The following is a 115,343-nucleotide window of genomic DNA, read 5'->3' on the forward strand; positions in this document are numbered from 1 at the left end:
GATATCCAGCATCAGCTCGATCTGCTGGCCCTGGTGCGTCATCTGGCGATCACCAGCGTGGTGGCCCTTCATGATCTCAATCTGGCCGCGATGTTCTGCGATCGCCTGATCGTGCTGCATCGGGGTCGTATGGTCGCGGAAGGCACGCCGGAGATGGTGTTGACCCCAACGCTGATCCGGGAGGTTTATGGCGTGGCCACGCGCGTGACGCCCTCACCGGATCACGGCCGGCTGCAGGTGCACTACCTGCCGGGCTCGTTGCCACCGTAATTCCGCTTCAGCCGAACAGCGAAGTCAGCCCGAAGATCAGAAACCCCAGGATAAAGGTCGAGGCCAGCGCCATCATGATATAGAGGCTCAGGTGCTGGTCGATGGAGGGCAGCCTGTTCCGGCCCTTCGACGTTGTCGATTGAGACTCGTCGTGCGTATCGCGATCAGCCATGAGATGGCACCTCCAGTTTGGTGGGACGCAGCGCTGATGCCGTTGCCACGTCGTTTCGATGAACAGGGGAAGGACTCGGATCATGTCGGATCGGCCACTGCCGCCCCGGTTCGCCGCTGTCGGTAATGGAGCAACAGCGAATCAAGCAGTAGAAATGCCAGCAGGCTGATGCCCATCAGCGGCAATGCCCAGCCCAGCAGCGCCGCCATCACCAGAATCGTCAGTGCCAGCGGTTTCGGTAAACGCCGCAACAGTGCCAACGGCGCTACCACTTCGCAACCGCGCAACGTCGGACGCCGCTGCCACCACATGCGATAGCCCAGCACGATCATTGCGATCAAACCACTGGCAACACCGACCAGCAACAACTGATTGGGCAGGCCGAACAGGATACCCATGTGCGCATCGATGCCCCAGCGAGTCAGCTTCGCCGCCAGCGGAAAATCCTCGAACCGGGTACGGTCGATGACCTGCAGCGTGTTCGGCTCGATGGCCACTTCATCGACTCGGGTCGGCCAGCGCCGATCGATCTCGCGTACCTTCCATGCCCGATCCTCGCTGGCGGGCGGGATCAGCTCGACCTTGCCGGCATCGAGCCCAACACCGCGTGCCGCCGCCAGCACGCCATCAAAACGTTCTGGCGGGGGGCTCGCTACCTTCTTCGCGCCGGGATTATCCACCACCCCATGATGCTCATGCGCTCCAACAGGTGCGGCGTCCGCCAGCTGGGTCGAGACGCTCGGCGTCCCCCAGCCCCAGGCATGGCGGAGCACGGCGATATTGCCACCAGCCCACTGTGACCAGGTCAGCCCCGTGGCGGAAAAGAACAGCAGCCCAAGCATCAGCCAGGCGCCCAGGGTGCCATGCCAGCGACGCATGCCTGATGGGCGTCTACCGCCGGCACTGATCCGTCGTCGCCGCTGCCACCAGAGCGCCAGCCCACCCAGCGCCAGTACCCACAGCCAGGAGGCTGCCAGCTCACTATAGAGCCGGCCCCAGTCACCGAGCAGCAGACTGCGGTGGAACTTGTCGATCCAGGTACGCAGCGGCAGTGCCCCACTGGTCCCGTACACCGGCAGATCGCCCCGTACCCCACCCGTGACCGGATCGACAAAAATGGCACGCGCATCCGACGGGCCCATGCCGGGTTCATGAAACATCACCCGAGTGGTTGTCCCCGGTGCCGGAGCCGGCCGCACCGCCGATAGCCGGGCATCGCTCTCAATCACCTGTTCGGCAACATGAATCTGCTCCGCCAGCGGCAGAGTGGGGCCGCGCGAATCGGTATACAGCTGATGATGAAAGACTGCGCTTTCGATCTGTGGTGTCAGTGCATAAAGCAGCCCGCTGAACGCCGCAATCAGCAGAAAGGGGCCCACCAGCAGGCCAATATAAAAGTGCAGACGCATCAGCAGGGCCACCAGTACAGCAGCGGCCCCGCTTCGTGGCGCGCCCTGGGAGGCGGTTCTGACCGTGGAGGATGTCATGGCATGACCTGTACAGCAGGCGGATCGATCAGAGACGAACCTTAACCCTGCACACAGGTTTTGTGAATCGATTTCCGTCGACAACAGAGAGGGTCTTCAGCGCCTCTTCAATACGGCCCCCTCACCCTCATCGAGGCACTCAGGCGCGATTCTCGATGATCGAACGCGTACCCAGGTAGTTATCGGTAAAACCGGCATGTTCCACCAGACGATCCATGTCCGGAATCCGGATGTTGTGTCGTGAGCGCTCCACCAGCTTGTCATCATGCAGCTGGGAGAAGGTACGGCTGACATGCACCGAGGAGAGGCCCATGATATCGGCCAGCATCTCCTGAGAGAGCGGCATGCGGAAATTGCCGTTCATGTTGTCATTCATGCGCCCCAGACGGGTATACATCTCGCACAGAAAATGCGCGATACGATTCGAGGCATTGCGTCGCCCAAGGTTGATCATGCGCTCGACCAGAATCGACTGCTGGGTCGTCGCGATGGCGAAGAAGGTTCTGGTCAGCTTGAAGGATTTTGCGAAAACATCCGTCAGATGATGGTGCGGGAAGCGGCAGAGCGTACATTCGGTGATGGTTTCGACGGTCGCCATGTGCTCCGAGGTAGCAAACTCACGCAGACCGATGACATCGCCGGGCAGATAGATATCCAGAATCAGGCGACTGCCATCCTCCAGCGTGTAGTAGCTGCAGGCCCATCCTTCGCTGAGCACGGCCAGCTCATTGGCGGCACCACCCTCCCGCCAGACGGTTCGCTCCGCGGGTAACTGTTCGGGAGAGTGCTCCAGCGAATCGAGCAGCTCGATATCCGCCTCCGATAGATCTGCATAATGCTGGAACTGACGTACCATGCAGCTTCTCTGTGATGCACTCATACTCCCTCTCCCGTAACCGAATGGTTGAAGTCTTACTCAAATCTGGGGCATTCCCGCCATATTGCAACCCGAACGGCTATCGCGACGACATAAAGCCGCTCCATTTCGACTGAAGCGACACACGCAGCCCCTGGAAGGCGTCTCTGACATGAACCAGACGCCAGCGCATGCTCTCAACGCCCGGTTCCCTATTGGCCAAACGCTGCTTCCAGTCACTTGGCTGTGCGCTGATCGAGGCCAAAACCCGAGAGCCAAGAATAATGGCCCGAGCCCTGGCACTCTCCATCGATGGTCGCATTCTCTCGCCCAACGCTCTGCTTCAGATTGAGAAATGAAATTGCATCATCGGAGATGACTCATGGCATGGGTAGGCGTGGCCTTTGCTGTCGGCCTGATTGGCGCCGGCACCTGGAGCTGGTATCACATTCGCTATTATGGGCATGGGCGCAAACGGGGAATGAAGTAATTGCTCATCCGGTCCAGCGAAGCGGGACAGTACGCTTTTTGAAGCCAGCTTTATCGGGGCTTTAAACCCCGTATAAAAGCATCAAGCGGAGTCTCAGCCGAGCCGATAGTGAGGCTATACCAACCGGTGAGGTTCCGCTCATGCTTTCCCGATTCAAGATTGGCACCCGCCTGGGTGTCGCTTTCGGCATCGTCTCCTTACTGATCGTGATTTGTGCAGGCGCCGGCATACTTGGCCTGAATCACATGCAAGCCATCTCTGAAAGAGTGGTTAATGTTGATTCCCGGCTGGCACAGAACGCGCTGAATGTTAAACGGCTCGCTTTGGAAGAGCGGCGCTACGAGAAAGACAGCTTTATCAACATTGGCGATCGCGAGAAGCAGCTCTCCTATCAACAAAAATGGGAGGAGGCTCGTGGCCGGTTGGCTGATACGCTTGCCGCTGGCGCAAAGCTGGCCCCGACCGAAGAGCTTCGAGGGCTGTATACCCAGGCCGAAGGCGCACTTGAGGCCTATGCCGGGGGCTTTACGGCCATACAGCAGCGTATCCGCAATGGAGAACTGACCGAAGCAGCACAGGCCAATGCCGCCTTCGCACAATACAAGGAGCAGGTCTATCAGCTGGAATCAGTGGCCGATCGTATCAACGAGGTGGCTGCCGAAAGAATGCAGGCTGCCGAGCAGACCATCAGTAATGCCCATCACCAAACGCTGATCTGGCTGGTGATCTTCGCGGGCGTTGCCCTGCTACTGGCAACCGTACTGGCACTGATGATTACCGGCAGTATTACCACCCCTCTGCGGCGTGCTCTGGCGATTACCGAACAGGTTTCAAAGGGTGATCTCAGCCAGGACATCAGCACCGATGGCCGCGACGAAATCGCAAGACTGCTAACGGCCATGATGACGATGAGCCGTTCCCTGTCGACTCTGGTGCACTCCATTCGAAATACTGCGCAGGATGTCTACGCCGGTGCCAGCGAACTCTCCCACAGCAGCCATGATCTTGCTGCCCGTACCGAACAGCAGGCAGCGTCACTGGAGCAAACCGCGGCGAGCATGGAAGAGATGTCTGCCACCGCCAAACAGAACACCGACGCGACCCAGCAGGCCAATACGCTGGCGGACAATGCCACGAACAGTGCTCGCAGCAGCAGCAGTGATGTGAAGCAGAATCTCTCACTGATGCGTGAAATTGCCACCCAGTCAGAGCGCATGAACCAGATTCTGACCACCATCGATTCCATCGCCTTCCAGACCAACATTCTGGCACTGAACGCTTCCGTGGAAGCGGCAAGAGCCGGCGAACAGGGCAAGGGGTTTGCCGTGGTGGCTTCCGAGGTCAGGGCGCTGGCAAGTCGTAGCGCAGACTCGGCAGGCGAGATCCGCAAACTGCTGGAAGAAACCAGCCAGTGCATCATGTCCGGTGTGCATCAGGCAGAGCGTAGTGGTCAGAGTATCGGAGAGACACAAACCACCATCGAGCAGCTGGCCATGCTGATCAACGATATCGCTACGGCTTCGCGCGAACAGATCAACGGCATCGATCAGATCAATGGTGCCGTATCGCAGATGGATACCGTGACGCAACAGAATGCAGCCATGGTGCAGCAATCCACTACCGCCGTAGGCGCACTTGAGGAGCAGGCCGAGAAACTGCAATCACTGGTTGCCACCTTCAAGGTACGAGAGCCAATGACTGCTGTTTGAGTTGAAATATCTCGTCAGTGATCGTACTTGCTACCGCCCCGAACCCCGGGGCGGTTTTTCATGATGCGCCCGGGAACATCGATACGGAAGGTAAGGGCGCCATCCGGACTCTGAAGGAGGGGCGCCGAGTTGCCGATTTTTGATAGCAACATTGTTCAGGCCGGATTGATCGGCTCGACCAGATCCACTCGGTCATTCCCGACCCGATTCACTTCCCGGCTGACCGCCCAATGCGTGAGCTGATCAGCCGGTAGTGGCTTGATCAGCTGCCGGATCGTCTCCCGATCCGTCATATCCGGATCGAGCCAATCTCCCAGGCAGTCATCGCTTAGCGCCAGTGGCATACGCGGATGAACCTCTTTTGCCGGACCGCGGGCGTCATGCGTGATAATCGCCACTCCCGGCGTGCCATCGGAGCGCTCGGTCCAGATACCGGCCAGCCAGACAAGGCCACGATCCTTCCGGCAGATGAAGTGTGGTTGCTTGCCACTATCGGTGGCCAGCCACTCGTACCAGCCATCTGCAGGAATCAGGCAACGATGCCGGGCGAAGGCGCCCGAGTAATACTTCGAGGTGGCCACCTTCTCCGCCTTCGCGTTGATCGGTGTCGGCGCATCCTCCCCCGCCCAGTGCGGATGATAGCCCCACCACAGATATTCCATCGTCGCGCCGGCCTCTGCATCGACCCGGCGCACCACCACTACTCTGGTCCCGGGCGCCACGTTGTAACGCGGCTGCTCAGCCTCATCAATCAGATCACGAACACGAAAAGGCAGCTGCTGAGCTGCCTGCTGTCGCCTGGTGAAGAAAACGTATCGTCCGCACATGCCTGGAGTGTAGCCGCCTGCCTGATGTGCCGCACAGAATGAGGACAGCAGTGGTTACAAAGACAAAAAAAGCGGGCGACTCATTTGAGTCGCCCGCTTTCGAAAATCCTGTGGCCCGCCCTATAGGATTCGAACCTATGACCTTTGCCTCCGGAGGGCAACGCTCTATCCAGCTGAGCTAAGGGCGGAACGCGCATTATCCTACGATGCACAGGCGTTGGTGTCCACCGGGGAGCGCTTCGGATTTCATTGCACAGCCTCTGGTACGGGCTTGCGACTCCAATGAAGCGAACATTGGACAGGCTATACTCCATCGAGCATCGTGATATTGATTCGCCCTGATTCACGGAGTCCTCATGGTCATCAGTTGCGCTGCCCGCCTACCCTGCCAAGACACCATCGAGACGGCTCACCAACGCCTGGGCGTTGCCAATCCGCTGGTGCACTGCCTGACCAACCCGGTCACCATCAATTTCGTCGCCAATACCCTGCTGGCGATTGGCGCGTCGCCGGTCATGGCCGATCATCCTGATGAAGCAGGCGATCTGGCTCGGCAGGCCGATGCCGTGCTGATCAATCTGGGCACGCCGAGTGACAGCCGGCTGGAAGCGATGCGACGGGCCACGAAGGCAGCCCGCGAGGCCGAACGTCCCTGGGTGCTCGACCCCATCGGCGCCGGTGGCCTGCCACGGCGGCGCGAGCTGGCGCTGAGCCTGATGCAGCAACACCCCAGCGTGATTCGCGGTAATGCTTCGGAGATTCTGGGCCTGGCGCAACAGCATGGCAGCGGTCATGGCGTCGATAGTGCCCACACGCCGCGAGAAGCCCACCAGGCCGCTCAGGAGCTGCTTTCCTGGGCCGGCGGCGTGGCGATTTCCGGAGCGAGCGATCAGCTCTTCGGCGTGGCAGAGCAGAACGGCCGACCGCGACCACTGTGCATGACGCTCGAGGGTGGCAGTCACTGGCAGCCCCGGGTCACCGGCACCGGCTGCGCACTGGGGGCGATGATCGCAGCCTACACGGCCGTCTGTACCGATGTGCCCACCGCCATGCTGGCGGCCCATCTGCACGCTGCCGCTGCCGCCGAGCGTGCCGAGGAGCTGGCCAACGGCCCGGGGAGCTTCGCGGCCGCCTGGCTGGATGCGCTGACGAGCGTCGAGCCGGTTCGGTTGCTGGAAAAGCGAGTAAATACTCACTGGCTGCAGAGCAGTGGCCGACACTGAATCCCGGTTCGAATACTCCCTGTTTCATTGAGTCAGAATGACCGTGCACACCCGGTCAGACCTGCCCGGGGACTGGCGGGCCCGTCGTGGCGCGAACGATCAGCTCGGGCGGGATGACCGCCCGGACCGGTGAAAACTCGTGTCCGGCCATGCGCGCCAACAGCAACTCGCTGGCCCGGGCGCCAATCAGGTCAGTACGTACTCGCACACTGGTCAAGGCCGGCGTCGAGTAGGCTGCCGCGCCCATGTCATCAAAACCGGTCACGGAGATATCCACTCCGGGAGTCAAACCGTGACGGTAGCAGCCCGCCAGCACGCCGAAGGCAATGATGTCGGAAAAACAGACCATCGCGGTCGGTGGCAGCGACTGCCCCATGAGCTCATCAAGCATGCTGTCGCCAAAGGCCAGCGAGGTCGGGCCGTGATGGATACTCGCCTCAGCGGGTGGTAATCCTGCCCGGGTCATCTCTTCGATAAAGGCCGCTTCACGGTCGCGCGCCGTTGAGGTCTTGCTGCCCCCGCCCAGCCAGACAATGCGCCGATGACCCAGCGCCAGCAGATGCTGAACCAGCAGTTTCATGCCCAGCACGTCGTCATTGATCACCCGATCGAATTCGGCCTCCTCGACATCCCGGGAGATCAGCACCAGCGGGAAATGGCGCAGGTGATAGGCCTCCGGCCCTTCGAGATCTTCCCGCGTGGTGCCAGCCACGGGCAGCAGCACCAGCCCGGCAGCGCCATGTTCGACCATCTGACGCGTAAAACGCGTCTGAAGCGCCAGCGTCTCCTGCGCGTGACCGAACAGCATCATCCGATTCGCTTCACGAAACCGGGTTTCCATATGGCCGAGAAACTCGGTAAAGAACGGATTACCAAGATCGTTGAGACACACCGCCACGGTCCCGCTATCACCCCGGCGCAATCCGGCGGCATGGCGGTTATAGACATACCCCAGCGCCTGGGCCGCCTGCTGTATTCGATCGCGAGTGCCCTGCGAAATTCTGGGATCGTCACGCAAGGCCAGCGACACCGCAGAGACGGTGACGCCCACCTGATCGGCAATGGTTCGAAGCGTGGGCCTGCGCGCCATGTCATTTATCCCTGCATCATCGGTGACAACGATCCTGCCAGTCCGGCAGACCGGCGTCACTTGAGTCTTTCGGTCAGTCGGCTGCGCTATCGGCGAAAGGGCATACACCCTTTGTCCGACGACCAAGGTGTTATTGGTTCAATCGATTGAACCCTGATAAAACCACCGAAGAGCCCCGGGCGACAACCGGTGTGCATCGCCCGAGTCCGTTGTCCTGCAATCGTGGGGGAAAAAGGATGCAACGACAGATAACTGCCCGGCTGACCGGCGCGGTCATGCTGTTGACCGCCCTGATGTCCGGGCCGGCCGCGGCAGCCTCGGAGCAGCAATGCAACTGGCAGCCCGAGCGCGCCGTTACCGTCATCGTGCCCTGGAGCACCGGTGGCGGCACCGATGCCAATACCCGTCAACTGGCGACCCTGCTGGAAAAGGCAATGGGTGTTCCCTTCAACGTCGTCAATCGCACCGGGGGCAATGGCGTGGTGGGTCACACCATGCTGGCCCGCAGCCGACCGGATGGCTATACCATCGGCGCCGCTACGGTCGAGATCGATACCATGCACTGGATTGGTCTGACCGATCTGACCTATCGCGACATCACCCCCATCGCGCTGTTCGATCGCCCTACCGCCAGCGTGCTGGTGAACAAGGATTCGCCCTACCAGTCGCTGAATGATCTGCTACAGGAGGCGCGCGAGCATCCCGGCAAGCTGACGGCCTCGGGGACGGCGCAGGGCGGTATCTGGCATCTGGCCCTGGCTGGCATGCTCAAGGCCGAAGGCATGGCCCCTGACGCCATTCGCTGGATTCCCAGCCAGGGCGCCGGGCCGGCACTCAAGGAGCTCATGGCGGGAGGTGTCGATGTGGCGACACCGGCGCTGTCGGAGGCCAAATCCCAGATCGATCAGGGAGAGGTTCGAGCGCTGGCCTACATGAGCGACACCCCAATGAAGGCGCTCCCGGAGGTGCCCCTGACCGCCAAAGAGCTCAAAAGCGGCTGGACCATGAGCTCCTTTGTGACCCTGAGTGGCCCGAAAGGCTTGCCGGACAACATTGCCTGCAGCTATGAAAAGGCTGTCAGACAGGCCGTCAACAGTGATGCCTGGGCCAGATTCAGAAAGAGCCGGGGCACCTCGGTGGTGTTCGAGGACCGTCAGCAGACCGAGCAGACCCTGGCCAGTACCGACCGGAAGCTGGGGGATGTCATCCAATCGGTCGGGCTGGCGAAGTAATGCCGATCCTGCCCATCGTCCTGGGGGAGGAGACGTGTCATGCGCATCGATGATCGCCTGTCCGGCACCATGCTGATTCTGCTGGGCGCCCTGATATTCTGGCGCGCTTCGACGTTTCCTGCCCTGGCGGGGCTGGCCTACGGTTCGGGCCTTTTTCCCTCGATTGCGGCCGTGGGCCTGATGATCAGCGGGGCCGCCATCGCGCTGACAGCCCAGCTGCGCCAGCGTGCTCTGGCCGGCGTCGGCGCTTCATCAGAGGGCAGCACGACACGCGGCACCTGGCGTCACAGCGCCAGGGTCGTGGCCCTGCTGGCAGTCGTGCTCGGTTATGGCCTGCTGCTCGATCCGCTCGGGTTTCATCTCACCTCGATGCTGGCAGTCGCGGCAACAGCCATGATCTTCGGTCTCTCCGTGTTGCGCTCACTGATGCTCGCCATTCCTCTGGTGATCGCGGTGCATCTGCTGTTCTATTCGCTGATGCATGTGCCCCTGCCCTGGGGCGTGCTGACCCCGATCGCCTGGTGAGGGACGATTATGGGCGACGTACTTGCCAACCTCTTCAACCCGCTCAGCCTGGCCGTGATTGCCGGCTGTACCCTCTATGGCACTTTCGTCGGCGCCATGCCGGGGCTGACCGCCACCATGGCCGTGGCGCTGCTGGTGCCCTTCACCTACTTCATGAACCCGTTGCTGGCGATCAGCGCCATCGTCGCCACCACTTCAACGGCCATCTTTGCCGGTGACATCCCCGGGGCCCTGATGCGGATTCCGGGCACACCGGCCTCGGCGGCCTATGTCGAGGATGCCTACAGACTGTCCAGCAGTGGTCGGGCCCGCTCGACGCTCATGGTATCGCTGTTCTCGGCGAGCATCGGCGGGCTGGTCGGCGTGACGCTACTGGCCATTATCGCCCCGCAGCTGGCGCGCATCGCGATTCGCTTCTCCAGCTTCGAAACCTTCTGGCTTGCCAGCCTGGGGCTGACCTGTGCCGTGCTGACCAGTAACGGCAGTGTGCCCAAAAGTTTCGCCAGCCTGTTTCTCGGCCTGTTCATCGCCTCGATCGGCATCGATGTCGCGGTCGGCCATCCGCGTTTCACCTTCGGCAACTATGAACTGCTCAATGGGGTGAGTTTCATTCCTGCCATCATCGGTCTGTTCGCACTCAGTGAGATTCTGCGTGGCGCGCATGCCGGCGGACGTGCCGAACAGGTAGTACAGGCCGGCGAGCCGCTGGCCGATGCCCTGCGCGCGGCAGGACACACCCTGCGCCGATTCAGGCGCAACATGGTCCGCTCCAGTGTGCTGGGAACCCTGATCGGCGCTCTGCCCGGGGCCGGCGCCGATATCGCGGCGTGGATCTGCTATGCCCTCTCAAAGCGGTTCTCACGTCAGCCCGAGCGCTATGGCCAGGGTTATATCGAAGGCATCGTGGATGGCGGCTCGGCCAACAATGCCGCCATAGGCGGCGCCTGGACGCCAGCACTGGTATTCGGCATCCCCGGCGACAGCGTGACCGCCGTTGCCATCGGCGTACTGCTGCTCAACGGTCTGTCACCCGGGCCGCATATCTTTACCGATTCACCGGAGCTGGTGCATACCCTGTACGGCGCCTTCGCGCTGACCAATCTCATCATGATCCCGGCCGGGTTGCTGGTCATCATGGCGGCCAGCCATGTGCTGCGCATTCCACGGCCGGTGCTGATGCCGATCGTGTTGCTGTTCTCGCTCGTCGGGGCCTATGCCATCACCGGCTCGAGCATGGCCATCTGGACGGTGCTGGCGCTGGGGGTGCTGGGCTACTGGATGGAGGCCAATGATTTTCCGCTGGCCCCGGCCATTCTGGGCCTGGTACTCGGCCGTATTGTCGAGGACAACTTCATGACGTCAATGATGAAGGCCCAGGGCGACCTGCTGGCCTTTTTCAGCCGTCCCTGGGCCGCCGCACTGGGCACCCTGACCCTGATGATCTGGGCGCTGTTGCTGATCCGCGCCGTGCGCGAGAGCCGGCGCCACCGCTCCCCTTCATCCACCTCCGATACGGGCACCTGATCATGAGCCGATACAACCAAACCCGGGCTGCGCTCGAGCAGCACCGCACCGTCAGCACCCTGTGGCTGGAGAGTGCCAGCCCGGAACTGGCCGAACTGGCGGTTTACGCCGGCTGGAAAACCCTGCTGGTGGACAATGAACACGGCGTGTCGGGGCTTGAGCACACCGCCCATCTATTGCGCGCCATCGAAGCGGCCGGTGGCGAGATGGTGCTGCGCATTCCCGCCTTCGATCCCCTCTATCTGAAGAAGATTCTCGATATGGGCGTGCGTTCGATCATGGTGCCGATGATCAACTCCGCTGAAGAGGGCCGCGCGCTGGTGGCCGCCTGTCGCTATCCGCCGCAGGGAGAGCGGGGTTATGCCGCCCCGATCGTTCGCGCCTCACGCTATGGCGCGATCAGCGACTACGCCCGGCATGCCAACGAGGATCTACTGCTGATTGTCCAGATCGAACATGTCGATGCCGTCGAAGAGGTTGAAGCCATTGCGGCGGTGGAGGGCATCGATATGCTGTTCATCGGCCCCAACGACCTGGCGGGCTCGATGGGACGGCTGGAACAGCTCGAAGATCCGGACGTGCGCGCCCTTATCGGCGATCTTGAACGACGCATCACGGCAAGTGGCCGCTGGATGGGCACCATTACCGGTCCGGGACGGGATGTCGCGACGCTTTCCAGGACCGGTTATCGCTTTGTCGCCGGTCCCAACGATGTGGCGATTTTTGCCACGGCCCTGCGCGAAGAAGCCGAGCGCTGGCGCGCGCTGTCCGCAGATTTCGAGCCCACCTGAGCGGCCGTACCCGTTACCCCAGCAGTGATCTGAGCCCGGCCAGTGCCTCCTTGCCGCGTTCATGCTTCTGCTCGGGGTTCTCCTTGTCCGGTCGGCCGAACCACTGCAGGTCCTCCTCCGGCAGCTCGTCGAGAAAGCGGCTCGGCGTGCAGTCCATCATCTCGCCGTAGACCTTGCGCTGTTTGGTCAGCGTCAGGGTCAGGCTCTGGCGCGCACGGGTAATGCCGACATAGGCCAGCCGGCGCTCCTCCTCGATGGTGTTGGCCTCGATCGAGTTGCGATGCGGCAGCAGCTCCTCTTCCAGCCCCATGACGTAGACATGCGGGAACTCGAGCCCCTTGGAGGCGTGCAGGGTCAACAGCTGTACCTTGTCAGTGTCGTCCTCCTGGGCCTGCTGATCGAGGATGTCACGCAGTACCAGCCGGGAGATCGCGGCCTCGACATCATCGGTCTCTTCGCTGGCCTCGTCGCCCTCTTCGGTGCCGCGATGCATCGACTGCTCGAGCTGATCGACCAGCGTCCAGACGTTGGCCATGCGTTTCTCGGCGATCGCCGGGGCGCTGGCGTTCTGTACCAGCCACGCCTCGTAATCCATCTCCTGGAACATCTGACGAATGGCCGCGATAGCGTCGCCCTGATCCATGCGCTTGCGGATCGCTTCGAGGAAGTGGTTGAAGCGCCCGAGCCGCTCGACCGCCTTTTCACCGAGCACATGACTCAGGCCCAGTTCGCTACAGGCGGCAAACAGACTCACCCGGCGCTCGCTGGCGTAATTGGCGAGCTTCTCCAGCGTCGTGGGCCCGATCTCGCGACGCGGCACATTGACGATGCGCAGAAAGGCGTTGTCGTCGGCCGGATTGATCAGCAGGCGCAGGTAGGCCATGGCGTCCTTGATCTCGTTTCTGGAGAAGAACGAGGTGCCGCCGGAGAGCTTGTAGGGGATCTGGTAGTGCTGCAGCTTGAGTTCCAGCAGCCGCGCCTGAAAATTGCCGCGATAGAGCACGGCGAAATCCTTCCATTTGGCCGACTGCTTGATGCGTGCGGTGAGAATCTCGGTCGCCACCCGCTCGGCCTCGGCCTCCTCGTTGCGGGTCATGATGATGCGAATCGACTCGCCGAGCCCCTTGTCCGACCAGAGTGTCTTTTCGTAGACGTGCGGATTGTTGGCAATCAGGGTATTGGCGGCGCGCAGGATCACCGCGGTGGAGCGGTAATTCTGCTCGAGCTTGATAACGTTAAGGCTGGGGAAATCCTCACCCAGCTGCACCAGATTTTCCGGGCGCGCCCCACGCCAGGCATAGATCGACTGATCGTCATCGCCGACCACGGTGAAGGTCGAGCGCTCCGCCATCAGCATGCGCACCAGCTGATACTGGCTGGAGTTGGTGTCCTGGTACTCGTCGACCAGCATGTAGTGAATCCGCCGGCGCCACTTCGCCAGCACCTCCGGATGGCGCTCGAACATGGTCGCCGGCAGCATGATCAGGTCATCGAAATCGACCGCGTTGTAGGCACGCAGGTGGCGAGTGTAGTGCTCGTAGACCCGCGCACAGAACGCCTCATCCTCGGTTTCGGCATGTGAGAGCGCCGGCCCGGGCAGAATCAGGTCATTCTTCCAGCTGGAAATCTGCCCCTGCACGCGGTTGATCTGATCGGCATCGACCTGGGCATCCTTCTGCATCAGCTCGCGCAGCAGCACCCGGGCATCCTCGGGATCGAACAGTGAGAAGCCCGAGCGCAGCCCCAGCGTTTTCAGCTCGGATTTGATGATATTGAGCCCAAGGGTGTGAAAGGTCGACACCGTCAGGCCGTGGCCGCTCTTGCCAGGCAGCATCGAACTCACCCGCTCCTTCATCTCGCGGGCGGCCTTGTTGGTGAAGGTCACCGCGGCAATGCGCCGAGCGCTCATGCCGCACTCCTGGATCAGATAGGCGATCTTGGTGGTGATCACGCTGGTCTTGCCGGAGCCGGCACCGGCGAGTACCAGGCAGGGGCCATCGATGTATTTCACCGCCTCGCGCTGGCGCGGATTGAGACCGGCAATGCGTTCGCGAATATCGGACATGGAAAAACAACCGGAGTGGACAGGGCCAGGGGTTCAGCCAGAGCGCATGATACACCCTGAAGCCGGCGTTGCGGATGGCAATCCGAGCGACCCGGTCACGTGATTTTCTTCATGCGGCACGATACGCTGACTGAATACCGCTCATGCGGCCAACAATAAATAACAGCACAAGAGACCCACGCATGGAGATTCGTCGCGACGACCTGACCGGTGCCGATATCGCCGCGCTGCTGCAGGATCATCTGGCCGCAATGGCCAGACACTCACCCCCCGAAAGCCGCCACGCGCTTGATCTCGAGGGGCTGCGCCAACCCGGCATCACCTTCTGGTGTGCCTGGGAGGGGGATGAGCTGCTCGGCTGTGGCGCACTGAAGGCGCTTGATGCCCACCACGGCGAGCTCAAATCGATGAAGACCGCGACCCGCCATCTGCGCCGCGGCGTGGCGGCACGGCTGCTTACACACATCATCGAAGAAGCCGAACAGCAGGGCTATCAGCGGCTCAGTCTGGAAACCGGCGCCCAGCCACCGTTTGCGCCAGCGCGTGCGCTCTATGAACGATTCGGCTTTGATTACTGTGCCCCGTTTGGCAACTACCGCGAGGACCCCAACAGCGTCTTCATGACCCGCACGCTCCGGGTGTGACCCATCAAAGGGGGGCAGCACCGGCAAAACCGAGCTGACGCCAGGCCTCGAAAGCCACCACAGCGCAGGCGTTGGAGAGATTGAGGCTGCGATTGTCCGGGCACATGGGAATGCGCAGACACTGTTCACGGGGTCGAGCATCCAGCAGCGTTTGCGGCAGGCCGCGGCTCTCGGGGCCGAACACCAGTGCATCCCCGGGTTGGTAGCTCACCTCATGATGGTGCCGCCGCCCGCGGGTGGAAATCAGCCACAGCCGCGGCGGCGCCACGGCCGTCAGGAAGGCATCGAAATCGACATGACGCTGCACCCGTGCCCACTCATGGTAATCAAGTCCGGCACGTTTAAGGCGCGTATCATCAAGCTCAAAACCCAGCGGTTCGATCAGATGCAGACGAAAGCCGGTATTGGCAGCCAACCGGATGATATTGCCGGTATTGGGCGGAATTTCAGGCTGATAGAGCACAATTTCGAGCATGGCGCAGTTCCGGGTGTACAACGATAACGGGCCCGGCAGTAGCCGGGCCCGTTGGCGGTAGCTTCAGGCAGAACTCAGAAGCCCACGGAAATACCGATCACCGGGCTGCTGGAGATCGTCTTGTCCCCATGGTGATCGAAATCGGCATGCACGGAGCGGTAGCCGACATAGCCGTAGGTGTTGGCCACCAGGTTGGCGCGCGCCTGAACGCCGTATTCATAGCTCTCGTTGAGATCGCCATGTGACAGGCCATCCGGCTGATAGTAGCCATAGCCACCGACGCTGACACGCGGGATCGGCGTGGGCACGAAGACATGGCCGGTAATGCCGGCACCGCCGCCATTACCATAGGCGGAGTCGAGATACTGATAACGACCCCCGATACCCAAATCGATGCCGGGCAGATAGGGCGAGAACATCAGCTGAGCATGATAGGCATTGGTGTCGCTATCATTGTCGTCGCTGTAGAAGTAACCCAGGCTACCGGTAAAGCCGGGCGCCAGCGCCTGGCTGGCCTCGGCGCCACCGCCATGGCTGGAAGCGTTGGCATTGAAGCTCATGGCGTGGGCCCCGGTGCCTGCCAGGGTCAGGGCCAGGCCGCCCGCGGCGAGAAAAAGGGATTTTTTCATGGTGATGTGTCCAACAGCTGTAATGAATTCAGGACGATACCCCGTAACGGGTGCGATAATCACGAATTGCGTCCGCATGACCTGCCAGTTCGGCGCCTGCGTGTCGCTCCAGATATTCTAGTATCTGATCGAGGGTAATGATGGGAATCACCGGGATACCATACTGCTGTCGGACATCCTCGATGGCACTGGTATCGCCGCGACCACGCTCCTGACGGTCCAGTGCTACCACGACCCCGGCTGCCCGGGCACCGGCGCCCTCGATCAGGGCCATCGATTCACCGATGGCGGTACCGGCGGTGATCACATCATCGATGATCAGCACTCGTCCCGCCAGTGGCGCGCCAACCGTGCGACCGCCCTCGCCGTGATCCTTGGCTTCCTTGCGGTTGAAGGCATAGGGCAGACTGCGGCCGTGATGATCGGCCATGGCCACTGCGGTGGTGGTGGCCAGTGGAATGCCCTTGTAGGCGGGACCGAAGATCAGATCGAAATCGAGTCCGGAGCGTTCAATGGCACTGGCGTAGCATCGGCCCAGCAGGGCCAGCGCCGCACCGCTGTGAAAATGACCGGCATTGAAGAAATAGGGGCTGACTCGGCCGGATTTCAGGGTGAATTCGCCAAAAACAAGCGCCCTTTCGGCGATGGCGAACTCGATGAACGCGCGCTGATCTTCATGCATTCGTTATCACCTTTTTATGACCGGGCCCTTTACCCAAACGTATAAAGCTCGGGTATCATACACGCGCGAAAATTCAGGGACCACGTATGAAAATCGCCAGTGTCAACGTCAATGGTATTCAGGGAGCCGTCGAGCGCGGATTCCTCGACTGGCTTGCCGAGCAGGACGCCGACATCGTCTGCGTGCAGAATCTCAAGGCCAAAAGTTTCGAGCTCGACGAGTCCATTCTCTATCCGGAAGGCTACGAGGGCTACTTCCTCGATGCCGCCGAGGACGGCTTCGCCGGGGTCGGCCTGTATTGCCGCAAGATCCCCAAGGCGATCATGTACGGTCTCGGCTTCGAACAGTGCGACAACGAAGGACGCTTTCTGCAGGCGGACTATGACCGCTTCAGCGTCGCTTCCTTTCTGATGCCCGATGATCCGCATGCCAAGCAGCGTTTCATCGCCAGTTACAGCGACTATCTCAACAAGCTGCGTCGCAAGCGTCGTCAGTACATCATCTGCGGCAGCTGGTACATCGCCCACAAGACCATCGATCTGGCCCACTGGTCGGAGCATCAGAGCACCCCGGGCTTTCGTCCCGAGGAGCGTGCCTTCATGGATCAGGTCTTCGGCCCGATGGGTTTTGTCGATACCTTCCGTGAAGTGGTACGCGATGCCGGCCACTACACCTACTGGCCACTGCTGGCGCAGGATACGCCGCGCCATCGCCAGGATGGCTGGCGGACCGACTATCAGATTACCGGCCCGGAACTGGCAAAGAGTGTGACCGATGCCTGGATCGATCGGGAAGCGACCTTCTCGGAGTATGCGCCCCTGATCGTCGAGTACGACCTCACACTCTGAGGGTCATCGCGCTCCCTGAAGATGCTCGAAACCCCGGCTGCAATACACTGCAGCCGGGGTTTCATTATGGTCTGAAGCGGGGCGGCAGGGTTACTGGCAAACGCCCAGCGCCTCGCGCTGCTTTTCGAAGATCTGTTTGCAACCGGCCTCGGCCATGTCCATCAGTGCATCGAGCTCACGACGCGAGAAGGCTGCCTGCTCGGCCGTGCCCTGCACCTCGATGATGCCCCCTTCCTCGGTCATCACCACGTTCATGTCGGTATCGGCTGCACCGTCCTCTTCATAATCGAGATCGGTCACCGGCTCGCCCTTGTAGATGCCGACCGAAACAGCGCTGATCAGCTGTTTGAGCGGATCGGTTTTGATCTGCCGGGTGCGCTGCAGATGGCGCAGGGCATCGACCATCGCCACGCAACCGCCGGTGATCGCAGCCGTACGGGTGCCGCCATCGGCCTGCAGCACGTCGCAGTCGATGGTGATGGTGAACTCACCCAGCTTCTTCAGATCGATCGCTGCCCGCAGGCTGCGCCCGATCAGACGCTGGATCTCCACGGTGCGTCCGCCCTGCTTGCCACGGGCGGCTTCACGACCGCCACGGGTATGGGTGGCACGGGGCAGCATGCCGTATTCGGCGGTCAGCCAGCCCTGGCCCTTGCCCCGCAGCCAGCGCGGCACGCCGGCTTCCACGCTGGCAGTGCACAGCACTCGGGTATCACCGAAGGTGACCAGCACCGACCCTTCGGCATGACGGGTATAACCGCGCGTCAGGGTAATCTCGCGTGTCGCTTCGGGATGTCGTCCGCTGGGTCTCATCAAATTCTCTCGTCGGGGCATGAAAACGTCTGCCTATTGTACACCGCCAGTGGGCTGGACGAGGCGCTCGTTCATCGCCCTCGAGCATCGGGTACACTGACGCCCTCACCCAATCGTCAGGAGTGACCATGGTTCGCAGCATGACCGCCTTTGCCCGCCAGACGCTCGATGCCGAGTGGGGCAGCCTTGCCATCGAGCTGCGCAGCGTCAATCAGCGCTATCTCGATCTGCACTTTCGCCTGCCGGATAGCCTGCGCGAGCTGGAAGCGCCCCTGCGTGAGCGGCTGCGTGGCACGCTCTCTCGCGGCAAGGTGGAGTGCACGCTACGCCTGACCCTGAGCGAGCAGCAGCACGATCTTTCCATCGATCACGAAGGGCTCGAACGGCTGGTCACCGCACTCACCGAGGTACGCCGGATCGCCCCGGAAGCCGCCATGCCGAGCGCGCTGGCGCTGCTCGATCACCCTGGCGTTTCCCGTGCCAGTGGACCGGACGGCGATACCCTGCGTGAGGCAGCACTCAAGCTGTTCGATGAGACGCTCCATGATCTCGACGATGGCCGTGCTCGCGAAGGCGAACGTCTCGCCGAGCTGATCCGCGAGCGCCTCACCGGCATCCGCGAACAGGTCACCGAAGTACGCGCTCATCTGCCCGAGGTACTCGAGCGCCAGCGCAATCAGATCCTCGAACGGTTGGAGAGCGTGAAGGCCGAGCTCGACCCGGCGCGGCTGGAAGCGGAGATGGCGTTGATCGCACAGAAATCGGATGTCGCCGAGGAGCTCGATCGTCTGGACACACACGTTGGGGAAGTCGAGCGTCAGCTCCGACAAAAGGGCCCGATCGGCCGGCGGCTGGATTTTCTGATGCAGGAGCTCAACCGCGAAGCCAATACGCTCTCGTCCAAGGCCGTGGTCACCGACACCACCCGCTGCGCGGTGGAGTTGAAGGTGTTGATCGAGCAGATGCGCGAGCAGATTCAGAACATCGAGTAGAAAGAGCCCTCATTGGCCATGAACGCGACTGCCTTTTTCCCTCATCGCAGGCGCACTCAAGCGGTGCTCTTCGGCCTGTTGATGTTCGCCGTCTATCTCGGCAGCCAGTTTCTGAGCGTGCTGGTGCTGCAGCACTTGTTAAGCGCTGCCGAATTTGCGGCCCTCATGCGCGGCTACGGCTTTGCGGTCATTCTGGGCCCGTCCCTGTTGCTGATGCTCGCGGGCTTTATCGCATGGCGACGCTGGTTCTCCTCGCAGCCAACACTGGCAGGCCGCCTGACATGGCGTGATCTCGTCCGGGGCATCGGCCTTGTGCTGCTGATTCAGGCGCTGGCTGCCGTGGTCAGTGTCTGGCTGGAGATGGCACCCGAGGCGTTCATGACTTCGCTTTATGCGGGCAAAAGCACCCTGCAGAGCCTCATCATGGTGATCTGCGTACTGATCTGGGCGCCTTTCATCGAGGAGCTGGCCTTTCGCCACTTCCTGATTTCGAGAATCGATGATCAGCCGCGCGGGTGGCGGCCGGCGCTTCTGATCGCGTTCAGTGCCTTGTGCTTCGCCGGGCTGCACATGCTCCAGTACCACCATCTGCTCACCTTTGTGGCGCTCTTTTGCTGGGGGCTGGTGCTGGGCTATTACCGCTGGCGCACCGGCGGCCTTTTACTCCCCATGCTGCTGCACGCACTCATCTCGGGCATTGGGCTGGTGGGCGCCCTGAACCAGGCATGATTGTCGGCCGGAAGGGCCAGCGCATGTGCCAGGCTGGGAGAGGATTCCTTCAGGTGACATCTCATGCCTACGACCCTCTACGCCCATCGCCTTTCCCAGCCTTCGCGGGCTGTTGAAATCCTGACCCGAGAGCTGGGTATCGAGGTCAACTTTCAGGACATCGATTTCGCGGGCGGCGAAACGCGCACCGAGTGGTTTGCCGCCATCAATCCCTTTCAGACCGTGCCGGCACTGGTGGTCGAAAGCGACGGGCAAAGGCTCCCGCTGGCCGAGAGCCAGGCCATCATGACCTATCTGTGTCGCACTGCTTCAGACCGCGAGCTCGCGCAGCGCTGGTATCCGGGCGAACACGACGTTTCACGCTCGGCACGGATCGATCAGTGGCTCGCCTGGCACCACGGCAACGTGCGCCGCTTCGACATGTTCCATCACATCATGAATCTGCACATGACGCTGCCGATGCTCAAGCGCGAGATTCAGGCCACACTTTTGCAGCCTCTGCAGGAAGGGCTCAGGCCGGAGCTTGCCACCCTGGAGGGCCACTTCAAGCGCCAGCAGGCGTCTGCATACCCGCCGACCCTGCTCGGTGACAAATACCCGACCATTGCCGATCTTGCCATGGGCTGTGAGCTCTATCAGCTCCGCGCAGCCGGCTATCGATTTGACGGCTACCCGCGGGTCGCGGCGTGGCTGGCCGGGCTGGCCGAGCGGGAACACTTCCGGGCGGTATCAAAAGAGATCGACGCACAGGGTCGGGAGATTCGTGAACAGAGTGGTGAGTATCTGGCCCTCGATACATTTGGGTAATCAGGGCCCGATCAGCTTTCAGTATGACCCATGGCATGTATCTTTAATGACGACAGAACACTACTGTCATGGCAGATGAATCATCGAATCACACAACAAACGCAACGAAGCGACCATAAACGCAAGGGAGAGCGACATGGGAACATCTTTAGGGGTTAAGCGTCGGCGTGATATTGCGCTGACGCTGGTCGGCGCGCTGGTGGCGCTGGTCGGTCTGGTACTGACGGGAGGCGGTGCCTGGCTGGCAATTGTCGGGGGCTCCTGGTACTACCTGCTGGCCGGCATCGGCATGCTGCTGGCCGGGGGGCTGCTGATCATGCAGCGTCGCGCCGGGGTGCTGCTCTACGCCGTGGTCTTTATCGGCTCGCTGCTCTGGGCCGCCTGGGAATCGGGGCTGGATTACTGGCGCTGGATACCCCGCATGGATGTGGTGCTGATTCTCGGCATCCTGGTGGCGCTGGTGGCCTGGCGCACCGTCAACGGCCCGTCACGCCGTGCTGCCTTCTCGACTGCCGGCGGTCTGGTATTGGTGCTGGCAGGCGCCGGCGCACTGGCCTTTCTACCGCACAACTTCTCACACCCCGGTGATGTCCCCGGGCCGCAATCGGCCTCGCTGGCCACGGATACCGGCAACGCCCAGCCGGCGGATCAGCCCGCCGATGGCGACTGGACCGCCTACGGGAGAGATAACGCCGCCACCCGTTATACCTCGCTGAATCAGATCACACCCGATAACGTCGATCAGTTGCAAAGGGCCTGGACCTATCGCACCGGTGACCTGCTCGATCATCGCTGGGGCGCCGAAACCACGCCACTAAAGGTGGGCGACAGCGTTTATCTGTGCACATCACGCAACATCCTGATCTCGCTGGATGCCGCCACCGGCAAGGAGCGCTGGCGCCATGATCCGCAGGTCTCCAAAGATGCCATTCCCTACACGGCCGCCTGCCGCGGGGTGACGTACTACGAGGTCCCGGACAATGCCTCGACTCAGCCTGAAGATAGCGATGGCGGCAGCGACACGGCCGGCAATGGCGCCGTCGCCGATACATCGAGCAGCAGCACCGCCCAGTGCCAGACGCGTATCTTCTCGGGCACGCTGGACGGTCGCATCATTGCCGTGGATGCCGAGACCGGTAAGCCCTGCACCGATTTTGGCGATAACGGCCAGGTCGATATCAAACAGAACATGGGCGAGACGCCGCCGGGCTATGTGTCGATCAACTCGACGCCGGTGATTGTCGATAATGTGCTGGTGACCGGTCATCAGGTGCTCGATGGTCAGCGCCGCTATCCACCCTCCGGCGTGATCAAGGGGTATAACGCCGTGACCGGCGAGCTTGAATGGGCCTGGGATGCCGGTCGTCCTGATCGGAGCGAACCACTCAGCGGTGATGAGACCTACGTGCGCGGCTCGCCCAACATGTGGACCACCGCCGTGGGCGACAACAAGCTGGGGCTGGTCTATCTGCCAATGGCCAACTCCGCGGCAGACTACTGGAGCAGCTCGCGCACCCCGGCCGAAAACGAATGGGCCAGTTCGCTGGTGGCACTTGATGTGACGACCGGACTGCCAAAGTGGAAATTTCAGACTGCACACAAGGATGTCTGGGATTACGACCCCGGTTCCCAGCCGACGCTGATCGACTTTCCCACCGATAATGGCAAGGTGCCGGCCGTGGTCATGCCCACCAAGCAGGGCGGCATCTACGTCTTCGATCGTCGCAACGGCGAACTGCTCGGCGGGGGCGCCGAGGAGCGGCCGGTACCACAGGGTGGCGTCGAGCCCGAGCAGCGCACGGCAACCCAGCCCTATTCGCTCTATCACACCCTGCAGCAGCCCGAGCTGACCTCACGCGACATGTGGGGCATGTCGCCCTTTGATCAGATGTTCTGTCGCATCCAGTTTCAAAAGGCCAGCTACAAGGGCATGTATACGCCGCCGACGGCCGATCGCCACTGGGTCGAATACACCGGTTACAACGGCGGCTCGGACTGGGGCAGCATCGCGATCGACCCCAACCGCGGCGTGCTGATCGCCAACTACAACGACATGCCCAACTACAACATCCTGGTGCCGCGCGAGCAGGCCAACGAGTACGGCTGGAAACCGCGTGAAGAGCAGCAAAGCGATGACGGCGGTGCCGAAGGCGCAGGCGCGCCGCAGGCCAATACACCCTATGCCGTGGACGTCAATGCCGGCTGGCGGGTGCCCTTCACCGGCCTGCTCTGCAAGGAGCCGCCCTATGGTCACATCCGCGCTGTCGACGTGGCCTCCGGCAAAACGCTGTGGGATCGTCCGCTGGGCACCGCGCGTGCCAACGGCCCTTTCGGCATCCGCTCGGGGCTGCCAATCAATATCGGCACGCCCAATAACGGCGGCTCGGCGGTCACTGCCGGTGGCCTGATCTTTATTGCTGCGGCGACCGATGACCTGATCCGGGCGATCGATATCGAAAGCGGTAAAACGCTCTGGAGCGCGCCACTCCCGGCAGGCGGCCAGGCCAACCCGCTGGTATATAAAGCCAACGGCCGCGAGTATCTGATGATCGTCGCCACCGGCCACCACTTCATGCAAACGCCGTCGGGGGATTACGTCATCACCTACGCATTGCCGGAGTAAATCTGCTCAGGCAGGCCAACCGCTCGAAAAAAAGCGCCCTGCGGGGCGCTTTTTTATAATCGAACCGAGCCGTCGGGGGAGGCATCCAAAAGACGGCCAAAAAAAACGGGGCGGACCCGAAGGCCCGCCCCGCATCACTGTTAGCCGTTGAAGGCTCAGTCGTCCTCACCATCCTTCGGCAGGGCGTAGACCACTACCTGGTCGCCGACCTGATCCTTCAGGATCGTGTTACCACCGGCCACGAAGGCCACGTATTCACGTCCCTTGTACTCGTAGACGGAAGGATTGGCGACCGCAGGCGCTTCGGCCTGATCGGACCAGAGTTCCTTGCCGGTCTTGAGCGAGTAGGCGCGTACCTTGGCATCCATGGAAGCGCCGATGAACACGACACCACCGGCCGTGACCGCCGGGCCACCGATGGTCGGCGAGCCCCAGCTTTCCGGCATGAAGAAGCCGTACTGCTGAGACGCACCCACCGGATGACGCCACTTCACATCACCGGTATGCATGTCGATGGCCACCATCTCGCCAAAGGGCGGCTTCCAGCAGGGCATACCCAGCCAGTTGCGCGCCACCATCAGGCGCATGCCGTAGGGCGCGCCTTTCTGTGGCGCAAAGCCGGATTCGTTGCCGGAACCGGAGTCAGCCTTTTCATAAGCCTCACGATCGTAAAGCTTGACGTACTGCACGATGTGCGAGGTATTCACGATGGCCGTCTGGCTTTCGGGATCGAAGGCCACACCCCCCCACTGCACGCCACCGGCGCTGTCCGGGTAGGCCATGGCGCCTTCACCCTTGGTGGTCGGCGGCGTATACATGCCGCGATAGTCGAGCTTGTCCCAGAGCCGCGAACACTGACCACCCCCCACGGCGTCGGCGAGCCCCCAGACTTCAGGCTTCTTCGACTGATCCATCAGCGGCTTGGGCCTGGTCGGGAACGGCTGGGTGGGAGAGAGCTTCTCGCCCTTGACGGAACCGTCGCCCTGGGGCACTGGACGCTCCTCGATCGGCCAGACATCCTCGCCGGTCAGACGATTGACCACGAACAGAAAGCCCTGCTTGGTCGCCTGCACCAGTGCGGGGATCTCCTTGCCATCCACCGTGATGTTCATCAGCGTCGGCGCGGAGTTGATGTCGTAATCCCAGACATCGTGGTGTACCCACTGGCGTGACCAGACCACCTTGCCGGTATCGACATCCAGTGCCGTGGTAGAGGTTGCCAGCGGTGCCTTCTCGGTACGGTTGCCGCCCCAGTAGTTCGGCGAGGGCGACGAGACCGGCAGATAGACCAGGCCGTGCTCTTCATCAGCCGACATCTGGGTCCAGACGTTGGCGGTGCCACTCTTCTGACGCATCTCGTCGGAGAGCGCATTGAAGGTCCATTCGCGCTTGCCGGTACGCGCGTTGATCGACCAGACCGTGCCGGGCGGTGCCTGTTCGTAGGCCCAGTCCATGCCGGCCCAGCCCAGCAGCAGGTGATCTCCGACCACGGTCGGCGGCTGCAGCAGCGACAGCGGCCACTTGGCGTGGGTGTCGTTCCACTTGTTGACGTTCAGCACGCCATTATCGGCAAAGCCCTTGCAGAGCTTGCCGGTATCGGCATCCACGGCATACAGCTTGGCGTCTACCGTACCCATGTACACGATCTTCTGACAGGGCTCACCCTCGACCGGGTTATCCGCCTGCCAGTAAGCCACGCCACGGTTTTTCAGTACGGGCTGGGTCAGTGCCTTTTTCGGCGCCTGGGTGTTGAAGCTCCACTTCTCCTTGCCCGTACCGGGATCGAGTGCGATCAGCCGATAGAACGGCGTACCGATATAGATCGTGTCGTTGGCAAAGACGGGGGTGGCAGACCAGACCGTCGCCGGCACATCACCGGAGCCATCCGAGACATCCCCGGTGTGGAATTCCCAGACCTTCTTCAGCTGTCCGACGTTGTCGGCCGTGATCTGCTTCAGCGGGCTGTACTTCTGAGCGTTGAGCTGGCCATGAAAGCTGTCCCAGGTCGGTTTTTCAGGGACCAGCGGAATCGGCTTGTGCGAGGCCTGATCGGCCTGTGCGCTGTCCTGCTGCTGGTCAGCCGCGGCCTGCGCGGCAGCATCGGCCTGGTCACTCGACTGCTCCTGGGCGAGCAGCGGCGTGGGCGTAATGAAAAGAGCGAGCGCCGCGGCCATACCGAAGCGTCGCGTGGCGGATACCTTTGTCGCCATGGGGCGGTTCCTCATGAATGTGCGGGGCGATTGGCGCTGTTGGAGCGGGTCATGTCGAGGATCAGTCCGACAAGGCCGACGACCATGGCGATACAAATCCACCACTGATGCAGCAGAAGTGATGCAAAGAAGTTTCCGCCGAGCGCCAGCAGAATCAGGATACGCAGCAGGATGCGAACCCCACGGTTGTTCACCGCGGCCAGCACCAGCGCGCCGACGGCAAGCGCAATATTGACCAGAATGACAATGAGCGCACCAAGGGTGCCGGTAACGCCGGTCAGTGGGGCGAAATAGGCATATAGCGCAATGGCAAGCCCGACAAGCGAGGCCACCAGAAGCACTATCGCGCCCAATCCTTGCGATCGAGATGGCGACATGACGTACAGTTCTCCTTGTGAGATCGGATTAAGGCAACAGACCACCGATATCGATACTCGCTCGGCACAGACGACACGAATGCGAGCAGGTCGGGACAATGCTGGACCATGCGGACAAAGGCTTCGGCTGCCAGTCGCATGATCCCACCCGGCACTGGATTACCTGCACAACTCGCATCGGGGCCACGATATATCGCGAAATCTCCGAACACAGGCCCTTGTGGAGCCTGGCGGACAATAACAGAGCGGTATCCTGCCCTGCGGCACAGATGTTGGCGTCATCCCTTCGGCCCGGTGTCATACCGCAAGGATGACGGCTGCAGCCACATCAGAGAGGAGGCTCCCCCATCAACGGCGGATCAGCGCATGCCTGTCAACAGGACTTTCGGAGGCCATTGCCCGGCACATTGTAATCGATCCTGAAGGCTTGTTGGGCCAACAATTGATACAAGTCTGTATAACCGCATGATGGATCAACAGGAGGGCCCCTGTTTTCCCACGGCGAAAACAGGGCAGCCACTGAGTCCTCACCCGTCGATATCAGCCCGGTCAGCGCCCTTGAGTCGCTGTGACAATGCCTCGAGAAAGGCATCCGCCACCTCGGGGTTATAGCGGTAGTAGGTCCACTGGCCAACACGCTGGGCACTGACCAGCTCGGCCCGTGACAGCGTGGACAGATACAGGGAGATGGTCGGCTGGGAGAGCCCGGTCTTCTCACGGATATGACTGACACAGATCCCCCCTTCCGGCGCGCCCGCCTTTTGCGGTGGGAAATGATCTGCCGGGCTCTTCAGCCAGGAAAGGATGTCGAGTCGCACGGGATTGGCCAGCGCACTCAAAATGGTATTGATATCCATGGTCACAGCCGGGCTCTGAAAACCCGGCCATCATACGCTGATGAGAGCCGGGCTGCCGAAATTCACTGTGACAGGCTAGCGCACCAGGGTATCCAGCGCACTTCGATCGAAGTCAAACAGTGAGGAGAGCTCACCATCGCGGACCTTGCCTGCCCAGTGCGGATCGGAGAGCAGGGCCCGGCCGATGGCAATCAGATCGAAATCGCCCCGCTGGCGCTGTTCGGCGAGCTGGCGGACATCCACCCTGCTTTTCGAGGTCGGGTCCTCGGTACGAGTGAAATGCCCGGTCCGAAAGGTCTTGTCCAGCCCGATACTGCCTACGGCAATCACGGGTCGGCCGGTCAGTTCCCGGGTCCAGGCCGCCAGCGTCTTGTCGCTGCCGGCAAATCCGGGCTCCCACATCCGGCGGGTACTGGCGTGAAAGATATCCACACCCGCTTCAGCCAGCGGTTTCAAAAGCGCACCCAACGCCTCGGGTGTATCCGCAATGGTGGCGTCATAGTCGGAGAGCTTCCACTGGGAAAAGCGGAAGATGATCGGGAAATCCGGTCCGACCGCTTCACGTACGGCGCGCACGATCATCAGCGGAAAACGCAGGCGATTCTCGAGGCTGCCACCATATGAATCGCTGCGCTGATTGCTTTCCGGCCACAGGAACTGATCGATCAGATAACCATGCGCGCCATGCAACTCCAGCGCATCAAAACCGACCTCTTTGGCATCGCGGGCCGCCCGGGCAAAGGAGGCGACTACCTCCTGAATGTCCCATTCGCTCATGGCGCGCACGACTTCGACGCCGTCCTCTTCAATCGCCATGGGCCCGAAGCCGGGTACACCAGCATCCGGCTCGGTGCCCGGACGCCGCTCACGCCCGACATGCCACAGCTGCGGGGCGATCCTGCCACCTGCAGCATGGACGCGTTCCACCACCTGCTGCCAACCCTTCAATCCTTCGCCATGAAAGGCAGGCACATCCGGATAACCATTGGCTCCCGGATGGTCGATAAAGGTGCCTTCGGTAATGATCAGCCCCACACCGCCTCTGGCCCGGCTTTCGTAGTATTCGGCAACTGCGTCACTCGGCACACCACCGGGCGATTGATTGCGCGTCATGGGGGCCATGACGATCCGGTTCGACAGCGTCAGATTGCCCAGCTCAAAGGCCTCGAACAGAGGTTCAGCGATATGTGAGTCATGCTCGGACATGCAATTTCTCCTGAAAAATATATTTAAATATATAAATACATTAAAACAGAAGAACGGCATTGCTGACAATTTCCCGACAAGACCCACCAGCACCGGGGCGGATCGGCACCTCATCATGCGTGCTGCAGCAGTCGTGGCGCTCGGCTGGTATCCTCATCGGTACGCCCCCACGGCCGGCCTTATATCGCAGCGGCCGTATCAGCCATTATTCATCTGCCAGGACAGCATGCATGCGCCTTGACCAGACCGACTGCCAGAAGATCATCGACATTGTCCGCCAGGCCGCAAAAGCGGAAATCCTGCCACGCTTTCGCAATCTCGGGGATGACGACATCCGCGCCAAGAGTGCGCCGGATGATTTGGTGACCGATGCCGATCAGGGCGCCGAGGCCATCATTACGCGTGAAATCGCCCACGCCTTCCCACAGGCCACCATTATCGGCGAAGAGGCCGTTGCCGAGGATGCCTCGAGGCTGGAGCGCATTGCCGATGCCGAGATGGCGGTGATCATTGACCCGGTCGATGGCACCTGGAACTTTGCCCGCGGGCTCAATCAGTTCGGTGTCATTATCGCCGTCGCAAGTCGGGGTGAGACAATCTTCGGCCTGCTCTATGATCCGGTCATGGATGACTGGATCACTGCGCGCCGCGGGGAAGGGGCCTACTTCGGCCGAGCGGACGGCACGCACCGCCGGCTCCAGGTCTCCGAGACCACACAAACCACCGACATGGTGGGCTCAACCTCCATCCGGCTCTTCCCCAAACCACAGCAGTATCAGCTCGCCGGCCTTTTCCCGGACTTTGCCCGCATGATGGCGTTCGGCTGCGCCTGTCATGAATATCGCACCATGGCGTTCGGACATGTCGACTTCATGCTCACCGGCAAGCTGATGCCCTGGGATCACGCCGCCGGGCTGCTGGTTCACGAGGAAGCCGGTGGTTACGCCGCCCTGCTCGATGGCCGCCCCTACCGGCCGACCATTCATCAGGGTCAGCTGCTCGCAGCCAACTCGAAGGAGAACTGGGAAAAGCTGCGCGAAGTGTTCGACTTTCTGGTGCAGTCGTAACGGCCGGTTCAGTCGTAACAGTCGTGGGGCCGCTCATGGCGAGTGGCCCCGATCGCAGAATCATGCCGGATCGACACGGCGCTCTTCATGTTCGTCATGCTTGCCCCGGCTGCCCAGGGCACGGCGATAACTCCACCAGGCCAGTGCTCCGGCAAGCAGATTGCCCACGCCGGCACCCGCCGCCAGGCCAACAAAACCGCCCAGCCAGCTGCCCACTATCAGACAGGGCAGATAGCAGACGAACAGGCGCATGAAGGAGACCATGACCGCTCGTCGCGGCCACCCGAGGGCATTGCAGGCCGACACAATCAGCATGCAGATGCCGAGCAGCGCATAGCTCGGCAACAGAAAACGCAGCAGCGTGGTGAGCAGTTCACGCACTTCCGCGTTGCCCGCCAGCAGTCCCGCCAGCGGCGAGGCCAGCAGAGCCAGCACGATCCCCAGCAGACACTGCCAGATCAGCACTACCCGCGCTGCCAGGTTCATCAGCTGACGAATCTCGCCCCAGCGTCCGGCGCCATAACAGCGGCCCAGCCAGGGAGGTAGTGACATGGTCATGCCCAGCACCACCAGGATTACGAAGGTTTCCAGGCGCGCAGCCAGCCCCCAGGCCGCCACTGCGGTCTCGCCCAACCGAGCGACGACCCCGGTCGCCACCAGTGCTGATGCCGCCGGCAGCAGTTGAGAGGTCATCGCCGGCAGGGCAATGCCCAGAAAGCGCCGGGTCGAGACGCGTGCCTCTTCCCGCAGGCCGGTGAAACTCAACCAGCCGCGCCGGGCAGGTAATCGGCCCAGAATCAGCACGCCAATGAAAAACGACAGCAGCGTCGCCCAGGCCGCGCCGGGCAGGCCCCACCCGCCGAAATCGCCAAAGCCGAAAATGAAGAGCGGATCAAGACAGAGGTTGAGCAGACTGGTCAGCACCATCATCCGACCGGGCAGACGTGTTTCGCCATGCGCCCTGAACAGGCTGTAACCCAGATAGAGCAGCGCACCCAGCCAGCTTGACATCAGCCATGGGCCCCAGTAGCTGTAGATCAGCGGCAGCAGTTCGCGATCGGCGCCCAGCAGCGTGAAGATCACCGGGGCCAGCAGATAGAGGAGCACCATCAGCCCCAGCATGAAGGCGCTACAGCCGAACAGCAGCAGAGTGCTCAATCGGCGGGCGCGCGCTTCCTCCTCGCCCCCCAGGGCCCGTGAGATCAGCGCAGCGATGGCGATCCCGAAACCGACCTGGACACCGATAATCACCGTCGCCACCGGAAAGGTGAAGGACTGTGCGGCCAGCGGCCGGGTACCAAGCCGGGCGATGAAGATACTGTCGATCAGATTGAAGCCCAGCAGCGCCGCGACACCCATCGCCATCGGGAGCGTCTGGTGCCAGAGCGCGCGGATCATCTCTCTGGTGCTGGCGGATGCCACATAGCCTCCATGGTCGAGCGGTAGGGATGTCTGCGCGCGCAGTTTAGCCTGCCCACGCCAGAAAGATAGACCTTCGCCCCACACAAACCCGCTTCCGGATGGCGCAGCGCCACAATGGTTTTCAGCGATGTTCCTCGGCAAGGACCTCTTCGGTCACCCGCTCCGCCACGGGGTCTTCGTCAACGGTGGTCAGCCGTTGCTTCATCCAGTCACCGCGAGCAAACCAGGCCACCGTAATCAGGGCAATCACGACATTGGTGACCGGAAACGCCCACCAGATACCGCTTTGTCCGAGCACCGCATCGCGCGAGAGAACAAAGGCGAGCGGAAACTGCAGTACCCACTGCGAGACCAGCGTCAGCACCATCGCCACCAGCGTCTGACCGGTCGCGCGGAAAACGCCGGTCAGCGCCATCTGCAAGCCCATGAAGCCAAAGGTCAGTGCCACGGTATGCAAAAAGCGCCCACCGGTGGCGATCACCGCGTCATCGGCCGGGACGAAAAAGCGCACCAGCGCTGTGGCGAACACGAACACCAGTGCGCCCACCAGGGAGAGCGTCACGAAGGCGATGGCCGCACTTAATCGCGCGATACGCGCGGCCCGCTCGAACTGCCCGGCGCCGATGTTCTGTCCCACCAGTGCCGCGGTCGACATCGACAACCCCAGCGCAGGAATGATCACGAAACTCAGGACATTGGTACCCACCCCATAGGCGGCAATGGTCACGGTGCCGAAGCCGGAAACCAGAAACACCATGACATTCATGGAGAGCGCCCGGGCAGAGAGCTCGATCGAGGCGGGGAAACCAAGACGAAAGGCCCGCCGAATGAAGGGCCAGTCCGGACGGAAATCGCTGGCAGCAGGCTGAATCGTCCAGCGCCCGCGCAGCAGCAGGCGCAAACCGATCATCAACGCCAACGCCTGGGTAATCAGGGTCGCCAGCGCCGCACCCCCGACCCCCAACCCGGGGATCGGGCCGAGCCCGAAGATCAGCAGTGGATCGAGCACCACGTTGAGGACGACTGTGCCGGCAACGATATAGAGCGGCGTTCTGACCTCACCAATCCCCCGCATCAGCGACTGGAACATGGCAAAACCGAAGGTGAAGATCATCGCCGCCAGCGAAAAGCGCAGAAAGATCAGCGCACCGTCGTAGACTTCCGGCGCCACCCCGAGCAGTTTCAGTAGCGAAGGCGCCAGCCACTCACCGAGCAGCGACAAGCCGATCGACACCAATGCCACCATCAGCAGGGTCTGCGCCGCCACCCGATTCACCATCCTGTGCTGGCCGGCCCCCATGTACTGTGCCACCAGGGTGGAGCCAGCCACGCCCAAACCGGAGCCCAGCGCAATCAGCAGGAAGGTGATCGGAAAGCAGACCGAGACCGCTGCCACCGCATGACCGCCAAGGCGCCCCACCCAGAAGGCATCAATCAGCTGATAGAGCGACTGCAGTACGTTGGCCAGTACGATCGGTACCGCCAGCCGGAGCAGCGATGCCAGTACGGGACCTTCCAGCAGCGAAGTATCGGCACGGCGGGGCATTCAGCAGACTCCTGTGAGCGGGCGAGTGGCATCACGTCACGATAAAGCCCACACAGGCCGCCGTCATGGCCCCCATGATGCCATTGAAGACGCGCCACGCCCGCGGCGTGGTCAGCCAGCGGCCGATCGCCACGCCGAAGCAGGCCCAGAAGGAGATGCAGGGAAAGGCGACCACTTCCATCAGGGCCGAAAGCAGCATGGCATTGATCCACAACATGCCCTCATCCGGCAGAAATCCGGCGATCAGTGCCAGTCCCATTACCCACGCCTTGGGATTGGCAAACTGAAAGGCCGCCGCCTGCCAGAAGGTCAGTGGCCGGGCACCTTCCCGGGCGGCCAGTTCGGGCGGCGGAGCACTGGCGATCTTCCACGCCAGATAGAGCAGGTAGAGCGCACCGATCACCCGCAGCCCCTGCTGAATCAGCGGATAGCGTTGAAACACCACCCCCAGCCCCAGCGCTATCAGGGTAAACAGCACGAAACAGCCGAACAGAATGCCGAGAATATGCGGCAACGTGCGGCGATAGCCGTACAGCGCTCCCGAAGCCGTCAGCATCACATTGTTGGGACCGGGAGTACCGCTCATCGAGATGGAAAAGAGTATCATCGACAACAGCCAGCTCAGCGAGATCATGGCTGCCCTCCGCTTTCCGGTTCGGCAAAACGCAGGGTAATCCGGCGGTTGCGGGCGCCCCGATTCTTGATACTGGCCACTTCGAGCCGGCCGATCTCACCGGTCGATGCCACATGCGTGCCACCGCAGGGCTGATAATCGATATCACCGATGCGCACCATGCGAATATTGCCCGCACCTCGTGGTGGCGCTACCGACATGGTTTTCACCAGCTCGGGATGCGCCTTGAGCTCGTCTTCGCTGATCCATTCACTGGAGACCGGGTGATTGGCCACCACCAGATCATTGAGTCGTTCATTCAGCTCGGCCTTGTCGAGCACTGCCTCGCCCGAATCAAAATCAAGCCGCCCCTTGTCGGCGCCAATGCTGCCGCCGGTCACTCCGAAGGGGACGACCACTGACAGCAGATGCAGCGCGCTGTGCATGCGCATGTGAGCGTAACGCCGTGCCCAGTCGAGCTGCTGGGTCACGCGATCACCCACCTGCAATCCATGGTCGGAGGGCAGGTGATGCAGCACACTCCGGCCCTCTCCCTTGCGAGTATCGGTGACTGCCAGCGCCTGGCCCGATGCGGTCAGAAAGATACCGGTGTCGCCGGGCTGACCCCCACCCATGGGATAAAACAGCGTGGCATCGGTCACTACCCCGGCCTCGCTGACACCAATAACCGTCGCTTCGAGCTGACACTGACGGGGCTGATCGCGAAATACCAGGGCAGTCACCATGAGAGACTCCAACGCTTGATTGTAGGGGTACAATTCCGAGAAAATGAATTGAATTTTACATACAATTCGAGCATAAACGCCCAACAAACAACGTCAACGGATTTATTGTCACCATGACAATATGGATACCCCGGCTTTCAGGCGAGGGCCCCCGCTATCGCCAGCTGACAGAAGCCATCGAACTCGCCATCGAATCGGGAGAACTGGCGCCCGGTACTCGGCTGCCCCCACAGCGTCGCCTTGCCGATGCGCTGGGCGTTACTCTCGGCACCGTAACCCGGGCCTATGGTGAGGTGGAAAATCACGGCCTGGTAGAAGCGCGGGTCGGTAGCGGCACCTATGTGCGGGAAAGGCGCGAGGCGCCCTTTCGCCATGTGACCGGTCACGACGACATGATCGATCTGAGCCTCTCGCTACCCCCGCCGTGTGGTGAGCGCCAGGCGGGTCTGCAGCGCGCCCTGGCTGCCGTGCAACAGGACCCACAGGCCCTGACCGATGCCATCGACTACCAGGCAGAGGGGGGGCTGGACAGTCATCGCGATGGTTTTGCCTGCTGGATGCATCAGCTCGGATTGCCGGTGGCCGCCGAGGAGCTGCTCATCAATCAGGGGGGCATGAACGGCATTTTCCTGGCGCTCTCGTCACTGCTGAACCCTGGTGAAAGGCTGGCCGCCGAGGCATTGAGCTATCCCGGGCTGATCAGTGCCGCCCAGCAACTCGCCATCAGAACAGTGTCACTGCCCTTCGATGCCGAGGGACTGGATGTCGAGGCACTGGCCCGACGGGTCGAGCGACAGCCCTTTCGCGCACTCTACCTGATGCCGGATCACCATAACCCCACCACGGCCAGGCTCTCCGAAGCCCGACGCGAAGCGCTGGTGGCACTGGCTCGGCAACATGATTTCTGGCTGATCGAGGATGCCGTCCAGCATCTGCCGGCCGAACAGCGCGGCACCCCGCTCTATCAGCTGGCGCCGGAACGCACCCTGCTGCTGTTTTCGATTTCCAAGATCCTGGGCGGTGGCCTGCGTTCGGGCGTGATGCGGGTTCCCCCGGCACTGCAGGGTCGCGTGGCTGCCGCAATTCGTACCCAGAGCTGGATGCCGCCCCCACTGATTGCCGGGCTGGTGTGTCGCTGGATCGACAGCGGCGATGCCGATCGACTGTTGCAATGGCAACAGCGGGAACTGGCGCGTCGCCACGCCCTGGCCCGTGAGCTACTGGGCGAATTCGATTTCAGTGCCCGCCCTGGCGGTTTCTATCTGTGGCTGTCGCTACCGGCCGGGCAGCGCGTCTCGACCCTGATCGAGCAGCTCGCCCGCCAGCAGGTGCGGGTCACACCGGCCGAAGCCTTTTGTGTCGGCAGCGAACCGGCGCCCCAGGCAGTACGCATCTGTATCAGCGCCGCCTCGGATCTCGACACCCTGCGGCGCGCACTCACGATCATTCGTGATGCCCTGCGCCATCCCGAACTGTCGCCCTGGCAGACGCTGTAAAAAATCGAAGGTACGGGCTACCAGGATGAGCGTCGTTCATTCGCCTGTCACTGCCGAGCTGTCTAATCTGACAGGTGTATTCTGACCAAAGGTGACCCGATAGGCTTCCTCATGCGCTACGAACTTTACTACTGGCCCGGAGTGCCGGGACGCGGTGAATTCGTTCGCCTGGCCCTCGAGGCCGGCGGCGCCGACTATGTCGATGTCGGTAATCGTTCGGAGGATCAGGGTTGGGGCATCGCCGCGATCGAGACCTACCTCGGCGGCGAGGCTACCGACTTTCCTCCTTTTGCACCGCCCTTTCTCAAGGCTGGTGAACTGGTCATCTCACATGTGGCCAACATTCTGCAGTATCTCGGACCGCGGCTGGGCCTGTGGCCGGGCGATGAAGCCGGACGACTATGGGCACATGCCCTGCAACTGACCATTACCGACTTCACGGCCGAGGCACACGACATTCATCATCCGCTGGGCGTGGAGCTGTACTACGAGGATCAGCAGGAGGAGGCTGCCCAGCGGGCCCGGCAGTTCATCAACGAGCGGTTGCCGAAATTCCTCGGCTATTTCGAGCGGGTGCTGATCGACAACCCCTCCGGTGAGCGTCATCTGGTGGGCGAATCGCTGACAACTGTTGATCTGTCGCTGTTTCACATGGTCGAGGGATTGCGTTACGCCCTGCCCAATGCCATGGCCGAAGCCGAGCAGGAAGCGCCCCGCGTCATTGCTCTGCATGATCGGGTCCGGGAAAGCCCTCGCATCGCTGCCTATCTCGCCTCCGACCGACGACTGTCGTTCAACGAAGAGGGGCTGTTTCGGCACTACCCCGAGCTCGATCTTGACGGGTAGCCGAAAAATGCATCGTCCTGCCGCCATGGGGGGTGGCAGGACGCTCAAGAGCGCCGCATAGCCAGGCAGCCCATGGCACTTGCGAGGATGCCGCTCTGACGAATAACGGGACAGGGCCTAGACGTGCTGGCCGCCGTTGACATGAATCTCTGCGCCGTTGATGTAGGAGGCCCCTTCGCTGCACAGAAAGAAGATGGTAGCAGCCACTTCTTCAGGGCGGCCGAGCCGTTTCATGGGAATGTCGTGATCGACGATCTCCTCGGTACCCGGCGACAGGATGCTGGTCTCGATCTCACCGGGTGAGATGGCATTCACACGCACGCCGTGCGGCCCCAGCTCGAAGGCCAGCTCGCGGGTGAGTGCGGTCAGTGCGGCCTTGGAAGTGGCATAGGCCGCGCCTGCAAAGGGATGTACCCGGGAGCCGACAATCGAGGTGATATTGATGATCGTGCCGCGCGCTGCGACCAGTTCATCGAACAGATACCGCGCCAGCAGCGCCGTTGAGAAAAGATTGACATTGAAGGTGTCGATCCAGCCGGTGTAATCGGTCTGCAGTGCCCCCAGCCGCTCGCCATCAGCACCCTTGGGTGAGACACCGGCATTGTTGATCAGGGCATCCAGCCGCCCGCCGGGCAAACGCCTGCGAATCTGCTCGACGGCGTTTTCAAGCGAAGCGGAATCGGTCAGGTCGAGCTGAACATGGTCACTCTCCCCGGCATGCCAGGGACACTCGCTGGAAAAGGCATGACGCGATACCGTGATTACCCGCCACCCGGCCGCATTGAAGCGCTTGACGGTGGCATGTCCGATGCCGCGGCTGGCGCCGGTGAGTACCATCACCTTCTGCAATGCCGTCATGCTGCCCCTCCCGGATTGTGGGCTGCCAGGGCCCTTGCGGATGTCATCTACCCTGCATGGGAGAGCCGGGGCCGCTGTGCAATAATGTCGCCATTTCCGTCACTCAGGCGAACAGTCATCATGTCCCAGGATGTCGACTCGCGGCAATACGATCACCCGGCCCGGGGAACGCTTTTCATCGTTTCCGCCCCCTCAGGCGCCGGCAAGACCTCACTGGTACGCGCACTGGTTGAGCGGGTCGAGCGGCTCGGCGTCTCGGTCTCGCATACCACCCGCAACATGCGGCCCGGTGAGGTCGACGGCGTCAATTACCATTTTGTCAGCGAAGCAGAATTCGAAGCGATGATCGGGCGCGGCGAATTCTTCGAGCACGCCTGGGTCTTCGATCGCCACTATGGCACTTCACGCCCGGAAGTCGAGAAACGGCTGGCAGCCGGAGAAGATGTCATTCTCGAAATCGACTGGCAGGGTGCCCGTCAGGTGCGCGAGCAGATGCCGGAAGCCGTCTCGATCTTCATTCTGCCCCCCTCGCGGGCAGCATTGCGCGAGCGCCTCTCGAATCGCGGTCAGGATACACCCGACATCATCGAGCGACGGATGCGCGATGCCGTCAGTGAAATGATTCACTACGATGAATACGATGCGCTGATCATCAACGACGATTTCGCCATTGCCGTTGATGAACTCGAGCACCTGATTCGTGCCGAACGGACGCGATTGACCCGCGTTCGAGCGCAACACGGTCCGCTTCTGGCAGAACTCTTGTCAGCCGACGAGCCGGACAGGTAAACTCGATCTCCCCCTTGTGGGTCGGTATTGCGTCATTGTCCGGCTCCCTGACCACCGACCCCACGATTTATCACCGGTTGGCCTGCCTGATTCGAGGGTCATGGCCGAACCGACAGTTCATGTTTCGATCAGCAGGTAGACTCCATGGCACGCGTTACCGTAGAAGATTGTCTCGATCACGTTGATAACCGCTTCCAGCTGGTCATGGTCGCCACCCGGCGGGCTCGTCAGCTTGCGCGCGGCTCGCGCAATTCCGAGCTGGCCTGGGAGAACGACAAGCCAACCGTCATGGCACTGCGCGAAATCGCTGCCGGCCACGTCGATGCCAGCGTGCTCGACGAACCCGTCGAGGCCATGCCGACCCAGCAGCAGCGCTCCGCCCAGAGCCCGGAATCCGACGTCGAGGCCTGATCACCTGATCGAGGCAGCCGCCCGCCATGTTCACCATTGATGATCTTGCCGATCGCCTCGACGGTTATCTCAGCGCCGAGGAGATCGCGCAGGTCAAACGCGCTTTCTATTACGCCGAACAGGCCCACGATGGCCAGCGTCGCCGCTCCGGTGAACCCTATGTGACCCATCCGCTGGCGGTCGCCAATATCCTTGCCAACATGCACATGGATCATCAGAGCCTGATGGCCGCCATGCTGCATGATGTGATCGAGGATACCGGCATCACCAAGGAGGCGCTGGCCCAGCAGTTCGGCGAAGAAGTCGCGGAACTGGTCGATGGCGTTTCGAAGCTGACCCAGATCACCTTCGAGGACAAGGCGGTCGCACAGGCGGAGAACTTCCAGAAGATGGTGATGGCGATGTCGCGCGATATTCGCGTCATCATCGTCAAGCTCGCCGACCGATTGCACAACATGCGCACGCTCGGTGCGCTCCGGCCGGACAAGAAGCGCCGTATTGCCCGCGAGACGCTGGAGATCTACGCCCGCATCGCCAGCCGACTGGGTATCAACACCATCCGCGTCGAGCTTGAAGATCTCTCCTTTCAGGCGATCCATCCGATGCGCGCCGAGCGCATTCAGCGTGCTGTCACTCGTGCTCGCGGTCATCGCCGCTCGATGGTGCGCCACATTCAGAGCACCCTGCAAAAGTGTCTGGATGACGATGAACTGCCGGGCACCGTGATCGGCCGGCAGAAGCACCTGCTGTCGATCTATCGCAAGATGCGCGACAAGCAGAAGTCATTCAATGAGCTGATGGATGTGTTCGGCTTTCGCATCATCACCGATCGGGTCGACACCTGTTACCGCATCCTGGGAGCGGTACACAATCTCTACAAGCCGGTTCCCGGACGCTTCAAGGACTACATCGCGATTCCCAAGGCGAACGGTTATCAGAGCCTGCATACGACCCTGTTCGGCAGTAACGGTATCCCCATTGAAGTGCAGATTCGCACCCGCGAGATGGAAGCGATGGCCAACAATGGTGTTGCGGCGCACTGGCTTTACAAGGCCGGCCAGACCGATCGACCGATTGCCATGGGTAGCCACGCCCGAGCCCGCGAATGGGTGCGCGGGCTGCTCGAAATGCAGCGCCACGCCGGTAACTCGCTGGAATTCATCGAACACGTCAAGAACGATCTGTTCCCCGACGATACCTATGTCTTCACGCCTCGCGGCGACATCATGGAGCTGCCGCGCGGCGCCACCGCCGTGGATTTTGCCTACGCCGTCCATACCGATATCGGCAACAGCTGCATCGCCTGTCGCATCGATCGTCATCTGGCGCCGCTGTCGACCCCCTTGCAGAGCGGTCAAACGGTAGAGATCATCACCGCACCGGGCGCCCGGCCGAATCTGGCCTGGCTCTCTTTCGTGGTGACCGCCAAGGCACGCTCGGCAGTACGTCACTTCCTCAAGAATCAGCAGCGCAGTGACTCCATCATGCTTGGCCGGCGATTGCTCAATCAGTCACTGGCACAGTTCGATACCCGGCTCGATGAGCTGCCGCCGCGGCGTATCGATGGTGCGCTGGATACCTTCGGACTGGAAACGCTCGACGATCTGCTCGACAGTATCGGTCTGGGCACGCGTACCGTTCAGAGCGTGGTGCATCGACTGGTTTGCGACGAGCACGCCGGCGAAGGCAGTGCCGTCAAGGGCACGGGGCCGATCGCCATCAGCGGGGCGCGCAATATGGTGATCGACTTCGCCCGCTGCTGTTATCCGCTGCCGGGCGATCGCATCGTCGGTCATCTCAGCGCCGGTCGCGGTATGGTCGTACACCGCCATGACTGCACCAATCTCGGCGAGTGTCAGCAGGACCCCGAAAAATGCCTGCCCATTCAGTGGTCAGAGCATGTCGAGGGTGATTTCCCGGTGGGATTGCGGCTGGAGATCGAGACCCGCCGAGGGCTGATCGCCGAGCTGGCCAGTCTGATTACCGATGCCGAAGCCAACATTGAACGCATCGGTATCGAGGAGCGCGACGAACGTCTATCGCTCGTCAACCTGACCCTGACGGTACGCAACCGCAATCATCTGGCGACCATTATTCGTCGTCTGCGCAATCTCAGTCATGTCAGCCGGGTCGCCCGCGTTCAGCAATGAGCCGGCTACCCGCTTCATTCATCGCGCAAGTCGCCCGGCTCCGGCACTGCCGGGTTTCGTTCTTCAGGAGAACTTCATGAGCAATCGAGCTGCCATCCATACCGATCGTGCGCCGGCCGCCATCGGCCCGTATTCGCAGGCCATCAAGGCCGGCAATACCATCTATCTGTCAGGCCAGATCCCGCTCGATCCGACCAACATGGAGCTGGTGGGCGGCGATATCGAACTGCAGGCCCGTCAGGTATTCGACAATATGGCGGCGGTCTGTCGCGAGGCCGGCGGGTCGCTCTCCGATGTGGTCAAGCTCAACCTCTATCTCACCGATCTCGACAACTTCTCCAAGGTCAACCAGATCATGGAGGAGTACTTCGACGAGCCGTATCCAGCCCGTGCCGCCGTCGGCGTCAAGGCGCTGCCCCGCGGCAGTCAGGTTGAAGCGGAAGGGATCATGCTGCTGGGCGACTGAGCCACTCGCGCTGCGCCGGATCATTACGATCCGGCGCTATCGACTTCAGACCGGCTCGGCGGGCATAAAGCCGCCCTGGCGCAGGATATCCTCATAGCCCTCGCGGAAGGTGGGATAGCGGAAGTCATATCCCGTCTCGATCAGGCGACGACTGTCACAGCGCTTGCTGGCGCGACGTCGCAGCGGTGACTGGATTTCATTGGAAGGTTCCACCTTCAGACGCCGTGCCAGCCACATCATCACCTCATGCAACGGCGCCGATTCACGATCGCTGGCCAGATAGACCGCTTCCGGCGATTTGCCTTCAAACACTCGCCGGATCAGGAAGTCCAGCACCCCGGCGCAGTCGTCGCGATGAATGCGGTTGGAGTACATGACCGGTGTCGCAGGTGCAATCCGGCCCTCACGCACCTGACCGATCAATCGTTCACGACCCGGGCCATAGATGCCGGAAAAGCGTACCGTGGTTCCGGGAAGCGGGCTGCGCTCCAGACGCTGCTCGGCTTCGATCAGCCGTTGTCCCGAAAAGCTGGCGGGCTCCAGCGGACTCTCTTCATCAACCGTCTCACCCTGTTGCTGACCGTAGACGGAAGTCGAGGAGACGAAAAAGACATGCTGCGGTGGGTGGCGACGCGCTTCAAAGTGATCCAGAGTGGCGGTCAGACCGTCGACATAGGCCGTCTGATAGGCCTTTTCTTCGAACCGATCGGCACTGATGGCATATACTATGATGTCGGCGTCGGGTAGCGTATTCAGCGCATCCGGCGCATTGACGTCGAGGGCCACGCCTTCGATGCCGGTCTCGGCCAGGGTCGCAATGCTGTTGCGACGGACACCAATCACGCGATGGCCCTGTGCAACCAGCAGCCGGCCCAGTGCGGTGCCCACGTCGCCACAACCCAATATGAGGATGGTCCTGTTCACTTTCATCCAGCTCCTTGCCAGCAGGATCATGACAACGCACGATTCCGGAAGATGATAACCTTTCCCTGTCTCAAGTGACGCCTCGGGTCCAGGTCATGACTTTAACAGAACTCCGCTACATCGTAACCTTGGCTCAGGAGCGCCATTTCGGCCGCGCCGCCGAGCGTTGCTTTGTCTCCCAGCCGACCCTCTCCGTAGCGGTCAAGAAGCTCGAGGACGAACTGGGCGTAGCGCTGTTCGAGCGCAGCAAATCTACCGTCCAGGTCACCCCGTTGGGTGAACGCATCGTGGCGCAGGCCGGCCGTGTGCTGGAACAGGCCAACACAATTCGCGAGCTCGCCAGCGAAGGCAAGGACCAGCTCTCCAGCCCATTGCGCATTGGCGCCATCTATACCATCGGGCCCTATCTGTTCCCGCATCTGATTCCTGCGCTCGCCGAGCAGGCCCCACAGATGCCGCTCTACATCGAAGAGAGCCTGACCGGCGAGCTGCGTCGGCGACTGCGTTCGGGCGAGCTGGACGTGATCGTCGTGGCGCTGCCGTTCAACGAGCCCGATGTGCTGACGCGATCGCTCTATGAGGAGCCCTTCAAGGTACTGTTACCCGCCGGTCACCAGTGGCTGTCGCATACCGAGATCGACAAGGAGTGGCTGCTCGAAGAGCGGTTGCTGTTGCTCGGTGAAGGGCACTGTTTCCGCGATCAGATCCTTGAAGCCTGTCCGGCGATCAATTCGCAGCTCAGCCATCCCGATAACCCTCTGGTTGCAGAGGGCGGTTCGCTGGAAACCATTCGTCACATGGTGGCGTCAGGGCTGGGCATCACGATACTGCCGCAATCGGCGATGGGTACCGATCACTACGGTAACGGGCTGCTGGAGAGCCGACCCTTCCGTGACCCGGCGCCCAGCCGCACGGTGGCGATCGCATGGCGTGCCAGCTTCCCTCGTCCCAAGGCGATCGATGCCCTGATCCGGGCCATCAATCAGTGTCAGATGTCGAACATGCAGGCCGCATGAGTGCCACCCAGTCCGTCACTGCGCTGACCGGCGTCGGTGACAGCATGGCCGAACGTCTGGCACGGCTGGGTATCACCACCCCGGAAGACCTGCTCTTTCATCTGCCGCTACGCTATCAGGATCGCACCCGGGTCACGCCGATCGGCGAAACCCGGGCTGGCGCCGAAGCCGTGATCGAAGGTGAAATCACCGCTGCCAACGTGGTGCAGGGGCGCCGCCGCAGTCTGCTGGTGCGATTGAAGGATGCCACCGGCATCGTGTCATTGCGCTTTTTCCACTTCTCTCCTGCTCAGCAGCAACAGCTGGTACCGGGCGTCCGGGTACGGCTGTTCGGCGAGGCACGTGCCGGCAGCACCGGCCTGGAGTTCTATCATCCGGAGTATCGGCTGCTGGGGCGTCAGAGCACGGCGGAAACTGCCAGCGAGGAGAGCCTGACACCGATCTATCCCACCACCGAAGGGCTCACCCAGCCCCGCTTGCGCGGTCTGATCGATCAGGCACTCAAACGACTCGATGAACATCCCGAGCGTCTCACCGAGCTGATCCCCGAGGCGCTGCGCGCCCGTTTTCGGCTGCCGGGTCTCGCGGAATCACTGCGTTATCTGCACCATCCCCCCCCTGATGCACCGCTGGAAAAGCTGGCCGAAGGGGGCCATCCCACGCAACGCCGTCTGGCGCTGGAAGAGCTGCTGGCACATCAGCTGAGCCTGCGCCAGATCCGCCAGCGTATTCAGCACGATCATGCGCCGGCACTGCCTCGCGATGGGGCATTGGCCGCCCGCTTTCTGACCGCACTGCCCTTCTCGCTGACCAGCGCTCAGCGTCGTGTGCTCGGCGAAATCGGCCTGGACATGGCGCGTCAGGCGCCGATGCTGCGGCTGGTACAGGGGGATGTCGGCTCGGGCAAGACGGTAGTCGCCGCCATGGCCATGCTGGCAGCGGTCAGTGGCGGTTGTCAGGCTGCTCTGATGGCCCCCACGGAATTGCTCGCCGAGCAGCACTATCGCACTCTGAAGAGCTGGTTCGAACCGCTGGGACTGGAAGTCGCCTGGCTGGCCGGTCGCCTCAAGGGGCGCGCCCGACTCGATGCCAAGGCCGCCATCGCCGAGGGCCATGCGCAGATCGTGGTCGGCACCCATGCGCTCTTCCAGGCAGATGTCCACTTTCATCGGCTGGGGCTGGCGGTGATCGACGAGCAGCACCGCTTCGGCGTGCATCAGCGCCTGGCGCTGCGCCAGAAGGGCGAGCAGAGCGTCGGCGAGGCAGGTGGCCTGACGCCGCACCAGCTGATCATGACCGCCACACCGATCCCCCGCACCCTGGCGATGAGCGCCTACGCTGATCTCGATGTCTCGATCATTGACGAGTTGCCGCCCGGTCGTACCCCGGTGAAGACGGTCGCGATCAGTGATGAGCGCCGCCCCGAAGTCATCGAGCGCATCCGCGAAGCGTGTCGTGACGGTCGCCAGGCCTACTGGGTCTGTACCCTGATCGAGGAGTCCGAGGCGCTGACCTGTCAGGCCGCCGAGGCCACCCATGAAGCACTGGTCGAGGCGCTCGAGGGCTTCAGTGTCGGGCTGGTCCACGGGCGCATGAAGACGGCCGAAAAGACCGCCACGATGAACGCCTTCAAGGAAGGCGAACTCGATCTGCTGGTCGCCACCACAGTGATCGAAGTGGGTGTCGATGTCCCCAACGCCAGCCTGATGATCATCGAGAATCCCGAGCGGCTCGGGCTGGCCCAGCTGCACCAGCTGCGTGGCCGGGTCGGGCGCGGCTCAACCGAAAGCTTCTGTGTGCTGCTCTATCATCCCCCGCTTTCCGAGCACTCCCGCGAGCGATTGGGCGTGCTGCGCGAATCCAACGACGGCTTTCGCATCGCCGAGAAGGATCTCGCCCTGCGCGGCCCCGGCGAAGTGCTGGGCACCCGTCAGACCGGGCTGGTAGGCATGCATATTGCCGATCTCACCCGTGATCGTGATCTGCTCGAGCCGGTGCGCGAACTGGCCGATGCCCTGCTCGAGCAGGCGCCCGATGCGGTCGAACCGCTGATCCGGCGCTGGCTGGGTGAGGATGCCAATCGCTATGGGCAGGTCTGACCGTTAACGTCCTCGCCAGCCCCGATCTCTTCACGCAACCATGCCGCCAGTCGCTCTCCGGCCTGACGCGGCGCATGGGCCGGCAGTAGCAGGCAGAGCCGGGCAGAGGTTTCGACGAACCCCCAGGGGGCTACCAAACGGCGTTGGGCGAGATCGTCAGCAATCAGCAACTTCGGCGCGACCGCCACGCCCAGCCCGGCCAGCGCCGCCTCCAGCAGATAGTAAAGATGCTCGAATCCCTGACCGCGCCGCCGGGCCTCATCCAGTTGTACCGGATCGATTCCTGTATGCCGGGCCCACGCGCGCCAGGCCTGCGGGCGTGAGGCGGTATCCAGCACCGTGTAACGATAGAGCGCTTCCAGCGGTTGATCGATCAGCGTATCGGCAATGTCCGGCACCGCGACAGCGCCGATCGTTTCGGGTGCCAGCTCGATCACCGTCATGTCAGCCGGCCAGGGCGGCTCCAGAAAGGCCAGCATGGCACTGATATCGTGCCGCCGTGGATCGGGGTCGCCCTCGCTGGCAAACACATGCAGGCGCAGTTCGGATAGCTCGCGGTGCAAGCGCTCCAGCCGTGGAATCAACCAGCGCGCCAGCAGACTGCCCGGACAGGCCAGGGTGAAGGGCGCTCCTTCGAGTTCACGAACCAGCGACTGGCAACTCTCACGCAACCCCGCAAAGGCCTGACTGACCCCGTTGTGCAGCCTGTCACCCTTGGGGGTCAGCACCAGGCCACGTCCCGAGCGGTCAAACAGGACGGTGTCGAAATGTGCTTCCAGCGCACGGATCTGACGACTAACAGCCCCATGGGTAACACTCAGCTCTTCGGCAGCAGCGGTAACACTGCCAAGCCGTGCGGCGGCCTCGAAGGCTTTAAGCGCATTGAGTGACGGCAGTGAACGGCTTGCGGTCATGTGAGTTTTCCTCAACCTTTGGCGCCATTTTATCGATTTTTTTTACCGCCGGTCTGCCGCTAGCGTAGGCTACATGGCCGTTTATCCATTCGCCGTCATGACGACCCGGAGTGCGCGATGTCTTCCGCTACCCAACACTTTTCACAGGGCCCCGATGCCGATGGCTTTTTTGGAGATTTCGGCGGACGCTTCGTCGCCGAAACCCTGATGCCGCTGATTCTTGAACTCGAGGAAGCCTGGGAGTGGTCACGTACCGATGAGGCCTTTCGCCGCGAGCTCGAAGGCTATCAGCGTGACTACATCGGTCGCGCCACGCCGCTGTATTACGCCGAACGCCTGACCGAGCACCTGGGCGGGGCGAAGATCTACTTCAAGCGCGAGGACCTGAACCACACCGGCGCGCACAAGATCAACAATTGCATCGGTCAGATCCTGCTGGCCCGCAAGATGGGCAAGAAACGCATCATTGCCGAGACCGGTGCCGGCATGCACGGCGTGGCCACCGCCACGGTCGCGGCGCGCTTTGGCATGGAATGCGTGATCTACATGGGCGCCACTGACATCGAGCGCCAGCAGCCCAACGTCTTTCGCATGAAGCTTCTGGGCGCCGAGGTCATCCCGGTCGAATCCGGCACCGGCACGCTCAAGGATGCCATGAACGAGGCACTGCGCGACTGGGTGACCAATGTCGACTCCACCTTCTACCTGATCGGCACGGTCGCCGGCCCGCACCCTTATCCGGCCATGGTACGGGATTTCCAGTCCGTGATCGGGCGTGAAACCCGCGCGCAGATTCTGGAAAAGGAAGGCCGCCTGCCGGATACGCTGATGGCCTGCATCGGCGGTGGTTCCAATGCCATGGGGCTCTTTCACCCGATGCTCGATGACGAAAGCGTCCACATGATCGGCGTGGAAGCGGCCGGTCACGGCATCGAGACCGGTGAACACGCCGCGAGCCTCAACGGCGGCGAGCCGGGCGTACTGCACGGCAATCGCACCTTCCTGCTACAAAGCGATGATGGCCAGATCACCGACGCCCATTCGGTCTCGGCGGGTCTGGATTATCCGGGCATCGGCCCCGAGCACGCCTGGCTGCACACGCAAAAGCGGGTCGAATATGTCTCGATCACCGATCACGAAGCAATCCAGGCCTTCAAGCTGTGCTGTGAACTGGAAGGCATCATTCCGGCGCTGGAGTCGGCGCATTCAGTGGCTCATTTGAGAAAGATCGCTCCCGACCTGCCCCGGGATCATTTGATCGTGCTCAACATGAGCGGACGCGGCGACAAGGATATGGCCAGCGTGGCCAACTGGCTCGAGCAGCACGGCGACACTGACAAACTGCCGAACACGACGGTAGAGGCCGCCGAGCCCGGACGGATAGATGACATGCAGCCGCCACATGATGTCGCGAAGAAAACCGGGGAGACCGAATAATGACCACACGCATCAGCCGGCGCTTCGCAGCACTGAAAGAAGAGAACCGCGCGGCTCTGGTGACGTTCACCATTGCCGGTGACCCTGACTTCGAAGCCTCGCTGGAAACGCTCAAGGGACTGCCTGCTGCCGGTGCCGATATCATCGAACTGGGCATGCCATTCACCGATCCGATGGCCGATGGCCCGGCGATTCAGAAGGCAGCGCAACGCGCCCTGCGCGCCGGGCAGACCCAGCGCAAGACACTGGAGATGGTGCGCGAGTTTCGCCGCAATGATCAGGACACGCCCATCGTGCTGATGGGGTATTACAACCCCATCTACCGCTACGGTGTCGGGGCCTTTTTAAAGGATGCAGTTGATGCCGGTATCGATGGACTGATCGTGGTCGATCTGCCTCCCGAGCATGACGGCGAGCTCTGCCTGCCAGCGATGAATGCAGGACTTGATTTCATTCGACTGACCACACCTACCACCGACGACAAACGCCTGCCGCGAGTGCTGGAAAACACCTCCGGCTTTATCTATTACGTCTCGGTCGCCGGCGTGACCGGGGCCCAGGCACCCACGCCTGAAAGCGTCGAGCAGTCGATTACGCGCATTCGCGCTCATACCGATCTGCCCATTGCCGTAGGCTTTGGTATCCGCAGTGCCGAGCAGGCAGCCGCTATTGGTCGCTTCGCCGATGCCGTGGTGGTCGGCTCGGCGCTGGTCCAGTGTATCGAAACGGCAGACAGCCCGCAGGCAGGAACGCAGGCCGTACATACGCTTGTCAGAACACTGGCCTCGGCACTGCCGCCACAGCGCTGAGTAGCCGGTGAGCGACGTCCGAAGCGTGTAAAGGAAGGAGAGCGCCGGCTACGCAGTGCAGCCGGCGAAGCGTTTCGATCAGTTGATCGAATCCTTGAGCGCCTTGCCGGGCTTGAAGGCAACGGTACGGCTGGCAGGGATTTCCAGCGTCTGACCGGTTTGCGGATTCTTGCCGGTACGTGCCGCACGCTCGCGTACGGTAAATGAACCGAAGCCGATCAGCGTGACATCTTCACCGCGAGCCACGCTGGAGCTGATCTCTTCGAGAATGGCGTTCAGGACCTGACCGGCCTTGTCCTTGGAAAGATCTGCCTGAGCCGCAATGGCGGCAGCAAGTTCTGGTTTGCGCATAGCGCCTCCTGGGTTGGGCAATTCAGGCGTGAATGACACCTGGCTTGTTGTTTTCCATCATGACCGCAAGGCTCATGACAGCTGTCCGACAGGAGTCGGGCAGGGTATCCTTCACAATCGAACAGCGTTCGACGACGCATAGCCTAGCAATGTCCTCGTATCGAGCGCCAGCATCACCTTGCGTTGCCTCGTCGAACGGATGACGATGACAGGCCGTATCGCAGGCCGAAACCACTTGTCTTCGCTCTTATCGGCAGAATCGAGCCTTACATGATCCCATCATCACAAGACATGCCCGCCAGCCCCCTGGTGCTGCGCCAGTGGCGCCCACTGGCAGTGGCAGCGGTGCAGCTCTCGCCTCACTGGCAGCGCTGGCTGGGCGCCAGGGGGTCATTGACCGCTCGACTGGCAGACCGGGTCAAAGGGCCGATCACGGTAAAAATCCATGCCGAGCACGCGGCTCCCCCGACACTTGATGAGGCGAGAAGACTCGCCTTGCCACAGCGCCGGCTGGCCTGGATTCGTGAAGTGACCCTCGAATATGCCGATGTTCCATTGATTGCCGCGCGCAGTGTCGTACCACTTGGAGAACTCCCCCGCGAAGTGCGTCTGCTGGGTCGCAAGGCGCTGGGACACTGGTTGTTCAGCCATCCTGATGTCACACGCTCCGCCATCGAACTGACGGATCATTCCTTGCAGATCGCCGGACACCAGGGCATCTGGACCCGACGCTCGGTCTTCCGGCATCCCCGTTGTCGATTACTGGTCCAGGAGAGTTTTCTGCCCGCGCTGGCCGATCTCATGCATGACGATTCGGCCGAAATCAGTGAATCCCGGCAGGAATCGCAACGTCATCCACGTCCGCCCGCCCCGATCATGGAGAACGCATGACCGCTCGTACTGCGCTGCAACGTATTCCCGATTTTTTGCGCCTGACACGGCTGGATCGCCCGATCGGCACCTGGCTTCTGATGTGGCCGACCCTTGCAGCGCTCTGGCTGGCGGCCGATGGCCTGCCTCAGCGTACCAATCTGATCATCTTCGTGGCTGGCGTATACGCGATGCGTGCTGCCGGCTGCGTGATCAACGACTACGCCGATCGCAACTTTGACGGTCATGTCAGACGCACCCGCGAGCGTCCGCTGGCGACCGGGCGCATCAGCGAACGCGAGGCACTGACACTGTTTGCTGCACTGATCGCTCTCTCCTTCGTGCTGGTCTGCTTCACCAATCTCTTTACCATTGCCCTGTCACTGGGCGGTGCGGCCCTGGCAGCCACCTATCCGTTCATGAAGCGCTATACCCACTTTCCCCAGGTCGTGCTGGGCGCTGCCTTCGGCTGGGGCATCCCGATGGCCTTCGGGGCCGAACAGCAGACGGTGCCCGCCATCGCCTGGTGGCTGTTTGCCGCCGGACTGGTATGGACTCAGGTCTACGATACCCAATACGCCATGGTGGACCGCGATGACGACCTGAAAATCGGCATCAAATCGACCGCCATCATCTTCGGCCGCTTCGATCTGATGATTCTGGGCGCGCTGCAAACCCTGATGCTGGTACTGCTGGCCGTGGTCGGCGGTCTGGCCGGGCTTAACGGCTTCTACTGGCTGGCACTGGTGGCCATCGCCGCAATCTTTGGCTATCAGCAATGGCTGACCCGGGGACGCACCCGAGAGGGCTGCTTTGCGGCCTTTCTCAACAATCACTGGGTGGGTGTGGTGCTGTTCGCCGGGGTGGTACTGGCGACCTGGCCGACGCCCTGAGGACACCTGCGCTGGACAGCACACCGGCTGTCACAATACTGTCATCGCTCACCGGTTAAATCGTCACCGAGTTGTCACGTTCGTTTGCCGGAGTATGACGCATGTCCCGAACCGTGCTGATCGTCGATGATGAGGCCTCGATTCGCGAAATGATCGCCGTTGCCCTCGAAATGGCAGATTTCCGCATTATCGAGGCCGAGAATGCCCAGCAGGCACACGCCCGGGTGGTGGATGAACATCCCGATCTGATCCTGCTCGACTGGATGCTGCCGGGCACCAGTGGCATCGAGCTGGCCCGCCGGCTCAAACGCGATGAAACCACCCGCGAAGTCCCCATCATCCTGCTCACTGCTCGTAGTGAAGAGGACAACAAGATTCAGGGGCTGGAGAGTGGTGCCGACGATTACATCACCAAACCCTTTTCACCGCGTGAACTCGTCGCCCGGCTCAAGGCCGTCCTGCGGCGTACGACACCACGTGGCGTGGAAGAAACGGTCGAGATCAACGGGCTGGCGCTGGACCCTGCCAGTCACCGGGTCAGTATCAATGGCCAGTCACTTGAGATCGGTCCGACCGAATATCGGCTTTTGCAATTCTTCATGACCCATCAGGAACGTGCCTATACGCGCGCCCAGCTGCTCGATCAGGTGTGGGGCGGTAATGTCTATGTCGAGGAGCGAACGGTTGATGTTCATATCCGTCGACTGCGCAAGGCACTGGGCGATGATCATCAGCAGCTGGTGCAGACGGTGCGAGGCACGGGCTATCGTTTCTCGACTCGTTGAGGGTTTCATCCATCGTTTGATAGCGACGGACACGCGTGCATTACTGGATCAATGAACTCTGGCGACTCGCCTATCTGGTACTCGGTTTCGGCCTGCTGGGCTGGCTGATCGGCTACCCTGGCTGGGGGATCGCGCTGGGACTGGCGGTTCACATGGCCTTTACCCTGCGCCATCTCAGAAAGCTCTATGTCTGGCTGGAAGCGCCGGTCGAACAGTCACCGCCGGCCGGTGAAGGGGTCTGGGGCGATCTGTTTGACCGCCTCTACCGCTATCAGAAGGGCCAGCGCCATATGCAGGGGCGGCTGCGTTCGGTCATCAATCGGGTGCAGGAGTCCAGCGAGGCGATGCGCGAAGGCGTGATCATGCTCGACTCCAGCGGCAATCTGGACTGGTGGAACAGTGCCGCCCAGCGACTGCTCGAGCTTGAACCCCATCATGACCGGGGCCAGCATCTCACCAACTATCTGCGTGATCCCCACTTCATCGAATACTTCCGTGGCAACGACTATCGCGAGCCGTTAACCCTGGCCTCTCCGATCCGCGACAACATGATGCTGGAAGTTCAGATCACCCTGTTCGGCGATAACGAGCGTCTGATCGTGATCCGCGATATCACCCGCCTGCATCGGCTGGAAATGATGCGACGCGATTTTGTCGCCAATGTTTCGCATGAGCTGCGCACGCCCCTGACCGTGCTGGCCGGCTATCTCGAAACCTGGCTTGATCATCGCGACAACCTGCCCGAGCGGCTGGTGCGGGGTCTCACCCAGATGGAGGCCCAGACCGATCGCATGCAGCGCCTGGTCAGCGATCTGCTGACGCTGGCTCGACTGGAGACCGCCGATCGTCATGACAGCGACCGGCCCATCTCGATCGCCGCACTCTGTCACCAGGCCGTCATCGATGGAGAGGCTCTGGCCGGAGGTAGCCACCATTTTCATACCGACATCGAAGATGATCGCTGGTTCTATGGCGATGAGCAGGAGCTGGCCAGCGCACTGTCCAATCTGGTTTATAACGCCGTGCGCTATACGCCCGAGGGCAGCACCATCACGCTACGCTATCAACCCTGGGAAGGCGGTGATGGTGCCCTGTCGGTGATCGATGATGGCGATGGCATAGAACCCCAGCATCTCGATCGTCTGACCGAACGCTTCTATCGCATCGACAAGAGCCGTTCGCTGGCCAGTGGCGGCACCGGTCTGGGGCTGGCTATCGTCAAACACGTGCTGTTTCGACACGACGCTCGGCTCGAGATCGAAAGCACCCCGGGCGATGGTGCCGAATTCCGCTGCATACTACCGGCAGCCCGTCTGAGCCCGGCCACCACCGGCACCGCCCTGTCCGAGCCCTCCAACGCCCGGCTTCGGGACTGAAACGGCAATCCCTTACGATTATCCACAACCGGTTGAGGATCAACCGGCTGTGGATAATTCATGCTTCCAGAAGCGCCATCGCAGTCGCCCGCCCCTGATAGCGTTCAATCAGCGCAAACAGCCTCGCAGCAGTATCGGTATCGATCACTCCCCGGGCTTCGGTAGGACGAAAATGCAACTGAAAGGCCCGGATCACCGGCTGCAGGGCTTGAGCATCATGACTGTCCGGCACGGCATAGCCCCAGGCGGCCAGGGCCCGATGCATCAACGCGCCATCAGGCTGATGCTGTTGAAACCGCTCACGCCAGCGCATCACGGCTGAAGGCCTCGGCCAGGCACCGATACCTGCTTCATGCAATCGTCGCCAGGGAAAGAACGGCCCGGGATCGACCTTGCGTCCTGGTGCGACATCACCATGGGCCAGCACATGAGCCGGATCGATGTGGTAACGCCTGACAATATCCTGTGCCAGCCGAATGACCAGCTCGATCTGATCTTCCGAAAACGGTGACCAGACGCGTCCTGCCGGCGTCTCGTGATAGCCCTCGTTGACGATTTCGATACCGATCGAGGTGTCATTGAGATGGTGGCGATCGCCCCACTGGCTCACCCCGGCATGCCAGGCACGCTGCTTCTCATCGAGCAACTGCAGCACCACCGGCTGCCCTGCCCAGCGAGCCGGATGATCGAGCACCAGATAGTGAACGCTGACATCGGAACCCGTCAGCGCCCTGAGCGCCGATGCATCATTGCCATCGGTATAATGCACAATCAGAAAGCGTACCCGCTCGTTAAAGGCTTGCGCCCTGATCGAATGATCGACGGCAAATGATCCCCGCTGTTCGAGCCTGCGGCCCAGGCGGGTCGTATATTGATGAGCCGGTACCGTATCGACCAGTACCGGGGGCGACATCTCGTCCATCGCTACCCCAACCGATGGACCACTGCCGGATGAAACAGACTGGCTCGTACAACCCGATAGCCACAATACTGCGCCAGCAACGAGCAGTACCCCTGCTCGCTGCCTCTCAACGAATCCGGTCACGCGCCGCTGCCTCGTTCCCCTCAGGCAACGCCAGTGTGCGATAGTGCTGGCGCCACATCAGTACACCCGCGGCTACGGCGCCCGGCATGATGAGCAGATTGACCAGCGGAATCCAGACCGTAGCGGCCACTACGCCGCCAAAGGTCAGCGTGGTCCACCACCGCCGACGCAACAGCTCACGCATCCGGGTAAACGATACCTGATGGAGATCCATGGGATAGTCGAGATACTGGATGGCCAGACTCCAGGCCGAAAACAGCGCCCAGAGAACGGGGGCGGCCAGATTGATCACCGGGATGAAGCCCAGCACGAACAACACCAGCATGCGCGGCAACATCCAGCCCAGCTTGTGCAGTTCGCGTCGAATGCCATCAAGCGCCTGCTGCCACAGTGAGCGTTCATCACTGACAGGCGCATTCGACAGGCGCTGCTCGATACGCTCGGCGAGAAACCCGTAAAAGGGGGAAGCGATGGCATTGGCCACCATGGTAAAGGTAAAGATCACCGCCAGTGCCATGGCCACGACCAGGATCGGCCAGATCAGCCATGACAACCAGGCAAGCCAGGAGGGCACCTGGGCCATCCAGTAATCGATCCATCCCTCGAAACTGTTCACCAGCCACCACACTGCAGCGATGTAGAGCAGCAGATTGATCAGCAGGGGGATATAGACGTAGCGCCGCGCACCGGGGCGCAGCACCATGCGGATGCCCTCTCCGAGGGCAGAGGCAGCGTTGATCAAGCGGGGATCTCCGACTCCGTCATTACTGCCGGCATGCTAACCGCCTGGTCGAACAAACGCGATATCTGACTGACGGGGCAGGCCCTACGCCTTGTCGGTGTCGTTATCCGCATCCCTGTCCCCGCGCTTGCGACTCAGCGAAGCACGCGGATGCTCCGGCGCATGGCGGATATCCAGTCCCTTGACCAGATAGATCACCGATTCGGCGAGATTGTTGGCATGATCGCCAACCCGTTCCAGGGCACGCAGAATCCACAGCACATGCAGCACCGGGCTGATGGCCCGGGGGTCCTCCATCATGAAGGTCACCAGTGAGCGCATGGCACTGCGGTACTCTTCGTCGACGGTTTCGTCATCCTCCAGCACACCCAGCGCCAGCTCGGTATCAAAGCGGGCAAACGCCGTCAGCGACTGGCGCACCATTTCCCGAACCTGGCCGGCGATACGACGCACCTCGGTATAACCGCGGGTAGTCTCGCCCAGTTCGATCAGGGTCAGGGCGTTGCGGGCAATCTTGTTGGCTTCGTCACCGATCCGCTCAAGATCGGAAGCAGCTCGCGTTACGGCCAGCACCAGACGCAGATCGGAAGCCGCCGGCTGTCGACGCGCCAGAATCTGGGTACATTCGTCATCGATGCGCAGCTGCATCTCGTTGACCTGCCGGTCATTGTCGCGGACTTTTTCGGCAGCCCGACTGTCATTGTCCAGCAGCGCCGCCACGGCTTCCTGAATCTGCCGCTCGACCAGTCCGCCCATGCCCATCAGATGCGTCTTGAGCGACTCAAGCTCCTGATTGAACTGACTGGAAATATGCTGGCTGTGTCGATCGTTGGTAATGTCCATGCTCACTCCCGCGGCGCCACTGGCGCGTCCTTGCCCTGTCAGGTAGTCATTGTTCGTCTCAGACTACGATACCCCTGTGTCGATTGCATGACAGCAAGGAGGAAAAACGCATCAGATAATTGCCACAAAGGTCGAAGATCAGGTCAGCGCCTCGAGTTTGGCAAATCCCAGCACCAGCCACTTGTCACCCTCGTGCTCGAAACTGACCTGTACCCGGGCCCGCTGCCCCTGACCCTCGGCATTGATGATGACGCCTTCACCGAAGACCGGATGACGCACCCACTGCCCCAGTGACAGTGACGGCTGCTCATCATCGCCCTCAACCGATTCCTGTCGAATACCTGCACTGCCGCCCTGTGCCGACATCGGCCGTGACACCTGACCACGCAGACGCACTTCCTCGAGGTACTCTTCCGGGAGCTCGCGCAAAAACCGCGAAGGCCTTTGCCAGGTCTCCTTGCCGTGCAGGCGCCGGGTTTCGGCATGAGTCAGATAGAGACGTTCCATCGCCCGGGTGATGCCGACATAACAGAGCCGGCGCTCCTCCTCGAGTCTTCCCGGCTCCTCCAGTGACATCCTGTGCGGGAAAAGTCCCTCTTCGACTCCGGCGATAAAGACCACCGGAAATTCGAGTCCCTTGGCGGAGTGCAGTGTCATCATCTGCACCGCATCCTCGAATTCGTCGGCTTCGTGCTCACCGGAGTTGAGCGCCGCTTCGGAGAGGAATTCACCCAGCGAATTGCTGGCCCCATCATCGATGGCCTCGAAGGCATCGCCCTGGGCATAGGCCTTCGCGGCGCTGACCAGCTCCTCGAGATTCTCGACCCGAGCCTGCCCCTTTTCGCCCTTCTCGGCGCGATGGTGTTCAATCAGCCCGGTGGCGCGGATGACATGATCGATGATCTCGTGGAGTGCCAATCCCTGGGTATCGTTATCGAGCTGATCGATCAGATCGCTGAAGGCGCGCACCGAGCTGGCGGCGCGCCCCTTGAGAATACCGGCGGCCGGTGCATCGTTGACCGCCTGCCACAGCGAGGTGCCTTCATCACGAGCCCGCGCTCGCAGCATTTCGACACTGCGAGTCCCGATCCCACGGGCCGGTACGTTGATCACCCGTTCCAGCGAGGCATCATCGTCGCGTGAAATCAGCAGCCGCAGATAGGCCAGTGCATTCTTGATCTCGAGGCGTTCGTAGAAGCGCTGCCCTCCATAAATGCGGTAGGGCACTCCGGCGCGAATCAGCGATTCCTCGATCACTCGCGATTGCGCATTGGAGCGATACAGGATGGCGAACTCGCGTCGCATTCGGCCTTCGCGAACCTGTTCGGCGATGGTGTCAACGATGAAGCGTGCCTCATCAAGATCGTTGAAGCCCCCATAGACCCGAATCTTCTCGCCCGCCTCGACCTCGGTCCACAGCTCCTTGCCCATGCGTCCGGCATTGTTGCGAATCAGCGCGTTGGCGGTTTCCAGAATGGCGCTGGTGGAACGATAGTTTTGCTCGAGCCGTACCAGACGGGTATCGGGAAACTCGCTGCGAAAGCGCTCCAGATTCTCCACCTTCGCGCCACGCCAGCCGTAGATCGACTGGTCATCGTCGCCGACAGCGGTCAGACAGGCCCGATCACCGGCCAGCAGCTTCAGCCAGGCGTATTGCAGGGTATTGGTATCCTGAAACTCATCGACCAGCAGGTGTTGAAAACGCTCGCGATAGTGCGCCAGCAGACGCGGATTGTCGCGCAGAAGTTCGAGCGCACGCAGCAGCAGTTCGCCGAAATCGACCAGCCCGCTGCGCTCACACGCCTGCTGATAGAGGGTATAGAGCTCGACCATTTGCGCCATGTACTGATCGCCATGGGGATCGACATCCCCCGGTCGCAGCCCTTCCTCCTTGCAGCCACCGATGAAGTACTGCACCTGTTTGGGCGGGAAGCGCTCATCATCGATGCTGTATTCGCGCAGCAATCTTTTGACCAGCCGGAGCTGATCGTCGCTGTCGATGATCTGGAAGTGCTCGGCCAGCCCGGCATCGCGCCAGTGGGTACGCAACAATCGATGCGAGATGGAGTGGAAGGTCCCCACCCACATGCCTCGCAGCGAGGTATCGATCAGCGTTTCCAGCCGCGCCCGCATCTCGCGTGCCGCCTTGTTGGTAAAGGTGACGGCGAGAATCGACCACGGCGAAAGCCCTTCGACCGAGAGCATCCAGGCAATGCGGTGGACCAGCACCCGGGTCTTGCCGGAGCCGGCACCGGCCAGCACCAGCAGGTTACCCTGGGGTGCACCGACGGCGTCGCGCTGCGCCGGATTGAGAGAGTCGAGCAGAGGCGATGCGTCCATGAAACGGGCCTGACAGGATGGGCGAAACGGTCTTCTACCCTAACATATTGTACCGTCCTGCCGCGCCTGCAGCGCCCTGTTCAGACCTCATCATCCTCCGGTGGTGTCCGATCGCGACGCAGCTGTGCGAAGGGATCACGCTCATCGGTTCGCAGCGGCACCAGACTGCGCTTGACTGCCATCAGATGCTCGGTCAATTGCGGGCCGCGCGAACGAGCGACGCCGACGGCGAGAATATCGATCATCACCAGGTGAGCGATGCGTGAACTCAGTGGCCGATAGACCTCGCGATCCTCGAAGACATCGATATAAAGACCGACCGAACACAGCTGGGCCAGCGGCGAGCCGGCAGGACACAGGCCGATGACGGTCGCACCGTGTTCCAGTGCAATTTCAACGCTGGAAAGCAGCGAGCGGGTCCGACCGGTCTGCGAAATGGCCACCACCACATCGTGTTCGGTCAGGGTGACCGCCGACATGTGCTGCATGTGCGGGTCACTGTAGGCAGTGGTGGAAATACGCAGCCGGAAGAACTTGTGCTGGGCATCCACCGCAACGGCGCCCGAGGCGCCGAAACCGTAGAATTCGACCCGGTTGGCTTCGGCCAGGGCCGCGATCGCCTCGCTGATGGCATTGGCATCGAGCCGGTCGCGTACCGACAGCAGCGTCCCCACAGTGGAGTCGAAGATACTGCGCGAAAAGTCGGCAACGCTGTCGGTCTCGTTCATCGAGAACTCGGAAAACTGGGCGCCGGTGGCCAGTGTCTGTGCCAGACGCAGCTTGAAGTCCTGATAGCCTTCGCAGTCGATCGCACGGCAGAAACGAATCACCGTCGGCTCACTGACATTGACGCGCTTTGCCAGATCGGCCAGACGCAGATTCAGTACCTCCTCGGCGTGGCGCAGCACAAAACGCGCCACCTTCTGCTCCGAACGCCGGAACTGCGGCAGTCTGGCGCGCAGCTCATCGAACATGAAGGTACTCATTACCTCTCCTTTCGGGAACGGGATGACAGGGTGAGTGGTGTTGATGTCATCTTTATGTCAATTTGTACAGGTTAAATTCCCGCTGCAATCCATTGCGGGTGACCCCGGCCGTGATTCGCGGCCCCCGAAGCTTCGAATCACTGCCGGGCGCCTGACAGCGTATCGGTCAAGCACCGAAAGCGCTTGTTCGATTCTGGTGTGAGGGAGTCTTCGGATGAAAAACGCCACTTTGAACGATCTCAAGAACGATCTGCTCGGCATTGCCATGGAGCTCGAAGCCGAAGCCGCCGACCAACGGCGTCATACTGCCGCCCAACGCCATCTGAGAGCCCGCCGCGGCATTGAATATCACTATGAATCCCGCCAGCTGGCCAGCGATCTGAGCCTGATCCCCCTCGACAGCGACAGTGCCCTGCCACCGCGACGCGCCATGACCTGGCTGCAGCTGACCGAACCCTTGCGCCATCGCCTCGACGACACCGGGACTCAACGCCAAACCGGCTGAGTCCGCACCCTGTCGCTCCTGAGCCGGTAGCATCGCTCATGATCCTGCGCCCGCTGACTCATCCTTCTGCCAGCGGGCCTGGCCTGCGTTCACTCACCGGCGGCCCGGGAGGCACTGCGAGCGAGATCGCTCGCCGCGGGTCGCAATACCAGCTCGACCCGACGATTACGCGCCCGCCCCCGGGCCGTATCATTATCTGCCAGCGGGCGAGTAGCCCCATAGCCGATTGCCCGCAGTTGAGCCGCCGATACGCCATGATCAACCAGATAATGCAGCACTGCCGTCGCCCGCGCAGCCGAAAGTTCCCAGTTTGACGGGAAACGCTCGGTAGAGATACTGCGACTGTCAGTATGGCCCTCGACCGAGATCTCGCCATCAAACTGCTGCAGTCGTTCGGCCAGCCGATCGAGCAACCCGCGTCCCTGGTCGGAAAGTTCGACATCGGCGCTGGAGAACAACAGCCGGTCCTGAATACGGAAGGTCACGTGTCTTTCGCCGGGCTCAACCACCACACCATCGATATCCGGCACCTGGGCTGCCCAGCGGGCCATATCGCTGTCATTCGCAGTCGACGCCGGGAGTGCCGAAGGAAGATGCAGCGCCGCTACCGTCATCAGCAGCGGCATGGCGTCATCGGTCAATGACAGCGGCCATCGATGCGTCAATGCCAGCGAGACCGCTTCAGCCACAGGCGAGACCGTCGGTCCAATGGCAGCGGGTGCGAAAGGAACCGAGGTTGAAAAATCCCCGGGTGCGAGCCACTGCCACAGCGGACTACCGGCTGTCAGTGCCGGCAGCGTACTCGGTCTGGCCGTCGCCATCTCGGCGGTAACCGCATTGTCTGACGCCGGCGACGACGCGGCGGTGTCGTCGCGGTGCAGGCCCTGCAGGGAGAGCAGGAGCACGAACAGGGTGATCAGCAGCGTCAGCAGATCGAGATAGCTCATCAGCCAGCTGCCCTGGGCATCCTCGTGACGAGGTGGCGGCTCGATCAGCGCATAGCGGGAGAGATCGCCGCGCGCTCTTCCGGGACGGGACCCTTGATCATCGAATGAAGACGCTGTCTCGCTCATGAGGGGCGTCCATTGGCACGCGCGTTGCGCTCTTCCCGATCCCCCTGTTCACTGCCTCCCATCTGCTTTTCTCCCAGCTCATCGGGATATTCGGCGATAAAGGACTGCAGGGTGGCTTCGATGAACGAGGGCAGACGGCGTCGGGAGATCATCGAAACGCCTTCCAGCACCATGTTCATGGCGACCAGGCGCTGTTCGGTACGCCGTTCAAGCTTGACCGCAATGGGTCGGAAAATGAGATTGGAGAGCAGAATACCGTAAAAGGTCGAGAGCAGAGCGATCGCCAGTCGCGGGCCGATGGTTGTCAGATCACCGACCTCGAGAATCTCCAGCATGTTGATCAGCCCGACCAGGGTACCCAGCATGCCAAAGGCCGGCGCATAGGTCGCCATGGTGCGAAAGATCTGCGCCTCGGCATATTCCCGAGCGCGCATGCGAGCAATCCGCCAGCGTAACAGGTCGAGGATTTCCTCCTCGCGGACATTGTCGATCACCAACCGAATGCCGGTTCGCAGGAAGGGATTGCGCGTGGTTTCCAGCGTCCTTTCCACGGTACGCGCATCACCGTGCAACCATTGGCGCGCCAGCTCCACCAGCTCATCGATGTCTTCCTGGACGAAGCTGTTTTCACGCTGGAAGACCGTGCGCGTCAGCGCCAGTACACGCGCCACTTCGCGCATCGGGTAACTGATGAAGGTCGCTGCAAGCGTACCGGTGAGTACGATGGCCAATCCCGGCAGGTTGACGAAACCCAGCGGAGACTGCGCGGTAAACAGGACCACCGTCGCCAGCAACATTACGCTGACCACGATGCCGATCATCGTCGAGGAATTCATGGGGGGCGGTTCCTTTCCGGTCGCGGTCGCCGGCAACCGCCACGAACGGCTACCGGGCTGGCGACGACTCTGCCATATCGAAGCGCCGCACCATCGCCGGAAAAGCAACGCCGGATGCCGCCACTTCGGCGGACACCCGGCCATCAGCCTGCAGGAAGGTCAGTTCAGCAGGCCGAAGATAAACACGATCGCCACCCCGATGGGGGAGATGTAACGTGCCGTGAAACGCCACAGGGTAAAGGCGCGATCGCTCATGTTGAGCTGCGCACGGACCTCGTCACGGCCCATTACCCAACCGACGAAGAGTATCGTGGCCAGACCGGTCAGCGGCAGCATCAGCTTGCTGGTGAGATAATCAAGCAGATCGAGGATCGACATGCCGAAGGGCTGAATGCCGCTCCAGCCGTTGAACGACAGTACCGTGGCAATCCCCAGCAACCAGGTTGCACCGCCGGCTACCAGCGTCGCCTGTACGCGCGTCAGTGGCGATTTCTCCTCGAGCCACTCGACAATGGGTTCAAGCAGCGAGATCGCCGAGGTCAACGCCGCAAAGACCAGCAGAATGAAGAACAGGGTGCCGAAGAAAAGACCACCGGACATGTTGCCGAACGCCAGCGGCAGGGTCTGGAAAACCAGCCCCGGTCCGGCAGCCGGATCGAGATGATTGGCAAAGACCACCGGGAAGATCGCCATGCCGGCACCCAGTGCGATGACGGTATCGAGAATCACCACGGTCAGCGCAGTACGACCGATATTGACGTCATCGCCCAGGTAGGAGCCATAGGCCATCATGATGCCCATGCCCAGACTCAGGGTGAAGAAGGCATGACCGAGCGCGGCCAGCCAGACATCCCCGGTCAGGCGAGAGAAATCCGGCTTGAACAGATAATTCAGGCCCTCACCGAAACTGCCGGTCGTTGCCGCATAACCCACCAGCACCACCAGCAGTACGGCCAGCGCCGGCATCAGCAGCTTGGCGGCTCGCTCCAGCCCACCGGAAACACCACCGGCCACGACACCAATCGTCAGTACCATGAACAGGCTGTGCCAGCCCAGCAAGCGCATGGGACTGGCCAGCAGATTGCCGAACAGACTGCCCACGCCGTCGCCATCGAGCCCACCAAAGGTGCCCGTAACCCCATACTTGATATACGCCAGCGCCCAACCGCCAATAACGCTGTAGAACGACAGGATCAGATAGGCCGCGAGAATACCGCTCACCCCGACCAGCGCCCACGCCTGCGAACGTTTCAGCCGCCCGGCAATGGTGCTCATGGTGGTAATCGGGTTTTTCTGTCCCAGCCGCCCCAGCAGCCACTCGCTCATCAGGATCGGCAAGCCGATCAGGGCAATACTGACCAGATAGATCAATACGAAGGCACCGCCCCCGCTCTCCCCGGTCATGTAAGGAAACTTCCAGACGTTCCCGAGTCCTACCGAAGACCCGACGGCGGCCATCATGAACGCCAGTCGCGAGGACCACTGCGCGTGGATATGAGTTTTGTTGGCCATCAGTTCGCTGCATCCTCAAATATTGTCATCCCGGGTCCGGATCGCTGGTGCGGACCCCGCCCAATGAGGCATTGTACAGTTCGGTTACGCAACCGCCCAGCGAGGCCGAAAGCCGGCTCAGAATAGTGAACTCTGCCGCTCGCCGGCAAAATCGGGAAGCGCCGGTAACGCCAGCCGCTGCCGCAAACGCTCATGAAACCGCCGGGCCAGCTCGGGTGCCTGACGATTATCGGGTGTGTGCACGAACATCCATGGCTCCCTCCCTTCATCAAGCCATTCACACAGCCGGTCAAGCCAGGGCGTCATGCGTGCTTCGTTGATGGCTTCATCGAAATGACCGATGAAGCGCACCAGCGGGCGCTGACCGGTCGCCAGCACATGCAGGGGTCGATGAGGTTTCTCGCGTTGCGCCTGCCGGAGGCGTTCGTCATTACCCGCGTCGGTTGCAAACAGCGCGCGAACATCCAGCATCACACGATCCACCGCATGAGTTATCAACAGCCGGTTGAGGGCGCGCTCGGCCAACCCCTTGTGGAAAAATTCACTGGCACGGACCTCTACCGCACAGGGAACAGCTGCCGGCCAGCGTTCCAGCAACGTGGCCAGTACCGGCAGTTCGTCGTAACCGAAGTCACGCGGCAACTGCACCATGACCGGTCCGAGACGGTCATGCAACGGAGCCAGGCGATCAAGAAAATCGGCCAGCTCGGCCTCGATGCCCACCAGGCGCTGTTCATGCGTCAGGCGAGCGGGCAGTTTGAAGCAGAAACGAAAATGCTCGGGGGCCTGACGCGACCAGCTCTCTACGGTCTCCGGACGCGGTGCACCACTGTAGAAGGTCGTGTTGCCTTCAACCGTATCGAAGACCCGGGCATATTCGGGCAGCGCCTCGCTGGTTGAGAGTGCCGCTGGATAGAGCGAACCACGCCAGTCGGCATTGGCCCACATGGCCAGCCCCAGGTGCAGGCTCGGCTGCGTGTCCTGCACGACCGTCATGATCAGCGCAGCCGTTCCGCGCTGACCCGAATCGGCGGCGCCACGATGTCATGCTGAGCGCTGATCAGGGCCAGCTCGCGGGTGCCCGCTCGTCGGGTATGTTCAAACAGCGCCTGTACTGCCCCGGCGCTCGCTGCCAGTGCCTGGGCCGGTCCATCCCCTTCCAGTCCCTCGCGCAGGCAGTGGGCCAGAAACATGGCCGCCGTAAAATCGCCTGCCCCATTGGGCGGAATGTCGAATTCGACCCGGGGCGTGGCGACTCGCCAGCTACCGGCTGCAGTATCCACCAGCATCTCGATCCGCGCTGCATCAGTCGCACTGCGATCGTCATCATGAACATCCAGCGAGGTTACCAATACGACCCGGGGGCCCAGCGCACGCAACTGTGCCGCTGCCTCGAGGGCATCCGCCAGGGTGACAATTTCGCGACCGGTCAGCCAGCCCAGTTCGAACTGATTGGGGGTCACGATATCGGCACTCGGCACGGCATGGGCGCGCATCCATTCGGGTATGCCCTCACGGACAAAGAACCCGCGCCCGATATCCCCCATGACCGGATCACAGCAGTAGAGCGCATCAGGATTGGCCAGCCGAACACGGTGCACGCTATCCAGTACGGCACGACCGATACCTTCATCGCCCATGTAACCCGATAACACCGCCTGCATGTCGGTCAGCCCGGTCAGCGCTTCCACACCATCGAGTACGTCACGCAGATGCTCGGGCGAGAATACCTGGCCGGTAAAGGCGCCGTAGCCGGTGTGATTGGAGAACTGCACGGTGTTGATGGCGGTGACTTCCAGCCCCAGCCGTTGCAGGGGAAAAACGGCGGCACGATTGCCGACATAGCCATAGGCCACGTGGCTCTGAATGGAGACGATATGCGTCATGAAACGACTGCCTGCAGGAAATTGTTATCAGCGGATGATCACGTGCTCGAATGGGGAGCATGCACCGAAACACCCATTCTACACTCCCGCCCAGGCAACGCTCAGGGTTTGCGCCCTACCGTATCGGCGGCATGCGCATGACGCTGCCCCAGCGGCTGTTCGGGGTCATCGGTGGTATCGCGGCGCGTCTGACGTTCCATCTCGCTGTTCGTAGCACCCCCCAGCAGCACCATGAAGGCCGACAGCCAGAACCAGATCAACAGGATCACCACCGCCCCCAGCGAGCCGTAAAGCCTGTCGAAACTGGCAAAGTGATCGACATAGATGGAGAACCCGATGGAGCCGACAACCCACAGTAGCGTGGCCCCAAACGTGCCAATGCTGACCCACTCCCAGCGCGGCTTGCTGCGGTTGGGGCCATAACGGTACAGCACTGCGATCGAGAACATGACCAGCACAAGCAGCAGCGGCCAGCGCAGATAAACCATCAGGGTCGCCACGATCCATCCGAACGGCAGCTGGCGAGCCACCATCGGCACGAAGATGATGGTCAGCAGCGTGATCAAAGTCAGCAGGGTCAATCCAGCGGTCATCAACAGCGTCAGCAGCAGACGTCTGGGCAGGGGACGATTCTCGCTTTCGCCATAGACGATATTCATGCCTTCGATGAGGCCATCCACGCCACGCGAGGCGCTGAGCGCCGCCAGCAAAACCCCGGCAATAACGGTGACACTGCTGCCGGTACGTGATTCGATCTTGCTGACCTGCTGTTCGATGAGCCCGGAGGCCTCCGGCGGCAGCACGGCACTCAGCACGGTAATCTGATGCTGTACCTGATGCGAATCGGAGAGTAATCCCCACAGCGAGATCAGGGTCGCGATGACCGGAAAGATGGCCAGCAAACCGTAGAACGCCACCCCGGCAGCCAACAGGGCAATATGGTCACGATCGATGCGATCTTTCACCCGCAGGCAGGTATCCCGCCAGCCTGCCCGGGTAATCTGTCCGGGGCGCCTGGCATGCCGGCCACGTTTGTCATTCGACCTGTCCTGTTCCGACAATGCTTGCCTCTCCTGTCACAACACGCTCTGATCGACTCATCGCCTCGATGCTCGACCGAGACCCCTGATCCATCCGCTCACCTCCATCCGCTCACCATAGTGCCCATCGGGAAGCGCTGCATATCGAGACCAGGGTTCAACAGACAATCGCCATAAACCGACTAATCTCGAAGATAACGTTCCTTCACGGAGTCCGGTCATGAACCGTCATCCTGTTCGCTGGCTCTTCGGTTGCCTGCTGGGCATCCCGGCCTCGCTGCTGGGTCTGGCAGTGGCGGTGCTCGTGACGCTGTCGCTGATTCCACTGAACTGGCTGCGCCCCGTGATCGATGAACAGGTATCCCGGGCACTGCAACGTCCCTTTGCCATTCGCGGCACGCTGCAACTGGACTGGCAGTCGCTGCCCGGTCACGTCTTGCCCTTGCCTGCTTTACGTGCCGGTGATCTGATACTGGGCAACCCCCGGGATTTTCAATCACCCACCGGTAAAGCCGCGCCGATGGTGCAACTGGCCAGCGTGGAAGCCGGCATCGCGCTGCCAGCGTTATTGTATCGCCGGATCAATATTCCGCGCGTTACCCTGACGCAGCCACAGGCTGAACTGATTCGCCTGGCCGACGGGCGCAACAACTGGACCTTCAGTTTCGGCGACAACGACGCCTCGAAGGCAAGTGATTCGGAAAGCGACTCAGGCTGGACGGTGGCAATCGACGATATCGTCTTTGATCAAAGCCGGGTGGTTTATCGTGATGCCGTACTTGATGCCGATATCACCGTTACCCTGGACCCACTCGGCCAACCGGTACCCTACGCCGAAATTGTCGGCCAGGCTCGGGAAGACCGGGATGCCAGAGGCCCGGCGGACTACCGCTTTGGCTGGCAGGTCGAAGGACGCTACAAGGGAGAGCCGCTTGAAGGCAGTGGCCGAATCGGCGGCATGCTCTCATTGCGCCAGGGGCAACAGCCCTTTCCGCTGCAGGTTGATCTGCGCAGCGGCGAAACGCACATCAAGGTAACAGGAACGCTGACCGATCCGCTGAATCTCGGCGCACTCGATCTGCATCTCGCGCTCGAAGGGCGCAGTCTGGGCAACCTCTATGCGCTGACCGGCGTGGTATTGCCGGATACCCCACCCTATGCGACCAACGGCCATCTGGTCGCGCGTCTTCGGCGCCCTGAAGGCAGCCTGTTCGAATATCAGGAGTTCAAGGCCACTATCGGTGGCAGTGATCTGAGCGGCACCCTCACCTATACCGATCGCAAACCCCGTCCCATTCTTCGCGGCACCCTCGACGCTCGTCGCCTGCGTATGGTCGATCTGGGCCCGCTGATCGGTAGCGATGATGATCGCACCGCCTCTACGGATGACGCCCCGCGCCAGCCACCAGGGAAGGTACTGCCCGTCTCGGAATTTCGTACCGACCGCTGGAATCGCATGGATGCCGATGTTCGCTTTCGTGCTGCCCGAATCGAACACGGTGCAGCCCTGCCATTGAGCGATCTCGACACACATATTGTGCTCGACAACGGCGAACTTCTGCTCGACCCGCTGCACTTCAGCATGGCCGGTGGCGCGCTCAATACGACCCTGCGCCTGAATGGCAATCGCTCACCCATGCAGGCTCGTATCGACATGCATGCCCGCCGGCTGCAGCTGAAGCAGCTGATCCCCGCCCCCGGCGACATGCAGGACGCACTGGGCCAGCTCAATGGCGATGCCACCCTCACCGGACATGGCAACTCGGTCGCTGCCCTGCTGGGCTCAGGCAGCGGCGAAGTGAAGATGCTGATCGATAACGGTCTGATCAGCCGCAATCTGATGGAGCTGGCCGGACTCAACGTGGGCAATTACGTGGTTGGCAAACTGTTTGGCGATGAGCAGGTGCGGATTCACTGTGCCGCCGCCGATCTGATATTTCGCAACGGTCTGATGCGGCCGAAACTGTTCTTCATCGACACCGAGAACGCCACTGTCGATATTGATGGTGCCATTGATTTCGGCAGCGAACGCATGGATCTGACCATCGATCCACAGGGCAAGGGGCTGCGCATCCTTACCCTGCACTCGCCCCTTTATGTCAGCGGCACCTTCAAGAATCCTGCCCCGGGGGTAAAGGCCGGCCCCCTGGCAGCGCGTGCCGCCGCTGCCGTGGCACTGGGGGCCATTGCGCCACCTGCCGCCCTGCTGGCCCTGATTTCACCCAACAGCGGTCAGGAACAGCAATGCAGCGCACTGCTTCAAAAGCGCACAACATCGCAGTAATCGTCAGGACACAATCGCTCGCTGCGGTATCGTCATCAGTCGATTGCACAACGGGGTCAGCACGAAAGCCAGCAGCAATCCTGTCAGGGGCGGTACCCAGGGTGAGTACCAGGCCCCCAGGGTCGCCAGCACATAGGCCACGATGCTCGGCCAGTGCACGGCCGGCAGCGTGGCACTCTCAAGCGCCGGATAGCGGCTGCGATACCTGAAGAGATAATCACCGATAATCACACCGCCCAACGGCGGAATGCAGGTACCCAGCGCCACCAGAAAGGGCACCAGCAACTGATCCATCCCGGCCAGTGCCAGCAGGGTACCGACGGCAGCACCGGCCAGCGTTACCTGCCCCCGCCGGCGGGTACGCAGCAGATTGCAGCCGGCAGCGGCAAAGTTGTAGATGGTGTTGTCCTGGGTGGTCCACAGGTTGAGAAACAGCATGATCAGACCGAACAGCGTCAGCCCCTGCAGTATCAGCACTTCCACGATATCGGGCTGCTGATAGACAAAGGCCCCCATGGCACCGATCAATACCATCAGCCCGTTGCCGATGAAAAACGCCAGCAGGGTCGCGGTGACGGCCTGAGCCGGGGTGCGAGCAAAACGACTCCAGTTGCTCGCCTGGGTAGCGCCTGACACAAAGGTACCGAAAATGATGGTAATACCTGCTGTCCAGCCCAGCGAACTCTCGGCCGTTCGACTGGTCAGCCCGGAAAGGCCACCCGCATCCTGCCAGGCAAGCACCATGCTGATCACGATGAGCACCGTCATCGCTGGCACCGCCAGCTGCGACAGACGCGCCAGCCCTCGGTAACCAACGAAGGCGGTCAGACAGAAGCCGAAACCGAACAGCACCATCAGTACAGGCGCCAACCCGTCCGGCAGGGAGAAGGTACCCACCAGTACATGAGCGATGGTGGCCACGCCCCAGGCATACCAGCCCACCTGAGTGATCCCCAATAGCAGATCGGAGAGCGCACTCCCCCGGTTTCCCAGCGCAAAGCGCGCCATCAGCGCTGTATTTAACCCGGAACGCGCCGCCATCCAGGCAATGATGGCAGCATAAGCCCCCAGCAGCAGGTTGCCGATGACAATCAACAGCAGCAGCTCACCAAAGCCGAAGGCTTCGCCGATTCGACCTCCGGCAAACATGGTAGCGGTAAAGAAGGTGAATCCCAGCAGCAGCAATGCCAGTGAACCGAACGGCTTGCGCGCGGTCGCGGGTACTTCACTCAGAGGATGATCGTCATCAACGTGGGGTAATGCCATGGCGGTCTCTCCGGTCAGGGGCTATGGCAGTACAGGCAAATGCCATGCCAGTCACGTCCGGACCTGATTCGCGTGACGCGGCATGGCCATGCGAACACACCCATGCACCATGATGGATCGACACCCCTCCAACAAGGCGCCATCATGGTGCACGCCCTGACGGCAAGAACCTCCCGGCACCGCATGCCGGTGCCGGGAGAGAGACTTACTCTACGGTCACACTCTTGGCGAGATTGCGTGGCTGATCGACGTCCGTGCCCTTGAGCACGGCAACATGATAGGCCAGCAACTGCAGCGGCAGGGTAAACAGCAGCGGCGCGATGACCTCATCGACCTCTGGCAGACGCAGCACATGTACGCCATCGCCTTCGCTGATCGAAACATTCTCGCCGGCAAAGACAAAGAGCTCACCACCGCGAGCGCGCACTTCCTGCAGGTTGGACTTGAGCTTCTCCACCAATTCATCGTTGGGTGCTACTGCGATGACCGGCATGTCGCTATCGACCAATGCCAGCGGGCCGTGTTTGAGCTCCCCGGCAGGATAGGCCTCGGCATGGATATAGGAGATTTCCTTGAGCTTGAGCGCACCCTCCAGCGCGATCGGAAACATCGGTCCACGACCGAGAAAGAGTGCATGATGCTTTTCGGCGAAGGCCGAGGAGAGTCGCTCGATATCCCCATCCAGTGCCAGTCCCTGATTGATCAGCTGCGGCAGCTGACGCAGGGCACCCACCAGGCGAGCCTGCAACGCATCATCACCGGAGCGGGCATAACGCAGTGCCAGCGTCAGCATCAGCAGTGATACCAGTTGGGTCGTGAAGGCCTTGGTCGAGGCCACCCCGATTTCCGGACCGGCGTGGGTCATCAGACTGAGATCGGACTCGCGCACCATAGAGCTGCCCGGCACATTGCAGATGGCCAGGCTGGCCAGGTAGCCGCCATGGGACTGGGCATGACGCAGTGCGGCCAGCGTATCGGCGGTCTCACCGGACTGGGAGAGCGTCACAAACAGGGTGTTGTCGGGCACCACACCATCGCGATAACGATACTCCGAGGCCACTTCGACCTGAGTCGGCACACCCGCCATTTTTTCGATCCAGTAGCGCGCTACCATCCCGGCGTGGTAACTGGTACCGCAGGCAACGATCTGGATATGGCGAACATCGCTCATAAGCGCATCCGAGCCGCTGCCGAAGATATTCGTCATGACATGGCCATCACCCAGCCGCCCTTCCAGCGTCTTGGCAATCACCTCGGACTGCTCATGAATCTCCTTGAGCATGAAGTGACGGTAGTTGCCACGGGAGATGGCGTTATCGCCATGCTCAAAGACTTCAATGCCCCGCTCGACCGGCTTGCCGTCCGCATCGAACACCTCGATGACCCCACCATCGGAGAGCTGGACCAGATCACCTTCGCTCAGATAGACGAATCGATCAGTGACCTGCAACAGCGCCAGCGGGTCGGAGGCAAGAAAGGCCTCCTCGATCCCGACCCCGACGATCAGCGGGCTGCCCTTGCGAGCTCCGACGAGTCGATCAGGCTGATCAGCATGGGCAACGGCCAGTGCATAGGCCCCTTCAAGCTGAGCGACGGCATCCTGAAGCGCGGTAAGCAGATCCCGGCTGCGATCGAATTCGCGTGCCAGCAGGTGCGCCACGACTTCGGTGTCGGTTTCGGACAGGAAAACATACCCCTCGCCTTCCAGTTCCCGGCGCAGGGATTCAAAGTTTTCGATGATGCCGTTGTGTACCACCGCCAGACGATCGCCGGACTGATGCGGATGAGCATTCTCTTCGCTGGGACGGCCATGCGTTGCCCAGCGGGTATGAGCGATACCCGCCCGACCCCGCAGTGGTGATTGCTGCAGCTTTTTCTCGAGTTCCGCTACCTTGCCCAGTGCCCGCTGCCGCGACAAACCACCCTCTTCGCCGAGGATCGACATGCCAGCACTGTCATAGCCGCGATACTCGAGCCGCTTGAGCCCTTCCAGCAGAATGTTCTGTACCTGCCGTCCGGCGACGGCGCCCACGATGCCACACATATGAGGCTCTCCATGAAAGTTTCGGTTATCCGGTGGCTGCTGCATCCGCCACGATGTCACGCTCGACCCGTTTAACCCGGATGCCGTGAGCTTCAATGCTCCGGCAATGGGCATCGTCAAGCCGATCATCGGTAATCAGCATGTCGATCGCCGACCACGGCAGTTCGAGATTGGGAATACGCCGACCAAACTTGTCGGACTCGACCAGCACAATCACTTCACGTGCCACTTCAGCCATCACCCGGGACAGCCCCAGCAGTTCGTTGAAAGTGGTCGTGCCTCGCGCGATATCGATGCCATCGGCGCCAATGAACAACTGATCAAAGTCATAGGCCCGCAGCACGCTTTCCGCCACCTGTCCCTGAAAGGAAGCCGAATGAGGGTCCCAGGTCCCGCCGGTCATCAGCAGTGTCGGCGGTCGTTCCAGTTCATGCAGCGCACCGGCCACACCCAGCGAATTGGTCATCACCACCAGTCCTTCAAAGCGTGACAGCTCCGGAATCAGTGCGCCGGTAGTACTGCCGCTGTCGATGATCAACCGGCCATGCGGCCTGATACATTCGCTGGCCGCTCGGGCGATGGCCCGCTTGGCACGCGAGGGACGGCTCGGACTATCGGCTTCCTGCGGAATCAGTGTTGCCCCGCCATAGCGACGCATCAGTCTTCCCTCGCCCTCCAGCACGGCAAGATCCTTGCGGATGGTCACCGTGGAAGTTGCGAAGTGCCGTGCCAGTGCATCGACGCTGATCTCGCCCTGATGAGCAAGGCGCTCGACAATGGCATCACGACGCGTGGAGGCAGTGTGCTTCGACATGGGGGGCGTTATCGACTCATCATCATTTTAATGTTTCGTTTTCACCTTTCGTTTCGAAAGATTCAAGGCTTCGCATCAAAACCCATACAACTAAAGTCGTCAACTCCCATGCCCACTTCGGCATAGTGACCATGCGTAAAAACAGTACCGCCCATCCCGAACGGGATGGGCGGCAGCGAGACGAGCCTGGTTCAGCGACGATGCGGAGGCACCCAGTCGGACTTCTGAGTCTGACGGGATCGACCAATGGCAAGGCTGTCATCATCCACCGTATCGGTGATGGTCGAGCCAGCCGCGATGGTAGCACCACGACCAATTCGCAGAGGCGCCACCAGCGCGCTGTTGGAGCCGACAAACACGCCGTCACCGATCTCGGTGCGATGCTTGCTGACGCCATCATAGTTACAGGTGATGGTACCGGCGCCAATGTTGACGTCGCGACCCAGTTCACTGTCGCCGATATAGCTGAGATGATTGATCTTGCTGCCCTCGCCGATCCGGGCATTCTTGGTTTCGACGAAGTTACCGATTCGGGCGCCACGTGCCAGGCGCGTGCCAGGGCGTAGCCGGGCAAAAGGACCAATCTGTCCGGCTCCGGCGATTTCGGCCCCTTCGATCAGGGTGTGCGCCTCGATGGTGGTATCCTCACCAATATGGGCATCGCGAATCACGCTATAAGCGCCCACTACCACACCATCGGCCAGCGAAACGGTGCCTTCGAAGACACAACCGACATCAATGAAGACGTCGCGGCCGACACTCAGTTCACCCCGGACCTCGATTCTGCCGGGATCGGCCAGAGTCGCGCCTTCGCGCATCAGCCGCTGCGCCTGATGGTGCTGATGAATACGCTCCAGCGCCGAAAGCTGGACCCGATCGTTGACGCCCTGCACCTCATAGTGGCCGTGCGGTTCCCGGGTCAGTACCTCGACCTCTTCAGCCGCCGCCATGGCAATGATATCGGTGAGATAGTATTCGCCCTGGGCATTGTCGCTGGAAAGCTGCGGCAGCCAGCGCTTGAGGTGGGCCCCGGTAGCCGCAAGGATACCGGTATTGCACTCCTGGATGCGCTTTTGCGCTTCACTGGCATCCTTTTCCTCGACGATGGCCGTCGCCCGACCCTGCTCATCGCGCACGATGCGCCCGTAGCCGTGCGGATGCGCCATGCGCACTGTCAGCAGTGCCATGTGGTGCGCGTCGACGCCCTCCATCAGGGCAGCCAGCGTATCCGGCTGAATCAATGGCACATCGCCGTAGAGCACAAGTACCGGCCCATCGCCGAGCGCATCGAGGGTACGGGCAACCGCATCACCGGTACCACGCTGCTCTTCCTGCATCACGAAGTTGGCCGATACATCCGACAGCGATTCACGGACCCGGTCGGCACCATGACCCACCACCACATGCAGTCGGGCTTCCTCCAGACTTTCGGCCGCCTCGATCACATGGCGCACCATGGGCTTACCGGCGATGGGGTGCAGGACCTTGGGCAGCCGGGAGCGCATACGGCTTCCCTGACCGGCTGCCAGTATCACGACGTCAGTGCTCATCGAAGCGCACTCTCCTTGATTCATGAAATCCCTGGTCAGGGTGACCAAAGCCACCCTGGTGACTGCTCAGAGTGTAACAGGCCACCCGCGACAACACTGTTTCACTACGTGCACGCCGTTTCAGAGCGTCAACATCACCAGCATCAATGGCAGGGTCAGTACCGAGAGCAGCGTCTGCAGGGTAATCAGTCCAGCCATCAGCTCGGCATCGCCGCCCAGCTGACGAGTAAGTACATAGGCCGTAGGAGCCGTAGGCAGGGCAAAGAAGAGCACCAGCAGTCCGGTCATTGAAGCCGGCAAGGCCAGCAGCCGGGCAATCGCCAGCGCCAGCAGTGGCATCGCCAGCAACCTGGCGGCACTGGCTAGCAGCAGCGTCAGCGAAGTCCCCCTCAGGGCCGAGGGTTTCAGGGCCGCCCCCACACACAACAGTCCCAGCGGCAGGCTGGCGCTCCCCAGCATTGACAACAGTCGATCACTGCCGGGAGGCAGGGGCAGATTGATCAGCGAGGCAGCAATACCCGCCAGACAGGCCAGAATCAATGGATTGGAGGCCAGCGGCCGCAGCAGCGCTCGCAGCGGCAGATGGCGTTCAGCACTCAGTGCCCAGACGGACAGCAGATTTACGCTCGGCACCAGTAGTGCCAGCATCACGGCCGCCAGTGCCAGCGCATTGGCACTGCCCAGCGCGGCGACCAGCGCCAGGCCCAGATAGGTATTGAAACGCAGGGTGGACTGGACAAATACACCGAAACGCGCAGCCGACCAGCCGGTCAGACGGCGCAGGCCGAGCAGGCCCAGCCAGCCAGCCCCCAGCCCCAGGGCCACACCCAGCGCCAGCTGACCCAGGGCGGGATCATCGAAAGGTGCTTTGGCCAGATGGTGAAACAGCAGTGCCGGAAACAGCAGAAAGTAGTTCAACCGCTCTGCGGCGCCCCAGAAGGCATCGCCGGGAAAGCCCGAGTAGCGTAGTCCGCCTCCCAAAAGCAGCAGCACAAACAGTGGCCATAATGCCGGCAGCAGTACGCTCACGCCGACCTCCCCTGCAGAACACGCCGTAACGAACTCCGGCCGGGCCGCCTGATGACTCTTCCGGCATTAAAAGGGGCGACCCGAAGGTCGCCCCGACTATTACGCTTGCGGCGTCACTCAGCTTCCTCGCCGGTTGCGCAGCTGGGAGAGCGTACGCAGCCGGGCGGTCGCCTCGGCAAGTTCAGCCAGCGCCCGCGAATAGTCGAGCTCGGAATGCTGTTCATCCAGCGCCCGACGCGCTTCATCACGCGCCCGCTCGGCTTCGGCCTCGTCGATGTCGCGCGCCCGGTCGGCCGTGTCGGCCAGCACCGAAATGACATCGGGCTGGACCTCCAGAAAGCCACCGGAGACGTAGTAGATCTCCTCTTCGCCGCTCTCCCGGGTCAGATAAACCGGCCCCGGTGCCAGCTCCGTCAGCAGCGGCGAGTGACCCGGCATGATACCGAGTTCACCCTCGGTGCCGGTAGCGGAGAGCTGCGTCACTTCACCGGCAAAGATGCTGCGCTCGGTACTGACGATATTGCATTGCACACTGGCCATGACTGGGCTCCTGAATCTTTCCGGGACGCTTACATGCTCTCGGCTTTCTCGATCGCTTCGTCGATCGTGCCAACCATGTAGAACGCCTGCTCCGGCAGCTCATCGTACTCGCCGTTGAGAATGCCCTGGAAGGCGCGGATGGTCTCCTTGAGGGAGACATACTTGCCTGGGGCACCGGTGAAGACCTCGGCGACGAAGAACGGCTGCGACAGGAAGCGCTGGATCTTGCGCGCCCGGGCCACGGTCTGCTTGTCCTCGTCTGACAGCTCATCCATACCGAGAATGGCGATGATGTCCTTGAGTTCCTTGTAACGCTGCAGCACGTTCTGCACGCCGCGCGCCACCTTGTAGTGCTCGTCCCCGACGACCAGCGGATCGAGCTGGCGGGAAGTGGAGTCGAGCGGATCGATGGCCGGATAAATACCCAGTTCGGCGATCGAACGGGCCAGTACCACAGTGGCATCCAGGTGCGCAAAGGTGGTGGCCGGCGAAGGATCGGTCAGGTCATCGGCAGGCACATAGACAGCCTGAACCGAGGTGATCGAGCCGGTCCGGGTCGAGGTGATGCGCTCCTGCAGCATCCCCATCTCCTCGGCCAGCGTCGGCTGATAGCCCACCGCCGATGGCATGCGGCCGAGCAGTGCCGACACCTCGGTGCCTGCCAGGGTATAACGATAGATGTTGTCGATGAACAACAGAACGTCACGGCCCTCGTCGCGGAACTCCTCGGCGATGGTCAGCCCCGTGAGGGCGACACGCAGACGGTTCCCCGGCGGCTCGTTCATCTGACCGTAAACCAGCGAGACCTTGTCGAGAACATTCGACTCCTGCATCTCGTAGTAGAAGTCATTGCCCTCACGGGTCCGCTCACCCACCCCGGTAAACACCGAATAGCCGGAGTGCTCGGTGGCGATGTTACGGATCAGCTCCATCATGTTGACGGTCTTGCCGACCCCGGCACCGCCGAACAGTCCAACCTTGCCACCCTTGGCGAAGGGGCAGATCAGATCGATGACCTTGATGCCGGTCTCCAGCAGATCGCTGGAAGCGGCCTGATCAGCGTAGGAGGGCGCCTCACGGTGAATCGGACTGCGCTTCTCCTCACCGATTTCGCCCCGCTCGTCGATCGGCTCGCCGAGCACATCCATGATACGACCCAGCGTTTTCTTGCCGACCGGCACCGAGATGGGCGCGCCGGTATTCTCGACCTCGAGACCACGGCGCAGCCCCTCGGTGGTGCCCATGGCGATAGTGCGCACGATACCGTCGCCGAGCTGCTGCTGGACCTCCAGGATGGTATCGGTGTCGGTGACGCGAATGGCGTCGAAGATCCGGGGGACCTCGTCGCGGGCAAACTCGACGTCAATCACCGCGCCGATGATCTGTACGATACGTCCGCTCATGATGATTCCTCTTGAACCTGTTAAAAAACTGTCCGCTCGCTAGACTGCCGAAGCCCCGCCGACGATTTCGGAAATTTCCTGGGTAATCGCTGCCTGCCGCGCCTTGTTGTACTGCAACTGCAGGTCGTCGATCAGATCGCCCGCATTGTCGGTCGCATTCTTCATTGCGATCATGCGCGCCGACTGCTCGCTGGCGATATTTTCCACTACCGCCTGGTAGACCTGGGATTCGACATAGCGCACCAGCAGTCTGGAAAGCAGCACACGGGCGTCGTCCGGCTCATAGAGGTAATCCCAGAGGCCATCCCTGGTCTGATCCTCCTGCTCCGACTCGTCATCGACCAGCGGCAACAGCTGACGAATCACCGGCTTCTGACTCATGGTATTGATGAACTGATTGGAGACGATGTCGATCCGATCGATTTCACCATTATCAAAGGCTTCCAGCATGACCCGGACACTGCCGATCAGATCACCGACCTCCGGGGCATCGCCGAGATTGCCGCGTGCGGCAAGCAGTGTTCCACCATACTTGCGAAAGAAAACGGCACCCTTGGTGCCCAGGGCACAGAAGGAGGGCTCGACACCCTGCTCGCGCCAGGCGCTGATCTCGCGCATCAGCGAACGAAACAGATTGCTGTTGAGACCACCACACAGGCCGCGATCGGAAGTCACCACGATATAACCGATTCGCTTCACCTCACGCGCGGTCATGTACGGATGCTGGTATTCCGGATTGGACCGTGCGATATGCCGAACCACCTGCCGGATCTGACGGGCATAGGGTTGGCTCGTTGCCATGCGCTCCTGAGCACGACGCATCTTCGACGCCGCGACCATTTCCATGGCACTGGTGATCTTCTGGGTGTTCTTGATGCTCCCGATCTGGGACTTGATCTCTTTTCCGGCTGCCATAGCGATGTCCTGTTGATCGACCCATCGGCGAACGGGTCAGCCCCGTTCGCCTTCCGGCTTCAGTAGCTCTGGGACGATTTGAACTGTTCGACGCCCTGCTTGAGACCCTTTTGAATCTCGTCGTCGTAGCCGCCGGTCTGATTGATCTTCTCCATCAGTTCACCATGCTCGGAAGCCATGTAGTCCTGGAGCGCATGCTCGAAATCGAGCACCTTGTCGACCGGCACATCCTCGAGATAGCCCTCGTTGGCCGCATACAGCGACACAGCCATCTGCGCGACCGACATTGGCGAATACTGACGCTGTTTCATCAGCTCGGTGACACGCTGACCGTGCTCGAGCTGCTTGCGGGTCGCCTCGTCGAGATCGGAAGCAAACTGCGAGAAGGCTGCCAGCTCACGGTACTGGGCCAGTGCCAGACGGATACCACCACCAAGTTTCTTGATGACCTTGGTCTGAGCACTGCCACCCACACGGGAAACCGACAGACCGGCATTGATGGCCGGACGCACACCCGAGTTGAACAGATCGGTCTCGAGGAAGATCTGGCCGTCGGTAATCGAGATGACGTTGGTCGGTACGAAAGCCGACACGTCACCGCCCTGGGTTTCGATGATCGGCAGTGCCGTCAGCGAGCCGGTTTTGCCGGTCACTTCACCGTTGGTGAGCTTCTCGACATGCTCGGCATTGACGCGCGAGGCACGCTCGAGCAGGCGCGAGTGAAGATAGAAGACATCGCCGGGATAGGCTTCACGGCCCGGTGGACGACGCAGCAGCAGCGAAATCTGACGATAGGCGACAGCCTGCTTGGACAGATCGTCATAAACGATCAGCGCATCTTCGCCGCGGTCACGGAAATACTCACCCATGGTGCAACCGGCATAGGGTGCGATGAACTGCATCGCTGCCGGATCGGCCGCCCCGGCCGCAACCACGATGGTATGTTCCATCGCCCCGTGCTCTTCGAGCTTGCGCACCACGTTGGCAATCGTCGACTGCTTCTGGCCGATGGCCACATAGATGCAGGTGACGTCCTTGCCTTTCTGGTTGATGATGGTATCGACGGCGATGGCCGACTTGCCGACCTGACGATCGCCGATAATCAGCTCACGCTGACCACGGCCGATCGGCACCATGGCATCGATCGGCTTGAGGCCGGTCTGCACAGGCTGGTCGACCCCCTGACGGGCAATAACGCCGGGCGCGACCTTCTCGACTGCGTCAGTCTGGCTGGTCTCGAGTTCGCCCTTGCCATCAATCGGCCGGCCCAGGGCGTCCACGACGCGACCCAGCAGTTCACGGCCTACCGGCACTTCAAGGATGCGACCGGTGCAACGACCGGTCATGCCTTCCTGAAGCTGCTGATAGTCACCGAGCACCACGACACCCACACTATCGCGCTCAAGGTTGAGCACCATGCCCTGGATGCCGTGGGGGAATTCGATCATCTCGCCGAACATGGCCTCGGTCAGGCCATGAATGCGAACGATGCCATCGGACACACTGACAATGGTGCCCTCGTTGCGAGCCTGGGCATCGATGTCGAGCTTCTCGATGCGACCCTTGATGATGTCGCTGATTTCGGAAGGATTCAGTTGCTGCATGCCATGTCCCTCGACTTCAGGCGTTCAGGTCACGCTTGAGCCGGGCCAGTCGTCCGCGCGCCGAACCGTCGATGACGGTATCGCCGCTGCGAATGATGACGCCGCCCAGAAGCGTCCTGTCCACCGAAGTGGTCATAGTGATTTCGCGATCCAGGCGCTTTTTGAGCGCGCGGGCGAGACTGTCCTGCTGCGTCTGGCTGAGTTCGAAGGCGGAGATCACCTCCACCACGGCCACCCGCTCGTATTCGGCACGCTCGGCCTCGAACAGCTCACTGATGGCCGGCAGCGCCGCCAGCCGATGCTGGCGAGCCAGTACGCGAATGAATTCACGTCCGCGTTCGTCGAGCGTTTCGCCCAGCAGTTCGATCAGGGTGTCGGCCTGCTCAGCAGCAGTCCGGGTCGGATCGGCCAGCCAGGTCGCGACGCGCTCGTCGAGCACCACACGGGCGCCTTCGGCCAGCATGGTCGACCACTGATCTACCGCCTGCTGCTCACGGGCCAGCTCGAAAGCGGCCTTCGCATAGGGTCGTGCCTGGGGTGCGTTGTCCGCCATGGAGGTCTCCTCAGAGCTCGGCAGCGAGCTTGTCGAGCATCTCGCGATGTCGGTTCTCGTCGATCTCGGTCTCGAGAATGCGTTCGGCACCGGTCACGGCCAGAGCCGCCACCTGCTGACGCAGATCTTCCCGGGCCCGCTGGATCTCCATGTCGATCTCGCTTTTGGCCTGATCGATCATGCGCTGGCCTTCGGTTTTGGCATCGTCACGCGCTTCCTCGATCATGCGATCGGCGCGCGAACGAGTCTGCTCGAGAATCCGGCTGGCTTCCTCGCGACTTTCGCGAAGAATCCGCTCGGACTCCTCGTTGACCCGCTCCATTTCCTGGCGAGCACGATCGGCCGATGCCAGATCTTCCTCGATTTTATTGCGCCGCTCTTCCAGCGCTTTGGTGATCGGCGGCCATACATATTTCATGCAGAACCATACGAACACCAGAAAGGCGATGGACTGGCCGATCAAAGTTAGGTTCAGATTCACGCCGTCACCTCTCGCTACGTGGTCATTGGGGCATCACAACGGATGCCGGGCATCCTCGTCAGGGACGCTCAGCCAACGAACGGATTGGCGAAGGTGAAGAACAGCGCGATACCGACACCGATCATGGCCACGGCGTCCAGCAGACCGGCGACAATGAACATCTTGACCTGCAGTTGCGGAATCATTTCAGGCTGACGAGCGGCGCCTTCCAGAAACTTGCCGCCCAGAATGCCGAAACCGATGGCGGTGCCCAGGGCGCCCAGACCGATCAGCAGCGAAACGGCAATCGCAGTCATGCCCAGAACTTGTGCTTCCATGGTGCTCTCCAGTTTTCAAGTCACGTTGAGTTGAGGGGGAGTGGGTAAACCGATCAGTGATCTTCGCAGGCCTGACTGAGATAGACGATCGTCAGCATCATGAAGATGAAGGCCTGAAGAACGATGATCAGCAGGTGGAAAGTAGCCCAGGCAAAATGCAGGGGCAGCTGGAACAGGCCGACGGAGGCGATCAGCATGAAGATCAGCTCGCCGGCATAGAGATTACCGAACAGACGCAGTCCGAGCGAGATCGGCTTGGACAGCAGCGTCACCAGCTCGAGCAACAGGTTGGCCGGCACCAGCAGTGCCTGTACCAGGGGGTTGCTGGCCGCAAAGGGTTTCAGGGTCAGATCGGCCACAAAGCCGCTGACACCCTTCATGCGAACCGTGTAGATCAGAATCAGGGCAAAGACCGTCAGCGACATGCCCATGGTGGCATTGATATCAGCGGTCGGCACGATACGGAAGTAGACATGCGAGGGATCCTCGACGCCGACCACGCTGACGCCAACGGCCTGGGCCAGCTGAGGTATCCAGTCAACCGGAATCAGATCCATCAGGTTCATCAAAAAGATCCAGACGAAGATGGTCAGCGAGAGGGGAGCAATCAGCCGACTCTTGCCGTGGAACGTTTCGCGGACCGAGCTGTCAACAAATTCGACGACCATTTCCACGGCATTGTTCAGCTTCGATGGCACGCCACTGGTCGCATGACGGGCCACCAGCCGGAAAAGCCAGAGAAACAGGGCACCCAGGCCAATCGAAAAGAGCATGGTATCCAGATTAATCGCCCAGAACCCCATGTTCGATGCCTGCTCGGCACTGTGAGCGATGGTCCAGCCATGTCCAGGATCATACCCGAAGGTCAGATTCTGAAGGTGATGCTTGATGTACTCGGACGTTTCCAGATGATTGCCTGCTGCCATGGAGCTGCCTCGGTGATCAGGTGCGCGATCCGGTGCGAACAAGCCAGAAACCCAGCCAGTGAACGCATTGAACCACCACGTAAGCGCCAAAAAAGAAAGCGGGGTTTGAAGGCGGCACTGCCACGAAGACCAGCGTGAACAATGCCACTGTCAAACCAAACTTTCCGGCCTCTGCCCGATAGAAGCCGTTCATGATTTCCCGGGCAAGACGTGCACCGCGCAGCCTGAAAGCCCGCCAGGCGAAATAGGCATTGGGCAGCAGACATACCAGCGCACCACTCAGGGCGGACATCCCGGCTGCCTCTCCGGACGTCAGCAGCGCCAGCACAGCGATGATACTCCCCGCGAGTGCCTGCCCCGCCAGCAGACGACCGACCTGCGGCCTCTGAGGTCTGGCCGGTGTCATGGGCCGCATGAGTAGCTCCCTGCCCTGGAGATAATGTCAAACCCTTACTTGTGCCAGTGCCCGGCCATTTGCCAAACCGGGCGGATTATAGGGAAGCCATATGCTCCCATCAACGCCCAAAAAGGCAAAAAGCCATGCAGTAATGCCTATTTGTCGACAAAAGCGAGTAGATGCTCGTTCAAACTGCGCTATCTGGCAATCCCGGGTTAAGTTCTCTTTAAGTGCCGAAAAAGGCTAGCGGATATGTCCGAGAATGCCATCGAGCTCCTCGAGGCTGGTATAGCGAATGGTCAAACGCCCCTTGCCGCTTTTGCCATGACTGATCCTGACCCGGGCACCGAGCAGTTCTCCAAGCTGGGTTTCCAGACGCCCGACGTCCGGTGAGGCAGGCGCCGGCTCGGGAGCCGCCTTCGATTCATTCATGCGCTTCACCAGCGCTTCGGTCTGACGCACGGTCAGCCCGCGATCCACCACCTCATGAGCCGCCTGACGCTGTTTTGTCCCCTTGAGCGCCAGCAGGGCACGGGCATGGCCTACATCAAGATCACCCCGTTCCAGCAGGGTCTGCACACTTTCCTCAAGGGCCAGCAGTCGCAACAGATTGGCGATCTGGGCGCGAGACTTGCCCAGCGTATCGGCCACCTGTTGCTGGGTCAGCTCGAACTCATCCATCAGCCGCCGCAGGGCCACCGACTCTTCAACCGGATTGAGATTCTCGCGCTGAATGTTCTCGATCAGCGACATGGCCAACGCGGCCTCGTCATCGAGCTCGCGCACTACAGCAGGGATCGTTTCAAGCTCGGCAAGCTGGGCAGCACGCCAGCGGCGCTCACCGGCAATGATCTCGAAGCGCTGCTCGCCACTGGCATCAGGCAACGGACGCACCACAATCGGCTGCATCACGCCCTGACGACGAATCGAGGCTGCCAGCTCATCCAGTCGCTCGGGCTGGATATCGCGCCGGGGCTGATAACGCCCACGAACCAGGCGTGAAAGCGGAATACGCTCGAGGCGCTCGCCTGCTTCGAGTTCGGGTGCTTCGATCGAGGCGTCCTCGTGAGCCTCCCCGGAGACATCGAGGGTTACTTCACCACTGGAGCGCTGCCGGGCATTGGCACCAGCACCGATCAGGGCATCCAAACCTCTTCCGAGTGCACGTTTACGGGTCATGCGGAAGTCACCTCGATCAACACGATCATCACAATGGCGTTACAGCGCCAGGCGGCGAATCAGTTCCTTGGCCAGCACGCGATAGGCATGACTGCCCCGGGACATCCGGGCGTAACGAGTCACCGGCAGACCATGACTGGGCGCCTCGGCTACCCGGACATTGCGGGGAATGGCCGCCCTGAGCAACTGATCGCCGAAATAATTCGCCAGCTGGTTGCTGACATCACGCGTCAGGCTGTTGCGACTGTCGTACATGGTGCGCACGATGCCGTCCAGTGCCAGCGTCGGATTGACGCTTTCGCGGATCTGCTCAACCGTATCCAGCAGTGCCGAGAGGCCCTCCAGCGCATAAAACTCGCACTGCAGCGGAATCAGTACCCCATGCGAGGCGGTCAGGGCATTGACCGTCAGCATGTTGAGCGAGGGCGGACAGTCGATCAGTACGACATCAAAGTCGGCCACCATGTCACCCACGGCTCGATCCAGACAGCGTTCACGCCCTTCGCGATCAAGCAGGTCAACTTCGGCCGCAGTGAGATCGCCATTGGCAGGCAGCAGGGCATAGCCGGCCGCGTCACTGCGGATCATGACATCGCGCGCCGCCCGATCACCCAACAGCACATCGAGCATGCTGCCTGCGGGCAGATCATGCTTGTCGACACCGCTGCCCATGGTGGCATGGCCCTGGGGGTCAAGATCGATCAACAGAACGCGCCGCTTGAGCGACGCCAGCGAAGCGGCCAGATTGACGGCGGTGGTGGTCTTGCCGACGCCGCCTTTCTGATTGGTCAGCGCGATGATCCGGGTCAAGAGGACAATCCCTGGTTATTGATCGGTAGTCGCCTCGTCAGCTTCGAGACGCAGCAGATGGCGATCGCCCTGCTGGCCGGGCACCTCGAGCGGCACACATTCGAGCAGTGTGGCACCGGTGAGCGCACCGGTACGCAGGCTGTCGTCGCGGCCGATCATGGCCAGCCACTCGCCACCGGAGGCCAGTAGATGCCGGCTGGCATCTACGAAGACCTGTGGTGCAGCAAAGGCTCGACTGACAATCTGATCGAAGGGCCCAGCCTGATACTGTTCCACCCGGGCCTGCACGGCACTGACACCACTCAGCCCGAGTTCGTACGCCGCCTGCCGCTGGAAGCGGACCTTCTTGCCATTGCTGTCCAGCAGAGTCACGTTCAGCTGCGGCCTCATGATTGCCAGTACCAACCCCGGTAAACCGGCACCACTGCCCACATCCAGAAGGCGAGGCCCACGCAGCCAGGGCACGATGGCGAGCGAATCGAGCAGATGGCGCTGTACCATCGCGACCGGTTCGCGTACCGCGGTGAGGTTATAAGCCCGGTTCCACTTGTGCAACAGTGCCACCAGCGCCAGCAGCCGATCACGCTGCTCCGCAGGCGCTACCAGACCCAGTTCATCGAGCCCGGCATCGAGCACCTGTTCACAGGCCGGGTTCATTCGCCACTGGCCCTGGCGGTACGCTGCTGCTTCTTGAGATGGATCAGCAACATCGACAGTGCCGCAGGGGTCACCCCGGGAATACGACCGGCTTCGGCCAGCGTTTCGGGGCGCGCCGCGGTCAGCTTCTGACGGATTTCGCTGGAGAGCCCATCGATGGCGTGATAATCGAGTGTCGCCGGCAATGGCGTCGCCTCATGACGGCGCAGTTTATCGATCTCCTCCTGCTGCCGGGCGATATAACCATCATATTTGACCTGTACCTGGACCTGCTGGCGTACATGCGCCTGTTGCGGCGCCCCTTCAGCAAGCTCGGCCAGATCCTCGTAATTCACTTCCGGGCGGCGCAGCAGATCGCTGAGGCGCTGTTCCTGACTCAACTCACCGATTTTCGGCGCCAGCTGACGAGCCGCTTCACTACCGGGTCTGATACGCACGCTATCGAGTCGGAGACGCTCGGCAGCAATGGCGTCACGGCGCTGTTCGAAGGCGCGATAGCGATCATCGCCGATCAGCCCAAGCTCACGGCCGATCTCGGTCAGGCGCAGATCCGCATTGTCCTCACGCAGCATCAGGCGATACTCGGCGCGCGAGGTAAACATTCGATAGGGCTCCTGGGTGCCCATGCGAATCAGATCGTCGACCATCACGCCCAGATAGGCTTCATCACGCCGTGGCCACCAGGCCTCCAGACCTCGTGCCCGACGTGCTGCGTTCAGCCCTGCAAGCAGTCCCTGGGCACCAGCCTCCTCGTAACCGGTGGTGCCATTGATCTGACCGGCAAACCAGAGATTGTGAATGACCTTCGTCTCCAGCGAGTGCTTCAGATCACGCGGATCGAAGAAATCGTATTCGATGGCGTAGCCGGGGCGCACGATGTGCGCGTGTTCCAACCCTTCCATCGAACGCACAAGCTCAAGCTGTACATCGAACGGCAGCGAGGTCGAAATGCCGTTGGGATAAAGCTCGGGAGTTTCCAGACCTTCCGGTTCAATGAAGATCTGATGGCTGTCCTTGTCGGCAAACCGATGGATCTTGTCCTCGATCGATGGGCAGTAGCGGGGTCCGACACCGCCGATGGCACCGGAGAACATGGGCGATCGATCGAGATTGGCCCGAATGATGTCATGGGTCCGGGCATTGGTATGCGCGATATGGCAGCTGCGCTGTGGCGGATGCATCTCGGAGGAGCCCATCATCGACATGGCCGGTCTTGGATCATCCCCCGGCTGCTCCACGAGTTTCGAGTAATCGATGCTGCGTCCGTCCAGCCGTGGCGGGGTACCGGTTTTTAAACGATCCACCCGCAGAGGCTGTTCTCGTAACCGTCGAGCCAGGGCCGAAGCCGAGGGATCACCGCTACGACCGCCACTGTGGTGTTCCAGTCCGATGTGAATTATTCCGCCGAGGAAGGTGCCGGTGCACAGCACCACGCTCTCGGCGAAAAAGCGAATTCCCCCCTGGGTGATCACACCGCGAGCGGTATCGCCTTCAACGATCAGATCATCCACCGATTGCTGGAACAGCGTGAGATTGGGCTGGTGCTCGAGCATATGCCGAATTGCCGCCTTGTAGCGAACACGATCGGCCTGTGCCCGGGTAGCGCGCACGGCTGGCCCCTTGCGGGAATTGAGCACTCGGAACTGGATGCCTGCCTGATCGGTTGCCAGCGCCATGGCGCCGCCGAGAGCGTCGATCTCGCGCACCAGATGACTCTTGCCGATACCGCCGATGGCGGGATTGCAGGACATCTGGCCGAGCGTCTCGATGTTGTGTGTCAGAAGCAGGGTCTGACAGCCCGTTCGGGCGGCGGCGAGTGCGGCTTCGGTTCCGGCATGACCACCGCCGATGACGATAACGTCAAAGCGGTCCGGGTAATCCACGTATTGACCTCGAGCACGTTGGTGACAGCGCGTCAGTCTGAAGACAACGCACTGTAATGGAAATGGGGGAATCCGGGGACAGGATTATAACGTGCCTGTGGGTAACCGTCAGGGGTTTTCCACACTTCAAGGCGTTTCCCTTCAATCAATCAATACAGAATGTATAAAAAAAGAAGTTCTGTTGTGGTTGTGATTATAGGGCAGCGCAATTTCTGTGGATAAACGCCTGGTTTCTCCACAATTCAACAACCTGACATGTTGATACGATTGCGCATGACAAGCGTATGACGTGCGAATGACCGTTGCAGGAGCTGTGGATGAAAGGTGGGTTTATGCACAGGGCAACTTATCCCGTCACTGCTACCCAGCCTGTCCCGGTACTTGTTACCGCAGTCGTCCAGAACCTGGGTAGTGAAGGTCACCATGGCGTAAACACCCGTATGCCATGGGTTTGACCCCGGCAGGCGCGTGCTTTTGGTGTCCGGTTGTCCACAGCCGGAAAAAGTGGAAAAAATCGTCTGGAAGGGTCAGCAGCGTGGAGAGCGCGCATGAAAAACCCCGGCACGAAGACCGGGGTTGAAGGCGGGAAGAGAGTTTGAAATCAGACCGTAAAGGAAGCGCCACATCCACAGGTGGTTGTCGCGTTGGGGTTCTGGATCATGAAGCGTGCCCCCGCCAGACCCTCTTCAAAATCGACGGTCGAGCCAACCAGATACTGATAGCTGAGGGGATCGATCACCATGGCTACTTCACCGTTTTTGATGATGGTGTCTTCCTCATCCACCGTTTCAGCAAAGTCGAAACCATACTGGAAGCCCGAGCAACCGCCACCTGTCACATAGACCCGCAGTTTGAGCGCCGGGTTGTTTTCCTCGGCGATCAGCGCCCGTAGGCGGGCAGCTGCGGAATCGGTGAAGATCAGCGGTGTCGGGACGAAGGATTCTGCCCCGCTCATCGCGGCCTCCCGAAGCATTCAGAATGAATACTGATATTATCGGATGCGGTTGCAACCGGGGTCAACCACGCTGGCCGAATGGGTCAGTAGTGCTCTTTGAATTGCAACAGGGGTTGTGACAACAATGTGGGGCCGTTGTGGAAGCCAGGTGAGCGACCAGTGCATCGAGCATTCGGTCCGAGCTATTGCCGGTTTATCCGTAACGGCGCTCATCCGCCATTGGGGAGAGCCCGACTTGCCGCGTCATCGTCTCGGCAGTGCCTTTTTCAACATGGATCAGTTCCGCCGGCGTCTGGCGTCGGTGGATGCTCTTCCGCAGCTCTGTCTACTCGCCGTTTTCTCTGGCGCCCTGACCGGGCTGCTGATGACGGCTTTTCGTGAACTGATCGATGTCATCACTCTGGCATTCATGCCGGGGGGGCGTTCGGATGATTTCGAGTCCCTTGCGCCCGTCATGCGTATGGCGCTGCCGCTGATCGCGGTCACGCTGATCGGGGTGGGGCTATGGCGCCAGCCGGCAGCCGCGCGTAAGCTGGGCATCGGGCATGTGATTGAACGGCTGACCTATCACCAGGGGCAGATGCCACTGCCGAACTGGCTCAATCAGTGGTGGGTGGGTGCGCTGACCCTGATTGGAGGACTGTCAGCGGGTCGTGAAGGGCCGGCCATTCATCTGGGTGCCGGTGGCTCCTGCTGGATCGGTGAGCGCCTCCGGCTGCCCCACAACAGTCTGCGAGTACTGGTAGGATGCGGTACTGCGGCCGGTATTTCGGCCTCCTTCAATACGCCCATTGCGGGGGTCATCTTCGCCATGGAAGTGGTGATGATGGAGTATACCCTCACCGGCTTCATGCCGGTCATTCTCGCTTCCGCCACGGGTGCCGTGGTCACCCAGATGATCTATGGCACCATGCCTGCCTTTACCGTTCCCGATACCATTGAAGCGCGCCTGTTCGATATTCCCTGGATCATCACGATGTCGCTGGCCATCGGTCTGCTGGCCGGGGGCTTCATTCGTCTGGCGCGGCTGGGGCCACAAATGACCCGCGTACCGCGCTGGCTGCGGCTGTTGCTGGCCGGCAGTGCCACGGCTGCGGTAGCCTTCTGGTATCCCCAGGTTCAGGGCATCGGTTATGACACGGTGGGTAACATCCTCACCCGGATGCCGGCATTGGACGTTCTGCTGGTGGTGGCGGTGGGCAAGCTGGCGCTGACGGCACTGACGCTGGCCTGTGGCGTGCCGGTGAGCATTGTCGGACCGATACTGGTCAGCGGTGCGGCGGTCGGCGCGCTGTTCGGCATGGCGGGGCTGTTTCTGCTGCCAAGCCTGGTGCACGATCCACACCTGTACGCCATGCTGGGCATGGCGGCCATGATGGGAGCGGTACTGCAGGCACCGCTGGCGGCGATCATGGCGTTGATCGAATTGACCCACAACCCCGACTTCATTCTTTACGGCATGCTTGCCGTGGTGGTTTCGGGATTGACCGGACGGCAGGTCTGGCACTGTCGGGGCTTTTTCATTTCGGCATTGTTCAATCAGGGGCTTCATCCCCTGCAGCAGCCGCTGACCCAGGCATTGTCGCGAATTGCAGTACCTGCGGTCATGGAACGTGGTGTAGTACGTACCCGGCCGCGGATTACCCGCGATCAGGCGCGTGCGTTGCTGGACTCTCGCCCGGTATGGCTGATGATTGGCCGGGGAGAAGACAAGTCACCGGTAGCGCTCGCTGCTTCCGACCTGGCGCGTCTGGTGCTCGAGGACAACCGTGACCCGGCTGCCGAAGGCAAGGGAGAAGATGCCATTCCGGGTGTATCGCGTACGCGCAAGCGCACTGAAACGGGTGAGGTCGAAGAGGCGGCGATCGAAGAGATCGATCTGCTTGCCATCCCGGGTCAGCGGCTCGAACTGGCCTCGGTGGATCTGCAGGCTACCCTGTCGGAGGCCTTTGATCGAATCAACGAGTACGGTGTCGATGCGCTTTACGTGCAACATACGACCGCACCGATGATCCACAAGGTTTCGGGTATCATTACCCGAGAGGCGATCGAAAACTACTATCGCTACAAGCGTTGAGGGCGTCCGTGCCCGACCGTGTCATCCAAGCCTGATCAGGAGCCCGCATGTTTGCCTGGATACTTGCCTTCCATCTGATCGCCGTTATCTGCTGGTTTGCGGCATTACTCTATCTACCACGCCTGTTCGTTTATCATACTCATGCCCTGCGGGATGATGATGAACGTGGCACCCGGCGCTTTCAGATCATGGAGCGCAAGCTTTACAAGGCCGTCATGAATCCGGCCATGATTGCCTCGGTGATTTTCGGGATCTGGTTGCTGGTCATGGATTTTCAGGGCCTGATCTCGGCCGGCTGGTTTTACGTCAAGGCCGTGCTGGTCATTGTGCTGATCGGTTATCAGCATGTCTGTCTGGCGCATATCAAACGCTTTGCCGATGGTATTAATCGGCATGGTCAGGGCTATTATCGCGTTTTCAGTATCATCCCTGTCGTGATTCTGCTGGCCGTTGTGATCCTGTCGGTGGTGCAACCCTTCTGATGACCATGGCTGCCGGTACACCCCCCATTGTGCTGGTACTGGCCGGACATGATCCGACCGGCGGCGCCGGATTGATTGCCGATGCCGAGGCGGTTCGTGCCCAGGGGGGATGGGCGCTGACGGTACCCACGGCGCTGACGGTACAGACGACCCGGGATGTCGAGGCGGTCATGCCCTGTTCGGCAAGTGATCTGACAGCTACCGCTCGGGCCGTGACCGAGGACATGCCGCCGGCAGCGATCAAGACTGGACTGATTGCTGATCTGCCCACGCTTGAGGCTGTGGCTGAACTTTGTGCCTGCTGGCCGCAGCTACCGCTGGTGGTTGATCCCGTGCTGCGTGCGGGAGGGGGGCGTGAACTCTCTTCATCGGCACTGTTGGCGGCCTTTCACCAGCGCCTGTTGCCTCAGGCCACTGTGCTGACACCGAATCTGGCAGAGTTGGCTCGACTGGCGCCTCAGGGAAAAACCGCGGAAGAGCGGGCCGGAATGCTGTTGAAAGCGGGCGCGGGCGCAGTGTTGGTAACCGGAACTGACGATACCCGAGGCAATCAGGTTATCCACACCCTGTATCAGTTGACGGGCTCACGACAGTGGCAGTGGCCGCGTTTGCCGGGGCAATACCATGGGTCGGGGTGTACGCTGGCGAGTGCCCTGGCGGCGGCGCTGGCAGCCGGCATATCGCTGGAAGCTGCCTGTGAACGGGCACAGTACTTCAGCTGGCAGGCGCTGCAGCACGCCCTGAGACCCGGCCATGACCAGGCACTGCCGGATCGCTGGGCGGCGGCCAATGAATTATCCACAGGTGGTTATCGCAATGATGGATGGTGACTGGCGACGGGGCATCTATGCGTTGACCGATGCGGCTCTGCTACCGGATGACGATACGCTACTGGCGGCGGCCGAGGGTGCCCTGCGGGGGAGGCTGGCCCTGCTGCAGTATCGTGACAAATCCTCTGACGAGACCCATCGTTATCGGCAGGCCGCAGCGCTGTCGGCACTTTGTCGTGACTTCGCCACGCCGCTGATCATCAATGATGATATTGCGCTGGCAGCCCGACTGGGTGTTGGCGTGCATCTGGGGCAACAGGATGCCGCCGTTGCCGAGGCGCGCGAAAGGCTGGGGCGTGAGGCGATTGTGGGAGCGACGTGTCATGCCCGGCTCGATCTGGCCGATCAGGCTTGCCGGGCAGGGGCCAGTTATCTTGCCTTCGGGCGTTTTTTTACCTCACAAACCAAGCCTGAAGCACCGCCTGCCGAGCTGTCGCTGCTGGCCGAGGCCGCGCGCTTCGGACTGCCCCGGGTGGCCATCGGTGGCATCGACGGCGAGCGGGTGGCGCAGGCGGTGGCGGCCGGTGCCGATCTGCTTGCGGTAGTCCATGCGGTGTTCGGCGCCGGGCCTGCCGCCTGCGAGCACGCCGTGCATGAACTGCGCCGCCGGGCCGGTTTCACTATCTGAATTCAGTGTCGACGGTGCGCCGTCGACCCAATCCGCTTTGAGTCGAGAGAGCCTCATGACCACATCACAGCAGCAATTCGAGCGTGCCAGTCTCCGTATTCCGGGTGGCGTCAATTCGCCGGTTCGTGCCTTCAAGGGCATGGGTCAGGCGCCGGTATTCATGAAACGGGCGCAGGGGCCCTATCTGTTCGATGTCGAGGATCGGCGCTATATCGATTACGTGGGCTCCTGGGGGCCAATGATCACCGGACATGCCGACCCCGAGGTGCTGGAAGCCGTACGCTCACGAGTCGATGATGGACTGTCGTTCGGTACGCCCACGGTCCTTGAGTCCGACATGGCCGATCTGATCTGCGACATCATGCCGTCGATCGAGATGGTTCGCATGGTCAATTCCGGCACTGAAGCCACCATGTCGGCAGTGCGGCTGGCGCGGGGCTATACCGGCCGTGATCGTATCGTCAAATTTGAGGGTAATTACCATGGTCATGTCGATTCACTGCTGGTCAAGGCCGGTTCGGGGGCGCTGACTCATGGCCAGCCCAGTTCACCCGGAGTGCCGGCTTCACTGGCCGAGCACACCATTACGCTCTCCTATAACGATATCGAGGGTGTACGGGAATGTTTTGCCGAAATGGGCGATTCCATTGCAGGGGTAATCGTTGAGCCGGTTGCCGGCAACATGAACTGCATCCCGCCGCTTCCCGGTTTTCTGGAGACACTGCGTGAAGTCTGCAACGATAGCGGCGCGGTGCTGATCTTTGATGAAGTCATGACCGGTTTTCGGGTGGCGCTCGGTGGTGCCCAGGCCCATTACGGCATTACCCCCGACCTGACCTGTCTGGGCAAGATCGTTGGTGGCGGCATGCCGGTGGGTGCCTTCGGCGGACGACGCGAAATCATGTCGTATATCTCCCCGCTGGGGCCGGTGTACCAGGCCGGTACGCTGGCTGGCAATCCACTGGCGATGGCGGCGGGTATCGCCCTGCTCGAAAAGATCCGCGAACCGGGCTTTCATCAGCGATTGGGCGAGCGGGTCGATCAGCTCTGTGATGGCCTGGAGGCTCATGCACGTGCTGCCGGGATCGACCTGATTACTCAGCGGGCCGGGGGCATGTTCGGTCTGTTCTTTACTGCACAGTCGCAGGTAGACAGTTTTGCTGACGCGACCGGCTGCGATGCCGATGCCTTTCGGCGCTTCTTTACGGCCATGCTGACCCATGGAATTTATATGGCACCATCGCCCTTCGAGGCCGGGTTCATGTCCAGTGCTCACGAGCGTACGCATATTGATGAGACGCTTGAAGCAGCCCGGATCGTGCTGGCCGGCATGGCCGACTGAAATCGTCATGACCGGTATTGACTGGTCATGATGCCACCCTCCATGACTGCTCAGCAGCAACAGGAGAATCTCTTGTGAGTCAGAGCCTGATTGAAGCGCTGCAGGACAGCACCTGCTATCCCCATCCGGTATCACACGTATCGCTGCGGGAGACGCATATCTCCTGGGTGTTGCTGGCCGGGGATCATGCCTACAAGATCAAGAAGCCGCTGGATTTCGGGTTTCTCGATTTTTCCACGCTGGAGAAGCGTCGTCATTTCTGCGAGGAAGAAATACGGCTTAACAGTCGGCTGGCGAGCGATATCTACCTTGATGCGGTACCCATTACCGGTTCCCCTGACGCTCCGATCATCAATGGCGAAGGTGAGCCGTTCGAATACGCCGTACACATGCGGGTCTTTGACAACGAAGGACTGTTCAGCACGCTTCAGGCACGTGGTGAGCTGACCGAAGCGCACATGGATGACATGGTCGATCAGTTGGTCGATTTTCACCAGCGCGCCGAACAGGCAGCGCCTGACAGCGCCTTTGGCACGCCGGAAGCAGTTCATGCACCGACACGCCAGAATTTCGAGCAGCTGCGAGAATTGCTCGAGGACAGCACTGATCTTGCGCGTCTGCGTCGGCTCGAGCAGTGGGCGGATGAGAGTTATGAGCGCCTGGCCCCCCTGATGACAGAGCGATTGCGCCAGGGCTTTGTGCGTGAGACCCATGGTGATATGCACCTGGGTAACGTCGTGCAGTCCGATGGTCGGGTGCTGATTTTCGACTGTATCGAGTTCAATGATGATCTGCGCTGGAACGATGTCTGCTGTGAACTCGCCTTTCTACTGATGGATCTTGAAGTGCGCGGGGAGTGGGCACTCTCCCGGCATGTGCTGGATCGCTATCTGGAACGCAGTGGCGACTACGAACTGGTGCGCCTGCTACCGTACTACAAGGCCTACCGCGCCATGGTGCGAGCCAAGATTGCCATGTTTCGGGTTAACCAGCCCGGTCTGGAGGAAGCCGAGAAGCGCGACATCCACGCCGAATACCGCCGCTATGCCGAACTTGCCGAGCGTTATACCGAGCTGGAGATCCCCTGGTTGCTCGTCAGTGTAGGCGTCTCCGGGAGTGGCAAGAGTCGTTTCACCCAGCAGGTGGTGCGTGAACTCGGTAGTATCCGTATCCGGTCGGATATCGAGCGCAAACGGCTGTATGGCCTAACGCCCGACGCCGATAGTGACTCCGCGATCGATAGTGGAATCTATACGGCCGAGGCCACCGAGCGGACCTATCAGCGACTGGGTGAACTGGCTGGCATGCTGCTGGATGCCGGCTTTCCGGTCTGTATTGATGCCACCGCACTGCGACGTGTTCAGCGCGATCGTTTGCGACATGAGGCCGAGAAGCGTGGTCTGCAGGTGTTGACCATCAGTTTCGAAGCCGACGAGGCAACGCTGAAACGACGCATTGAAAAGCGTCAGCAGCAGCGTGGAGAAGTGTCGGAAGCGGGGATTGAAGTACTCGGCCATCAGCTTGCGACGCGCGAGCCCTTTGGTGATGATGAAAAGGGGCAGGTAGTGCATCTGGATACCACTGCCGAAGGCGCCTCGCACCGGCTGGTCGAGTTGTTGCGCGATCGGTTGCATCTCTCCTGACTACCTGCATGGCACCGATTCCGGCATTACCGGAATCGGTGCGTTTCAGCGCCGCATGTTGGATGAGAAGTTGTCCGGCAGCCGATTCGGCTGCTGGCGTAACAGATGCAGGGCCTGAGTGCGATTACGAACCTTGAGCTTGCGAAAGACGTGATAAAGATGCGACTTGACCGTGTGTTCGCTGATCATCAGACGATCGGCGATATCCTGATTGCTGGCACCGCTATCAAGCATACCCAGTATTTCGCGTTCACGTGGCGTCAGGGATGACAAAGGCGTCCCCGAGCCTTCCTCGTACTGGCGATACCAGTAGGCAGTAAGCAGACGCTCCATCAGCGGGCGTGACAGCCACATTTCTCCTTCCAGCATCCGCACGATGCCCTTGCTGATCAGACTCAGCGGATCATTGCGGTAGAACACGCCCTGCAGTGGTACATGCATCAACAGGGTCATGGCCCGATCCTCGTCGGCCATGTTGAACGCCGCAAAGGCGGTGCGGTCCTGACGATGACCGAGCTGTTCCAGCCAGTGGCGGACATCGTTCTCTTCCAGATGATCATCATCGAGCAATACGACCATCGGGCCCTCATCGCTGGCGGGATCGATGAAGGCATCCGATGCCATCAGTGATACATCGCACTCAAGCTGACGGCGCAGATAGTCCAGAAACAGTTCGTTCTGTGGACTGCTCTGGGTGACCATTACGATCGAAGCGTTGGCAGCATCCATGGGTAGCCCCGGTTGAGGGTGGAACTCGATGCTCGTGTTTCTCTGCGCATAGCCTGTTCGGCAATCTCTGAAGGTAATGACAAGATAAGCGGTCAACCGTTTCATGAAACGGTTTCGAGCTTAAGTCGCGGCTTACTCGTCTGCGTACCCTGATAACCGAAATTCCCGGGAAATATTGGTCTGGTTTAATTGTGTTCAAGCTGTATCCGATGCGATCCATTGGGCTGGAAAGTCATCGAACAATATTGGCAGTCCGAAGTGGACATGATACCGATAGCCCGACCGGGAAATGAAGGCAAGGCCGATTATAGAACGAACGTCGCGCCAATGAGAGCATTGAGCCGGCCATGAAAGTGGGAATGGCGCTTTTTGCACAACAAGTTACATTACGGCAGGGCACAGACCGTTCCACAGGGTGTGGATTGTCGTGGCAGTGGAAGGCAGGTTGGAAACGCCATCGCCTGTTGAGGGCGATGCGGGCAGGAGAAATAGGCACTCACTGCTGAATGCCTGTATTGCGCCAGACAGGGCGCTGCCAATGATGGCCCGCCTGAGCAGGGAAGGCGGTCACTGTCTGCACAAGCGTCAATACAGTAACCGCGAACGCATGCGCTGCCCCACGCCATGCAGGGAGCAGAGGCCGCGCTTCCGGCCTGTCAGGCGTCCGAGTGCTGGCGTGTCTGACGCGGCAGGGGCGCCGGAGCACTGCCCAGATTCTGGCGAACCCAGTTCATGGCCTGGATGCGATTACGCACCTTGAGCTTGCGAAAGATGTTGTAAAGGTGCGACTTGACCGTATGCTCGCTGACAAACAGCTGGTTGGCGATATCGGTATTGGATGCCCCCGTGCCCAGCAGCTTGAGGATTTCCAGCTCACGCTGAGTGAGGCCGTTGGCCGGACGATAGGCGTTGACCTGCTGCCGGCGATAGAAGCGAATCAGCCGGGTCATCAGGGTACGCGACATCCACAGTTCCTGATTGATCAGCTTGGCGAGTCCCTTGCAGATCAGGGCCAGACTGTCACGACGATAAAAGACGCCCTGCAGGCGAAAGGTCGTCGCCAGACTCAAAGCCTGATTTTCGTCCACCAGATTGAAGGCGGCCAGTGTCAGACCGGCGTTGTCGGCAGCGGCCGATTCCTCCCAGTGATACATGTCCTTTTCGTTGACATGATCGGCATCCAGTAGCACTACCCTGTGTATGCCATCGTCACTGCCAACGGTTTCGCGCGGTGCTACCGTGGCCACTTCACAACCGAGCTTGTCGCGTACGTACTGCATGAACAGTTCGCTTTGCGGATTCATCTCGGTAACCAGCAGCACGATCGCCGTTGTTTCCTTATCCACGATGCCTCCCCTTTGGCATGCTCCCCAACGCAGCAAGCGTGAGCATGCCTGTCGATATACTAATGCGAAATGCCATCCTGTAAAGATACGTAAAAATCAAATCCGATATTCCCCCGATTAGCGCACATTCACGGGGTCATATTCAGTCTGTAAGGCTGATCGATTCCCACCTGCCTCGCGCCAGCCTAGAATGTCGGAACGTTTTACGGATCCGGGAATGTGCCCCCATGTCTAGTCAGACCGAGCCTCAAACCGACGATCGGTCACTGGTGATTGCCAGTAACAACGCCGGCAAGCTGCGTGAATTTCGTTCGCTGCTCGAGCCACTGGGGCTGAGCGTCTCGTCACAGGCTGATCATGCCATATCGGCCGTGGAAGAGACCGGCTTGACCTTTGTTGAAAATGCCTTGCTCAAGGCACGAGCGGCGAGTGCCGGCAGCGGTCTGCCGGCGCTCGCCGACGACTCCGGACTCGCCGTGGAAGCGCTTGGTGGTGCCCCGGGCATCTACTCTGCCCGCTACGCAGGGGAGCCGAGCGATGACGAGGCCAACAACCGCAAGCTGCTCGAAGCCATGAGCGAAGTACCCGAAGGTTATCGTGGCGCACGTTATCACTGCGTTCTGGTTCATTTGCGCCATCCCGAGGATCCGGTGCCTATCATCGTGCACTGTGACTGGGCAGGAGAAATTCTCTCACTGCCGCGCGGCGAGGGAGGCTTTGGCTACGATCCTCTTTTCTGGCTCCCCGAGCAGGGCATGAGCGTTGCCGAACTGACGCCGGCGCTCAAGAACCGACTCAGTCATCGCGGCCGGGCTCTGGCCACCCTGGTAGAAAGGTTGCGTACTTCATGACCCTGCCGCCGCTGGCGCTCTATGTTCATGTGCCCTGGTGTGTGCGCAAGTGCCCCTATTGTGACTTCAATTCGCACGCTGCTGCACCCGGTGCCCTGCCGGAAGAGGCGTACATTGATGCTCTGATCGCCGATCTGGAGGCCGATCTGCCGCTGGTTGCCAATCGAACGCTGACGAGTATTTTCATCGGTGGTGGTACGCCCAGCCTGTTCAGCGGTGAGGCCTATGCCCGGTTACTGAGCGCCATCAAGTCACGTGTACCACTGGACGAGGCGATCGAGATTACCCTGGAGGCCAATCCGGGTACGGTAGAAAGGGTGCATTTCGAGGGGTATCGTGCGGCCGGCATTAACCGCCTTTCGCTGGGGGTTCAGAGTTTCGATGATGCTGCGCTCGAACGACTGGGCCGCATTCATGGCGGACACGACGCCGAGCAGGCCGTGGCCCTGGCGCGTCGGGCCGGTTTCGATAATCTCAATATCGATCTGATGCATGGCCTGCCAGGACAGAGTGTGGCCGGCGCGATGACGGATATCGAGCGGGCGCTGGCCCTGACGCCGGAGCATCTCTCATGGTATCAGCTGACCCTGGAGCCCAATACGGTCTTTCACGCCCGTCCGCCCGTGCTGCCGGAAGAAGAGGTGCTGGCCGATATCCAGGACGCCGGGCATGACCGACTCGAGACGGCAGGTCTGGCGCGCTACGAGATTTCCGCCTATGCCCGGCCCGGCCGGGCATCGCGGCATAATCTCAATTACTGGCATTTCGGCGACTATCTGGGCATCGGTGCCGGAGCGCATGGCAAGCTGAGTGCCCCGGATGGCAACGGCGGGCTTGCCATCGAGCGCCGCTGGAAGACGCGTCACCCCGACGATTATCTGCGTCGGTTCAATGATCCCCGTGGTTTTGTCGGGGGACATCGGAGTATTCCCGCGGATGAGCGGCCGCTGGAATTTCTGATGAACGCACTGCGGCTGGTCGAGGGGGTGCCGCGCCATGAATGGAAGATACGTACCGGACTCGACGAAGCCATACTCGATGCGCACACTGAACGGGCACAACAAATGGGCTTGCTCGAGCGCGGCCCGACGCAGCTGAAGGCAACCCCGCAGGGACTGTTGTTTCTCAATGATCTGCTGGCCATGTGCGACGAAGCCGACGCTACCTGAGGGTGGCGGGGTGTCGCCGGGCCCGAATTTCCAGGCAATGGAGCGAGTACGTGAAAGCAAGAACCGGATGGATAGCATCACTGGCATTGAGTGTCGCCATGGCAGGCTGCAGCACCGTCAACCCCTATACCGGTGAGCAGCAGACCTCATCGCTGGCCAAGGGGTCCGGTATCGGCGCGTTGCTGGGCGGCGCTACCGGCGCGCTGGCGGATAACGACCATCGGCTCGATCATGCGGCCATCGGCGCCGCCGTGGGGGCGCTGGCAGGCGGTGGCGTGGGCTACTACATGGATGCCCAGGAAGCCAAGCTGCGTCAGAAAATGCAGGGAACCGGAGTGAGTGTGACGCGCCAGGGCAACCAGGTCATGCTCAACATGCCCAGCAACATCACCTTTGCGACCGACTCCGCCAATCTCTCCCAGCAGATTCGCTCGCCGCTGGATGGCGTGATTCAGGTCCTCAAGGAGTATCAGAACACTCGGGTACAGATCGACGGGTACACTGACTCCACCGGTTCCAACAGCTATAACCAGCGCCTCTCCGAGCTGCGGGCCCAGGCCGTGGGCAACTATCTTGCCCGGGGCGGGGTCGACTTCAACCGGCTGATCATGACCGGACACGGCGAGGACAATCCTGTCGCCAGCAATGACAGTGCCCAGGGGCGGGCACAGAATCGGCGGGTGGAAATCACGCTGGTGCCGACCCAGGGGTGAGGAAGGCGCGCCGGGGTCATTGAACCGGCGCCGCCACGCTCGTACGCCATGCGCTGCCGGCACTTCCGGCAGCGCTTTTTCATTCGAGGAACCCATGCTTGCCTATCAGCACGCCTATCATGCCGGCAACTTTGCCGATGTCCACAAGCACCTGGCGCTGTACGCGCTGACGGAAGCCCTGATGAAGAAGTCCTCGGCGCTGACGCTGGTGGACACCCATGCCGGGCGTGGCGACTATCCACTCGATGGCCCCGAAACCCGGCGCCTGGGAGAGTATCGTGACGGCGTGCTGCCCCTCTGGCAGGCACAGCCCACCGGTAATGCGCTGCTTGATGGATGGTGTCGGCAACTGGCCGGGCACCAGCCAGGCGAGACACTGAGTGTCTATCCCGGTTCGCCCTGGTGGATGGCGCGCGCATTGCGTGAGCAGGATCGGTTGACGCTGTTCGAATTGCATCCTGGTGAACAGCGTCATCTTGATGCAGTTCAACTGCCCGGCGAGGGGCGCATTCGCCATATGCATGCCGATGGACTGGCAGGGCTTGAGACCATGGTGCCGGTGAAAACGCCGCGTCTGGCCGTGCTGATCGATCCGTCATGGGAGCTGCGCGATGAATACCACACAGTGGTTGCGACACTTGAGCGAGTGATGCGCAAGGTTCGCCACGCCATTGTGCTGGTGTGGTATCCGCTATTGCCCCAGGGGCGCCATCACGTCCTGCTCGAGGGGATGAAATCCCAGGGGTTGCGCAAGATCTGGCGCAGTGAACTGAGCCGTTTCGAGGCCACCGATCAGCCCGGGCTGTATGGCTCCGGGCTGGCGATGATCAATCCTCCCTGGCAACTGCCCGAACAGCTGGACAGCGCCTTCCGGCGGCTGGCCGAGCTGTATGGTTCACCGGCCACTCACCGGGGGTGGTGGTGGGTGGGCGAGTAAACCACCCTGTCATGAGGAGGCAGCGTCAGTTGCCTGACCGCGGGTGAGCGAATGCTGACGCAGCTGTTGGGCAATCCGTTCGGCCACTGTCTGCCAGCCGGCGCCCAGTGTGCGCACCAGTGCCGGATATCCATCCGACGGCAGCGGTCGCTCGATACGAAACGGCTGCTGCTCGATCAGCTGCCCTTGGCCGTTTTGCAGCGTATAGCGCCCTGACAGTACTGCCATGCCGTCGTAGCGTCCCTGAAACTGCGACAGTGAAACCTGCACCCTGGCCTGCTCGGGGCTGTGATCATCACCGATACGCACCCGGGTCTGGGGTAGCTCTCTGGCCAGGGCATCGCGCAGTGTGCGAGTCAGCTGGGTACCGAGATCTTCGGCCCACAGATGTGCCTGGGCCTGGTGGACCTCGATATCGGTCGTCTGATATACGACGCCGGGACCATCGAGATAGGCCGCCAGACTGACCGGTGCCAGTGCCACCACGCGCTCCGAAGAGGCCTCGATACTGCCGCTATCGCCCGGCGCCGGTAGCGTATAGCGATGGAATGATGTGCTCTGGCCGGCGCAGCCGCCCAGCGCCAGTAGCAGCACGGAGAGGGTGACCAGTCGACGCATCATTGGGGAGCCCTCGGTTGCGGATCGTGAATCTCGTCGCGATTGAAGATCAGCGAATTGGGTTTTTCACTCAGGGTGCGGGCCGCCGGCTGCAGCGAGTGCATCAACTGATTGAGCTCCTTGAGCGTGGAAGTCAGTTGATCGTAGGCCGGGGCATTGCGCGAGTAGCCCTGGAGCGTCTGCTGAATTGATTGCAGCGTGTTCTTGAGCTCATTGGGCAGCTCCTGGGTACTGCGTTGATTCAGTACCTGATTGAGCGTATCAGCCGTATCGCCGAGTTCGCTCAGCAGCTGATCGGACTGGGCCAGGGTCTGGTTGAGTCGATTGACCGTACCATTCACATCCAAACCGTTGAGCTTGTCGAGCAGCGCAGTCACCTTCTGCTCGATCTGGGCGAAACCGCTGGGCTGACTGGGGAAAACCGGCACGCCATCATACGCTTTCGCTGCCGGAGCACTGGGGTCGTCAACAAAATTGGTATCGACGAACAACTGGCCGGTGAACAGGTTACCGGTCTTCAGCGAGGCACGCAGCCCGTTGTCGAACATGTGTTGCATGCGTTTTCGCCACTCCTCGAGCGCCGGCTTGTCGACCCGCGCCTGCAGCCGCTGTGGTTCGATACGAATCAGTACCGGAATCTTGAAGCTGTTGAGTGAGCTCTGACTGAGCTTGTCGATATGCCAGGGCACGCTATCGACGGTGCCGACCCGGACGCCGCGATACTCGACCGGCGCGCCGGGATTGAGTCCACGCACGGTATCGTCGATCAGCACTACATAGCGCAGGTTGTAGTTGAAGCTGCCCTGATAGGCGCTGTCGCGATCAGCGTAGAGGGTGAAGTCGAGATCACTCTCCTGCCCGATGGGGTCGCCCGGCGGAATGTCCTCGGGGACCCCGAAGGCCACACCACCGCTGACCAGCGATTCCAGCGAATCAAGATTGAGTGAGAAGCCTTCGGAATTGACGTCGAAATTGAAGCCGGCGGCCGACCAGAACCGTGTATTGGTAGTGACCAGCTTCTCGTAGGGTGCCTGAATGAACAGCTGGTAGTGGACCTGGCGGTCGTCGGCATCGAAATTGACCTTCTCCACCCGGCCGACGGTGTAACCATTGAACAGCACTGGATCACCGACACTCAGCGAGCCGGCCATGGTGCTGCTCAGATGCAACCGCAGCCCCTGGGCATCGGGTGGCGCGACCGGTGGCTGATCAAGCATCTGAAAGGTGTACTTTTCCTTGTCGCCATGACCCGGCTGCAGCTGGATATAGTTGCCTGACAACACAGTCCCCAGTCCGCTGATGCCCTCCCGGCCGATGCGCGGCTTGACCACCCAGAATCGGGTACCGTTATTGAGCAGCCGCTCGGTATTGTTGTTCATGCGTGCCTTGACCACGGCATGCTGGGTGTCGTCGGAGAGCGTTACGGAGGTGACGTGGCCGACCTCAACATTGCGCGCCTTGATCAGGGTGCGACCGGATTCGATGCCTTCGGCGCTGTCCATGATCAGGGTGACTTCCGGCCCCTGTTCGGACAGCGAGTGATAGAGCATCCAGGCGCCGATCAGCAGAGCGATCAGCGGTACCAGCCAGACCGGCGAGATATATCGGAGGCGCTTGCGCAGGGCCGTTGAAGTTTGATCGCTCATGGCTCTCTTTCCTGTTGCGGGTCGTCGGAGCGGTCATCGGCCGAGGGGCCGGACGGGGTCACCTGCAGATCGCGATGCTCACCGGCATCCCAGATCAGGCGCGGATCGAAGGAGAGGGCAGCCAGCAGGGTCAGGATGACCACGGCAGCAAAGGCCAGCACCCCGGGGCCGGGCGTGACCGACATCAGCGAGCCGAGTCGGACCAGCGCGACCAGCAGTGCCACCACGAAGACATCGATCATCGACCAGCGGCCAATGAATTCGGTCAGTCGATAGAGCCGCAGCCGGATATCCGGGCGCCAGGGATTGGGCCGGTAGCTTTTCAGGCACAGCCAGCCCAGTGCCAGGATCTTGGCGATGGGGATGACCACACTGGCCAGAAAGATGATCGCTGCAATGGGCCAGTCGCCATGACTCAGCAGCAGCAGTACACCGCCGAGAATGGTCTGGGGGGTACCGTCACCGAGGCTGGTGACCTGCATGATCGGCAGGGCCATGGCCGGGATGTAGAGCATCACCGATACCAACAGCAGTGCCAGGGTCTTTTGCAGACTCTGATGACCGCGCAGATGCTGGCGCTCGCCACAGCGGGTACAGAAATGCGGTCCGAGTCGACGAATGCGATTCACCTGACCGCAGGCCGGGCACCCCATGATGTGCTGCGAGGCCCCGGTACGGCCGGGCACGATGTTATCCGGCAGTCGGCGTTCCGGCCCTACCATGCGTTCCCACAGCCAATCCATGTCGATACGTCGTACGGTCGCGATCATCAGTACCACAAAGGCACAGAAGGACCAGAAAGAGGTTCCGAAATGAATTTCTGCCAGGGAGAGGATCTTGACCATGCTGACCAGCACGCCCAGCAGAAAAACATCGCCCATCATCCAGCGATGGATATGGCGCAGACTGCGCATCATCAACCCCGGCGCAGGCAGGCGCCGCCCGCTCAGCAGGGCAGCGTGAATCAGGATCACGCCCAGCAGGAACAGCAGTGGCAGCACCAGCAGTACCAGCCATAGCAGAAGGGCCAGCGTGGCATAGTGCTGCGAGGTCAGGATCGTCATCGCATCAAACAGATCGATGGAGCGAGTGACGCCGCGTGCCTCGAAAGCGATAAAGGGAAAGGGCAACGCCATCAGCAGGGCAATCAGGGTGGCCATTGCCACGGCCAGAGCATGCTGAGCCGGGCAGTGTTTGCGACTGTAGAGCACATGGTGACAGCGTGGACAGTGCGCGGCCTCCGACTCGGCCAGAGGCGGCACAACGCTGACCATATCGCATTCGTGACAGACGCGCAGCCTGGATGGCGGTGACGTAGTGATGGCGCTCTCCGGAACGTGCAGGCTCGTGCCCTCATGTCCGATTGGGACAACGACACTCTGAGCCGGTAAAAGCCGATAGGGTGCCGCGGGTAACCGCTGGTTATAAACATGCTGGCATGTATGGCGCAGCATAGTGGGCTTCGGGGTGAGGGGGCAAGCTACTGCCACGACTCGGCCGAGCGCCGCTGGCGATGATGCCAGAGCCGATGATAGTGGCCGTCGGGGCGATCGAGAAGCGCTGTATGTGACCCTTGTTCGAGGATCCGGCCTGCTTCAATGACTACAATGCGATCGGCGTGGCGAATGGTGGAGAGGCGATGCGCAACGACGATCAGTGTTACCCGACCGCGTAGCCGCTCCAGTGCCCGGTTCATCCGGTGCTCGGTGGCGCTGTCGACACTGGCGGTGGCCTCATCGAGCAACAGGATGCGAGGCTGGCGCAACAGGGCGCGAGCCATGGCCAGCAGCTGGCGTTCGCCGGTCGATAGGGTCAGGCCACGTTCGCCCAGGGGCGTATCCAGACCATCGGGCAATCGATCAATCAGCTCGCGTAGTTGAGCATCATCGATGGCGGCAGCCAATTGTGCGTCATCGGCCTCGCTGCCGAGCAGCAGATTGTCGCGCAGAGTGGTGGAGCGCACGAACGGCTCCTGCGGCACACTGGCGATCGCTGCATTCAGCGTTTCCGGGGCGAAATCTGCCACTGGTCGATCATCCAGCGTCAGTGAGCCTTCACTTATGCGACTCAGCCCGGCGAGCAGGTCGAGCAGCGTGGATTTGCCGCTACCGGTGGGGCCCACCACTCCGAAAAAGCTGCCGGGCGGGATATCGAGCGTGATGCCGGCCAGGGTATCAGTGGCGGCGCCATGATGGCGAAAGTGTACGTCCCGAAGCTGCAGTCGGGCGTGTTCGACCGGTCCTGTATCTGTCCCCTGCGGCGCTTCAGGGCGATCGAGCAATCGCAACAGGCGCGTGCCGGCGACGCTGGCCTGTTGAAAGATGTTGAAGCGCTGAGTGATCTCGATCAGAGGCTCGGAGACCCGACCCAGCCAGGTAATAAAGGCATAGAGCACCCCGATTTCGGCCCCTGAGCCGAGATGCTCAAGGCCATAAACCCACAGCAGTGCAGCCAGAATGATCGTCGCGATCAGATCGAGCGCCGAACGCAGCAGGAGTCCGGAAATACGCACGGTACGCATCCGCGCGTTGTACTGCGATATGTTGGTGTCATGGAAATGATGACGGAAGTGGTCAGTGCGATTGAACGCCTGCAGTACACTCATGCCGCCGATGGCTTCATTGATCCGGGCATTCTGTACCGCGCGCAGACGACGGACTTCCATTGCAGCGCGTCCGCTGGTGCGCTGATAGAGCCAGATGACGACACCGGCGATGGGGACCAGCGGTGCGGCAATCAGCATCAGTTGCAGGTTCATCAGCGCCATGGCCACCAGAATGCCCACCAGCAGGACCAGGTTCTGCAAAACCGTGGCCAGAAAGGCGACATAGAGTTCGCGAATGGCATCGGTATCGTTGGTCACCCGGGCGACCATTTCGCCGGTAGGCGTGGCATCATGGACATGCTGAGGCAGACGCATGACATGACGGAATACTCGCTGGCGCAGGGTATAAATCGCCTCGAGCCCGATGCGCGAAAAATACAGTGTTTGCAGGTAGCGCCCCAGTGCTGCCAGACCCTGACTGCCAATATAGGCGCCCCCCAGCAGCAATAACGGCCACGCACGCAGATCGCCCTCTACCAGATAGCCATCGATATAGACCTGGGCCAGCCAGGGCCCTGCGACATCCAGCCCGGTCGCCACCAGCAGTATCATCAGCGCCAGCGTCAGACGGCGACGATCGGCCAGCAGCGGTTTCAGCAGCAGTGAGAGCAGACGTCGGTTCACGAGGTGCTCTCCTGTTGATTGCGGTGGCTTTGCTGATAACGCCAGAGTCGGGCGTAGTGGCCCTCATGGGCCAGCAGAGCGGCGTGATTGCCCTGTTCAACCACCCGCCCATCTGACAGTACCAGCAGGTAATCGGCACCGGCCACCGCCGACAAACGATGACTGACAATCACACAGGTGCGCCCCTGCTGTTCGGCCAGGGTATCCAGCAGCCGCCGTTCGGTCCCCTGATCGACCGCGGAGAGGGTATCATCGAGCAACAGGATCGGTGCCGGTGAGAGGAGTGCCCGGGCCAGTGCCACGCGCTGGCGCTGACCACCGGAGAGAGTGATGCCGCGCTCGCCGATACGGGTCTCGAGCCCCTGCGGCAGCGCCGCCAGATCGGTAGTGAACGCGGCCTGATCGAGGGCATGGCGAATCTCTGCCGGGGTCGCATCGGGGCGTCCGAGCGCCACGTTTTCGCCCAGTGTGGCCGCGAACAGCCATGGGTCCTGGGGGACCCAGGCAAAACTTTCGCGCAAGGCAGTCAGTGTGTACTCACTCAGCTCATTGCCACCGAGATAAATGGTGCCATCCGTCAGTGGATACTGGCGTAACAGCAGGCGCAACAGTGTGGACTTGCCACTGCCGGTAGCCCCGACAATGCCCAGTGTATGGCCAGCCGGAAGCTCGATATGAAGATCGCGCAGGGCCGGTGAACCGGCGCCTGGATAGGTAAACGATGCGATATCAAGGCGCAGCGTCGGGGTTGCCGGGTGAGACCGATGACCGTGATCGACGATGGCCTCATGCTCATCGAGGAACTCGTCGAGGCGTCGGGCGGCGGCTTCGCCTCGCTGCAGGATATTGAGACACCAGCCGAGAGCGAACATCGGCCAGATCAGGGTGACCAGATAGAGGGTGAAACTGGTGAGCTGGCCGAGTGTGATGACCTCGGTGAGATAGCGCCAGCTGCCGACCGTCAGGGTCAGCAGTGTCGCTGCAGCCAGTGCCAGCAGCACCACCGGATCGTAACAGGCTTCCATGCGCTGGACCCGAAAGTTGGCCTCGGTATGCGCTCGGGCCCGGGTCTCGAAGTCGTGAATTTCGGCTTCGACCAGCGAGTTCTGGCGCAGCATGCGCAGCCCGCCAATGGCCTCCTGGGTGCGATCATTGAGCTGCGAGAAGCGCTCGAGTGATTCCCCGAAATGGGTCTGCACCCGGCGGGCTACGCGATAAAACCCCCAGGCCATGAAGGGGAAGGGGACCAGCGCCAGCAGGGCCAGGGGGGCATCGATACCGACCACCATGACACCCAGCGCCAGGAGTAGTGTCAGGGCGCCATCAACACTGGAGAGCACCCCTTCACCGGCCGCCGTCTCGATGGCATCAATGTCCTGGCTGGCGCGAGCCAGCAGATCACCACTGCGGTGATGCTGGAAAAAACCGGGATCGAGCCGGGTAAGCTTGGCGTAAAAGCGATCGCGCAGCTCGATACCCAACCGGTAGGAGGTCCCGAACAGCCGCACTCGCCAGAGATAGCGCAACCCATAGAGGAGCAGACCGACCATACCCAGGAGTGCGACGCGCAGCAGCAGCGCGTGAGTATCCAGTTCACCGGCGCGCAGGGCATCGATGATGCGGCCTACCCACCAGGGCAGCGCCATGTTGAGCACGCCGACGATCAGCAGTACGCCAATGGCGCCGAAATAGGCCTGTCGGTGTTGCAGGAAAAACGCTCGCAGAAAGCGTGCCAGCGCCATGAATGCCTCCCGGGGTCGAGCCCACCAGTGTAGCTCAGGTGCTGGCGAAAGCGTCAGTGCCGATTACCCGGATCGGTGGATCGGCTCCGAATCGACGAGCGGTCAGGGAATGCGGCCCGTCCACTCGGGCTGGGCAAATTTCGACTCTGCCAGCTGATGGGCTGCCTCGAGCTCTTTTTCGCTCAGCGTACCGGTATCCAGCTGAAAACGGTTGGCAAAGGAGTCCGCCATACGCTGGATAATGGTGTCCCGATCCAGCCCGGTCTGGCTGCGCAAGGGATCGACACGCTTGCCGGCGCTGGTTGTGCCCTTGTCAGAGAGTTTTTCACGACCGATACGCAGTACTCGGGTGAGTTTATCGGCATCGATGTCATAAGCCATGGTGACATGGTGCAAAACGGCGCCATTAAGGCGTTTCTGGGCCGCTCCGGCGATCTTGCCTCCCGGCGACGTGATGTCGTTGATCGGCACGTACCATGCCTGTACCCCCATGTCACCGAGTGCCCGAATCACCCAGTCGTCGAGAAAAGCGTAACTCTCCACGAAGCTCAGTCCCTGTACCAGACTCTCCGGGACAATCAGCGACCAGGTAATGGTATTGCCGGGCTCGACGAACATGGCCCCGCCGCCGCTGATGCGTCGTACCACTTCGACACCTTCGGCCCGGGCAGCATCAGGATCGACTTCATTGGTCAGCGACTGGAAGCTGCCAATGATGATCGCCGGACGATCCCACTCCCAGACGCGCAGGATGGGCCCGCGCCGACCGGCGGCGACTTCGCGGGTCAGGATTTCATCAAGCGCCATGTGCAGTCGTGGCGATTCCGGTGGCCGATGGATCAGCGTGAAATGGTGATCACGCCAGTCGCTGGCACGGGCAAGCGCCCGGCGGATGACAGTGGCGATCGCTGGTACCGAGATGCCGACCATGGTGATCTCTGCCGGCAGGGCTGCGGTGATACGCTCGCTCAGTTCGCGACTTTCGAGAGTGATCGGCGCCCCCTCGAGGGCTGCATTGATGCTTTCGAGCGCTTCATCCGGTTCGAGAAAGAAATCCCCTGACAGGCGAACCTTCTGCAGATGCGCCCGGGCGACTTCCAGATCGGCGACCAGCAGCTTGCCGCCTGGCACCTTGTATTCACCATGGTGGGTGGTGATGGAATCATGATCGGGTTGCGTCATCCTCACTCCTCTGGCACTCGCCACATATACCGTCCGCCAGTATAGCCCGATGAGCTGTCGCGGTGATGACGCCCGATTGGATGAGCGTGATCCCGTGGGTGAGTCGCATCACAGTGGCCATGCCCTCATCTGCCCGTGAGATTCACGATTCATCGTGGCATCTCTCTGCGACCATAGTCTAAGATTTCGGTCTGATTCGAGATTTCGGGCAGACTGATCGGAAGAGAGTGATTGTTCCGTATCGACAGCGTGCCCGTTCCCCTGGCGGTTATCACCCCTTCCCACTGTGCGGAGCATGTCCCGGAGCAGTGGATCCTGTCATTTCACTCAGCGTGTGAGGCATCATGGTTCGTCATACCCACCCCGTGCTCGTCCTGCTGGCTCTGGCGACCGGTGGCTTTGCGATCGGTACGACCGAATTTGCCACCATGAGCCTGCTGCCGTTCATTCAGCATGACATGAGTATCAGTCCCGCCACGGCCAGTCATATCATCAGCGCCTATGCGCTGGGTGTGGTGATCGGGGCGCCGGTCATCACGGTGCTGGCCGCCCGGATCGATCGCAAATGGCTGTTGCTGGCGCTGATGACCCTGTTTGCGCTCGGCAATGGCCTGAGCGCACTGGCGCCCGACTATGGCTGGCTGGTGCTGTTCCGCTTTCTCAGCGGTCTGCCACACGGCGCCTATTTCGGTCTGGCGGCGCTGATGGCGGCCTCGGTGGTGGCCAGTGGCAAGCGCACCCGGGCGGTAGGCATGGTAATGCTGGGACTGACGGTTGCCACCATTGTGGGCGTACCGCTGGCGACCTGGCTGGGTCATGTGGCCGGCTGGCGCTGGGGCTACTGGGTGGTGACCACGCTGGCGCTGCTGACGGTGGTGCTGATCGCCCTGTTTGCGCCGAAGACCGGCGTGGCCAGTGAAAGCAGTGCGAAAGGCGAGCTGCGCGCGCTCGGCAACAGTGCCGTGCTGTTGACACTGGCGATCGGTGCGATCGGGTTCGGCGGCATGTTCGCGGTCTACACCTATTTGACCTCGACGCTGGATGAGGTTACGCACATGTCGCCGGAGCTCATGCCGCTGGTGCTGGCAGTCTTCGGCTTCGGCATGACGATCGGCAATGTGATCCTGCCGCGCTTTGCCGACCGTTCGCTGATGCCGACTGCCGGGGCGCTGCTGATCTGGAGTGCGGTGGTGCTGGGGATCTTCCCGCTGGTGGCCGACAACCCCTGGCTGGTCACCATCGACGTGTTCTGCATCGGCATCTGTGGTGCACTCGGCACAATTCTGCAGACCCGGCTGATGGATGTCGCCGGCGAGGCCCAGAACCTGGCCGCGGCGCTCAACCATGTGGCCTTTAACATGGCCAACGCGCTTGGCCCCTGGCTGGCGGGCCTGTCCCTGGCGATGGGCTTCGGCTACCGCTCAACCGGCGTGGTGGGCTGCCTGCTGGCGCTGGCCGGTTTCGTGATCTGGATACTGGCGCGCCGCCAGGAGAAGCGCATGCGGGCGGCGGCGCAGGCTTCCTGATTCGACATCCGACAATGACCCGGGGGAATGCATGACCATCGGAATCTGCAGCTGGACACTGGGTATCGAGGAGCCTGATGCCCTGATGGCGAAAATCGCGGCGCTGGGACTTGATGGGGTGCAGTATTGTGAACCTATCGAACGCCATGCCCCCGAGGTTGTGCGAGCCTGTGCCGAAGCTCACGACCTCCGACTGCTGGCGGTCGATCCGTTCGACTGTGCACCGGCGACATCCGAAAGAGCCAACCGCGAGACGGCCGTTGAGTACTATCGACAGGTCATCGACTTTGCCGCTGAACTGGGACCGGATATCCCGGTGGCCCTGCAGGGGCTGAGCAACTGGACGGTGAACTGCGACAGCCGCGAGGCGCGCTGGGCGATGATTGTCGAGTGCTGCCGGAGGCTGGATGAATATGCGAGCGATTGTGGCGTCAGGCTGCTCTACGAGCCCTGCAACCGCTACGAGGTGGCGATGATTCATACAGCTGCCGAAGCCGAGGCGCTGCTTGCCGAGATCGGCAGCGACAACATCGGCGTACTGCTTGACAGCTTCCACATGAATATCGAGGAGTCCGACCCCTGCGCCGCGTTGCGTCGCCTGGCCGGACGCAACGGCATCTACCACATTTCCGATTCCGGTCGCGGCGGTATGGGGACCGGCCATATCGACTATATCGCGCAGCATCGGGCACTGCAGGAGGGTGGTTTCAACGGCCCGGTTGCAGTGGAGCTGGTGCTGCCGCATCTGGCGCCCACCGGGCTGCCGCGCAACGCGCGCGAGCAGCAGATGCTGGATGAGCAGATTCGACACAGTGCCCGGATATGGCGGGCGCTGGAGTCGGATGCTTAACAGCGCTTACTCCCGACCCGGTAGAGTGACAGCGATCACTTCCCGATACAGAAGCTGTCGAAGATTTCACCCAGCAGCGCATCGGCGGTGAACTCCCCGGTAATCTCACCCAGCGCGTCCTGAGCGGCGCGCAGATCCTCGGCCAGCAGTTCGCCGGCACTGGCGCCGGCCAGTTGTTCGGCGCCGTGGGTAAGCGCATGAGCGGCACGGTCCAGCGCATCGAGATGGCGGCGGCGGGCGGAGAAGCGTCCCTCACTGGTCGCCTGGTAGCCCATGACGCCCTTGAGATGCTCCTTCAGGTTATCCACACCCGTTCCGGTCGTGGCCGAGAGGCGGATGACCGGCGGGGTTGTGGATAAATCGGGTGTTTCGGATTCGCCGCTCTCGTCGATCTTGTTGCGTACCAGGGTGAGCTTCGAGGGATCGGGCAGGCGTTCGACAAACTCGGGCCAGATCGCCATCGGATCGGTGGCGTCACTTTCGCGGCTATCGACCAGCAGCAGTACCCGGTCGGCTTTTTCGATCTCTGCCCAGGCGCGCTGAACGCCGATTTTTTCCACGGCATCCGGGGTATCGCGCAGGCCGGCGGTATCGATGACATGCAGTGGCATGCCATCGAGATGGATATGCTCGCGCAACACGTCGCGAGTGGTACCGGCAATGTCGGTGACAATGGCCGTCTCCTGCTCGGTCAACGCATTCAGCAGGCTGGACTTGCCGGCGTTGGGGCGGCCGGCGATCACTACGCTCATGCCTTCACGCATCAGCGCCCCCTGGGCGGCACTGGCACGGACTTCGGCGAGATTGCCCCGCACTGCTTCAAGCATCGCTGCCACCCGGCCGTCACCGAGAAAGTCGATCTCCTCCTCGGGAAAATCGATGGCCGCTTCAACGTACACGCGCAGTTCGATCAAACGGTCGACCAGCTCATGCACGTGACGCGAGAACTCCCCCTGCAGCGAGTGCATGGCGTTCTCGGCGGCGGCGCGGGAGCTGGCCTCGATCAGATCGGCAATCGCCTCGGCCTGAGCGAGATCGAGACGGTCGTTCATGAAGGCGCGCTCGGAGAATTCGCCAGGGCGGGCGAGCCGGGCGCCGAGGCCGACGGCGCGCTCCAGCAGCCAGTCCATGATCACCGGCCCCCCATGGCCCTGCAGCTCCAGTACATCCTCGCCGGTAAAGGAGTTTGGTCCGGGGAAGAAGAGCGCAATGCCCTCATCGAGTACCTGTCCCTGCTCACCGAGGAAGGGACCGTAATGGGCGTAGCGTGGCTTCGGTGCGAAACCGAGCACCGCCCGGGCAATCTCGGTCACCCGGGCGCCCGAAACGCGAACGATACCGACGCCGCCGCGGCCCGGCGGGGTAGCAAGTGCCGTGATGGTGTCCTGATCGAGCATGTAGTGTCCTGGTCTCAGTGGGGCGCGCCGAGAGATTGTCGGCGCTGGCTCTCGGTGCTGCAAGCGTCATGACAGGCGCTGGCGTACCCCCCGCTTTGAAGCCGGGTCTGGCTGACTCGACTGAGGCCCGGGAGCGTTGTCCAACGACAAAAGGCCGGCGAGTGCCGGCCTTCTGCGTTTTCAACCGATGGTGTCGCCTGGCATCAGCCGTTCAGGACACCGTCTACCAGCGCCTTGGCCTCTTCCTGCAGGCGCTTGAGGTGATCCTCACCTTCGAAGCTTTCGGCGTAGATCTTGTAGACATCCTCGGTCCCTGAAGGACGCGCGGCAAACCAGCCGGCGGCCGTCTCCACCTTGAGCCCGCCGATGGCCGCGCCATTGCCCGGAGCTTCGGTGAGCGTGCGAGTGATCGGATGGCCGGCGAGCGAGTCGGCGGTGACCTGTTCCGGCGACAGCGCCTTGAGTCTGGCTTTCTGATCACGATCGGCCGGCGCATCGACACGGGCATAGACCGGTGCGCCATACTGCTCGGTCAGTGTCTGATAGTGCTCGCCCGGATCACGGCCGGTCACGGCAGTCATCTCGGCGGCCAGCAGCCCGGCGATGATGCCATCCTTGTCGGTGGACCAGGCACTGCCGTCCATTTTCAGGAAGGACGCGCCAGCGGACTCTTCACCACCAAAGCCAAGGCTGCCCTCGATCAGGCCATCGACGAACCACTTGAAGCCGACCGGCACTTCCACCAGCGGCCGGCCAAGCCCTTCGGCTACCCGGTCGATCATCGAGGAGGAAACCAGCGTTTTGCCAATGCCGGTCTGCTCACTCCACTGCGGACGATGAGTAAAGAGGTAGTTGATGGCGACCGCCAGGTAGTGATTGGGATTCATCAGCCCGCTGGAACGAGTGATGATGCCGTGGCGGTCATGATCGGTATCGCAGGCAAAGGACACATCGAAGCGATCCTTGTGCTCGATCAACCCGGCCATGGCATGCGGTGAGGAGCAGTCCATGCGGATCTTGCCATCCCAGTCCAGACGCATGAAGCGAAAGGTGGGATCGACGGTGGTGGAGAGCACTTCCAGCGGCAGATTGTAGCGGCTGGCGATACGCGGCCAGTAGTGCACGCCGGCACCGCCGAGCGGATCGACGCCGAAGGTCAGGCCGGAGTCGCGAATGGCGGCCATGTCGATGACCTGGTCGAGCCTGCCGACATAACTGTCGATGAAGTCGAACCGCTGCGTGGTCGATGCCTTCAGCGCCTCGGCATAGCTGACCCGTTTGATCTCGCGCAGCCCATCCGACAGCAGATGATTGGCACGCTCCTGAATCCACTGGGTGACGTCGGTATCGGCCGGGCCGCCGTTGGTGGGGTTGTACTTGAAACCGCCATCGGTAGGCGGGTTGTGCGACGGCGTGATCACGATGCCATCCGCCAGCCCACTGCTACGGCCCTGATTGTGCTCGAGAATGGCATTGGAGAGCGCCGGTGTCGGCGTATAGCCGGGCTCACCGCCGGTTTCCTCACAGCCGGCATCAATGCGGGTCTCGACACCATTGGCTGCCAGTACCTCAAGCGCCGAAACAAAGGCCGGCTCGGAGAGGGCGTGCGTGTCCATGCCGATGAACAGCGGTCCATCGACACCCTGTTCGCGCCGGTAGTCGCAGATCGCCTGGGTGGTGGCGAGAATGTGCCACTCGTTGAAGCTCGTCTTCAGTGACGAACCGCGATGACCCGAAGTACCGAAGGCCACCTGCTGCGCGGGATCGCTCACGTCCGGGCGCTCACTGTAGTAGCGCGATACCAGGCGCGGCAGATTGGCGAGACTGTGCTCGTCGGGCAGGTGCCCTGCGTTGGGATCGATGCTCATCTCTGGTTCCTTTGATGAAGACATGACTTCGAACAGACCTGCTCCAATTCTAGCAGGCTGTTCGATGCTGCCGATGTGCCTGTCCGCCGACGCGCTCAGCACTGCTTCGTGCCAACCTCCAGCGGCGAGGTCGAGTGGGTTCTTACGCCCAACAGTACCAGGGCGGCGCCCGCCAGCAGCATTGTGCCTGCAGTGGCGCATACTCCCAGTACGCCACCGATGCCGAAGATCACGCCGCCGACCGCTGCACCAAGGGCAATCGCCAGCTGGACCGAGGCTACCATCAGTCCGCCGCCGCTTTCAGCCTCGTCCGGAATGACCCGGGTGAGCCAGGTCGACCAGGCGACGGGTACGGCGCCAAAGGCGAACCCCCACAACGCGACCATCAGTGCATCCGTCTCGACGGTCACGCCTCCCAGAGAGAACAGCAGCCAGCCCGTCGTCCCCATGATGAGTGGCATCAGTATCAGTGTCAGACGCAGACTGCGCTCGAGCAGATAGCCGGCCGCCAGGGTGCCGATGAAATTTGCGACGCCGAAAGCAAGCAGCGTCGACGAGATACCGTTGATGCCCATGCCGGAGATGATCTCCAGAAACGGACGAACGTAGGTAAAGAAAGCGAAGTGACCGCAGAACACCAGCAGGATGGTCACGATGCCAACACCAATGCCGGGGCGCCGGATGACACTGACAAGCGTACCCAGGGGCGTCGGGTGTTCCGGTGCCATCTTCGGCAGCGTGAAAGCCTGGAAGACCAGCGTTGCCATGGCCAATGTGGTCGCGAGCAGGAAGACGCTGCGCCAGCCGACCAGATCACCGAGATAACTCCCCAGCGCTGTGGCACTGATGGTGGCGATCGGTACCCCGGTAAAGAGCAGGGACAACGCTCGCGGCACGTCGTGCTCCGGTACCAGGCGCATGACCGTGGCAGCCGATAGCGCCCAGAAACCGCCCAGAGCGATGCCAAGCAGCATGCGCCCGGCCAGCAGCCACACCAGATTGGGTGCGAAGGCGACCAGCAGATTGGCGGCGATCATCAGTACGGAGAAACTCAGTAGCACCTGGCGGCGGTCCAGGCGCTGGGTGGCCGTCGTGACCAGTAATCCGGAGAGCAGGGCCAGCAGCGCGGTGACGGTCACTGCCTGACCTGCCTGCCCTTCGTTGATGGCCAGCGAATCGGCCATTGGGGTGAGCAGGCTCGCAGGCAGAAACTCACTCATGACCAGGCTAAAGACGCCCAGAGTGAGTGAAAATACGGCGCTCCAGGCCGGGCGAGGAGGCACCGAGCTGGAAGCGGTGCGGGAGTCGTTGGTCGTCATCTCGAAAGTTTCCGGAAAGGGAAGGATGACGCTTAGACTATGGTGGTATGTCAGGATGATCTATCATCAAAAATCCGAAATTCTTGATCGGTTAACCGAAATGCGCGCTCAAGTTTCCCTCCAGAGTTCCACTGATGTTCTCCCTGATGACTGGATCAATGAACTGCTGCTCGGGATGCGTCTGTCCGGGTTAAGCTATCGCTGCGTTCAGGTGACGCCCCCCTTCGGCATCCGCTTCGATACCGATCATCCCTGCGCCCGGTTTCACTTCATCGCTCATGGTCCGGTTATTTTGAGGGTCGGCAACGATATTTACTCTCTCGCTACCGGCGATGCAGTACTGCTGCCCCATGGGGGTGATCACGAATTGCTCTCTTCTCCCGAGGTATCAAGTCGGGATATCGAACAGATCGACGCCATTACGCTCTGTGACCGTGTGACCCGGGTCGATCAATGCGGGGCAGGCGCCGATCGCTGTGATGCCGTGCACCTGTTCAGTGGCTGCATGCAGCTCGATCTCGGCGGTCTGCATCCGTTGGTCTCGATGATGCCCAGCGTCATGCACGTGGGGACGCTGCTGTCGCGTTATCCGGAGATGCTGCCCATGCTCGAGGCGATGGCACGTGAAGCGAAGCTGGAACGGGCCGGCGCTGCCGGGATTCTTTCACGGCTGGCCGATGTGGTCGCCGCCAGTATCGTGCGCGGTTGGGTAGAGAGTGGTTGCGGTGATGTCGGAGGCTGGGTTGAGGCGCTACGCGATCCGCGTC

The 115,343-nt window shown here is 61.3% G+C and carries 107 protein-coding genes and 1 tRNA gene (2 of these 108 only partly in view); 44 read left to right on the plus strand and 64 right to left on the minus strand.

Annotation, left to right across the window (positions count from 1 at the left end):
* Positions 1-270, plus strand: partial view of a heme ABC transporter ATP-binding protein gene (locus FY550_RS16255; protein ID WP_070980045.1) — the 3' end only. Its footprint begins 507 nt before the window's first position; the window shows 270 of its 777 coding nt (coding positions 508-777); the start codon falls outside the window, past its left edge; it ends in the stop codon at positions 268-270.
* Positions 271-277: 7 nt separating this feature from the next.
* Here FY550_RS16255 and FY550_RS16945 read toward each other — a convergent pair whose 3' ends face one another.
* The 3 genes from FY550_RS16945 to FY550_RS16265 all read right to left on the minus strand — a co-directional run bounded on the left by FY550_RS16945 (position 278) and on the right by FY550_RS16265 (position 2,809).
* The gene (locus FY550_RS16945) at positions 278-442 is read right to left on the minus strand and encodes a hypothetical protein (RefSeq protein ID WP_168169344.1); all 165 of its coding nucleotides are present in this window, start codon (positions 440-442) and stop codon (positions 278-280) included.
* Positions 443-522: 80 nt separating this feature from the next.
* Positions 523-1,929, minus strand: a complete 1,407-nt coding sequence (locus FY550_RS16260) for a PepSY-associated TM helix domain-containing protein (RefSeq protein ID WP_084388199.1) — start codon at positions 1,927-1,929, stop codon at positions 523-525.
* 139 nt (positions 1,930-2,068) lie between these two features.
* Positions 2,069-2,809: a Crp/Fnr family transcriptional regulator gene (locus FY550_RS16265; RefSeq protein ID WP_233350231.1), complete on the minus strand. Its 741-nt coding sequence runs from the start codon at positions 2,807-2,809 to the stop codon at positions 2,069-2,071.
* A gap of 167 nt (positions 2,810-2,976) precedes the next feature.
* Between FY550_RS16265 and FY550_RS16950 the strand changes: the two genes are divergently transcribed.
* Both FY550_RS16950 and FY550_RS16270 read left to right on the plus strand, forming a co-directional pair.
* Positions 2,977-3,144 carry a hypothetical protein gene (locus tag FY550_RS16950; protein WP_168169345.1) on the plus strand — a complete coding sequence of 56 codons (168 nt, stop codon included), beginning with the start codon at positions 2,977-2,979 and terminating at the stop codon, positions 3,142-3,144.
* Positions 3,145-3,415: 271 nt separating this feature from the next.
* The gene (locus tag FY550_RS16270; protein WP_149054667.1) at positions 3,416-4,984 is read left to right on the plus strand and encodes a methyl-accepting chemotaxis protein; all 1,569 of its coding nucleotides are present in this window, start codon (positions 3,416-3,418) and stop codon (positions 4,982-4,984) included.
* Positions 4,985-5,139: 155 nt separating this feature from the next.
* On the opposite strand, the gene FY550_RS16275 is transcribed toward FY550_RS16270, so the two are convergent.
* Positions 5,140-5,811: an SOS response-associated peptidase gene (locus FY550_RS16275; RefSeq protein ID WP_070980049.1), complete on the minus strand. Its 672-nt coding sequence runs from the start codon at positions 5,809-5,811 to the stop codon at positions 5,140-5,142.
* Positions 5,812-5,922: 111 nt separating this feature from the next.
* Positions 5,923-5,999: transfer RNA gene (locus tag FY550_RS16280), tRNA-Arg, on the minus strand.
* 168 nt (positions 6,000-6,167) lie between these two features.
* On the opposite strand from FY550_RS16280, the gene thiM reads away from it, so the two are divergent.
* The gene (gene thiM / locus FY550_RS16285; RefSeq protein ID WP_070980051.1) at positions 6,168-7,034 is read left to right on the plus strand and encodes a hydroxyethylthiazole kinase; all 867 of its coding nucleotides are present in this window, start codon (positions 6,168-6,170) and stop codon (positions 7,032-7,034) included.
* Between the two features lie 55 nt (positions 7,035-7,089).
* Here the strand turns inward: thiM and FY550_RS16290 are convergent, their stop codons facing one another.
* Positions 7,090-8,124, minus strand: coding sequence for a LacI family DNA-binding transcriptional regulator (locus tag FY550_RS16290; RefSeq protein WP_070980053.1), 1,035 nt, complete (start codon positions 8,122-8,124; stop codon positions 7,090-7,092).
* 236 nt (positions 8,125-8,360) lie between these two features.
* Here FY550_RS16290 and FY550_RS16295 point away from each other — a divergent pair, with 236 nt between their 5' ends.
* Genes FY550_RS16295 through FY550_RS16310 form a run of 4 tightly spaced genes read left to right on the plus strand, consistent with a single transcriptional unit; the run spans position 8,361 to position 12,196 of the window.
* Complete coding sequence (locus FY550_RS16295; protein ID WP_070980055.1) at positions 8,361-9,356, plus strand: tripartite tricarboxylate transporter substrate binding protein; 996 nt, start codon at positions 8,361-8,363, stop codon at positions 9,354-9,356.
* A 39-nt stretch (positions 9,357-9,395) separates the two neighbouring features.
* A complete protein-coding gene (locus FY550_RS16300; RefSeq protein WP_070980057.1) occupies positions 9,396-9,881 on the plus strand; it encodes a tripartite tricarboxylate transporter TctB family protein in 486 nt (161 codons plus the stop codon).
* A gap of 9 nt (positions 9,882-9,890) precedes the next feature.
* The gene (locus FY550_RS16305; protein ID WP_070980059.1) at positions 9,891-11,405 is read left to right on the plus strand and encodes a tripartite tricarboxylate transporter permease; all 1,515 of its coding nucleotides are present in this window, start codon (positions 9,891-9,893) and stop codon (positions 11,403-11,405) included.
* Positions 11,406-11,407: 2 nt separating this feature from the next.
* The gene (locus tag FY550_RS16310) at positions 11,408-12,196 is read left to right on the plus strand and encodes an HpcH/HpaI aldolase family protein (RefSeq protein ID WP_070980061.1); all 789 of its coding nucleotides are present in this window, start codon (positions 11,408-11,410) and stop codon (positions 12,194-12,196) included.
* A 13-nt stretch (positions 12,197-12,209) separates the two neighbouring features.
* On the opposite strand, the gene rep is transcribed toward FY550_RS16310, so the two are convergent.
* Positions 12,210-14,261: a DNA helicase Rep gene (rep, locus tag FY550_RS16315; RefSeq protein WP_070980063.1), complete on the minus strand. Its 2,052-nt coding sequence runs from the start codon at positions 14,259-14,261 to the stop codon at positions 12,210-12,212.
* A 182-nt stretch (positions 14,262-14,443) separates the two neighbouring features.
* On the opposite strand from rep, the gene FY550_RS16320 reads away from it, so the two are divergent.
* Complete coding sequence (locus tag FY550_RS16320) at positions 14,444-14,905, plus strand: GNAT family N-acetyltransferase (protein ID WP_070980066.1); 462 nt, start codon at positions 14,444-14,446, stop codon at positions 14,903-14,905.
* Between the two features lie 4 nt (positions 14,906-14,909).
* Here FY550_RS16320 and trmL read toward each other — a convergent pair whose 3' ends face one another.
* From trmL to pyrE, 3 genes are all read right to left on the minus strand, one after another.
* Entirely contained in the window at positions 14,910-15,380 is a 471-nt protein-coding gene (gene trmL / locus FY550_RS16325; RefSeq protein WP_070980068.1) for a tRNA (uridine(34)/cytosine(34)/5-carboxymethylaminomethyluridine(34)-2'-O)-methyltransferase TrmL, read from the minus strand.
* Between the two features lie 74 nt (positions 15,381-15,454).
* Positions 15,455-16,009, minus strand: a complete 555-nt coding sequence (locus FY550_RS16330; RefSeq protein WP_070980071.1) for a YfaZ family outer membrane protein — start codon at positions 16,007-16,009, stop codon at positions 15,455-15,457.
* A 28-nt stretch (positions 16,010-16,037) separates the two neighbouring features.
* Positions 16,038-16,691, minus strand: a complete 654-nt coding sequence (gene pyrE, locus FY550_RS16335; protein WP_070980073.1) for an orotate phosphoribosyltransferase — start codon at positions 16,689-16,691, stop codon at positions 16,038-16,040.
* A gap of 86 nt (positions 16,692-16,777) precedes the next feature.
* Here pyrE and FY550_RS16340 point away from each other — a divergent pair, with 86 nt between their 5' ends.
* Complete coding sequence (locus FY550_RS16340) at positions 16,778-17,539, plus strand: exodeoxyribonuclease III (RefSeq protein ID WP_070980077.1); 762 nt, start codon at positions 16,778-16,780, stop codon at positions 17,537-17,539.
* 90 nt (positions 17,540-17,629) lie between these two features.
* Here FY550_RS16340 and rph read toward each other — a convergent pair whose 3' ends face one another.
* Positions 17,630-18,352: a ribonuclease PH gene (gene rph / locus FY550_RS16345; protein ID WP_199287824.1), complete on the minus strand. Its 723-nt coding sequence runs from the start codon at positions 18,350-18,352 to the stop codon at positions 17,630-17,632.
* 128 nt (positions 18,353-18,480) lie between these two features.
* On the opposite strand from rph, the gene FY550_RS16350 reads away from it, so the two are divergent.
* The 4 genes from FY550_RS16350 to FY550_RS16365 all read left to right on the plus strand — a co-directional run bounded on the left by FY550_RS16350 (position 18,481) and on the right by FY550_RS16365 (position 23,503).
* The gene (locus FY550_RS16350) at positions 18,481-19,344 is read left to right on the plus strand and encodes a YicC/YloC family endoribonuclease (RefSeq protein ID WP_070980082.1); all 864 of its coding nucleotides are present in this window, start codon (positions 18,481-18,483) and stop codon (positions 19,342-19,344) included.
* A gap of 18 nt (positions 19,345-19,362) precedes the next feature.
* Entirely contained in the window at positions 19,363-20,073 is a 711-nt protein-coding gene (locus FY550_RS16355; RefSeq protein ID WP_070980084.1) for a CPBP family intramembrane glutamic endopeptidase, read from the plus strand.
* 63 nt (positions 20,074-20,136) lie between these two features.
* On the plus strand, positions 20,137-20,880 hold the full coding sequence (locus FY550_RS16360) for a glutathione S-transferase family protein (RefSeq protein ID WP_070980086.1): 744 nt from the start codon (positions 20,137-20,139) through the stop codon (positions 20,878-20,880).
* 136 nt (positions 20,881-21,016) lie between these two features.
* Positions 21,017-23,503 carry a membrane-bound PQQ-dependent dehydrogenase, glucose/quinate/shikimate family gene (locus FY550_RS16365; RefSeq protein ID WP_070980089.1) on the plus strand — a complete coding sequence of 829 codons (2,487 nt, stop codon included), beginning with the start codon at positions 21,017-21,019 and terminating at the stop codon, positions 23,501-23,503.
* 155 nt (positions 23,504-23,658) lie between these two features.
* Here the strand turns inward: FY550_RS16365 and FY550_RS16370 are convergent, their stop codons facing one another.
* From FY550_RS16370 to FY550_RS16385, 4 genes are all read right to left on the minus strand, one after another.
* Positions 23,659-25,713 (minus strand): pyrroloquinoline quinone-dependent dehydrogenase, encoded by a 2,055-nt coding sequence (locus FY550_RS16370; RefSeq protein ID WP_070980091.1) that lies wholly within the window; start codon positions 25,711-25,713, stop codon positions 23,659-23,661.
* 11 nt (positions 25,714-25,724) lie between these two features.
* On the minus strand, positions 25,725-26,090 hold the full coding sequence (locus FY550_RS16375; RefSeq protein ID WP_070980093.1) for a hypothetical protein: 366 nt from the start codon (positions 26,088-26,090) through the stop codon (positions 25,725-25,727).
* Positions 26,091-26,617: 527 nt separating this feature from the next.
* Complete coding sequence (locus FY550_RS16380; protein WP_233350232.1) at positions 26,618-26,947, minus strand: ArsR/SmtB family transcription factor; 330 nt, start codon at positions 26,945-26,947, stop codon at positions 26,618-26,620.
* A gap of 75 nt (positions 26,948-27,022) precedes the next feature.
* Positions 27,023-28,153, minus strand: a complete 1,131-nt coding sequence (locus tag FY550_RS16385) for an NADH:flavin oxidoreductase (protein WP_070980097.1) — start codon at positions 28,151-28,153, stop codon at positions 27,023-27,025.
* 230 nt (positions 28,154-28,383) lie between these two features.
* Between FY550_RS16385 and FY550_RS16390 the strand changes: the two genes are divergently transcribed.
* Positions 28,384-29,220 carry an inositol monophosphatase family protein gene (locus FY550_RS16390; protein WP_070980102.1) on the plus strand — a complete coding sequence of 279 codons (837 nt, stop codon included), beginning with the start codon at positions 28,384-28,386 and terminating at the stop codon, positions 29,218-29,220.
* A gap of 60 nt (positions 29,221-29,280) precedes the next feature.
* On the opposite strand, the gene FY550_RS16395 is transcribed toward FY550_RS16390, so the two are convergent.
* The 4 genes from FY550_RS16395 to FY550_RS16410 form a co-directional block, all read right to left on the minus strand.
* Entirely contained in the window at positions 29,281-30,618 is a 1,338-nt protein-coding gene (locus FY550_RS16395; protein WP_070980104.1) for an MATE family efflux transporter, read from the minus strand.
* Between the two features lie 145 nt (positions 30,619-30,763).
* Positions 30,764-32,188 carry an MATE family efflux transporter gene (locus tag FY550_RS16400; RefSeq protein WP_149054668.1) on the minus strand — a complete coding sequence of 475 codons (1,425 nt, stop codon included), beginning with the start codon at positions 32,186-32,188 and terminating at the stop codon, positions 30,764-30,766.
* Between the two features lie 31 nt (positions 32,189-32,219).
* Positions 32,220-32,822 carry a LysE family translocator gene (locus FY550_RS16405; protein ID WP_139148730.1) on the minus strand — a complete coding sequence of 201 codons (603 nt, stop codon included), beginning with the start codon at positions 32,820-32,822 and terminating at the stop codon, positions 32,220-32,222.
* A complete protein-coding gene (locus FY550_RS16410) occupies positions 32,819-33,547 on the minus strand; it encodes an alanyl-tRNA editing protein (RefSeq protein WP_070980107.1) in 729 nt (242 codons plus the stop codon). The genes FY550_RS16405 and FY550_RS16410 overlap by 4 nt, the downstream gene beginning before the upstream one ends.
* Before the next feature lie 113 nt (positions 33,548-33,660).
* Between FY550_RS16410 and FY550_RS16415 the strand changes: the two genes are divergently transcribed.
* Both FY550_RS16415 and FY550_RS16420 read left to right on the plus strand, forming a co-directional pair.
* A complete protein-coding gene (locus FY550_RS16415) occupies positions 33,661-35,043 on the plus strand; it encodes an aminotransferase-like domain-containing protein (protein ID WP_070980108.1) in 1,383 nt (460 codons plus the stop codon).
* A 111-nt stretch (positions 35,044-35,154) separates the two neighbouring features.
* Complete coding sequence (locus FY550_RS16420; protein ID WP_070980110.1) at positions 35,155-35,889, plus strand: glutathione S-transferase; 735 nt, start codon at positions 35,155-35,157, stop codon at positions 35,887-35,889.
* 117 nt (positions 35,890-36,006) lie between these two features.
* Here FY550_RS16420 and FY550_RS16425 read toward each other — a convergent pair whose 3' ends face one another.
* A complete protein-coding gene (locus tag FY550_RS16425; protein WP_070980113.1) occupies positions 36,007-36,747 on the minus strand; it encodes an SDR family NAD(P)-dependent oxidoreductase in 741 nt (246 codons plus the stop codon).
* Positions 36,748-36,867: 120 nt separating this feature from the next.
* Between FY550_RS16425 and gmk the strand changes: the two genes are divergently transcribed.
* The 4 genes from gmk (at position 36,868) to FY550_RS16445 (ending at position 40,563) form a co-directional block, all read left to right on the plus strand.
* Positions 36,868-37,536, plus strand: a complete 669-nt coding sequence (gmk, locus tag FY550_RS16430; protein ID WP_070980115.1) for a guanylate kinase — start codon at positions 36,868-36,870, stop codon at positions 37,534-37,536.
* Positions 37,537-37,680: 144 nt separating this feature from the next.
* Positions 37,681-37,947 (plus strand): DNA-directed RNA polymerase subunit omega, encoded by a 267-nt coding sequence (gene rpoZ / locus FY550_RS16435; RefSeq protein WP_070980117.1) that lies wholly within the window; start codon positions 37,681-37,683, stop codon positions 37,945-37,947.
* Between the two features lie 26 nt (positions 37,948-37,973).
* Positions 37,974-40,097, plus strand: coding sequence for a bifunctional GTP diphosphokinase/guanosine-3',5'-bis pyrophosphate 3'-pyrophosphohydrolase (gene spoT / locus FY550_RS16440; RefSeq protein WP_070980119.1), 2,124 nt, complete (start codon positions 37,974-37,976; stop codon positions 40,095-40,097).
* Positions 40,098-40,173: 76 nt separating this feature from the next.
* The gene (locus FY550_RS16445) at positions 40,174-40,563 is read left to right on the plus strand and encodes a RidA family protein (RefSeq protein WP_070980122.1); all 390 of its coding nucleotides are present in this window, start codon (positions 40,174-40,176) and stop codon (positions 40,561-40,563) included.
* 45 nt (positions 40,564-40,608) lie between these two features.
* On the opposite strand, the gene FY550_RS16450 is transcribed toward FY550_RS16445, so the two are convergent.
* Positions 40,609-41,487 (minus strand): SDR family oxidoreductase, encoded by an 879-nt coding sequence (locus FY550_RS16450; protein ID WP_139148739.1) that lies wholly within the window; start codon positions 41,485-41,487, stop codon positions 40,609-40,611.
* 95 nt (positions 41,488-41,582) lie between these two features.
* Here FY550_RS16450 and FY550_RS16455 point away from each other — a divergent pair, with 95 nt between their 5' ends.
* On the plus strand, positions 41,583-42,503 hold the full coding sequence (locus FY550_RS16455) for a hydrogen peroxide-inducible genes activator (protein WP_070980458.1): 921 nt from the start codon (positions 41,583-41,585) through the stop codon (positions 42,501-42,503).
* Entirely contained in the window at positions 42,500-44,602 is a 2,103-nt protein-coding gene (gene recG, locus FY550_RS16460) for an ATP-dependent DNA helicase RecG (RefSeq protein ID WP_070980127.1), read from the plus strand. The genes FY550_RS16455 and recG overlap by 4 nt, the downstream gene beginning before the upstream one ends.
* Here recG and FY550_RS16465 read toward each other — a convergent pair.
* Complete coding sequence (locus FY550_RS16465) at positions 44,587-45,516, minus strand: LysR family transcriptional regulator (RefSeq protein ID WP_070980130.1); 930 nt, start codon at positions 45,514-45,516, stop codon at positions 44,587-44,589. The genes recG and FY550_RS16465 overlap by 16 nt on opposite strands.
* 117 nt (positions 45,517-45,633) lie before the next feature.
* Here FY550_RS16465 and trpB point away from each other — a divergent pair, with 117 nt between their 5' ends.
* Positions 45,634-46,953 carry a tryptophan synthase subunit beta gene (gene trpB / locus FY550_RS16470; protein WP_070980132.1) on the plus strand — a complete coding sequence of 440 codons (1,320 nt, stop codon included), beginning with the start codon at positions 45,634-45,636 and terminating at the stop codon, positions 46,951-46,953.
* Positions 46,953-47,762, plus strand: coding sequence for a tryptophan synthase subunit alpha (gene trpA / locus FY550_RS16475; RefSeq protein WP_070980135.1), 810 nt, complete (start codon positions 46,953-46,955; stop codon positions 47,760-47,762). Before trpB ends, trpA begins: the two co-directional genes overlap by 1 nt.
* Before the next feature lie 78 nt (positions 47,763-47,840).
* Here the strand turns inward: trpA and FY550_RS16480 are convergent, their stop codons facing one another.
* The gene (locus FY550_RS16480; RefSeq protein ID WP_070980138.1) at positions 47,841-48,113 is read right to left on the minus strand and encodes an HU family DNA-binding protein; all 273 of its coding nucleotides are present in this window, start codon (positions 48,111-48,113) and stop codon (positions 47,841-47,843) included.
* A gap of 291 nt (positions 48,114-48,404) precedes the next feature.
* Here FY550_RS16480 and FY550_RS16485 point away from each other — a divergent pair, with 291 nt between their 5' ends.
* From FY550_RS16485 to phoR, 4 genes are all read left to right on the plus strand, one after another.
* A complete protein-coding gene (locus FY550_RS16485; RefSeq protein ID WP_070980141.1) occupies positions 48,405-49,004 on the plus strand; it encodes a chorismate--pyruvate lyase family protein in 600 nt (199 codons plus the stop codon).
* On the plus strand, positions 49,001-49,876 hold the full coding sequence (gene ubiA / locus FY550_RS16490; protein ID WP_070980143.1) for a 4-hydroxybenzoate octaprenyltransferase: 876 nt from the start codon (positions 49,001-49,003) through the stop codon (positions 49,874-49,876). The genes FY550_RS16485 and ubiA overlap by 4 nt, the downstream gene beginning before the upstream one ends.
* Before the next feature lie 101 nt (positions 49,877-49,977).
* Positions 49,978-50,661: a phosphate regulon transcriptional regulator PhoB gene (phoB, locus tag FY550_RS16495; RefSeq protein WP_070980145.1), complete on the plus strand. Its 684-nt coding sequence runs from the start codon at positions 49,978-49,980 to the stop codon at positions 50,659-50,661.
* Positions 50,662-50,696: 35 nt separating this feature from the next.
* A complete protein-coding gene (gene phoR, locus FY550_RS16500) occupies positions 50,697-52,037 on the plus strand; it encodes a phosphate regulon sensor histidine kinase PhoR (RefSeq protein ID WP_149054669.1) in 1,341 nt (446 codons plus the stop codon).
* Between the two features lie 58 nt (positions 52,038-52,095).
* On the opposite strand, the gene FY550_RS16505 is transcribed toward phoR, so the two are convergent.
* From FY550_RS16505 to hexR, 5 genes are all read right to left on the minus strand, one after another.
* Complete coding sequence (locus FY550_RS16505) at positions 52,096-52,959, minus strand: N-acetylmuramoyl-L-alanine amidase (RefSeq protein ID WP_084388202.1); 864 nt, start codon at positions 52,957-52,959, stop codon at positions 52,096-52,098.
* A gap of 106 nt (positions 52,960-53,065) precedes the next feature.
* Positions 53,066-53,824 carry a sulfate transporter CysZ gene (gene cysZ, locus FY550_RS16510; protein WP_070980147.1) on the minus strand — a complete coding sequence of 253 codons (759 nt, stop codon included), beginning with the start codon at positions 53,822-53,824 and terminating at the stop codon, positions 53,066-53,068.
* Between the two features lie 84 nt (positions 53,825-53,908).
* Entirely contained in the window at positions 53,909-54,667 is a 759-nt protein-coding gene (phoU, locus tag FY550_RS16515; RefSeq protein ID WP_070980149.1) for a phosphate signaling complex protein PhoU, read from the minus strand.
* A 138-nt stretch (positions 54,668-54,805) separates the two neighbouring features.
* Complete coding sequence (gene uvrD, locus FY550_RS16520) at positions 54,806-57,007, minus strand: DNA helicase II (RefSeq protein WP_070980152.1); 2,202 nt, start codon at positions 57,005-57,007, stop codon at positions 54,806-54,808.
* Positions 57,008-57,087: 80 nt separating this feature from the next.
* Positions 57,088-57,993, minus strand: coding sequence for a transcriptional regulator HexR (gene hexR / locus FY550_RS16525; protein WP_070980154.1), 906 nt, complete (start codon positions 57,991-57,993; stop codon positions 57,088-57,090).
* A 214-nt stretch (positions 57,994-58,207) separates the two neighbouring features.
* On the opposite strand from hexR, the gene FY550_RS16995 reads away from it, so the two are divergent.
* Positions 58,208-58,498, plus strand: a complete 291-nt coding sequence (locus FY550_RS16995) for a PA3496 family putative envelope integrity protein (RefSeq protein WP_070980156.1) — start codon at positions 58,208-58,210, stop codon at positions 58,496-58,498.
* Between the two features lie 89 nt (positions 58,499-58,587).
* On the opposite strand, the gene FY550_RS16535 is transcribed toward FY550_RS16995, so the two are convergent.
* The 6 genes from FY550_RS16535 to FY550_RS16560 form a co-directional block, all read right to left on the minus strand.
* A complete protein-coding gene (locus FY550_RS16535; protein ID WP_070980158.1) occupies positions 58,588-59,571 on the minus strand; it encodes an OmpA/MotB family protein in 984 nt (327 codons plus the stop codon).
* On the minus strand, positions 59,568-60,407 hold the full coding sequence (locus FY550_RS16540; protein WP_070980161.1) for a motility protein A: 840 nt from the start codon (positions 60,405-60,407) through the stop codon (positions 59,568-59,570). Before FY550_RS16540 ends, FY550_RS16535 begins: the two co-directional genes overlap by 4 nt.
* Before the next feature lie 159 nt (positions 60,408-60,566).
* Positions 60,567-61,919 (minus strand): sodium-dependent transporter, encoded by a 1,353-nt coding sequence (locus FY550_RS16545; RefSeq protein ID WP_070980163.1) that lies wholly within the window; start codon positions 61,917-61,919, stop codon positions 60,567-60,569.
* Between the two features lie 117 nt (positions 61,920-62,036).
* Positions 62,037-62,915, minus strand: coding sequence for a DUF72 domain-containing protein (locus tag FY550_RS16550; RefSeq protein WP_070980166.1), 879 nt, complete (start codon positions 62,913-62,915; stop codon positions 62,037-62,039).
* A 2-nt stretch (positions 62,916-62,917) separates the two neighbouring features.
* Positions 62,918-63,805: a pyridoxal kinase PdxY gene (gene pdxY, locus FY550_RS16555; protein ID WP_070980168.1), complete on the minus strand. Its 888-nt coding sequence runs from the start codon at positions 63,803-63,805 to the stop codon at positions 62,918-62,920.
* Positions 63,806-63,906: 101 nt separating this feature from the next.
* Positions 63,907-64,866, minus strand: a complete 960-nt coding sequence (locus tag FY550_RS16560) for a YihY/virulence factor BrkB family protein (protein WP_070980171.1) — start codon at positions 64,864-64,866, stop codon at positions 63,907-63,909.
* Positions 64,867-65,065: 199 nt separating this feature from the next.
* Between FY550_RS16560 and FY550_RS16565 the strand changes: the two genes are divergently transcribed.
* Positions 65,066-67,129 carry an AsmA family protein gene (locus FY550_RS16565; protein ID WP_070980174.1) on the plus strand — a complete coding sequence of 688 codons (2,064 nt, stop codon included), beginning with the start codon at positions 65,066-65,068 and terminating at the stop codon, positions 67,127-67,129.
* 3 nt (positions 67,130-67,132) lie between these two features.
* Here FY550_RS16565 and codB read toward each other — a convergent pair whose 3' ends face one another.
* From codB to erpA, 19 genes are all read right to left on the minus strand, one after another.
* Positions 67,133-68,395: a cytosine permease gene (gene codB, locus FY550_RS16570; protein ID WP_070980176.1), complete on the minus strand. Its 1,263-nt coding sequence runs from the start codon at positions 68,393-68,395 to the stop codon at positions 67,133-67,135.
* Between the two features lie 205 nt (positions 68,396-68,600).
* Positions 68,601-70,439 carry a glutamine--fructose-6-phosphate transaminase (isomerizing) gene (gene glmS, locus FY550_RS16575; protein ID WP_070980179.1) on the minus strand — a complete coding sequence of 613 codons (1,839 nt, stop codon included), beginning with the start codon at positions 70,437-70,439 and terminating at the stop codon, positions 68,601-68,603.
* Positions 70,440-70,464: 25 nt separating this feature from the next.
* Positions 70,465-71,253 carry a DeoR family transcriptional regulator gene (locus FY550_RS16580; RefSeq protein WP_070980181.1) on the minus strand — a complete coding sequence of 263 codons (789 nt, stop codon included), beginning with the start codon at positions 71,251-71,253 and terminating at the stop codon, positions 70,465-70,467.
* A 191-nt stretch (positions 71,254-71,444) separates the two neighbouring features.
* The gene (gene glmU, locus FY550_RS16585; protein WP_070980184.1) at positions 71,445-72,803 is read right to left on the minus strand and encodes a bifunctional UDP-N-acetylglucosamine diphosphorylase/glucosamine-1-phosphate N-acetyltransferase GlmU; all 1,359 of its coding nucleotides are present in this window, start codon (positions 72,801-72,803) and stop codon (positions 71,445-71,447) included.
* Positions 72,804-72,923: 120 nt separating this feature from the next.
* Positions 72,924-73,832 (minus strand): AEC family transporter, encoded by a 909-nt coding sequence (locus tag FY550_RS16590; RefSeq protein WP_070980186.1) that lies wholly within the window; start codon positions 73,830-73,832, stop codon positions 72,924-72,926.
* Positions 73,833-73,949: 117 nt separating this feature from the next.
* Positions 73,950-74,372, minus strand: coding sequence for a F0F1 ATP synthase subunit epsilon (locus FY550_RS16595; RefSeq protein ID WP_070980188.1), 423 nt, complete (start codon positions 74,370-74,372; stop codon positions 73,950-73,952).
* A 29-nt stretch (positions 74,373-74,401) separates the two neighbouring features.
* The gene (gene atpD / locus FY550_RS16600) at positions 74,402-75,775 is read right to left on the minus strand and encodes a F0F1 ATP synthase subunit beta (protein WP_070980189.1); all 1,374 of its coding nucleotides are present in this window, start codon (positions 75,773-75,775) and stop codon (positions 74,402-74,404) included.
* Between the two features lie 39 nt (positions 75,776-75,814).
* A complete protein-coding gene (gene atpG / locus FY550_RS16605; protein ID WP_070980191.1) occupies positions 75,815-76,690 on the minus strand; it encodes a F0F1 ATP synthase subunit gamma in 876 nt (291 codons plus the stop codon).
* A 59-nt stretch (positions 76,691-76,749) separates the two neighbouring features.
* Complete coding sequence (gene atpA, locus FY550_RS16610) at positions 76,750-78,294, minus strand: F0F1 ATP synthase subunit alpha (protein WP_149054670.1); 1,545 nt, start codon at positions 78,292-78,294, stop codon at positions 76,750-76,752.
* A gap of 16 nt (positions 78,295-78,310) precedes the next feature.
* Positions 78,311-78,847, minus strand: coding sequence for a F0F1 ATP synthase subunit delta (locus FY550_RS16615; protein WP_070980193.1), 537 nt, complete (start codon positions 78,845-78,847; stop codon positions 78,311-78,313).
* A gap of 10 nt (positions 78,848-78,857) precedes the next feature.
* A complete protein-coding gene (locus FY550_RS16620; RefSeq protein ID WP_070980195.1) occupies positions 78,858-79,328 on the minus strand; it encodes a F0F1 ATP synthase subunit B in 471 nt (156 codons plus the stop codon).
* Between the two features lie 68 nt (positions 79,329-79,396).
* Complete coding sequence (gene atpE / locus FY550_RS16625) at positions 79,397-79,645, minus strand: F0F1 ATP synthase subunit C (RefSeq protein ID WP_070980198.1); 249 nt, start codon at positions 79,643-79,645, stop codon at positions 79,397-79,399.
* Between the two features lie 53 nt (positions 79,646-79,698).
* Complete coding sequence (gene atpB, locus FY550_RS16630; RefSeq protein WP_149054671.1) at positions 79,699-80,571, minus strand: F0F1 ATP synthase subunit A; 873 nt, start codon at positions 80,569-80,571, stop codon at positions 79,699-79,701.
* Positions 80,572-80,587: 16 nt separating this feature from the next.
* Complete coding sequence (locus FY550_RS16635; protein ID WP_070980200.1) at positions 80,588-80,986, minus strand: ATP synthase subunit I; 399 nt, start codon at positions 80,984-80,986, stop codon at positions 80,588-80,590.
* A 225-nt stretch (positions 80,987-81,211) separates the two neighbouring features.
* A complete protein-coding gene (locus FY550_RS16640; RefSeq protein ID WP_070980202.1) occupies positions 81,212-82,147 on the minus strand; it encodes a ParB/RepB/Spo0J family partition protein in 936 nt (311 codons plus the stop codon).
* 39 nt (positions 82,148-82,186) lie between these two features.
* Positions 82,187-82,957 carry a ParA family protein gene (locus FY550_RS16645; RefSeq protein ID WP_070980204.1) on the minus strand — a complete coding sequence of 257 codons (771 nt, stop codon included), beginning with the start codon at positions 82,955-82,957 and terminating at the stop codon, positions 82,187-82,189.
* A gap of 15 nt (positions 82,958-82,972) precedes the next feature.
* The gene (gene rsmG, locus FY550_RS16650; protein ID WP_149054672.1) at positions 82,973-83,614 is read right to left on the minus strand and encodes a 16S rRNA (guanine(527)-N(7))-methyltransferase RsmG; all 642 of its coding nucleotides are present in this window, start codon (positions 83,612-83,614) and stop codon (positions 82,973-82,975) included.
* Positions 83,611-85,497, minus strand: coding sequence for a tRNA uridine-5-carboxymethylaminomethyl(34) synthesis enzyme MnmG (mnmG, locus tag FY550_RS16655; protein ID WP_149054673.1), 1,887 nt, complete (start codon positions 85,495-85,497; stop codon positions 83,611-83,613). The genes rsmG and mnmG overlap by 4 nt, the downstream gene beginning before the upstream one ends.
* Positions 85,498-86,098: 601 nt before the next feature.
* Positions 86,099-86,452, minus strand: a complete 354-nt coding sequence (erpA, locus tag FY550_RS16660) for an iron-sulfur cluster insertion protein ErpA (protein WP_070980210.1) — start codon at positions 86,450-86,452, stop codon at positions 86,099-86,101.
* A gap of 235 nt (positions 86,453-86,687) precedes the next feature.
* On the opposite strand from erpA, the gene FY550_RS16665 reads away from it, so the two are divergent.
* The 6 genes from FY550_RS16665 (at position 86,688) to FY550_RS16690 (ending at position 93,454) form a co-directional block, all read left to right on the plus strand.
* Positions 86,688-88,529 (plus strand): chloride channel protein, encoded by a 1,842-nt coding sequence (locus FY550_RS16665; protein WP_407657372.1) that lies wholly within the window; start codon positions 86,688-86,690, stop codon positions 88,527-88,529.
* A 47-nt stretch (positions 88,530-88,576) separates the two neighbouring features.
* Positions 88,577-89,011 (plus strand): CopD family protein, encoded by a 435-nt coding sequence (locus FY550_RS16670; RefSeq protein WP_070980212.1) that lies wholly within the window; start codon positions 88,577-88,579, stop codon positions 89,009-89,011.
* Complete coding sequence (thiD, locus tag FY550_RS16675) at positions 89,011-89,841, plus strand: bifunctional hydroxymethylpyrimidine kinase/phosphomethylpyrimidine kinase (RefSeq protein WP_325062967.1); 831 nt, start codon at positions 89,011-89,013, stop codon at positions 89,839-89,841. Before FY550_RS16670 ends, thiD begins: the two co-directional genes overlap by 1 nt.
* Positions 89,801-90,469, plus strand: coding sequence for a thiamine phosphate synthase (gene thiE / locus FY550_RS16680; RefSeq protein WP_233350233.1), 669 nt, complete (start codon positions 89,801-89,803; stop codon positions 90,467-90,469). Before thiD ends, thiE begins: the two co-directional genes overlap by 41 nt.
* Before the next feature lie 55 nt (positions 90,470-90,524).
* On the plus strand, positions 90,525-91,811 hold the full coding sequence (gene hemL / locus FY550_RS16685) for a glutamate-1-semialdehyde 2,1-aminomutase (RefSeq protein WP_070980216.1): 1,287 nt from the start codon (positions 90,525-90,527) through the stop codon (positions 91,809-91,811).
* 74 nt (positions 91,812-91,885) lie between these two features.
* Positions 91,886-93,454, plus strand: a complete 1,569-nt coding sequence (locus FY550_RS16690) for a bifunctional aminoglycoside phosphotransferase/ATP-binding protein (RefSeq protein WP_070980218.1) — start codon at positions 91,886-91,888, stop codon at positions 93,452-93,454.
* Positions 93,455-93,499: 45 nt separating this feature from the next.
* Here the strand turns inward: FY550_RS16690 and FY550_RS16695 are convergent, their stop codons facing one another.
* Together FY550_RS16695 and FY550_RS16700 are read right to left on the minus strand one after the other, a co-directional pair.
* On the minus strand, positions 93,500-94,183 hold the full coding sequence (locus FY550_RS16695) for a LuxR C-terminal-related transcriptional regulator (RefSeq protein ID WP_070980220.1): 684 nt from the start codon (positions 94,181-94,183) through the stop codon (positions 93,500-93,502).
* 656 nt (positions 94,184-94,839) lie between these two features.
* A complete protein-coding gene (locus tag FY550_RS16700) occupies positions 94,840-95,529 on the minus strand; it encodes a LuxR C-terminal-related transcriptional regulator (protein WP_325062968.1) in 690 nt (229 codons plus the stop codon).
* Positions 95,530-95,756: 227 nt separating this feature from the next.
* Between FY550_RS16700 and rdgB the strand changes: the two genes are divergently transcribed.
* The 4 genes from rdgB to FY550_RS16720 all read left to right on the plus strand — a co-directional run bounded on the left by rdgB (position 95,757) and on the right by FY550_RS16720 (position 99,199).
* A complete protein-coding gene (rdgB, locus tag FY550_RS16705) occupies positions 95,757-96,380 on the plus strand; it encodes an RdgB/HAM1 family non-canonical purine NTP pyrophosphatase (RefSeq protein WP_070980222.1) in 624 nt (207 codons plus the stop codon).
* On the plus strand, positions 96,377-97,549 hold the full coding sequence (hemW, locus tag FY550_RS16710; protein WP_070980224.1) for a radical SAM family heme chaperone HemW: 1,173 nt from the start codon (positions 96,377-96,379) through the stop codon (positions 97,547-97,549). Before rdgB ends, hemW begins: the two co-directional genes overlap by 4 nt.
* 50 nt (positions 97,550-97,599) lie before the next feature.
* Positions 97,600-98,262 carry an OmpA family protein gene (locus FY550_RS16715; protein WP_325062969.1) on the plus strand — a complete coding sequence of 221 codons (663 nt, stop codon included), beginning with the start codon at positions 97,600-97,602 and terminating at the stop codon, positions 98,260-98,262.
* A gap of 94 nt (positions 98,263-98,356) precedes the next feature.
* Positions 98,357-99,199 (plus strand): 23S rRNA (adenine(2030)-N(6))-methyltransferase RlmJ, encoded by an 843-nt coding sequence (locus FY550_RS16720; protein ID WP_070980228.1) that lies wholly within the window; start codon positions 98,357-98,359, stop codon positions 99,197-99,199.
* Between the two features lie 9 nt (positions 99,200-99,208).
* Here FY550_RS16720 and FY550_RS16725 read toward each other — a convergent pair whose 3' ends face one another.
* The 6 genes from FY550_RS16725 to FY550_RS16750 form a co-directional block, all read right to left on the minus strand.
* Complete coding sequence (locus FY550_RS16725) at positions 99,209-99,820, minus strand: PqiC family protein (RefSeq protein WP_070980230.1); 612 nt, start codon at positions 99,818-99,820, stop codon at positions 99,209-99,211.
* Positions 99,817-101,463 (minus strand): intermembrane transport protein PqiB, encoded by a 1,647-nt coding sequence (gene pqiB, locus FY550_RS16730; protein ID WP_070980232.1) that lies wholly within the window; start codon positions 101,461-101,463, stop codon positions 99,817-99,819. Before pqiB ends, FY550_RS16725 begins: the two co-directional genes overlap by 4 nt.
* Positions 101,460-102,827: a PqiA/YebS family transporter subunit gene (locus FY550_RS16735; RefSeq protein WP_407657390.1), complete on the minus strand. Its 1,368-nt coding sequence runs from the start codon at positions 102,825-102,827 to the stop codon at positions 101,460-101,462. Before FY550_RS16735 ends, pqiB begins: the two co-directional genes overlap by 4 nt.
* Before the next feature lie 116 nt (positions 102,828-102,943).
* Complete coding sequence (locus tag FY550_RS16740) at positions 102,944-104,692, minus strand: ABC transporter ATP-binding protein (protein ID WP_233350235.1); 1,749 nt, start codon at positions 104,690-104,692, stop codon at positions 102,944-102,946.
* On the minus strand, positions 104,689-106,434 hold the full coding sequence (locus FY550_RS16745) for an ABC transporter ATP-binding protein (protein ID WP_070980240.1): 1,746 nt from the start codon (positions 106,432-106,434) through the stop codon (positions 104,689-104,691). The genes FY550_RS16740 and FY550_RS16745 overlap by 4 nt, the downstream gene beginning before the upstream one ends.
* A gap of 102 nt (positions 106,435-106,536) precedes the next feature.
* Positions 106,537-107,616 carry a lipoate--protein ligase family protein gene (locus FY550_RS16750; protein WP_070980242.1) on the minus strand — a complete coding sequence of 360 codons (1,080 nt, stop codon included), beginning with the start codon at positions 107,614-107,616 and terminating at the stop codon, positions 106,537-106,539.
* A gap of 344 nt (positions 107,617-107,960) precedes the next feature.
* Between FY550_RS16750 and FY550_RS16755 the strand changes: the two genes are divergently transcribed.
* Positions 107,961-109,142, plus strand: a complete 1,182-nt coding sequence (locus tag FY550_RS16755; RefSeq protein WP_149054675.1) for an MFS transporter — start codon at positions 107,961-107,963, stop codon at positions 109,140-109,142.
* A 31-nt stretch (positions 109,143-109,173) separates the two neighbouring features.
* Positions 109,174-109,992 carry a sugar phosphate isomerase/epimerase family protein gene (locus FY550_RS16760; protein WP_149054676.1) on the plus strand — a complete coding sequence of 273 codons (819 nt, stop codon included), beginning with the start codon at positions 109,174-109,176 and terminating at the stop codon, positions 109,990-109,992.
* Between the two features lie 35 nt (positions 109,993-110,027).
* Here FY550_RS16760 and mnmE read toward each other — a convergent pair whose 3' ends face one another.
* The 3 genes from mnmE to FY550_RS16775 form a co-directional block, all read right to left on the minus strand.
* On the minus strand, positions 110,028-111,389 hold the full coding sequence (gene mnmE / locus FY550_RS16765) for a tRNA uridine-5-carboxymethylaminomethyl(34) synthesis GTPase MnmE (protein ID WP_149054677.1): 1,362 nt from the start codon (positions 111,387-111,389) through the stop codon (positions 110,028-110,030).
* A 203-nt stretch (positions 111,390-111,592) separates the two neighbouring features.
* Positions 111,593-113,257, minus strand: coding sequence for a phosphoglucomutase (alpha-D-glucose-1,6-bisphosphate-dependent) (gene pgm / locus FY550_RS16770; protein WP_070980252.1), 1,665 nt, complete (start codon positions 113,255-113,257; stop codon positions 111,593-111,595).
* A 95-nt stretch (positions 113,258-113,352) separates the two neighbouring features.
* Positions 113,353-114,576 carry an MFS transporter gene (locus tag FY550_RS16775; RefSeq protein WP_070980254.1) on the minus strand — a complete coding sequence of 408 codons (1,224 nt, stop codon included), beginning with the start codon at positions 114,574-114,576 and terminating at the stop codon, positions 113,353-113,355.
* Positions 114,577-114,601: 25 nt separating this feature from the next.
* Here FY550_RS16775 and FY550_RS16780 point away from each other — a divergent pair, with 25 nt between their 5' ends.
* On the plus strand, positions 114,602-115,343 hold the 5' portion of the coding sequence (locus FY550_RS16780; protein ID WP_233350236.1) for an AraC family transcriptional regulator. 308 nt of this gene lie beyond the right edge of the window; 742 of the gene's 1,050 nt are visible here — the first part of the coding sequence; the start codon lies at positions 114,602-114,604; its stop codon lies beyond the right edge, outside the window.

The organism is Kushneria phosphatilytica, from assembly GCF_008247605.1.
Lineage (GTDB): Bacteria > Pseudomonadota > Gammaproteobacteria > Pseudomonadales > Halomonadaceae > Kushneria > Kushneria phosphatilytica.

Coding starts and splice junctions, on each gene's coding strand:
- FY550_RS16945 (WP_168169344.1), bottom strand. CDS start 442: ATGGCTGATCGCGATACGCACGACGAGTCTCAATCGACAACGTCGAAG.
- FY550_RS16260 (WP_084388199.1), bottom strand. CDS start 1,929: ATGACATCCTCCACGGTCAGAACCGCCTCCCAGGGCGCGCCACGAAGC.
- FY550_RS16265 (WP_233350231.1), bottom strand. CDS start 2,809: ATGAGTGCATCACAGAGAAGCTGCATGGTACGTCAGTTCCAGCATTAT.
- FY550_RS16950 (WP_168169345.1), top strand. CDS start 2,977: ATGCTCTCAACGCCCGGTTCCCTATTGGCCAAACGCTGCTTCCAGTCA.
- FY550_RS16270 (WP_149054667.1), top strand. CDS start 3,416: ATGCTTTCCCGATTCAAGATTGGCACCCGCCTGGGTGTCGCTTTCGGC.
- FY550_RS16275 (WP_070980049.1), bottom strand. CDS start 5,811: ATGTGCGGACGATACGTTTTCTTCACCAGGCGACAGCAGGCAGCTCAG.
- thiM (WP_070980051.1), top strand. CDS start 6,168: ATGGTCATCAGTTGCGCTGCCCGCCTACCCTGCCAAGACACCATCGAG.
- FY550_RS16290 (WP_070980053.1), bottom strand. CDS start 8,124: ATGGCGCGCAGGCCCACGCTTCGAACCATTGCCGATCAGGTGGGCGTC.
- FY550_RS16295 (WP_070980055.1), top strand. CDS start 8,361: ATGCAACGACAGATAACTGCCCGGCTGACCGGCGCGGTCATGCTGTTG.
- FY550_RS16300 (WP_070980057.1), top strand. CDS start 9,396: ATGCGCATCGATGATCGCCTGTCCGGCACCATGCTGATTCTGCTGGGC.
- FY550_RS16305 (WP_070980059.1), top strand. CDS start 9,891: ATGGGCGACGTACTTGCCAACCTCTTCAACCCGCTCAGCCTGGCCGTG.
- FY550_RS16310 (WP_070980061.1), top strand. CDS start 11,408: ATGAGCCGATACAACCAAACCCGGGCTGCGCTCGAGCAGCACCGCACC.
- rep (WP_070980063.1), bottom strand. CDS start 14,261: ATGTCCGATATTCGCGAACGCATTGCCGGTCTCAATCCGCGCCAGCGC.
- FY550_RS16320 (WP_070980066.1), top strand. CDS start 14,444: ATGGAGATTCGTCGCGACGACCTGACCGGTGCCGATATCGCCGCGCTG.
- trmL (WP_070980068.1), bottom strand. CDS start 15,380: ATGCTCGAAATTGTGCTCTATCAGCCTGAAATTCCGCCCAATACCGGC.
- FY550_RS16330 (WP_070980071.1), bottom strand. CDS start 16,009: ATGAAAAAATCCCTTTTTCTCGCCGCGGGCGGCCTGGCCCTGACCCTG.
- pyrE (WP_070980073.1), bottom strand. CDS start 16,691: ATGCATGAAGATCAGCGCGCGTTCATCGAGTTCGCCATCGCCGAAAGG.
- FY550_RS16340 (WP_070980077.1), top strand. CDS start 16,778: ATGAAAATCGCCAGTGTCAACGTCAATGGTATTCAGGGAGCCGTCGAG.
- rph (WP_199287824.1), bottom strand. CDS start 18,352: ATGAGACCCAGCGGACGACATCCCGAAGCGACACGCGAGATTACCCTG.
- FY550_RS16350 (WP_070980082.1), top strand. CDS start 18,481: ATGGTTCGCAGCATGACCGCCTTTGCCCGCCAGACGCTCGATGCCGAG.
- FY550_RS16355 (WP_070980084.1), top strand. CDS start 19,363: ATGAACGCGACTGCCTTTTTCCCTCATCGCAGGCGCACTCAAGCGGTG.
- FY550_RS16360 (WP_070980086.1), top strand. CDS start 20,137: ATGCCTACGACCCTCTACGCCCATCGCCTTTCCCAGCCTTCGCGGGCT.
- FY550_RS16365 (WP_070980089.1), top strand. CDS start 21,017: ATGGGAACATCTTTAGGGGTTAAGCGTCGGCGTGATATTGCGCTGACG.
- FY550_RS16370 (WP_070980091.1), bottom strand. CDS start 25,713: ATGGCGACAAAGGTATCCGCCACGCGACGCTTCGGTATGGCCGCGGCG.
- FY550_RS16375 (WP_070980093.1), bottom strand. CDS start 26,090: ATGTCGCCATCTCGATCGCAAGGATTGGGCGCGATAGTGCTTCTGGTG.
- FY550_RS16380 (WP_233350232.1), bottom strand. CDS start 26,947: ATGGATATCAATACCATTTTGAGTGCGCTGGCCAATCCCGTGCGACTC.
- FY550_RS16385 (WP_070980097.1), bottom strand. CDS start 28,153: ATGTCCGAGCATGACTCACATATCGCTGAACCTCTGTTCGAGGCCTTT.
- FY550_RS16390 (WP_070980102.1), top strand. CDS start 28,384: ATGCGCCTTGACCAGACCGACTGCCAGAAGATCATCGACATTGTCCGC.
- FY550_RS16395 (WP_070980104.1), bottom strand. CDS start 30,618: ATGATCCGCGCGCTCTGGCACCAGACGCTCCCGATGGCGATGGGTGTC.
- FY550_RS16400 (WP_149054668.1), bottom strand. CDS start 32,188: ATGCCCCGCCGTGCCGATACTTCGCTGCTGGAAGGTCCCGTACTGGCA.
- FY550_RS16405 (WP_139148730.1), bottom strand. CDS start 32,822: ATGATCTCGCTGAGCTGGCTGTTGTCGATGATACTCTTTTCCATCTCG.
- FY550_RS16410 (WP_070980107.1), bottom strand. CDS start 33,547: ATGGTGACTGCCCTGGTATTTCGCGATCAGCCCCGTCAGTGTCAGCTC.
- FY550_RS16415 (WP_070980108.1), top strand. CDS start 33,661: ATGACAATATGGATACCCCGGCTTTCAGGCGAGGGCCCCCGCTATCGC.
- FY550_RS16420 (WP_070980110.1), top strand. CDS start 35,155: ATGCGCTACGAACTTTACTACTGGCCCGGAGTGCCGGGACGCGGTGAA.
- FY550_RS16425 (WP_070980113.1), bottom strand. CDS start 36,747: ATGACGGCATTGCAGAAGGTGATGGTACTCACCGGCGCCAGCCGCGGC.
- gmk (WP_070980115.1), top strand. CDS start 36,868: ATGTCCCAGGATGTCGACTCGCGGCAATACGATCACCCGGCCCGGGGA.
- rpoZ (WP_070980117.1), top strand. CDS start 37,681: ATGGCACGCGTTACCGTAGAAGATTGTCTCGATCACGTTGATAACCGC.
- spoT (WP_070980119.1), top strand. CDS start 37,974: ATGTTCACCATTGATGATCTTGCCGATCGCCTCGACGGTTATCTCAGC.
- FY550_RS16445 (WP_070980122.1), top strand. CDS start 40,174: ATGAGCAATCGAGCTGCCATCCATACCGATCGTGCGCCGGCCGCCATC.
- FY550_RS16455 (WP_070980458.1), top strand. CDS start 41,583: ATGACTTTAACAGAACTCCGCTACATCGTAACCTTGGCTCAGGAGCGC.
- recG (WP_070980127.1), top strand. CDS start 42,500: ATGAGTGCCACCCAGTCCGTCACTGCGCTGACCGGCGTCGGTGACAGC.
- FY550_RS16465 (WP_070980130.1), bottom strand. CDS start 45,516: ATGACCGCAAGCCGTTCACTGCCGTCACTCAATGCGCTTAAAGCCTTC.
- trpB (WP_070980132.1), top strand. CDS start 45,634: ATGTCTTCCGCTACCCAACACTTTTCACAGGGCCCCGATGCCGATGGC.
- trpA (WP_070980135.1), top strand. CDS start 46,953: ATGACCACACGCATCAGCCGGCGCTTCGCAGCACTGAAAGAAGAGAAC.
- FY550_RS16480 (WP_070980138.1), bottom strand. CDS start 48,113: ATGCGCAAACCAGAACTTGCTGCCGCCATTGCGGCTCAGGCAGATCTT.
- FY550_RS16485 (WP_070980141.1), top strand. CDS start 48,405: ATGCCCGCCAGCCCCCTGGTGCTGCGCCAGTGGCGCCCACTGGCAGTG.
- ubiA (WP_070980143.1), top strand. CDS start 49,001: ATGACCGCTCGTACTGCGCTGCAACGTATTCCCGATTTTTTGCGCCTG.
- phoB (WP_070980145.1), top strand. CDS start 49,978: ATGTCCCGAACCGTGCTGATCGTCGATGATGAGGCCTCGATTCGCGAA.
- FY550_RS16505 (WP_084388202.1), bottom strand. CDS start 52,959: ATGGACGAGATGTCGCCCCCGGTACTGGTCGATACGGTACCGGCTCAT.
- phoU (WP_070980149.1), bottom strand. CDS start 54,667: ATGGACATTACCAACGATCGACACAGCCAGCATATTTCCAGTCAGTTC.
- uvrD (WP_070980152.1), bottom strand. CDS start 57,007: ATGGACGCATCGCCTCTGCTCGACTCTCTCAATCCGGCGCAGCGCGAC.
- hexR (WP_070980154.1), bottom strand. CDS start 57,993: ATGAGTACCTTCATGTTCGATGAGCTGCGCGCCAGACTGCCGCAGTTC.
- FY550_RS16995 (WP_070980156.1), top strand. CDS start 58,208: ATGAAAAACGCCACTTTGAACGATCTCAAGAACGATCTGCTCGGCATT.
- FY550_RS16535 (WP_070980158.1), bottom strand. CDS start 59,571: ATGAGCGAGACAGCGTCTTCATTCGATGATCAAGGGTCCCGTCCCGGA.
- FY550_RS16540 (WP_070980161.1), bottom strand. CDS start 60,407: ATGAATTCCTCGACGATGATCGGCATCGTGGTCAGCGTAATGTTGCTG.
- FY550_RS16545 (WP_070980163.1), bottom strand. CDS start 61,919: ATGGCCAACAAAACTCATATCCACGCGCAGTGGTCCTCGCGACTGGCG.
- FY550_RS16550 (WP_070980166.1), bottom strand. CDS start 62,915: ATGACGGTCGTGCAGGACACGCAGCCGAGCCTGCACCTGGGGCTGGCC.
- pdxY (WP_070980168.1), bottom strand. CDS start 63,805: ATGACGCATATCGTCTCCATTCAGAGCCACGTGGCCTATGGCTATGTC.
- FY550_RS16565 (WP_070980174.1), top strand. CDS start 65,066: ATGAACCGTCATCCTGTTCGCTGGCTCTTCGGTTGCCTGCTGGGCATC.
- codB (WP_070980176.1), bottom strand. CDS start 68,395: ATGGCATTACCCCACGTTGATGACGATCATCCTCTGAGTGAAGTACCC.
- glmS (WP_070980179.1), bottom strand. CDS start 70,439: ATGTGTGGCATCGTGGGCGCCGTCGCCGGACGGCAGGTACAGAACATT.
- FY550_RS16580 (WP_070980181.1), bottom strand. CDS start 71,253: ATGTCGAAGCACACTGCCTCCACGCGTCGTGATGCCATTGTCGAGCGC.
- glmU (WP_070980184.1), bottom strand. CDS start 72,803: ATGAGCACTGACGTCGTGATACTGGCAGCCGGTCAGGGAAGCCGTATG.
- FY550_RS16595 (WP_070980188.1), bottom strand. CDS start 74,372: ATGGCCAGTGTGCAATGCAATATCGTCAGTACCGAGCGCAGCATCTTT.
- atpD (WP_070980189.1), bottom strand. CDS start 75,775: ATGAGCGGACGTATCGTACAGATCATCGGCGCGGTGATTGACGTCGAG.
- atpG (WP_070980191.1), bottom strand. CDS start 76,690: ATGGCAGCCGGAAAAGAGATCAAGTCCCAGATCGGGAGCATCAAGAAC.
- atpA (WP_149054670.1), bottom strand. CDS start 78,294: ATGCAGCAACTGAATCCTTCCGAAATCAGCGACATCATCAAGGGTCGC.
- FY550_RS16615 (WP_070980193.1), bottom strand. CDS start 78,847: ATGGCGGACAACGCACCCCAGGCACGACCCTATGCGAAGGCCGCTTTC.
- atpE (WP_070980198.1), bottom strand. CDS start 79,645: ATGGAAGCACAAGTTCTGGGCATGACTGCGATTGCCGTTTCGCTGCTG.
- atpB (WP_149054671.1), bottom strand. CDS start 80,571: ATGGCAGCAGGCAATCATCTGGAAACGTCCGAGTACATCAAGCATCAC.
- FY550_RS16635 (WP_070980200.1), bottom strand. CDS start 80,986: ATGCGGCCCATGACACCGGCCAGACCTCAGAGGCCGCAGGTCGGTCGT.
- FY550_RS16640 (WP_070980202.1), bottom strand. CDS start 82,147: ATGACCCGTAAACGTGCACTCGGAAGAGGTTTGGATGCCCTGATCGGT.
- rsmG (WP_149054672.1), bottom strand. CDS start 83,614: ATGAACCCGGCCTGTGAACAGGTGCTCGATGCCGGGCTCGATGAACTG.
- erpA (WP_070980210.1), bottom strand. CDS start 86,452: ATGAGCGGGGCAGAATCCTTCGTCCCGACACCGCTGATCTTCACCGAT.
- FY550_RS16670 (WP_070980212.1), top strand. CDS start 88,577: ATGTTTGCCTGGATACTTGCCTTCCATCTGATCGCCGTTATCTGCTGG.
- thiD (WP_325062967.1), top strand. CDS start 89,011: ATGACCATGGCTGCCGGTACACCCCCCATTGTGCTGGTACTGGCCGGA.
- thiE (WP_233350233.1), top strand. CDS start 89,801: ATGAATTATCCACAGGTGGTTATCGCAATGATGGATGGTGACTGGCGA.
- hemL (WP_070980216.1), top strand. CDS start 90,525: ATGACCACATCACAGCAGCAATTCGAGCGTGCCAGTCTCCGTATTCCG.
- FY550_RS16695 (WP_070980220.1), bottom strand. CDS start 94,183: ATGGATGCTGCCAACGCTTCGATCGTAATGGTCACCCAGAGCAGTCCA.
- rdgB (WP_070980222.1), top strand. CDS start 95,757: ATGTCTAGTCAGACCGAGCCTCAAACCGACGATCGGTCACTGGTGATT.
- hemW (WP_070980224.1), top strand. CDS start 96,377: ATGACCCTGCCGCCGCTGGCGCTCTATGTTCATGTGCCCTGGTGTGTG.
- FY550_RS16720 (WP_070980228.1), top strand. CDS start 98,357: ATGCTTGCCTATCAGCACGCCTATCATGCCGGCAACTTTGCCGATGTC.
- FY550_RS16725 (WP_070980230.1), bottom strand. CDS start 99,820: ATGATGCGTCGACTGGTCACCCTCTCCGTGCTGCTACTGGCGCTGGGC.
- pqiB (WP_070980232.1), bottom strand. CDS start 101,463: ATGAGCGATCAAACTTCAACGGCCCTGCGCAAGCGCCTCCGATATATC.
- FY550_RS16745 (WP_070980240.1), bottom strand. CDS start 106,434: ATGGCGCTGGCACGCTTTCTGCGAGCGTTTTTCCTGCAACACCGACAG.
- FY550_RS16750 (WP_070980242.1), bottom strand. CDS start 107,616: ATGACGCAACCCGATCATGATTCCATCACCACCCACCATGGTGAATAC.
- FY550_RS16755 (WP_149054675.1), top strand. CDS start 107,961: ATGGTTCGTCATACCCACCCCGTGCTCGTCCTGCTGGCTCTGGCGACC.
- FY550_RS16760 (WP_149054676.1), top strand. CDS start 109,174: ATGACCATCGGAATCTGCAGCTGGACACTGGGTATCGAGGAGCCTGAT.
- mnmE (WP_149054677.1), bottom strand. CDS start 111,389: ATGCTCGATCAGGACACCATCACGGCACTTGCTACCCCGCCGGGCCGC.
- pgm (WP_070980252.1), bottom strand. CDS start 113,257: ATGAGCATCGATCCCAACGCAGGGCACCTGCCCGACGAGCACAGTCTC.
- FY550_RS16775 (WP_070980254.1), bottom strand. CDS start 114,576: ATGACGACCAACGACTCCCGCACCGCTTCCAGCTCGGTGCCTCCTCGC.